We start from the raw sequence: 115,343 nt of genomic DNA, 5'->3' as shown, positions 1-115,343 counted from the left end.
AGACCGTGCGCATCGAGAGCGAGGAGATTCGTCGCGCACTCAACAAGCCGCTCGACGAGATGGCCAAGGCCGTCAAGGACGCACTCGACGCCACGCCTCCCGATCTTGCCTCGGACCTTATGTACTATGGCATTTTGCTGACCGGTGGCGGCGCGCTGCTGCGCGGTCTCGATGTGCGCCTGCGCGATGAGACCGGCGTTTCGGTCAACGTCAGCCCCACGGCGCTCGATAACGTTGTTAACGGCTGTGCCCGCGTGCTCGAGGCCAATGCGTTTGATGGCGGCTTCGTCCAGACCAATGCTTAATTTCCAAAAGGTGGATTCCATTTGGCACGATCTTCGGGTTTCTCCACAAATCTGAATACCAAGCGACAATCAACGGGTATGCGCCCGTTGATTGTTTTCAGCCTGATTTCGGTGTTGCTGCTCACGTTTTACATCCGGGAGGGCGAGGCAGGACCGATTCATGCCGTGCGCTCGGGCGTGACGACGATTACCTCGCCGGTGCGCTTTGTGGGCTCGGCTGTGGCGGCTCCCTTCAATGCGATCGGAAACGTGTTCTCTAACCTTACGGCGTCGCAGGACACGCTTGACGAGCTTAAGAAGCAAAACGAGGAACTGACCTCTAAGGTTGCCGAGCTCTCCGAGGCTCAAAAGACCGCCGAGCGACTGGAGGGGCTGGTCGGCCTGCAGTCGACCTACAACCTCAAATCAACCGCAGCTCGTATCGTCGGCGCTTCGGGCGATGCCTGGACCTCGACCGTCACCATCGATAAGGGTTCTGCCGACGGTCTTACCATCAACATGCCTGTGACGAGTTCTGCCGGTGTCATAGGCCAGATTATCGAGGTCTCGGCCAAGACGTCCACCGTGCGCCTGATTGGCGATGAGAACTCGGGCGTGTCCGCTATGGTGCAGGACACGCGCGCCCAGGGCATGCTGCAGGGTCAGGCTGACGGCACGCTGCGTCTTGAGTACGTGAGCGTCGATTCCGACGTTAAGGTTGGCGACATCATCGTGACCTCGGGCATTGGCGGTGTGTTCCCCAAGGGTCTACCGCTCGGCACCGTCTCGTCTGTTGAGAAATCGGCTAACGACGTGTACTACACCATTGTGGTGCGCGCCCAGACGACGGCCGAGAACAACGAGGAAGTGCTGGTCATCACCTCGCTGACCGACGAACAGTCGGCCTCGGATGAGGACGTGAGCACCGCTAATAGCACGCCGCAGGGAACGTCGCGCGATGCTGCGACCAAGACGAAGGACGAGAGCTCGGATGACGGTTCCGACACGTCCGAGACGACCGATTCCGGCTCGAGCGAATAGGGGGGCATGTCCATGGATCTACACGAGCAGGGGATGAGCTCCCGTACGTTTGTAATCGCCGCCATCGTGTGCGTGCTGCTGCAGGCAGGCCTGGCACCGCAGATCTCCATTGCGGGCGGTCGCGTCAACTTTATGATTATCCTGGTGTGCATAAGCGTGTTCTCGGGCGACCCGACCCGTGCCGTCGTGTGCGGTTTTTGCAGCGGCTTGTTCTATGACCTTTCCGCTGCCGTGCCGGTGGGCGTTATGTCGCTCCTGCTGACCGTGGGTTCTTTTGCCCTGGTGCATAGCGCCGCCGGTCAGACGGGCGGTACCCCGAGTGCGCGCGGCATCACTGTGGGTGCCTTCGCGCTCGTCATTAATGTGATCTACAGCATCATCTTGCTGTTTATGGGTTTGGAGACGAGCTTTGTCGTGGCGATCTTCGGCCATGCGCTGCCGTCTTCGATCCTGACGGGTTTGGTTGCCATTCCGTTTTTGATGTCCGGCGTCGTGCCGCAGTCCGGTTATGGATTCTCCGCACGTGGCGGACGCCAGACGGGCATGCGCTTTAAGCCCAAGACCCGTAAGCTCAAATAGGGGAGGCTCGTAGATGTCTTCCCAGATGACGGTTATTATCGCCGGTATCGTGCTGGTTGTGGCCATCGTGGTCGCGCTGGTCATCATGCGTCGCGGCGATTCCCGTTTTACCTACGATACGCAGCATGGAACGGCCCCGCGCGCCACCGAGGGCGAGGGCAATACCGCGGCGACCGCCTTTAAGGGCCGCTTCTCCATCCTCACCACGGGTGTGGGCGCGATGTTCGCGGCGCTTGCCGTCAAGCTGTGGGGCATGCAGATGGTCTCGTCGGACTATTACGAAAAGCAGGCTAATAGCAATCAGACGCGCACCGTTACCACACCCGCTGTGCGCGGCCGCATCCTCGACCGCAATGGCGTGGCACTTGTCCAGAACCGTCCCTCACTTGCTGTCGTGGCCTACCGCGACCTTGCCGAGGATGAGGTTCTGGTTCGCCATCTTGCCAACGTGCTCGGTATGCCCTACGTGGCGGTTCTGCGCAATATTCAGGACAATTCCGAGGGCGCTCAGAGCCTGCATACCATCGCGACGGACGTCCGTCGCTCCACGGTTGCCTATATTCAGGAGCACGCCGGCGAGTTCCCGGGCGTCAAGATTGCCGAGCGTACCGAGCGCCAGTATCCATATGGCGAGACGGCATGCCATATCTTGGGCTATACCGGCACCATTACCTCCGAGCAGCTCGAGGCCCAGAATAAGAAAACCTCTGGCGATGATGATGCTTCTGCTGGCAAGATTACGTACCAGTCGGGCGATATCGTGGGCCAGGCGGGTGTTGAGAGCTACTACGAAAACCTGCTGCAGGGTATTCGTGGCGAGCAGACCGTCAAGGTCGATGCCTCGGGCAATGTGACCGGTCAGGCCGGCGCCGTGCCCGCCAAGGCCGGCTCCGACATTAAGCTCACGCTCGACCTCAAGATCCAACAGGCCTGTGAGACGGCGCTGGCGAGCGCCATCGAGCTTGCCAAGACCACCGGCTACAGCAATGCCGGCAACGGCGCTGTGGTGTGCCTCGATCCCAACAATGGTGAGATCCTGGGCATGGCGAGCGAGCCCAAGTTCGATCCGTCCGTCTTTATCGGCGGCGTCTCAAATGACGTGTGGACCGAGCTCAATGATGACAAGGGTTCACACCCGCTGCTCAACCGCGCCATTAGCGGACAGTACATGTCGGCCTCGACCATCAAGCCGCTCTCGGCACTGGCCGGTCTTGAGTTTGGAACCTACACTTCAACGCAGACAACCAACTGCACGGGCTATTGGACGGGCTTGGGCAAGGCTTGGGGCAAGCGCTGCTGGCTGACGTCTGGACACGGCACCATGACGCTGCAGTCGGGTATTGCCAACTCGTGCGACCCCGTCTTCTACGATATGGGCAAGGCGTTCTTTTATGACGAGCAACATTCCGAGGGCCTGCAGGAGGTCTTTCGTCGCTGGGGCCTAGGCAAGACCTGCGGTATCGATTTGCCGAGTGAGGGCGCGGGCCGTATTCCCGATGCCGAGTGGAAAGAGTCGTACTTTACCGACGCCTCTGCCGAGGACCGCAAGTGGAATGCCGGCGATATGACCAACATTGCCATCGGCCAGGGCGACATTTTGGTGACGCCTTTGCAGATGGCATGCGCCTACATGGGCCTTGCCAACGGCGGTAAGCAGTACGTGCCTCACGTGTTTTTGTCTGCCGTGTCGCGCGATGGCGACGGCGATGCCTATAAGTACAACGGCAAAGGCAAGAAGAAGCGCCTGGAGGCCAAGATCAACAGCGATTCGGATTTGGCTCTTGTTCGCAACGGCATGCACGACGTGATTTACACGGCATCGACGTCCCTGGCGGCTCACTTTGGCACCCTGACGCCGCAGGTATACGGCAAGTCGGGCACGGGCGAGAAAAGCGGCGAGGACGAATACGCGTGGTTCTGCGCCTATGCGCCGGCCGATGATCCCAAGTATGTCATCGCTACTGTCCTGGAGCAGGGCGGCGGTGGCTCAGATACCGCGATGCATGTCGTGCGCGACGTGCTCGGCGCGATTTATGACGAGCCCGATACCTCTTCGGCCTCGGGCGATTCTTCGGTTCGATAGGAGGTTGCGATGGATTTTTCTCCGGCGGATCTGTTCCGTTCAACCAAGACCGGCTCTCGCAGCAGCCTGGACCGCGTCAACAAGCAACTTTCGGCCTCGCGCGGTACGTTTCGCCAAAAGGTGCATATCGGTGTGCTGCTGGCTACCGTCGCGCTCGTTGCCTATGGCGCCATCATTATTTGGTCGGCGTCACAGTTTAAGGCCGACGCCTCATTCTCGCGCCACCTGCTGGGCATTGGCATTGGCGCGGTGCTTGCGGTGCTCGTCTGGCGTACCGATCTGCGCGGCATCTCTAACTTCTCGACGGCGCTGCTCGTCATTGACCTTATTGTGATCTTCTCGCCCAAGATTCCGGGCCTGTCCTATACGGGCGGTCTGGGCATGACGGGCTGGATCAAGATTCCCGGTATCGGCTTGACATTCCAGCCGGTTGAGCTTGCCAAGCTCATCACCATCTTCTTTATCGCCACGCTTGGCTCGCAGTATAACGGCCGCATCGATACCGTTCGCGACTACGTCAAGCTCTGCGGCATGCTGTCCATTCCGTTTTTGGCCGTCGTCGCCATGGGCGACCTGGGCTCGGGCCTGGTCGTGCTGGTCTCGGGCGCCATCGTCATCTGCATGAGCGGTGCACGCCGCGAATGGGTGCTGTCGACCCTGGCCCTGCTCGTGGGCCTGGTGGCCCTCGTCCTGGCGCTCGATTCGGTCTTTGATTCGTTGCTCGGCCACGATGTGCTCATCAAGCAGTATCAGATGAACCGTCTGACGGTCTTTATCGACCCCGATAATGCCGATTCGGACGATGCCTACAACCTGCAGCAGTCGCTTATCGCCGTTGGCTCGGGCGGCTTCTTTGGTAAGGGTTTGGGCCATGCGACGCAGTCGGCCGGCGGCTTTCTGCCCGAGTTCCACACCGACTTCGTCTTCGCCTTCCTGTCCGAGACCTTTGGCTTTTGCGGTTCCTTTTTGCTCCTGTGCCTCTACGTGCTGCTGATCTTTTCGACGATTCGCGTCGCCTTTAAGTGTGAGTCGCTGTTCTTGCGCCTATCGTGTGTGGGCATCGTTGGCATGTGGGCGTTCCAGACCTTCGAAAACATCGGCATGTGCATCGGCATGATGCCGATTACCGGTATTCCGCTACCGTTTATTAGCTTCGGTTCGTCTTCGATGATGATTCAGCTGCTGACGGTGGGTATCGTACAATCCATATGGCGGCATCGTTCGGGCGCCGCGTAACCGCTGGAGGGGTTTGCTATGAAAATTCCCGTAGATAAGCTGACCCGCGCTTTTAAGATGGGCGCGTCCGTTAAGAAGGATTCCGATACGCCGGTGCGCGTCTCGGTCTATTTGGATTCGTCCGCCTCGCGCTTTCTGGCCGAGACGGTGCGTGACGCCTTTGTACCGCAGACGACCTCGGGCATTGTGCGCGTCGAGCGTCTGGGGGAGGAGCGAATTGCTCCAAAGACCGATACCGATGTGGTGCTGGTGCTCTCGTGCGGCTCCGACCGCTTGGAGAGTGCCGTGCAGGAGCTCGTGATCGCCGGCGCCCCCGTGTGCGTGCTTGCCGAGTCTGCTGTGGAGGTGCCGTTTATCGAGGAGTCCACGCCTATGCTCGGCGTGGTGGCGGCAACCGATAAGACGTATCTGCTCGAGACGCTTGCCCGCTGGATTCTCGATCGCACCGAAAAGGAAACGGCTTTTGCGGCGAACTTTGCCTTTATGCGCATCGCGGCGGCCAATCGTATCATCACCTCGTGTGCGCTCACCAATATGGCGACCGGTGCGCTGGTGTTTTTGCCGGGTGCCGATTATCCCGTTATGGCGCTGGCGCAGGTGGGCATGCTCTTTGAGCTCGCTGCCGTCTTTGGACGCGGCATTAAGCCTGAGCGCGGCTATGAGGTCGCGGGCGTGCTTGCCGGCGGTCTTGTGATCCGCGCGGTCACCCGCGCACTCGTCAAGCAGACGCCGCATATTGGGTTTGCCGTCAAGGCGCTCACTGCTGCCGCGGGCACCTATGGCATGGGCCGTGCGCTCGTTTCGCTTTACGAGTGCGATGTCGACTACAGCCGTGCCAACGAGGTGGTCACTGCCACGTTCTCCCGCGTTCGCGATCTGGTGACCACGGTCGCGGGTGCTACCCGTCCTATGGCGTCCTACCAAGACGCATCCGATCTCGCTGCTTAGGGGTTTCTTTTGCGCGTTCCATACCAAGACTGTTTTCATCTGATCGAGCCGTTGCTCGCCAAGGTCGAAAAGCCGAGTCGCTATATCGACCACGAGTGGGGCACGCTCTCAAAGGCCGATGCCGACTATCGCTGCTGCATGATCTATCCGGACGTGTATGAGGTCGGTCTGCCCAACCAGGGCATCGCCATTCTCTACAACATCCTTAATCAGGCCGAGGGCATTTCCTGCGAGCGCGGCTACGTGCCGTGGCCCGATATGGGCGATGCCATGCGCGAGGCGGGGATTCCGCTGCTGTCGCTCGAGGGCGCAGCGCCCGTGGCCTCGTTCGACATCGTCGGCATGCACGTGCCGCACGAGATGGCCGTGACGAACTTCCTCGAAGCGCTCGATCTCGCTGGCATTCCGCTGTTGGCTGTCGACCGTACCGAGGACGATCCCATCATCGTCGCCGGTGGCCCCTCGGTGTATAACCCCGAGCCGTACGCGGCATTCTTCGATGCCATCCTCATTGGCGAGGGCGAGGAGTCGCTGCTCGAGATCTGCCAGCTGCATCGCCGCTTGCGCGACGAGGGCGTCTCGCGCGCTCAGATTGTCGAGCAGCTCGCGACGGTCGCCGGCACCTATGTGCCATCCCTGTATGAGGTGCGTCATGACGAGCCCTGCTCGCCGCATGGCTACACCGTGCCGCGCGAGGGCAAGGACGTCCCGCCGGTAGTCTACAAGCGCGTCGTCGAGGACTTTGGTGCCACCAATCCGCTTTCTCAGTCGTGCGTGCCGTATGCGCAGCTCGTCCACGATCGCCTGTCTATCGAGATCTTGCGTGGCTGCGCCCGCGGCTGCCGTTTTTGCCAGGCAGGCATGACGTATCGCCCGGTACGCGAGCGCTCGGCCGACCAGATCGTGTCATCGGTGATCCAGGGCCTGGAAAAGACCGGCTATGACGAGGTGTCGCTTACCTCGCTTTCGACGACCGACCACTCCTGCATCCGCGATGTGCTCGGTCGCCTTAACCGCCGTCTGGAAGACACGGGCATTCGCGTGTCCATTCCCTCGCAGCGCCTGGATTCGTTTGGCGTGGATATGGCCGAGTCGGTCGCCGGCGAAAAGAAGGGCGGCCTGACGTTCGCGCCCGAGGCCGGCAGCCAGCGCATGCGCGACATCATTAACAAGAACGTGACCGAGGAGGACCTGGACCGTGCGGCCAAGGCGGCCTTCGAGGCCGGCTGGAACCGCATGAAGCTCTACTTTATGATGGGCCTTCCCGGCGAGCGCGACGAGGACATCGTGGCCATCGCCAATCTGGCCGATCACGTGCTGGAGCTCGGTCGTTCCGTGGTGCCCAAGGCTCGTCGCGGCTCGATCTCGGTGTCGATCTCGGTTTCGGTCTTTATCCCCAAGGCTGCCACGCCGTTCCAGTGGTGCCCGCAACTCGATTACGACGACGTCAAGCGTCGCCAGAAGCTGCTTATCACGAGCGTTCGCAACCGTGCCGTCCGCGTGCATTACCACGATGCCGAGACCTCGCTCATCGAGGCCGCGCTGTCCCGCGCCGGTCGTGACATGACGCCCGTCATCATCGATGCCTGGCGTGCCGGCTCGCGTTTTGACGCCTGGGTGGAGCATTTCTCGCTCGATAACTGGAAGGAGGCTGCTGCCAAAAACGGAGTCGACCTCAATGAGCTCGTGCACCTGCCCTACGAGTTGGACTGGCGTCTGCCGTGGGAGCATGTGAGCCCCGGCTGCACGCGCGGCTTCCTCGAGCGCGAGTACCGTCGCTCGCTCGAGGGTGTCACGACTCCCGACTGCACCCGCACGTCGTGCACCGGCTGCGGAATCTGCCCCACGCTCCACGCCAAGAATGTATTGATGGGTGATCGCGCATGAGTGAGCGCCTGACCGACAACCCCACGCTCTTTAGACTTCGTGTTCGCTATGGCAAGCGCGATCGCCTTAAGTACCTGGGCCATCTCGAAGTAATCCATACCATTGAGCGCATCGTGCGCCGTGCGGGGCTTCCCTATGCCGTCACGCAGGGCTTCTCTCCGCACATGCGCGTGGGCTTCTCTTCGGCGCTACCGGTGGGTACGTCGTCGACCTGCGAGTGGTATGACCTGTTTATGACCGAGTTCGTGGCGCTCGACGAGGCGTTTGGGCGCCTGGCTGCGGCGTCTCCGGCCGATCTGGCGCCCATCGAGGCGGCGTACATCGACGTGCGCACGCCGGCGTTGACGGCGCAACTCACGCGTCTGTCGTATCGCATCGACCTGCACTTGGATCCCGAGGCGCCCGTAAGCGCCGACGAGGTGCGTCGTGCGATCGACACGCTGCGCGCGGACCATGGCATCGACTACGCGCGCGGCAAAAAGAGCAAGCGCTTGGATTTGGATCACACGCTCGTGGGCTATGAGCTCACGGCGGGGGAGCGTCCGGACCATCTGGTGCTCATGCTCGACACCCATGCCGACAACGAGGGCTCTATGCGTCCGGAGATTTTGCTTTCAGCTGCTGATGTTTTGTTGCAGGGCTTGACCCCGGGCGTCGATGCACCTATTGTTTCCACCGGTATGCAAGACCTCGTGACCATCTGCTCCTACGATGTCGAGCGTCAGAATCAAGCATGCGAGGACGACGAGAGCCGACTCGTCAGCCCCATACCTGTGCGAACTTGTGGATTTGCTCCACATACTCGTTGACGGGGGTATTATCGCCTGCTACTATATTCGGCTGTTGCACTAACTGATGCATGAAGGGCAAGTAAACATGTACGCAATCGTTAACACGGGCGGCAAGCAGTACAAGGTCGCCACCGACGATGTCATCACCGTCGAGAAGATCGAGGGCAATGAGGGCGACAAGGTCACCCTGCCGGTCATCTTCCTCAACGATGGTAAGAAGATCGTCACCGATCCCGACAAGCTGGCCAAGGCCAAGGTTACCGCTCAGATCGTTGAGCAGTTCAAGGGCGAGAAGCAGCTGGTCTTCAAGTTCCACAAGCGCAAGCGCTATCGTCGTCTGAAGGGTCACCGTCAGCAGCTCACCAAGCTGAAGATCGTGAAGGTTCAGGCTACCTCCCGCGCCAAGAAGGCTGTCAAGGCAGAGGCTGAGGCTGTCGCCGAGGCTCCCGTCGCCGAGTAGATTACACTCGTAACGAAAGAGTAGGTATACACAATGGCACACAAAAAAGGACTCGGTTCCTCCCGTAATGGCCGTGACTCCCGCGGTCAGCGCCTTGGCACGAAGCGCTATGCCGGCCAGACGGTAACCACGGGCACGATTCTCGTCCGTCAGCACGGCACGCACATCCACCCGGGTGAGAACGTTGGCCGTGGCAAGGACGACACGCTGTTCGCGCTGGTCGACGGTACCGTTGAGTTCCACAAGGGTATCAAGCACAGGGTCAGCGTACGCCCGCTCGCGAACGCGTAATTCACCCTTCATAGAGCACATATGTGGGAGGCACTTGAGTTTTAGGATTCAAGGGTCTCCCTCTTTTTGTAGGAGGCGATTCTGTTGTCACAGTTCACCGATATCAGCCGCATTAACGTGTGCGGCGGCGACGGCGGAGCCGGATGCATGTCGTTTAGGCGCGAGGCATTTGTCCCCAAGGGCGGCCCCGATGGCGGCGACGGCGGTCGTGGCGGCAATGTCGTCATCCAGGCCGATGCTCAGCTGTCTTCGTTGATCGATTACCGCTTTAAGCATCACTTCCGCGCCGAACGCGGCACGCACGGGCAGGGTGCCCGTCGTAACGGCAAGAGCGGCGAGGACCTGATCCTGAAGGTTCCCATGGGCACCGTGGTGCGCGAGCTCGACCCCGAGACGCAGACCCCGATGTTCGAGATTGCCGATCTGGTGCACGATGGCGAGCGCGTTGTCGTGGCGCCCGGCGGTGCCGGTGGCCTGGGCAACACGCACTTTGTGACGTCGGTGCGCCGCGCGCCCGCGTTCGCTCAGCTGGGCGAACCGGCCGAGGAGCACTGGATTGAGCTTGAGATGAAGCTTATGGCCGATGCCGCACTCGTGGGCTTCCCCTCGGTGGGCAAGTCCTCGCTTATCGCGCGCATGAGTGCCGCCCGTCCCAAGATCGCCGACTATCCGTTTACAACGCTCGTGCCGAACCTCGGCATGGTGCGTGCCGGTGAGTATTCTTACGTCGTTGCCGACGTTCCTGGTTTGATCGAGGGCGCAAGCGAGGGCAAGGGCCTGGGCCATCAGTTCCTGCGCCACATTGAGCGCACGGCGCTCATCATGCATGTCGTTGACATGACGGGCGGGTTTGAGGATCGCGACCCGGTTGAGGATTACCGTATCATCAACCGTGAGCTCGAGCAGTATGGCGCCGAGCTTTCGGAGCGTCCGCAGATCGTCGTCGCCAACAAGTGCGATGCGCCGGGCACGGCCGACAAGATTGCCGACCTCAAGCGTGCGGCACTCGACGACGGCCATATGTTCTTTGCCGTGTCCGCCGTGACGGGTGCCGGTCTCAATACGCTGATGCTTGCCGTAGGCGAGCAGGTGGCTAAGCTTCGCGCCGAGCTGGCGGTCTCCGATGAGCCTGTCGATCTTCGCGACGAGGAGTGGGAGCGCCGCCGTCTGCAGCGCGAGAAGCGGTTCCGCATTGTCCAGGAAGAGCCCGGTGCCTTCCGCGTGGTCGGTCGTGCCATCGAGCGCATGGTCATCCAGACCGACTGGGAAAACGAGGAAGCCGTCATCTACCTGCAGCATAAGTTTGCGCGTATGGGTGTTGACGACGCGCTCGAGAAGGCCGGTTGCCGTGCGGGCGACGAGGTCCGCATTTGCCAGCGCGCCTTTGACTTTGAGGGCGCTGAGGACTTCTCGGAGTACGAGGAGCTCGAGGACGCTGGCGAGGACGTTGCCGTTGAGGCCATTGACGTGGCCGATGCTGCGGATGAGGGCGTCGAGGCTATCGATGCGGCGGATGCCGCGGACGATGCCGAGACCTCGGAGGGCGAGTAAGCCATGTCGCTGCGCGGTGGAATCGGTTTGCCCGAGCTTCCCATAAAAGAGGGCAAGGAGTTTCGGCTTGGCATTATGGGCGGCACATTCGACCCGATTCATTACGGGCACCTGGTGACTGCCGAGCAGGCGCGCGAGTCGCTCGACTTGGACGCTGTGCTCTTTATGCCGGCGGGCTCTCCCGCCTTTAAGCTTGACAAGCCGGTTACGCCTGCCGAGGACCGTTATGCCATGACGGTCCTCGCCACCGCCGCGAACCCGGCCTTTTTGGCGAGTCGGTTCGAGATTGACCGTCCGGGTGTAACCTATACGGCCGATACGCTTCATGCCCTTCGCGATTTTTACCCGCCGCAGGTAAAGCTCTACTTTATTACGGGCGCCGATGCGATTATCGATATTGTGACCTGGCATGATGCCGAACGAATCGCTGAGTTTGCTACCTTTATTGCGGCGACGCGACCGGGCTTTGATATCGATACGGCGCGTGCCCGAATCAAAGAGTCGGGGCTGCCGTTCGACGTGCGCTATATTCAGATTCCGGCGCTGGCGATCAGCTCGACGAACATTCGTAAGCGAGTTGCCCGCGGCATGAGCGTGCGCTATCTTACGAGCGAGTCCGTGCTCGGCTACATTCGCAAGCGCAGGCTATATGCCGATTTGGGCCAAGAAGATTTTGAGTGATGGGGGCTACGTTGTCGGTAGAGGATCAGTTTGAGGGCGATGAGCGCGCGCTGCTCAAGCGCATTCAAGAGCTGCTCGATGTTCGCATGAAAGATAAGCGCAAGCGCTATGTGCATTCGCTGGGTGTTGCCGAGACCGCACTTCATCTGGCCGAGGTCTACGGCGTTGACCGCTTTGATGCGGCTGCCGCCGGCTTAATTCACGACTGGGACAAGGTTCTTTCCGATGACGAGCTCGTGGCCCGCGCGCTTCACTATGGCATCAAGGTTGCCGGCTCTCCTTCCGCCGCGACGCCGCTTTTGCATGGCCCTGTTGCCGCCTATGAGCTTCCGCAGCTTTTTCCCGAGCTGTCACCGGCCGTTTTCCAGGCTGTCGACCGTCACACCGTGGGTGCCTGCGACATGACGCCGCTCGATATGGTGGTCTTTGTGGCAGATGCCATCGAGCCCAACCGTCACGGCGACTATGCCCATGCGCTGCGCAAGATGGTGGGGGAGTCGACGCTCGATGAGTTGTTCTTCTCCTGTTTTGCGCAGGGTCTGGTCTATGTGATCCAGTCCGGGCGCTATCTTTATCCCACGGCTATTACGATTTACAACCATTACGCCCAGCTGCGCTAGCTCGGGTGTGTCTAGAAAGAGGTATTCCATGGCCGACGAGACCATGACTGACGAGCAGATTCTTGAAGGTGTGGAGCACAAGAGTTTCGTTGCCACGTCCGACCGCACCGCCGCCTCGCTGTCCGCGAGCGGTGTCGCCGCCGAGGATGTCGCCCGCGCCGCCGCGCAGGCCGCCTACGACAAGAAGGGCGAGGACGTGCAGGTGCTCGACCTGACCGAGCTTTCCGACGTGTGCGACTACTTTGTGCTTGCCACCGGTACCAACAACCGCCAGGTCGATTCGATTGTCGACGAGATCGAGGAGAAGGTTGCCGAGGCTTGCGGCGAGCATCCGTTCTCCATCGAGGGCCGCGAGCAGAAGACCTGGATGCTCATGGACTACGGCTCGGTTGTCGTCCACGTCTTCACTCCCGAAGCCCGCGACTTTTACCGCCTAGAAAAGCTCTGGGGTGACGCCCCCCAGCTCCCCCTCGACCTCCTCTAGTGGCTCATTTGATATGGGGCTTTTAGCTAGCCTCGCGCATTTCGCCGGGCAGTTGCGGTTTTCCGCACCTGCCCGGCTTTCTATTTTTACAAAGGCGGTTAATCATTGAAGCGGGATTGGCGGCCGAAAGATAGGGCGGTGTCGCCGAACTTGTCTCGGACGGCATCGATCGCGACTGAGAGGTCGCGACGGTCGCTTGATTGGGCTCCGCGGTCGTCGACTTCGCAGAACAGGTCGGTCTGGATGCCGCCCTGATGGTCAAAGTCGCTCATCCCGATACCCGCCAGACGCACATGCATGCCTTCCTGCCAGATGTTGTCGAGCAGTTCGAGTGCAACCGCCACGAAGATATTCTCATCGTCGGTCGGATGAGGCAGCCGGCGCTGTGCCGTACGCCCGCTGCCATACGAATACTTGAGCTTGAGCGTCACCGTGGCGCCCGTCAGTCCCTGACGGCGCAGGCGGCGTCCCACTGACTCGCCCAGCAGCGCAATCGCCGCTTCGATGTCCCCGCGCTCAGTCAAATCTTTCGCAAAGGTGCGCTCATTGCTCACCGATTTAACCTCACGCTCTTCATCGAGACTTGTGACTTCGGAGATTTCGAGTCCCAGCGCACGCTGGCGCATGCGTTCGCCGTTGACGCCAAAAATTGCAGCTAGCGTGGATTCCGGCGCGCGTGACAGCTCGCCGAGCGTGTAGATGCGCATACGGCGCAGTCGCTCCTCGGCCGAGCGCCCGATGCCGCTCATGGCAGATACCGGCAGCGCGGCCAAAAAGCGCTGCTCGGTTCCGGGGCGCACAATCGTCAATCCAAACGGCTTGTCACGCTCGCTTGCGATCTTTGCGACCGTCTTGTTGCAGCCCACACCAATGGAGCACGTCACTCCCAGCGCTGCCACGCGGTCGCTTATACGTCGTGCTACCAGTAGCGGGTCTTCGGGCGCAAAGCGACCCGGTGTGATATCGATAAAGGCTTCGTCGATGGATACGCGCTCAACGCGCGGCGTCTCCTCGGCAAGAATCGCCATGACCTGCGCGCTCACCTCGCGGTAGCGATCAAAGTGCCCGTGCGTCCAAATGGCTTGCGGGCACAAGCGCCGCGCCTCGGCCGAGGCCATGGCAGAGCGCACGCCAAAGCGACGTGCCTCATACGAACACGTGGACACGACGCCACGCGAATCGGCGTCTCCGCCCACGATGAGCGGCTTTCCGCGCCATTCGGGATGATCGAGCATCTCCACGCTCGCAAAAAACGCATCGAGGTCCATGAGGCCCACCGCCGGACCCGTCCAGGGCGGCGGCGTGACGCCCATGGCATCCTCATAACCGTATGTATGTTCGCGTCTTTCCATGTCATGAGTATACCGCGCAGCTCATGTGGGGTGCGTGTATGTGCTTGCAAATCCCGAATTCTTGTCTAAGATATGGATTTGCCCTCGACTACACCGAAGAAGTTGGTCTCACGGACTTCACCTGCCCGCGTCGATGGCGTATTATGTTCAACTGTTTGTTTGTAGTTGCAGCCTAAAGCTGCTTGGTTGGAGGAGTTTCCTTTGGCAGTCAAGATTCGCCTTGCTCGTCACGGCGCTAAGAAGCGTCCGTACTACCGTGTCGTCGTCGCCGATTCCCGCGCCCCGCGTGACGGTCGTATCATCGAGGAGGTTGGCCGCTACAACCCGATGACCGCCCCCAAGACCATCAACCTCGACCTCGAGAAGATCGCCGACTGGCAGTCCAAGGGCGCTCAGCTCACCGACGCCGTCGCCGCTCTGGTCAAGGCCGCCAACGAGGGCGAGAAGACCGAGACCGTCGTCAAGAAGTCCAAGAAGCAGCTCGCCAAAGAGGCCGAGGCCGCTAAGGCTGCCGCTGAGGCCGCTGAGGGCGCCGAGGAGTAAATCGTGCCTGAGGTTGACGCTGCACAGCTCGAGGGTGAGGCAATGCTCTCAGATCGCATCGCCGATCTCGTCGAATATCTCGTTGTTCAGATCGTCGACGACCCGGATTCCGTGAGCCTTGAGGTCATTGATGGTGATGACGCCTCTACGATTGAGGTTTCTGTCGCCGAGGATGACGTCGCTAAGGTCATCGGCCGTCGTGGCCGTACCATCAAGGCCATTCGCACGCTCGCCCGTGCACTGGCCGCTCGCCTCGACACTGCTGTCGAGGTAGAGGTTCTGGGCTAGGACCTTGAGGTCCCAGTACAAAAATATCGCCCGTGTGGTCAAGCCGCACGGAAGGAAGGGGGAGGTCCTCGCGCAGCCGCTGCGGGGGCTTCCTTCTGTATTAGGGCCGGGTATGCGCGTCGCCCTGACGCCGCCGGCGCTCAAGCGCGACCGCTTTTGCACGGTTGTGTCCGTCACCGATACGGGCGATGGCGATCTGGTCTCGTTTGAGGGCATTGACGACTTGACGGCCGCCGAGGGCATCACGGGATGCTATGTGTTGGCAAATCGTGACGATTTTGAGCTCGATTCACTCGACGCCGCCTATACCGACCTGATGGGTCGCGAGGTGGTCGACGAGCGCTTCGGTTCGCTCGGCACGATCGTCGAGATCATGTCGACGCCCGCTAACGATGTTTGGGTTGTCGAGGGTGATCGGTACGGCGAGGTACTGATTCCCGTGATCGAGCAGGTTGTGCTCGATCTTCCCGACACAGGAACAATTTCCGTCCACGTTATGGACGGCCTGATCGATATGGACAAGTAGGGAGGACAACATGCTGATTGAGACCCTTTCGGTCTTTCCCGAGATGTTTGAGCCCGTCATGTCCACATCGATTTTGGGCCGCGCCCGCAAGGCCGGCCTTTTTGATTTTAAGGCGTATAACCTGCGCGACTGGACGCACGACCGCCATCGTACCGTCGATGACGAGCCGTACGGCGGCGGGCAGGGCATGCTCATGAAGGTCGAGCCTATCGCCGAGGCCATCGAGGCCATTAGCGCGGAGGGCCCCAAGCCGACGGTGGTGTTCTTCACCCCGTGCGGCGAGCCTTTTACGCAGCATGTGGCCGAGCGCCTGCTCAAAAGCGAGCGCCTGCTGTTTGTGTGCAGCCGTTACGAAGGTGTCGACGAGCGTGCCTATGCGTATGCCGACGAGCGCCTGTCGATCGGCGATTACGTGCTCACGGGCGGCGAGCTTCCCGCTATGGTCGTTGCCGATGCCGTCGTACGCCTGATCCCCGGCGCCCTTGGTGACGAGATGAGCAACGTCGACGAGTCGTTCTCGACCGCCGAGGACGGAGGCCTGCTCGAGTATGCGCAGTACACCCGCCCTGCCGAATTCAACGGCGAGGGCGTGCCGCCGGTGCTCGTGAGCGGTGACCATGCCAAGGTTGACGCCTGGCGCCGTAAGAATGCCATCGAGCGCACCTGCCGCTGGCGTCCCGACCTGATCGAGACGGCGCGGCTTACGCCCCAGGAGCGCGCATACGCGCAAGATTTGCTTTCCGGAAGGGGTGAATAGAATGGTGGATGATAAAGGGCGTCAGCGGGTTCACCTCGAACATGATTTTGGCGAAAGGTCCGTTTTCACTTTACGTGGTGCTCTGGAGTGGGTTTTAGTCATTCTTATCGCGCTCGCCGCCACCTTCTTGATCCGCACCTTTGTGGTCGAGCCCTTTGTGGTGCCCACCGGCTCCATGGAGGACACGATCGAGATCGGCGATCAGATTCTGGCGCAGAAGGTGACGCTCGAACTCGGACAGCCCGTCAAACAGGGCGATATCGTGGTGTTTCACAACCCCGATGCCACATCCGAGCATGACGTGCTGGTAAAGCGCGTCATCGCCACGGCCGGCCAGACGGTCGACCTTCAGGACGGCAAGGTCGTCGTCGACGGCCAGGCGCTCGATGAGGACTATACGACCGGTATGAGCTGGCCGCTTTCGGTCCAGGCGCCCGCCGCCCAGGTGAGCTATCCCTACACCGTCCCCGATGACTGTGTGTGGGTGATGGGCGACAATCGAGAGAACTCTGCCGACTCACGCTACTTTGGTCCCGTCGATCGCTCCGATTTGATCGCTGTGGCGCTTGTGCGCTACTGGCCACTCAACCGCATCGGCGCTATCGATTAAAAACCGCTATAGTACAGTACCTAACCGTGTATTCGTTTCGACGAGGGGATATTAGAGGCATGAACGCTTCATCGCTTTCCTTCCAAGACATCATCCTGCGCCTCCAGCAGTACTGGGGCGAGCAGGGCTGCGTCATTATGCAGCCCTATGACTCCGAGGTCGGTGCCGGTACCTTCCATACCGCGACCACACTGCGCTCGCTCGGTCCCGCCGAGTGGCGCACCTGCTATGCTCAGCCTTGCCGCCGTCCCGCCGACGGCCGCTACGGCGAGAACCCCAACCGCATGCAGCACTACTATCAGTTCCAGGTGCTCATCAAGCCCTCGCCGGTTAACGCCCAGGAGCTCTACCTGGGTTCGCTGGCCGCCATTGGCCTGGACCCCAACGACCATGACGTCCGCTTTGTCGAGGACGACTGGGAGAGCCCGACGCTGGGCGCCTGGGGCCTTGGCTGGGAGGTCTGGCTCAACGGCATGGAGGTCACGCAGTTTACGTACTTCCAGCAGGTGGGCGGCATCGAGGTCGATCCCGTGCCCGTCGAGATCACCTATGGCCTGGAGCGTATCGCCATGTACGCCCAGGGTGTCAACTCCGTCTACGATCTGGTGTGGAGCTACCTGCCCGACGGCACGCCCATGACCTATGGTGACGTGTTCCTCGAGAACGAGCGCGAGTTCAGTGCCTATAACTTTGAGGTCGCCAACGTCGAGATGATGCGTCAGAAGTTTGACGACTACGAGGCCGAGTGCCACTCCTGCCTGGAGCGCAAACTGCCGCTGCCGGCGTACGACTGCGTCATGAAGTGCAGCCATGCCTTCAACCTGCTCGATGCCCGTGGCGCCCTGTCCGCGGTCGAGCGTGCCAACTACATCCTGCGCGTCCGCGCCGTTGCCAAGGCGTGCTGCGAGGCCTACATGGCCGAGGTCGCCGGAGTCAACGAGAATGCCGATCAGGAAGGCGAGGTGGCGTAAGCCATGGCAGACGCTAAGGATTTCCTGTTTGAGATCGGTACGGAGGAAATGCCCTCTGCACCGCTGAACAATGCCGTCAAGCAGCTTGGCACCATGATCGCCAAGGGTCTCGACGAGGCCGGTCTGGCTCATGGCGAGGTCCGTGTGATCTCGAGCCCGCGTCGCCTGGCTGCGCTCGTTGCCGACGTCGCCACCGCGACCGATGAGGTTCACGAGGTCAAGCGTGGCCCCGCGGCCAACATTGCCTTCGACGCTGACGGTAACGCCACCAAGGCCGCCCAGGGCTTCGCTCGCAAGTGCGGTGTGGCTGCCGAGGATCTGGTCCGTCGCGAGGACACCGACGGTCGCGAGTATGTGTTCGCCGAGAAGAACATTCCCTCCGCACCGGCTACGCCGATTCTGACCGCTCTGTGCGAGAAGACCATCGCCGGCCTGCAGTGGCCCAACTACCGCTCCCAGCGCTGGGGTCACGAGCATGCGACCTTTGTTCGTCCGGTCCGTTGGATCTGCTGTCTTTTGGGCGAGGATGTTGTGCCCATGTCGTTTGCCGATGTGACGAGTGGCAACACCACGCGTGGTCATCGCGTACTTGGCCCTGGTGACCATGTGGTTGCCAGCCCCGCCGTCTACGAGCAGGTGCTCGAGGATGCCGGTGTGCTTTCTGCCGAGCGCCGTCGTGAGGCCATCCTTGCCGGTATCGCCGAGGTCGAGGCTGCTCGCCCCGGCTGCCACGTCGATACGCCTAAGAAGGTCTTTGAGGAGGTCATCAACCTCTGCGAGTGGCCGACGGTGCTCGTCGGTACCTTCGATGAGGAGTTCCTCAAGGTCCCGCACGAGATCATCTGCGAGTCCATGCTCACCAACCAGCGCTACTTCCCGATCTATGACGGCGAGGGCAAGCTCACGCGTGAGTTCGTGGTCGTCTCCAACAGCAAGCCCGAGAACGCCGAGCGCGTGATCGACGGCAACGAGCGCGTCGTGCGCGCCCGTCTGGACGACGCAAAGTTCTTCTACGAGGAGGACCTGAAGATCTCCCTCGACGAGTTCCGTGAGCGTCTTGCCAAGGTTGCCTTCCAGGAGAAGCTCGGTAGCGTGCTCGCCAAGTCCGAGCGCATCGAGCAGCTCGCGCTCGCTATCGCCCGCGAGGCTCACCTGGGCGCCCATCTGGCTGCCGATGCCGCTCGCGCCGCGCATCTGTGCAAGGCCGACCTGGTGTCCAACGCCGTCGTCGAGTTCACGAGCCAGCAGGGCGTGATGGGAGGTTACTACGCCACCGCGATGGGGGAGAACGACGAGGTCGCCCACGCCATTCGCGATCATTATCGTCCCCGCTTTGCCGGCGACGAGCTGCCCGAGGGCACCGCTGGCTGCATCGTGGCCTGCGCCGACAAGCTCGATACCATCGCCGGTATCTTTGCCATCGGCGAGCCCCCGACCGGCTCCTCCGACCCCTACGCGCTGCGTCGTGCCGCTATCGGCATCATCAACATCCAGCGCGACCGTCTGCCGATCGACCCCACGTCGCTCATCGACTTCGCCCTCGAGCTCTACAGTGAGCAGGGCATTGAGTTCGACACCGCCGAGGTCGCCCAGCAGGTTCGCGACTTCTTCCACGGCCGCCTGGTGAGCATGGCCCGCGACGAGAAGATTCCGGCCGATACCGTCGCCGCCGTCTCCGCGGTGCACATCATCGCCCCGTCCGTCTTCTTCGCCCGCTGCGCCGCCCTCGACGAGGCCCGCAAGAACGACGCTGAGACCTTCGACAACCTGGCGACCGCCTATGCCCGCGCCGCGCACATCTCCAAGCCCGAGCTGGGTGCTGAGTACGACCGCGCCCTGATGGGCGAGGTTGAGCTTGCGCTTGCCGACGCCTCCGAGGCCGCTCAGACCGCCGTCGATGCTGCTCTCGCTGCCGAGGATTACCCGGCAGCATTTGCCGCCCTCGCCGCCCTGCGTGCCCCCATCGACCGTTTCTTCGACGAGGTTATGGTCATGGACAAGAACGAGCAGCTCCGCGATAATCGCCTTAAGCTGCTCAACCGCTTCGAGGCCGTTTTCTCCGGCATCGCCAACATTGGTGAGCTTGCCCGCAAAAAGTAAGCTAGCCTGCGCGTAAGCGCAAAAGGAGCCCCGCATGGATTGCCCGGTCACCGCTCGTCCCACCGTTATCGTTATCTCCGACTCGCTCGGTGATACTGCTTGTGAGGTGGTGCTTGCGGCGTCCGGGCAATTTGATGAAGGGGCTTTTCACGTTTTGCGCCTGCCCAAGGTGACCTCCGTGGAGCAGGTCAAGTCATTTGTGGGGCCGCGCGTCGATGCCGACCATCGCGATATCGCCGTGTTCCACACCATTGTCGACCCGGCCCTTCGTGCTCGTGTGCTCGACTACTTGGGCATGCTGCACATTCGCTCGGTCGACCTGATCGGTCCGACGCTCGCCGTGCTGTCTTCGCTCGTCGGCGTGCCGCCCAAGGGTGTGGCGGGCGTGATTCACAAGACCGACGATCGGTATTTCCATCGTATCGAGGCCATGGAGTATTTCGTTGAGCACGATGACGGTCGTGGTTGTGACGATCTGTCGGGTGCCGATATCGTGCTGTTGGGTGTGTCGCGTACATCCAAGACGCCGCTGTCGATGTATTTAGCCTATCAGGGTTACAAGGTCGCCAATGTGCCACTGGCGCATGGCATGGAGCCGCCCAAGTCGATTTACGAGGTTGACCCGATGCGCCTGTTCGGCCTGATTTCGACCGTCGATGTGATTTCCGAAATTCGCGATAGCCGCTTGGGCGATGACTACGCCCGTGCCGTTGCCGGCTCCTATGCCGAGCCCGAGAGCGTGCGCGGCGAGCTTGAGGAAGCTCGTGCCCTCATGAAGCGCTTAGGCTGCTTTGTTGTGCGTACCGACGGCAAAGCCATCGAGGAAAGCGCTGCCGAGATCATTGCTCACCTCGAAGAGATTCAAGAGGCAAGAGCCCGCCGTGCCGCCCGCCGCGCTCAACAGCAGTAGTCCTTTCTGTGATGATTTTTCTGGGACGGGGATTAAAAAATCATTGGAGTGGCTAATTAGCCTGAATTGGTAAAGCGGTTTAGCAATTAACTTGTATTTGACCTGCGAGTTTCTTATATTGGTATCTTCATAAGGTAACCACCTTTACCTACCGTTTACCGCTAGTTTTAGCACGTTTACCAAACCGCGCACCCTCTGCTCAAGCCTGCCCAAAACCCGCCGTATAGTTCCCTCACGGCCTGCATCCGGCGGGTCGATTCGTTACCACGGTCGTGCGCGTAAGCGCATGGAAGGGGAAGTATCGTGAGCGATTGCAAGAGGGTTTACCGTTTTGGAACCGACGCCCAGGGCACCTGTGTCACCGAGGGCGACAAGTCCATGAACTTCGTGCTTGGTGGCAAGGGCGCTAACCTTGCCGAGATGAGCCGTATCGGCCTGCCGGTTCCCGGTGGCTTTACCATTACCTGCCAGACTTGCGTTGAGTACTCCGGCGCCGGCAACGTGTGGCCGGAGGGCGCGCTCGACGAGATCGTTGCCGCCGAGGTCGACCTCGAGGCCCGCTGCGGCAAGAAGCTCGGCGATGCCTCCGATCCGCTGCTCGTGTCGGTCCGCTCGGGCGCTCCGTTCTCCATGCCCGGCATGATGGACACGGTTCTCAACCTGGGCCTCAACGACGATTCCGTCCAGGGCCTTATCGCCCAGACGCAAAACCCGCGCTTTGCCTGGGATAGCTACCGCCGCTTTATCCAGATGTTCTCCAACGTCGTCATGGGTGTCGATGCCGACTTGTTCGAGAATGCCCTGACCCAGGCCCGCCTGGTCGCCGGCGTTCGCGTCGATTCCGAGCTTTCGGCCGAGGACCTGCAGGAGCTCGTCGAGACCTTTAAGGGCATCTTCTCCGAGAACGTCGAGGCTGCCCTGTATCCCGAGCTCGAGGTCGCTGACGGCAAGCCCGTCTTCCCGCACGACCCGGAGCTTCAGCTGCGCCTTGCCATCCAGGCCGTCTTTGGCAGCTGGATGAACGAGCGCGCCTGCATCTACCGCAAGCAGCACGGCATTTCCGACGAGCTCGGCACCGCCGTCAACGTCCAGGCCATGGCCTTTGGCAACAAGGGCGAGACCTCTGCGACCGGCGTCGCCTTTACGCGCAACCCGGCCGACGGCACCAAGGAGTTCTATGGCGACTTTTTGGTGAATGCCCAGGGCGAGGACGTCGTCGCCGGCATCCGAAACACCGAGCCCATCGCCGACCTCAAGACTACCCCGGGCCTCGAGTCCGCAGGCGAGGAGCTCGAGCGCGTGTTCCTGACGCTCGAGGATCACTATCGCGATATGTGCGATATCGAGTTCACCATCGAGCAGGGCAAGCTCTGGATGCTCCAGACCCGCGTGGGCAAGCGCACTGCTACCGCCGCCCTGCGCATCGCCATCGAAATGGTCGAGGAGGGCCTGATCACTCGCGAGGAGGCCGTGAGCCGCATCGATCCCGCGCAGCTCGATCAGCTCCTGCACCCGCAGTTCGACGCCTCCAAGAAGTACGAGGCCCTGGCCAGCGGCCTTAACGCCAGCCCCGGTGCCGCCGTGGGTGAGGTCGTGTTCTCGAGTGATGACGCCGTCGCGCGTTCCGCCGAGGGCCACAAGGTCATTCTGGTTCGCTGGGAGACCAACCCCGACGACCTGAAGGGTATGGTTGCCGCCGAGGGCATCCTGACCAGTCACGGTGGCAAGACGAGCCATGCCGCCGTTATCGCCCGCGGTATGGGTACGCCCTGCGTCTGCGGTGTCGAACGCTTCCATATCGACGCCGCCGAGAAGGTCGTGCACATCGAGGGCAGCGACCGCGTGCTGCATGAGGGTGATGTCATCTCCATCGACGGTACCCAGGGTATCGTCGTCGACGGCGCTGTTGATCTGGTTTCGGCCGAGCTCACCGGCGATCTGGACACTATCCTGTCCTGGGCCGACGAGATTCGTCTGGACGAGACCGGTGGCCACGCCAACCACGTGCGCGTTAATGCCGACAACCCCGAGGACGCCGCGCTCGCACTCGAGTTTGGCGCCGAGGCCATCGGTCTGTGCCGCACCGAGCACATGTTCCTGGGCGATCGCAAGAACATCATCCAGAGCTTTATCCTGTCTAACGATGAGGCCGTGAAGCAGCAGGCCCTGGCCGACCTGCTCAAGGTTCAGACCGAGGACTTCCTGGCGATGTTCAAGACCATGTCCGGTCGCGATGTGGTCGTCCGCCTGCTCGATCCGCCGCTTCATGAGTTCTTGGATAATCCTCGAGAGCTCGAGGTCGCCATCACCAAGAAGGAAGCCGCTGGCGCCAGCGGGGAAGAGCTTGCCGTCCTGCGCGCCCGCCTGCGTCGCATTGACGGCATGGTCGAGTCCAACCCGATGCTCGGCCTGCGCGGCGTGCGCCTGTCCGTCGTCTTTGGCGATCTGCCGCTCATGCAGGTCCGCGCCGTGGCCACGGCTGCTGCCCGCCTTATCAAGGATGGTGTCGACCCACGCCCCGAGATCATGGTTCCGCTCGTTTCCATCACGGCAGAGCATGTCCAGACCCGCGAGGTCATTGAGCGCGTGATCGCCGAGGTTTCCTCCGAGGAAGGTGTCGAGCTCAACATTCCCGTGGGCACGATGCTCGAGCTGCCGCGCGCCTGCATGGTCGCCGACGAGATCGCCCATCACGCAGATTTCTTCTGCTTTGGCACCAACGACCTCACCCAGACGACCTTCGGCTTCTCCCGCGACGATGCCGAGGCCAAGTTCATTCCGCTGTACTTGCACAAGAAGATCCTGAAGGACAACCCCTTCGAGACCATCGACACGGCGGTGCTGGAGCTCGTGCGCTTGGCCGTCGAGAAGGGCCGCGCCACCAATCCCGACATGCACTTTGGCGTGTGCGGCGAACACGGCGGCGACCCCAAGTCCATCAAGGGCCTGTTTAACGTGGCCGACGTGGACTACGTGTCCTGTTCGCCCTATCGTGTGCCCCTCGCACGTCTGGCTGCCGCCCAGGCCAAGCTCGAGGCCAAGCGTTCCGCCTAGCGTTTAGCGTTTAGACGCCTAGCGTAGCCCCCCCCCCCTTCATACCGCCCGTCTCATTCGTGAGGCGGGCGGTTATCATGTGCGGGTTTTGTCTTTTTGTCTGCGCAAAAAATTGTTCTTGCAGCAGAAACCCGCGCGTGTATACTCGAATACGTTTGTTCAACTACGTGCCGGCCAAGGTGGTACGGCACCTCTAGAAGAGTAAGGAATTGCACATGGATTACATCCGCGCAATCGAGCGTCAGCAGATCCGCGAGGACATTCCTCAGGTTCGCGTCGCCGACAACGTCAAGGTTCACTACCGCATTAAGGAAGGCGACCGCGAGCGCATCCAGGTTTTCCAGGGCGACGTCATCCGCATGGCCGGCGCCGGTGCCCGCGAGACCTTCACCGTCCGCAAGATGTCCTTCGGTGTCGGTGTTGAGCGTACCTTCCCGCTTCACAGCCCCAAGATCGCCAAGCTCGAGGTCGTTCGTCATGGTCGCGTCCGTCGCGCCAAGCTGTACTACCTCCGCGACAAGGTGGGCAAGGCTGCTCGCATCCCCGAGAAGCGCTAAGAAGATCGCAGCGTCTGTCCACTCGTTTGGACACAAGGGTCACCTTCGGGTGGCCCTTCTTTTTATCTGATTTGCATGCAAGGAGGGCCTGGTATGGCCAACATGACGAGCTCGGTTTCGGCATCGCAGGTTGCTGGTGAGTTGGCGAGCGCTACGTTTGAGGAGATTCCCGCCCTCGTGGAGCATTATCGCGAGGACCCGCGCCAGCAGGTGATCAAGGCTTGTGAACGCGCCCTCAAACGCCATGACAAAGAGCTTGCCGAGCGCGAGCGCGTCAATGACATGTACGAGCTTATGCATGAGCTTGGCGGCGATGGGGTGGTCGTTGGTGTCGACGAGGTGGGCCGCGGATCGGTGGCCGGTCCTTTGACGGTATGCGCCGTCTGTCTTCCTATGGAGCCGCGCGTCTGGGGTATCAACGATTCCAAAAAGCTCACGCCCGCGCGCCGCGAGTTGCTCTCAGTGAAGATTGCCGAGGTGGCGACGGCGATCGGTTTTTGCCATATCGCGCCGAAGGATATCGATGAAATGGGCATGGCCCGTGCTATCCGTACTGCCGTTGCGGGCGCCGTGGCCGATACGGGACTTGAGCCCGACTGCGTCCTCATGGATGGCAACCCCTTGGGCGCCGTTCCTAACGAGCGCGACGTGGTGAAGGGCGATGCCAAAATCGCCTGCATCGCCGCGGCGTCCATCATGGCCAAGGTCACGCGTGACGAGATGATGGTCGAGTACGACGCCGAGTATCCCGAGTACCATCTGGCCGAGTCGAAGGGCTATGCAAGCCCCGAGCATATCGAGGCCATTCGCAAACATGGACTTTGTCCACTGCACCGCGTGAGCTTTTGCGGAAACTTTCTGCAGACTGAGCGCCTTTTCTAGGTCAATTGTGGAGACAGGGACCTCTGGGGTTTTATAAACTTGCTGGTAACGGGCCGTATGCAACACCATTGCTGCGTACGGCCCGTTTTTTGACGGCATTTGGTCAGCTTTTGGTTTGCTTCCGGTACTTACCCGCATGAAAGGTGCCCTCATCATCGGGGCAATGCAGCGTGCGGGAAAGGAGACCCCATGAGTGCCGCAAGCAAAAAGAGCAAGACGCAGCAGCTCAAGGAGCGTTGGGAAAATGGCGAGCTCGACTGCGGGGCGATGACGCCTGAGTTTATCAAGGGGCTCAGTCCCCGCGAGCTGGGCATGCTGGGCGAGCTGATCACCATCGACTACTTTAACGAGCGCGGCTACACCTTGCTGGAGCAGGGTTATCGTTGCTCCGAGGGCGAGGCCGATCTGGTGCTGCTCGATGAGCTCGACGATGTCGTGGTGATGGCCGAGGTCAAGACCAGACGCGTTGCGCCGGATTGCAGCACGCGGGTCTTTCCCGAGGAGGCTGTGGACGCCCGAAAGCAACGCCGCTACCGCCGCATCGCAAGTTGCTATCTCATGGAACATTATCCGCTCAAGGCGATTCGCTTCGATGCCGTGGGTGTCACCATTCGCGGCGGGCATATCGCCGAGATCGAGCATCAGTACAACGCGTTCGATTGGCAGGTGTCGTGATGGCGTTCGAGACGTTTGCCGTTCACGCGGCCTGCATCCGTGGCGTCGAGGCGATTCACGTCACGGTCGAGGTCTCGCTTGCCGGCGGCCTTCCGGGCATTCAGATGCTCGGCATTCCGAGTATGGAGGTGATGGAGTCACGCGGTCGTATTCGCTGCGCGATGCGCTCCGCCGGGTTTGAAATCCCGCGCTCGGGCATTACGGTCAATCTGGCGCCTGGCGATATTCGCAAGACCGGTAGCGGCTTTGATCTGCCCATCGCCATCGCGGTATTGGCGGCCGATGGTCAGATTCCCCGCGACAACCTCGATCGTTGTCTTATCGCAGGTGAGCTTGGCTTGGACGGTACGGTGCTTCCTGTCAAGGGCGAGGTGGCGTTTCAGCTATTGGCGCGTGATATGGGGCTGTCTTTTATCGCCGGCAGGTCAGACCAGCATGTGCCACTCGCGGGCGTGGATTGTGGATTCATCGATCATTTGTCTCAGCTTGCCCATGGCATGGGCGATGCCGCGCGGCACTACTTGGATTCTGAAGTGCTCGAGGCGACCTTTGAGCCCGAACTCGACTATGCCGACGTACTGGGGCAGGAAGTCGCCAAACGCGGCATGGCGCTGGCGGCAGCGGGTGAGCTCGGTTTGCTTATGGTCGGGTCCCCGGGATCGGGCAAGACGATGCTCGCCCGTCGTATGACCGGCATCCTGCCCGAGCTTTCCGTTGAGGACCAGCAGGAGGCGCTGTGCATCCATTCGGTCTTGGGCGAGAACATCGATGGCTTATTGGCAGGTCATCGGCCATTTCGAAGTCCCCATCACAGCATATCAACGGCTGGCCTCATTGGCGGAGGGCGCCCGGTGCATCCGGGTGAGATCAGCCTGGCTCATGGCGGCGTGCTCTTTTTGGACGAGCTTGCCGAGTTTCCCACGAGTGTGCTGCAGACGCTGCGTCAGCCCATCGAGCGCGGCTATGTGAGGATCGTGCGCGTCGACGGGGCCTTTACCTTCCCGTCGCGCTTTCAGCTGCTGGCTGCGAGCAATCCCTGTCCCTGCGGCTTTTTGGGCGACCGTGAGGTGCCATGCCGCTGCTCGGCGGCGATGGTCGAGCGCTATCGGTCTAAACTGCGCGGTCCTTTGGCCGACCGTATCGACATGATGATCGATGTGACCCGTCCCGACCCTCAAGTGATTATCGAGGGTGCGGAGGGTATGTCGTCGGCCGAGTTACGTGACTACGTTGTGCGCGGTCGCGCTTTTCGCGCTTGGCGCGAATCCCGTATGGACGATGCGGATGCCGAGGCCGAGGATGACGAGACGCGGTCCATTGACGGCGTCGTTTCGACCTTTGAGCTCGATGATGCGGCGGAGAAGTGTGTGCTCGGCCTGTCGAAGCGCACACATCTCACGGGCCGCGGTATCGTGCGCCTGGTGCGTATCGCGCGTACAATCGCCGACGTCGCCGAGAGCGAGCATGTGACGCAGGACCACGTGCTCGAGGCGGCGATGTACCAGGGAAGGAGGGACCAATGATGGCCGAGGGGACCTTTGAGCTGCATCCAGGTGATACGTTGTATCCCGAGACCGTTTTGGAGCTTTCTGATGTGCCCCAGACACTCTATGTGCGCGGCAACCCCGAGGTGCTTTCGACGCCCGCGCTCTCCATCATCGGCGCGCGCAAGGCCTCTCCGTATGGTCTTGCCGTGGCAGAGCTTGCGGCAAAGGTTGCGGTCGAGGCGGGCGTGACGGTAGTTTCGGGCGGCGCGGTCGGTTGTGACCAGGCCTCGGGTTGGGCTGCGGTCAATTCCGGCGGCAAACACGTCGTGGTGCTGGGGACGGGCGCCGACGTGGTCTATCCGCGCTCGAGTGCTGGCCTCATCACGCGCACACTCGATACGGGTGGCGCGGTCGTGTCGATCTCCCCGTGGGGCATGGGTCCTCGCAAGTTTGCCTTTCCGCGCCGCAATCGCGTGATCGCGGCCCTGTCGCAAGCCCTCTTTGTATCCGAGGCGGGTATGCCTTCCGGGACGTTTTCTACAGCCGAGGCTGCTATGGATTTGGGGCGAGAACTTCTCGCTGTGCCGGGGTCGATTCTATCGCCCGAGTCGCGTGGCACGAATTACCTCATTGCGAACGGTGCCTGCTGCATCATCGACGAGGAATCTATCGAGATGGCTATCTCACGCATCTACGGCACCCTGCGCTACTCGCGCCCCGATGCTCCCGGCATTGCCGACCTGGATCAAACACAGCAGACCGTGATGCATGCGCTCATCGCCTCTCCGCTCAAAGTCGACGACATCGCGGCGCTCGTCTCGCTCGATGCTGTCGGCGTACTCAAACTCTTGGGTTCGCTTGAACTCGAGGGCCTTATCGAGCGCATGATGGATGGAAGGTATGCGCCCTCCAAGTTTGCCCTTCACGCCCAGACGCCCTTCGGTCACAATGGAAAACGTGTCAATTAGAAAGGTGTTTGCAGATGCAGTTCGATCAGGTGACGGTTATCGGTGGCGGTCTGGCGGGATCGGAGTGCGCGATCCAGCTGGCAGATCGCGGGTTTGCCGTAAAGCTGTGCGAGATGCGCCCCCAGGTGAGCTCCCCGGCCCACCATACCGATCACCTGGCAGAGCTCGTCTGCTCCAATTCGTTTAAGTCGACCCGTCCGGATTCCGCGGCTGGTTTGCTGAAGGCCGAGCTTGAGCGCATGGGTTCGGTCCTGCTCGATTGCGCCCATCGCGCGGCTGTTCCCGCCGGTGGCGCCTTGGCGGTCGACCGCGTCAAGTTTTCCGAGCTTGTCGAGGACGAGGTTGCCGCCCGTCCCAATATCGAGATCGTTCACGGCGAGGTCACGCAGATTCCCGAAGGTCACGTGGTCATTGCCGCCGGCCCCTTGTGCTCGCCGGCGTTGAGCGAAGAGGTCGTGAAGCTCGTCGGTGGCGACGCCCTTGCGTTCTTCGATGCCGCGGCGCCGATCGTCGATGCCTCCACGCTCGATATGGACGTGCTGTTCTCGCAGTCGCGCTACGAGGAGCAGGGGAGCGGCGACTATCTCAACGCTCCGCTCAACAAGGAAGAGTACGAGGCCTTTATCGAGGCGCTTACCACGGCCGACCGCGTGGTGCTCAAGGACTTTGAGGGCGGCGATCTGTTCCAGGCCTGCCAGCCTGCCGAGGAAGTTGCGCGCACCGGCAAGGACGCCATTCGCTTTGGCGCCATGAAGCCCGTCGGCCTCACCGACCCGCGAACCGGTCGTCGTCCCTGGGCGGCGATTCAGCTGCGTGCCGAGAACAAGGAGAAGACCGCCTATAACCTGGTGGGCTTCCAGACCAACCTGACCTTTGGCGAGCAGAAGCGCGTCTTCCATATGGTGCCGGGTCTGGAGAACGCCGAGTTCTTCCGCTACGGTGTCATGCACCGCAATACCTTTGTCGATGCGCCGCACGTGCTCGATGGCACCTTTGCCGTGCCTGGTACCGGCGTGCGCCTGGCCGGTCAGATCACCGGCACCGAGGGGTACATGGAAGCCGTGGCGACAGGTCTGCTCGCGGCACTCAACACCTATGCCGAGGCTGTCGGGGCCGCTCCCGTCGAGCTGCCGCGCGTGGGTGCTTTGGGCGCGCTCGTGGGCTATGCTACCGATCCGGCCACGGTGGGCTATCAGCCTATGCATGTCAACTTTGGCCTGGTGCCGCCACTCGAGGATGGTAAGCGCCGCAGCAAGCGCGACCGCTACCAGGCCTATGCGGACCGTGCGCTCGAGGCCCTTGATGCCTATCTGGCCACTCGCCCCGATCTGTTTGGAGGCGACCGGTCATAGCCTTTGACCTGTACGACACCGTCGACTCGTTTATTGCCTATATCTCACGCGTCGAGGGACTTTCTCCCAACACGGTGACGGCCTATGGCTCGAGGCTGGAGCGCTTTGCTGCCTGGTGCGAGCGTGAGAATATAGATTCTTTCGCTGCCGACGTGCGCACCATTCGTCGCTATCTTGCCGAGCTTTCGCGTGAGCAGGTGACTCCCCGAACGCTTGCGGCACACCTGTCTGCCATTCGCTCGCTCTATCGGTGGATGGCTGCCGAGGGGGTCGTGGAGGGCGATGTGGTCTCGGCAATTTCCTCGCCCAAGCTCCCGCGCGATCTACCCGGTGTGCTGACGACCCATCAGGTGGAGGCGCTGCTCAAGACGCCTGATACCTCAACACCCGCGGGACTGCGCGATGCGGCGATGCTCGAGCTGCTCTATGCCTCGGGCGCCCGTATCTCTGAGCTCGCAGCACTCAATGTGGAGTCCATTGCGTGGTCCGAACGCACGCTGCGCCTGTGGGGCAAGGGGAGCAAAGAACGTATCGTCCCTCTGTATCGTCGTGCGCTCGAGGCGACGCGTCTCTATATTGAGGAGGGGAGGCCGGAGTTGCTCGCTCAGGCAAAGCGTCGTGACCCCGCTACCGGGCCGCATCCGCTGCTTATATCGGCGCGCGGTAATCGCATGAGTGCCGCCATGCTCAGGCGGCGGTTTCATATGCTGGCGACGCTCGCCGGCATTCCGGCCGACATCGCCCCGCATGCGATGCGCCATACCTTTGCGACCGACTTGCTCGAGGGCGGCGCGGACCTGCGCTCGGTTCAAGAGCTGCTGGGTCATGCGAGCCTGTCCACGACGCAGATCTACACGCATCTCACGCCCGATCGGCTCAAACGTGCCGTGGCTCAAGCCCATCCCCGAGGCGAATAGTGGCTGGGACGTCCCGCGCCGCACTCAGGTGTGTGGTTTTGATTGCGGGTTGGCAGGAAGAAGCATTCCTGCTATCATTCATCGGGTTGCTTCACGGCAACATGTTTTTATCACGCACGCGCGGCTACTTCATACCGTGGTGCCCGGGCTTTGGTAGCACATGTCCGGGTTGGTTTTGGAGGATGACCCCGCGCGGAGGCAAACCACAGGAGGTTTAACATGGCTACCAAGATTAATATCCGCACCCTGCTCGAGGCCGGCTGCCACTTCGGTCACCAGACCCGTCGCTGGAACCCCAAGATGAAGCCGTTCATCTTCGGTGAGCGCAACGGCATCTACATCCTCGACCTCAAGCAGACCATCCTCGACGCCGATCAGGCCTACACCTTCGTCAAGAACGTCGCCAAGGGTGGCAACGTGCTGTTCGTCGGCACCAAGAAGCAGGCTCAGGAGGCCGTCAAGAACGCTGCTGAGCGCGCCAACATGCCCTACATCAACCAGCGTTGGCTCGGCGGCATGCTGACCAACTTCGTCACCATCCGCTCTCGCATCAACCGCATGGAGGAGCTCGAGGCCATGGTCGAGGACGGCCGCATGGCTGTTCTGCCCAAGAAGGAGCAGGCTGTTCTCGGTAAGGAGCTCACCAAGCTCCAGACCAACCTCGGTGGCGCCCGCGACATGAAGGGCCTGCCTCAGGCTCTCTTCGTCATCGACACCAAGCGCGAGGAGAACGCCATCAAGGAGGCCCAGCGCCTGAACATCCCCGTCGTCGCTCTGATCGACACCAACTCCGATCCCGACGAGGTCGAGTACGGCATCCCCTGCAACGATGACGCTATCTCCGCTGTCACCCTTATGTGCGAGCTCATGGCTGACGCCTGCCTCGCTGGCTCCGGCAAGGAGCAGGTCTCCGAGGCCGAGATGGCCGCTGAGCCCAAGGCCGAGTAAATCAGTCTTAGTTAATTCTTTTTCATCTCTTTGAAAGGAACCACAATGGCCCAGATTACCGCCGCTATGGTCAAGCAGCTCCGCGAGATGACCGACTCCCCGATGATGGAGTGCAAGAAGGCTCTCGTCGAGGCAGACGGCGACATGGACGCTGCTGTCGACGTTCTGCGTAAGAACGGCCTTGCCAAGGCTGCCAAGAAGGCTGGCCGTGAGACCAACGAGGGCGCTGTCGCCGCGTTCGTCTCCGAGGATGGCAAGACCGGCGCTCTGCTCGAGCTTTCCTGCGAGACCGACTTCGTTGGCTCCAACGCCAAGTTCACCGGCTTTGCTTCCAAGGTCGCCGAGGTTGTCGCTACCACCGAGCCTGCTGACGTCGACGCCCTGCTCGAGAAGCCGATGGGCGAGGAGACCGTTTCCTCCGAGCTCACCGAGATGATTCACATCATGGGCGAGAACATGAAGATTTCCCGTTTCGCCGCCCGCAAGGCCGAGAACGGCGCGCTCGCTTCTTACATCCACATGGGTGGTAAGATCGGCGTCCTCGTCGAGTTCGCCTTCGAGAAGGCCGAGACCGCTCAGGCTGAGTCCTTCAAGACCTTCGCTCACGACGTTGCCCTTCAGGTTGCCGCCGTCGCCCCGATCTGCGCCACCCGCGATCAGGTTCCGGCCGAGACCGTCGAGCACGAGAAGCAGATCTACATGGCTCAGGCTGCCGAGTCCGGCAAGCCCGAGGCTATCCAGGAGAAGATGGCTGTCGGCCGTCTGGAGAAGTTCTACAAGCAGTCCGTGCTCACCGAGCAGGAGTTCATCAAGGACAGCTCCCTCACCATCAAGAAGTACGCTGAGCAGGTCTCCAAGGAGCTCGGCGACACCATTACCGTCGTTGCCTTTGACCGTCTGGTCCGTGGCGAGTAAATAAGCTCTTGTAGCTGGTAATGAGCAGGCTGTGGGTTTTACTCACAGCCTGCTTTTTCATGGCTCTTCTTAGAGCCTTTGATAGAATGTTGAGAGTTCAATCTAAAGGAGGATCGCTTTGTCCGACATCCGATATAAACGCGTGCTTCTGAAGCTTTCTGGCGAAGCACTGATGGGCGACGGCCACTATGGCATCGACCCCAAGGTTACCGACCATCTTGCCAAACAGGTCAAGGAGCTGCTCGCCGTTGGCCATGAGGTCGGCGTCGTTGTCGGCGGCGGCAATATTTTCCGCGGCATGGCCGGCGCTGCCGGTGGCATGGAGCGTGCTCAGGCCGACTACATGGGCATGCTGGCAACCGTTATGAACGCGCTTGCCCTGCAGGATGCCTTCGAGCATAACGATGTACCCTGCCGCGTGATGAGCGCTATCCAGATGAACGAGATCTGCGAGCCCTATATTCGTCGCCGCGCTATCAACCATCTGTCCAAGGGCAACGTCGTCATCTTCGCTGCCGGTTCGGGCAATCCGTACTTTACGACCGACACCGCCGCGGCTCTTCGTGCGTGCGAGATTGGCGCCGAGATTCTGATTAAAGCCACCAAGGTTGACGGCATCTACGACAAGGATCCCGTCAAGTGCGCCGATGCCGTCCGTTTTGACAAGATTACCTATCACGAGGTTCTCGTCCGCGGTCTGCAGGTTATGGATTCCACGGCTACGGCACTGTGTCAGGATAACCGTATGCCGATTTTGGTCCTCAACATCGATGGCGAGGACACCGTCAAGCGCGCGCTTTCGGGTGAGCCCGTCGGCACGCTCGTCTATCAGGAGGATTAAGCATGGCAGAGAACATCACCGCCCATATGGACAAGTCGCTCGAGTCCCTCAAGCACAACTTCTCCAAGGTTCGTACCGGCCGCGCCAACGCCAACATTCTGTCCGACATCACCGTTGATTATTACGGTGTCCCCACGCCGGTCACGCAGGTTGCCGCCGTCAAGACCCCCGAGGCTCACATGCTGCTCATCGAGCCGTGGGACAAGGCGCTCATCAACGCTATCGTCAAGGCCATCGGCGCTTCCGATCTGGGCATTACCCCCAACTCCGATGGCACCGTCGTTCGTCTGCCGTTCCCGGCCCCCACTGAGGAGCGCCGTCGCGAGCTCGTCAAGGAGTGCCGCGAGTACGCCGAGCAGGCCAAGGTGTCTATCCGTAACATCCGTCGCGACTTCAACAATAAGCTCGAGCGCGATGAGGAGCTCACCGAGGACGATGTCCGTCGCGAGCAGGCCAAGGTCCAGAAGCACACCGATGAGTATGTCGCCAAGGTGGAGGAGCTTCTGAAGGAAAAAGAAGCCGAGGTCATGGAGATCTAAGGTGCAATACGACGAGCATAAACTGGTCGAGTACTTTGCCGACGCCCCTGCGGGCGTCGGTTTTTCCGACCTTGACCTCAATAAGATTCCGCACCATATCTCGTGCATCATGGACGGCAACGGTCGTTGGGCTACGTCGCGCGGTCTTGCGCGCACCGAGGGTCATAAGGCAGGTATCGTCTCGCTGCGCGAGATCATTACCGCCTGCGTGCGCCTAGGCGTCGACGTGCTTTCTGCCTATGCGTTTTCTACCGAAAACTGGAACCGTCCGCAGCATGAGGTCAACGTTTTGATGCATCTGTTTGCCAAGACGTTTATCGACGAGCTGCCGCTTCTGAAGCGCGAAAACGTGCGTGTTGTCTTTTTGGGTGACATTTCCGCGCTGCCCAAGAAGACCCGCGATGTCTTTGAGCGCGGCCTTGCCGAATGCGCCGACCATACCGGTATGACGCTGGCGCTGGCCGTTAACTACGGTGCCCGTGCTGAGATCACCCGCGCTGTCCGCCAGATCGCACTTGATGCCGCCGCTGGAAAGATCGATCTTGCCGCTATCGACGATGATATGGTTGCTTCGCACCTGTACACCGCCGGTCTTCCCGATCCGGAGCTCGTGATTCGCACTTCTGGCGAGCTGCGCCTTTCGAACTATCTGCTGTGGCAGGTGGCTTATTCCGAATTCTACGTCACCGATACCTATTGGCCCGACTTTGATCGTTGGGGCCTTGTCGACGCCATTTTGGCCTATCAGGGCCGTGATCGTAGGTTTGGTGGACTGAGTAAGACCGAGGAGGCTTAATCGTGTCCGATCGTCCCAAGGCATCTGCTCCCAAGACGCCAGTTTCCGCGGCGCCTGCGCGCAAGGCTGCCGCTGCGGGAGCACCTGCAGCAAAGAGCGGCACCGGTTCGTGGCTGGCGGGCTTTATCACCCGTGCCGCCGCCGGTATCGTCTACGCCGTTGTCTTTATCCTGTGCCTGGTTTTGGGTATCGTGCCCACGGCCATCTTTGTTTCTGTCATGAGCGGTCTGTGCTGCTATGAGTTTTTCCGTATGACGAGGCTCGATGGCAAGATGGCTAACGAGCGCATGGGTATCGCTGCCGCCGTACTCTTTCCGCTGTCGGCGTTGGGCGATTCGATGTTGTTGAATGCCCTGCTTTTTGCCCTGATGCTCGCTGTGGGCATTTGGTATGTTTGGTCGCCGCGTACCCGCATCTCTGATGTGGCCGTGACGCTCATGGGTCCCATCTACACTGGCTTTATGCTGTCGGCTATCGTGCTGCTGCGCGATGCCGTGCCCGGTTTTGCCGGCGCCCTGCTTTCAGTGGGCGTTTGCGCGTCCCTTTGGGTCTCCGATTCGTTTGCCTACATCGTGGGCAGCCGTATCGGCAAGCACAAGATGGTTCCCAAGATCTCTCCCAAAAAGAGCTGGGAGGGGTTTGCCGGCGGCATCTTGGGCTCGGTTTTGATTTGGCTCATCCTGTGGGCGACGCACTTCTACAAGCTCAGCCTGCCCTATGCGCTGCTGTGCGGCGTGGTCGTGTCCATTCTGGGCGTTATCGGCGACCTTATCGAGTCGCGCATCAAGCGCGGTGTGGGCGTCAAAGATTCCGGCAACCTTATCCCGGGCCATGGCGGCATGCTCGACCGTAGCGATTCGCTTATCTTTGGCTGCATTACCGCGCAGCTGCTTTTGATGATCGGAGGCGTGCTGTAATGTCATTCCAGACGACGTATGGCCCCGATGGACGCCTTCGTGTTGCCATCCTGGGCTGTACAGGCTCTATCGGCACCCAGGCGCTCGATGTGTGCCGCCAGCATGCCGATCGCCTGCAGGTGACGGCGCTGTCCGTTAACTCCAGTACCTCCGAGCTCGTTGCCGCTGCCCGCGAGTTCTCGGTTCCGGCGGTTGCCGTGGCCGATGTCGCTCATGGCGATGACGCCGTGCTGCAGGAGTTGCCCGAGGGAACGAAGCTCGGCGTTGGCGCGCAGGCGGTTTGCGAGCTCGCACGTCGCGACGATGTCGACTGCGTGCTCGTCGCTATTGTGGGCGCCGCCGGTCTCGAGGCGAGCCATGCGGCCTTGATCTCGAATAAGCGCCTTGCCCTTGCCAACAAGGAGTCCCTCGTCGTCGGTGGCGACTTGCTTATGCCGTTGGCGCAACCGGGCCAGCTTATTCCGGTCGACTCTGAGCATTCCGCCATCTACCAGTGCTATCTGGGGGAGAACCCGCGCGAGGCTCATTGTATTTGGCTCACCTGCTCGGGCGGTCCGTTCTTTGGCCGCACGCGTGACGAGCTCGATCGCGTGACGCGTGCCGATGCCCTCGCACATCCCACGTGGGCCATGGGTGCCAAGATCACCATCGACTCCGCCACCCTCATGAACAAGGGCCTGGAGCGCATTGAGGCCATGCATCTGTTTAACTGCGACCTCGATTTCATTAACGTGGTCGTGCAGCGTCAGTCCAAGATTCACTCTATGGTCGAGTTCGCCGACGGCTCCGTGATGGCGCATCTCGGTGCATCCGACATGCGTATTCCCATCCAGTTCGCGTTCTCGTATCCCGAGCGTTGGGATACTCCGGCGCCTCGTATCGATTTCCGCGAGCTGGGGCAGCTCACGTTTGATGCTGCCGACATGGATACCTTCCGCTGTCTGGCACTGGCCGAGCGTGCCGGCAAGACGGGTGGCACCATGCCGTGCGTGCTCAATGCCGCCAACGAGGTCGCCGTCGATGCCTTCCTGCACGATGGCTGCAGCTTTACCGATATCGATCGCATTGTGGAATCCTGCATGGACGCCCACGATATGCAGGTGGTCGATTCGTTTGAGCAGCTTCGCGACATCGATGCGTGGGCGCGTGAAAAGGCTGCGCAGGTGCTCGCCGCAACCCGTTCCTAACCCATAAGGATTGCTTTTTCGTTTTATGGATACTGTTCTGAGCGTTCTCTCATCGGTCTTTTGGGGCCTGCTGATGCTTTCCGTCCTCGTGTTTTTGCACGAGGGCGGCCACTTTTTGGCGGCGCGTGCCTGCGGCGTCCGTGTGACCGAGTTCTTTTTGGGTCTGCCGTGCCGCTTTGACATCCATTACACGTCGCGTCGCATTGGAACCAAGTTTGGCGTGACCCCGCTGCTGCTGGGTGGCTACGCTGCCATCTGCGGTATGGATCCGACCGATGTTTCGTGCGCCGATCGCGTGCTCGCGGCTATCTATCGTCATGGTCGCGTGACCGTGGCCGACCTTGCTGTCGAGCTCGAACTTTCCGAGGAGGATGTGCTCGAGGCATGCGCCCTTTTGCTGGGCTGGGGCTCCATCGCGCCCTGGTATGAGGAAGGGGAGAAGCCCTCGCCGAGCTACTATCCCACCAAATATCAGACGTTGCCACGAGACACGGCAGGCTATACCACCTTTGATGGTCGCCGTTTCGATCGCGAACATGCGACTGCCGAGGGCGATGTGTGGGAGCTGCCGTGCGGCGAGGCCGAGTTCCTTGCGCAAGAACGCTCGCACACCTATCTTGGCCAAGGCTTTCTCAAGCGCGCCTTTATGCTGCTCGCAGGCATTATCGTCAATATCTTGACGGGTTTTTTGCTCCTTATGAGCATCTATTCCATTGCGGGTGTCACCGTGCCGATGGATACCAACGTGATCGGTCAGGTTGACGAGGGGTCTATTGCCGCCAAGGCGGGTATCGAGGCCGGTGATGCGATCCTTTCGGTTGACGGTGTCTCATGTTCTACTTGGATGGATGTCTACGATACCATCGGCAAGGCCGCCGGTAAGGACGATATCGCCATCGAGTACGAGCGTGACGGCAAGCAGCATTCGACCACGGTTGCGCTCAAAGAGGACGAGCGCCTAGGTGTGTATGCCTCTATGCAGGTGGTCCGTTTAGACCCGATCACCTCGGCGCGTCTGTCATTCTCCTATGTTGTACAGACGGCGGATGGCGTGATGCGCCTACTCCAGCCGCAGCATACGATGGAGATTCTCGATCAGTCTTCTTCGATCGTGGGTATTAGCGTTATGTCCTCACAGGCTGCTGCTGCCGGCCCCGTAACGTTCCTGTCGTTTGCCGCGCTCATCTCGTTCTCGCTTGGCTTTATGAACCTGCTGCCCATCCCACCACTCGATGGCGGCAAGCTGGTCATCGAGATCATTCAAAAGATTGCGGGCCGCGAGCTTCCGCTCAAGGTCCAGACGATTGTGAGCTATGTGGGCATCGCGCTCTTTGCGCTGCTGTTTGTCTATATGCTTCGTTCCGACATCCTTCGATTTATTCTGTAGGGGAGTGTTTGGATTGTCTTTATCCCATCCTTTGCCTCGCGAGTTGACGCGCCCCGTGCATGTGGGCGGTGTGCAGATCGGTGGCGGCGCGCCGGTGGTGGTCCAATCCATGACCTGCACCGATACCGCTGATGCCCAGGCAACGCTTGCGCAAGTGTGCGCGTTGGCGCAGGCTGGCTGCGATATCGTGCGTGTGAGCGTGCCCACCGAGGCCGCGCTTGAGGGTTTCCGCACCATCTGTGCCGAGTCTCCGGTGCCGATTGTCGCTGATATCCACTTTAACCATAAGCTCGCCATTGGTGCCGTTGAGGCCGGTGCCGCCAAGCTGCGTATCAATCCCGGCAACATCGGCGATTGGGCCAAGGTCGATGCCGCGATCGATGCTGCGGGCGCCGCTGGGTGCGCGATTCGCATTGGCGTGAACGCCGGCTCGCTTGAGCAGGATATCGCCGAGCGCGATGGGCTTACGCAGCCCGAGAAACTCGTGATGTCGAGCGAGCGCTTCGTCAAGCACTTTGAGGACCGCGGCTTTACCAACATCGTGCTTTCCGCCAAGGCACATAGCGTGTCTACGACGCTTGATACCTATCGTGCCCTGTCGCGCGAAATCCCCCATGTTCCGCTTCATTTGGGCGTGACGGAGGCAGGTACCAAGCTGCAGGGCACCATCAAGAGCTCGGTGGGTCTTGGTATCCTGCTGTCTGAGGGTATCGGTGACACCATGCGCGTCTCGCTCACGGCCGATCCGGTCGAGGAGCCGCCGGTCGCCTGGGGAATTTTGCAGTCGCTGGGCCTGCGCCGCCGTGGTCCGGAGATCGTCTCGTGCCCTACGTGCGCTCGCTGCCAGGTTAACCTTATTCCCATTGCCGAGGAGGTCACCGAGCGGCTTAAGAACTACTCCGCGCTGCTTTCGATCGCCGTGATGGGGTGTGCCGTTAATGGCCCCGGCGAGGCTTCCGACGCCGACCTAGGCGTGGCCTGTGGACGAGGTCAGGGCCTGCTCTTTTCGCATGGCAAGATCATTGGTAAAGTAGCTGAGGATCAAATTGTCGACGCGCTTATGGCCGAGGTCGACAAACTAATTGAGGAGAAATAAATGACCCGAGCAATGTATATGTCTAAGCTCTATGCGCCGACGCTCAAAGAGGATCCGGCCGACGCCGAGCTTGCAAGCCATCGTCTGCTGCTTCGTGCCGGTATGATCCGCAAGGAGGCCGCCGGTCTCTATTCCTACCTGCCGCTTGCTTGGCGCTCGATTCGCAAGATCGAGAATATCGTGCGAGACGAGATGGACGCCGCTGGCGCCCAGGAGCTTATGATGCCTATCATGGTCGACGCCGAGTTGTGGCGTGAGTCCGGCCGCATCGACGCCTATGGCAAGGAGCTTGTGCGCTTTGACGACCGTCACGGTCGCGAGTTCGTCCTGGGCCCCACGCACGAGGAGACCGTCACGGCCCTGGTGCGCAACGAGCTGCGCTCCTACAAACAGCTGCCCGTCAACCTGTACCACATTCAGGACAAGTTCCGCGACGAGTTCCGTCCCCGCTTTGGCCTGATGCGCGGCCGCGAGTTCATCATGAAGGACGCCTACAGCTTCTCTGCCACGCAGGAGAGTCTGCAGGAGGAGTACGACAAGATGAAGCAGGCCTACGCCAACATCTGCGAGCGCTGCTACATCAAGGCTCTGCCCGTTGTCGCCGACTCCGGCGAGATCGGCGGCGACACCTCCGTCGAGTACATGGCTCTTGCTGACGCTGGTGAGGCTTCACTGGTCTACTGCGACGATTGCGGCTTTGCCGCCGATGACGAGGCCGCGAGCACTAAGGTGGTCGTGGCCGAGGGGCCCGGCGATGGTAAGCTCACCAAGGTCGAGACCCCGGGTATGGGCACCATTGAGGCCGTCGCTAAGTTCTTTGGGTTCCCCGAGAACGGTACGCGCAAGTCCCTGGCGTTGATCGACGCCGAGGGCAAACCGGTCGTTGCCATTGTTCCGGGCGACCACGAGCTCAACGATTGCAAGGCCGAGCATGTCTTTGGCAAGGGCTATCGCATGATGACTGATGAGGAGCTCCAGACCTACGGTCTGCATAAGGGCTTTATCGGACCGGTTAACCTGCCCGAGGGCATTCGCCTGGTGTGCGACGAGAGCCTGCGCGAGTCCAAGCAGTGGGCCTGCGGTGCCAACGAGGTCGATTATCACTTTACCGGTGCCTGCCCCGAGCGCGACTTTACCGTCGACGAGTGGGCCGACCTGGTAACCGTCGTTGCCGGCGATCCCTGCCCGCACTGCGGCAAGCCGCTCTCTGCTGCTCGCGGCATCGAGGTCTCGCAGGTCTTCCAGCTGGGTACCAAGTATTCCGAGGCCATGGGCGCCACCTTTATGGACGAGGACGGCAAGGAGAAGCCGCTTATCATGGGTTGCTACGGCGTGGGCGTGTCCCGCTCGCTTGCTGCCGTCGTGGAGCAGCACAACGACGAGCACGGTATCGTCTGGCCGGTTTCCGTTGCCCCGTACGAGGTCGCTGTGATTCCGCTCGATCCCAAGAAGGAGGAGTGCGCAACCGTCTGCGACCAAATCGTCGAGGGCTTGTGCGCCGAGGGTATCGAGGTCGTCGTCGACGACCGTGACGAGCGTCCCGGCTTTAAGTTTGCCGATAACGACCTTATGGGATTCCCGTATCAGGTGGTGCTTGGCAAGCGTGGCCTTAAGAATGGCACCGTTGAGCTCAAGGACCGTGCCACGGGCGAGCGCGAGGACGTGGCGATTGACGAGGTCGTCGCCAAGGTTGCCGAGCTTGTTAAGGCGGCCCGCCGTTAATCGACGTTTCTGCTATTAGATGTAATTGCGGGGCTGCTCCGTATCTCTCTTAGGATGAGATGCGGAGCAGTCTATTTTGTTGCGTGAATAAACTCGATGGGTAAAGAAAAACCCCACAGCCCATATGAGCTGCGGGGTTTTCTTGTGCCTCCGATGCGAAATAAATCGCTCAGATATTACTGATAATCGACGACGTCGATCCAGTTCTTCAGGAACTCATCGTTCACGTTGCGCTTACGAGCGAGCTCGGAAGCAGCGACGATGCTCGTCCACTGACGCACGACCTGCATGGGCATGTCGGCGCGGTCGCAGTAGAGCTCCAGGTAGGCCTCAGCCTGGTCCTTGCTGTTGAGGGCGAAGAGCAGGTAGGTGGTGGCAACGTCGGCAGCAGGGGAGCCCTGGGTGGCGTGTGCCCAGTCGCACACATAGAGCTGGCCGTCGTCGCCGACGATGACGTTGGAGGGGTTGAAGTCGCCGTGGCAGACCTTGAACTCCTTGGTCATGCCGTCCAGACGCTCCTGAAGGTTGTAGCGCGTGGTGGCATTGAGCTGATCAAGGCTGTCGATCATGCGGGCGAACTTGTCGCGCTGACGGTTGAGCAGCGGGGAGGTGTAACCGTGGATCTCGATCTGGAGGTCGACGAACATCTCGAGGTACTCACCAAAGCGCTGGGGCTCGGCAGTCATCTTCTCGGCAAGGGTGGTGCCCGGAACCTTCTCGGTCACGAGCGCCCAGCCGTTGGCGTTCTCGAGCTGGGAAACCTCGAGCGCCTTGGGGCTGCGGATGCCGCACTCATTGATGCGGGCAAGATTCAAAGCCTCGTTGAACACGTCAGAGACAGGCTTGGTCTCGTTAAAGACCTTGACGATCTTGTCGCCCAGGTCGTAAACGACCTTGTTGCCACGGCGGACGAGCTCGGTCTTGGAATCGGGTAGCAGCATGGTTGCATCCTTTCAACGATGCGATAGAAGCGACGGCGGGGGTGTGTGAAACACCCGTGCACCCCCGCCGTTAAAAACCGTGCTAAAACTAGCAGACGGCGTAGTCCTGAGGCTCGCGGCCGTAGTAGGCGTCCAGGTAGAGCTCCTTGATCTCGCTCATGAGCGGGTAGCGCGGGTTAGCGCCGGTGCACTGGTCGTTGAATGCCTGCTCGGTCATCTCGTCGAGGGTGTCGAGGAAGTACTGCTCGTCAACACCGTAGTCGGCGATGGTCTTCTTGACGCCGATGAAGTCCTTGAGCTCCTCGAGCTTCGTGATGAAGTTCTCGAAGACCTCCTTGTCGTCCTTGCCCTCGATGCCGCAGTACTTGGCCATCTCGGCGTAGTTGTGCAGCGCGTTGGGATAAGGATACTGGGAGAAGGTACCCATCTTGACGGGAGCCTCGGCGGCGTTGTAGCGCATGACGCGTGTCAGGATGACGGCGTTGGCGAGGCCGTGGGGCAGGTGATGGAAGGCGCCGAGCTTGTGGGCCATGGAGTGGTTGAGGCCCAGGAAGGCGTTGGCGAAGGCCATACCGGCCATGCAGGAGGCGTTGTGCATCTCCTCGCGGGCGTGCGGGTCCTTGGCGCCGTTCGTGAAGCTGGAGGGCAGGTTCTCAAAGACGAGCTTGGCAGCGCGCTCGGAGAGGCCCTTGGTGTAGTCGGAAGCCATAATGGAGACGTAGGACTCGATGGCGTGGGTCATGACGTCGATGCCGGAGGCAGCGGTCAGGCCGCGCGGGGCGGTCATGCAGTTGTCGGCGTCGACGATAGCCATGTTGGGGAGCAGCGCGTAGTCGGCGAGCGGCCACTTGATGCCGGTCTCCTTGTCCGTGATGATGGCGAACGGCGTGCACTCGGAGCCGGTACCCGAGGAGGTCGGGACGGCAACGAAGTAGGCCTTCTTGCCCATCTCGGGGAAGGTGAAGATACGCTTGCGGATGTCCATGAAGTCCATGGCCATGTCCTCAAACTTGCACTCGGGGTGCTCGTACATCATCCACATGATCTTGCCGGCGTCCATAGCGGAGCCACCGCCGACGGCGATGATGACGTCCGGCTCAAAGAGAGCCATCTGCTTGGCACCACGACGTGCGCACTGCAGCGACGGATCGGGCTCGACGTCGTAGAAGCAGTCGTGGGCGATGCCCATCTCGTCGAGCTTGGCCTCGATTGCGCGGGTGTTGCCATTCTTGAAGAGGAACTGGTCGGTGACGATGAAGGCGCGCTTCTTGCCCATGACGGTACCGAGCTCGTCGAGGGCGACGGGCGTGGAACCCTTCTTGAAGTAGACCTTCTCGGGAGCGCGGAACCACAGCATGTTCTCACGGCGCTCGGCCACAGTCTTAACGTTGATCAAGTGCTTCACCCCAACGTTCTCGGAGACGGAGTTGCCGCCCCAGGAGCCGCAGCCCAGGGTCAGAGACGGCTTCATGCCAAAGTTGTACAGGTCACCGATGCCGCCGTGCGAGGACGGGGTGTTGATGACGATACGGCAGGCCTTCATGACGTGCTCGAACAGGCTGATCTTCTCGGCCTGGGCGGGGTGCACGTACAGAGAGGCGGTGTGGCCCGGGCCACCGGCGAGCACCAGGTGCTCGGCCTTGTCGACGGCCTCCTGGAAGTCCTTGGCGTGGTACATGGCCAGGACCGGGGAGAGCTTCTCGTGGGAGAACTCCTCCTTTGCGGGGTCGGTGGAGGTGACCTCGGCGATCAAGATCTTGGTCTTGGCGGGAACCTCGATGCCGGCGAGCTCGGCGATCTTGGCGGCAGCCATGCCGGGGATGCGGTGATCGAGGGCGCCGTTCTTGAACATGGCGGCACGCAGGGCCTCCATCTCGGCACCCTGCTTGACGAAGTAGCAGCCGCGCTTTTGGAACTCGGCCTTGACCTGGTCATAGATGGTGTCGATGACGGTCACGGACTGCTCGGAAGCGCAGATCATGCCGTTGTCGAAGGTCTTGGAGTGGATGATGGAGTTGACGGCGAGCAGCACGTCGGCGGTGTCGTCGATGACGACCGGGGTGTTACCGGCGCCAACGCCCAGGGCGGGCTTGCCCGAGGAGTAAGCGGCCTTGACCATGCCCGGGCCACCGGTGGCGAGGATGATGTCGACGTCGCGCATGACCATGTTGGTCAGCTCGATGGAGGGGACATCGACCCAGCCGATGATGCCCTCGGGGGCGCCGGCCTTGACGGCGGCGTCAAGCACGAGCTTGGCGGCGGCGATGGTGCACTTGGCGGCTGCCGGGTGCGGGGAGATGATGATGGCGTTGCGGGTCTTCAGGCTGATCAGCGTCTTGAAGATCGCAGTGGAGGTGGGGTTGGTCGTCGGGATGACGGCGCCCACGATGCCGATGGGCTCGGCGATCTTGGTGATGCCGTAAGCCTCGTCGCGCTCCAGGACACCACAGGTCTTGGTGTTCTTGTAAGCGTTGTAGATGTACTCTGCGGCGTAGTGGTTCTTGATGACCTTGTCCTCAAGAACGCCGCGGCCGGTCTCCTCGATGGCCATCTTCGCCAACGGGATACGAGCCTTGTTGGCGGCCATGGCGGCCTCATAGAAGATCTTGTCGACCTGCTCCTGCGTGTACGTAGCAAAAAGCGCCTGGGCCTCTCGCATCTGAGCGAGCTTAGCCTCAAGCGCCTCTACGTTGTCCACAATTGCGGGAGTAGTGTTTTCCGGTGACTTTTTCACCATTTGTGTCTCCTTGCGATCGGAGATTTACCCTACAAGATGCATGATAGCAAGAAATAAATCGGTGAACGGTCAGATTCCCGTAAAAGACAAACTAAAACGCTTCAATTAAATGAAACGTTTTAACCATTTAACTAATAGCCGAACGTCTTCTCCGGGCGAATTGCTAGTTTCCCCATGGCTATGGTCTGGAGTTTGTTCATTGTTTGTTCATTAGGTCTTGGGAAATTAATGCACATCGATCAATTCTGGCTGGTCGTGACACAATTTTTTGGTCGTTTCTATTTCATGGCAATAAACGCGTTCTCTTGTCAGACAAAACACTGGTATTAAACTAAAAATAATGTGCCAGACGGCACATTCAGTAAGAGTGAAATATATGCCTTTGTCTCTGGGTATTTTGTCGCCGTTTACCGGTTCATGTCAGATGAGTAGAAGGGGCGGTTTGTGAGATTGCCACGCTGTAGGCGAGCTCTCGTTTGGCTCGTCTCTTTTTTGTTCGTGTTTAATACGATCCCTACGGGCGTATTTGCTGATGAAATAGTGAATATTGACCCTCAACAAAACACGACTTCGGAGAATCTGTCTAATGAATCTGCTGATAGTACCTCTGTGTCGGGGGGGGGGGGGGCGGATGAGGCTTCGTCTAACGATAAGACGGATTCAAGTGATGATCAAAAACCTGAATCTGATGTCTCGGATAAGCAGTCAAACGATGTGAATGTGAATGAAACATCTGATGAATCGAATTCTGATGCAGCAGAATCTGGTGTTTTTCAAGTCAATGATCAATCAACATTTGAGGATGCGCTGAATAAAATTGCCTCTGATAATTTATCAGAGATCAGACTTGTCCTAAAAGGCGGCTCGTCTTTTGTGGTGCCGACCAAAGATTACGTTTCGACTTTCGGCGTTGCTAACAAGAAGATTACCGTGACGAGTGACGGTAATAATCGCGCAACCTTGCACTTCTCCAACCGTGCCATTCTTTCCGGATCTTGTACTTTTGACAACGTCGAAGTGGTTGGTTCAGGAAAATTCTATTGCAATGGTTTCGATACCGTGTTCACTCGTAACTGCGAGCTCAAGCTCTCTGAAACACTTTATGGCGGTGGCTATAAGTCGACTGTCGACCACACACATGTGGTGATAGCTGCGTCTGGATATATCAATCCTGGTAATAGCGCTGGCCTTCATGACGTCATTGGTGGTTCATATCAAGGGTCCGTCGAGCATGACACCTATCTTGAGATCAGCGGTGACCTTGGTATGACTAGCGGTAATCACGTTAATCCCGGTTGCATGCGCGGCGATGGGTCGAGCGGCGATGGAAACGGCTGTCCTTCTGTTTATGTGGGTGGTAACGCCACGCTTGTTTACGACAATGCCAACTGCGAAGTTTCTCCTGCTATCGAAGGCACTTACGGTTGCGAGATGCGCGGCAACGTGACGCTTGATGTTCGCTCGGGTGAAACAAATGAAATATGCGGTACTGAGGGCGATGCCAGCGAGTCGATAATTGATGGGAATTTACATATCATCGCTGGATCCGAGAGCTATGCAAATAGCGATCGTATCTTGCGTTTGGGTGGCAACTGGGGCATTACGGGAGCTGACAATCTTTTTGCGGCAATGCCTGGGCAGACGGAGCATTACATTATTAAGGGTAGTGTTACCATCGACACTTTTGAAAATGTTTGGGGCTGGGATAAAGGTACAGTTCCAGATAGCTACGATCTTCCCAATATTAATGGTGCCATTATGGGCAGGGTAGGCGGAGACATCACCATTAATGTTCAAGGCTCTCATTTACAAGATATTTATGGTGCAAGCGAAGATTCTTCTGTCAGCGGCACGGTAACTATCAACACGATCAATGCTGAACTAAAGAATAGTCTTTACGGTGATCCTGACTATGACGAGGGGGATATTCTCGCGCTAAGTTCTAGTACGGCAGGGGGCGCATGCAAGGTTCTCGTCGACGGTGGCGATGTGAACATAATCAGGCTCACGGAGGCGACATTAGCTAATGAAGGCTCCGAAATAACTGTTTCAGGTAGTCCGAAAGTCAGAACTGGGATTCTTTCGACGACAAATTATGACTCGGCGCCTTTAAATGCTCCCACCGTCAACTTTAATAATTGTTCGGCAACAATCCCCTTTGTGCAGTCAGCAACAAATGTTTACGTTAAGAATGGCTCACGGGTCACTCTTAATGGACTTTGGCTGACGATGGACCTTACTGTTGAAAAGGACAGTTCGCTGGTAACGGATGATAAAGATGCAGTCACGCTTGAGGGCAACGCCGTGATCAATGGTTCGTGGGAACAGCTGTATGACCGCGCCGATAGCGGGAATCCAGATTTGACTGTGGCTGGCTCCCTGACCGTTGGGCAGGGAGGTCAATTCGTTAACCATGGATCGATGTCCGTCGTAAAGGATGCCTCGAATTCTGGATTGATGGCTCTGCTGAAGCCGGTAATCATCCAGGGTTCATATGACGGTGTTTCCGCTGAGGTGAGACTTCCGATAGTTTCTGAGGGCAAAAACTATAATGTCGGATCTATTCCGCTTGATATTCGCGGAGTTGCTTCGGGTGTCACGACGGTTAACACCGTGGATGCCTCTGACTGGGAGATTCTTAAAAAGCCGACAATCGGTGACAACTATGTTTTGGGGAAGGCTGGCGCTAAAGATACGCCTGCTCAAGGCACTTTTGTTTTGGGCAATTCCGATGCTCTGAACGAGGGAATGTATCTTAAGCGAACGAATGACGCGGCCGGAAATAAGAACAACTTCATGTGGCAAGTTGCTGCAAAGATTGATTTAACTTTTGACGCCAACGGCGCCGACGATCCAGCCTACCCTCTGGTTAAAACTCAGGAAAAAATAAAAGGTAAGAATAGTTACACCTTCGCGCTGCCCAAGACCGCCCCGACCCGCAAGGGCTGGGCGTTCGACGGCTGGAGCACCGAGAGGGACGGCTCGGGCGATCAGTTCACCGACAAGACCGAGGTCTCCAGGTCCACGACCGTCTACGCCCAGTGGAAGTGGGTGCCCCGCGACGTCACCGTGACCTTCGACGAGAACGGCGGCGAGACCAAGGCCGACCCCGCCTCCCAGACCAAGGCCACCGAGCCGGGCAAGACCTCGTTCACCTTCGCGCTGCCCAAGACCGCCCCGACCCGCAAGGGCTGGGCGTTCGACGGCTGGAGCACCGAGAGGGACGGCTCGGGCGATCAGTTCACCGACAAGACCGAGGTCTCCAGGTCCACGACCGTCTACGCCCAGTGGAAGTGGGTGCCCCGCGACGTCACCGTGACCTTCGACGAGAACGGCGGCGAGACCAAGGCCGACCCCGCCTCCCAGACCAAGGCCACCGAGCCGGGTGCTCTGGCTTCGACAGGGGAGAGACTGCTGCCGGTTCTTCCGCTGGCAGTTGTCGGATCTGCTTTGACTTCTTTGGGCTTGCTGCTCGAATACAACCGCAAGAAGAGGCGGAGCGATAAATAAATAATGGCCAGCCATGGCTTTAAATGAACTGCCTCCCATTTCTTGGACATGAGAAATGGGAGGCTTTCTTTATGCGCGTTGACTTGAGAGTGAAGCATGATGTCGAGGCCAGGAAGGCGGCCATAGGGCTCTTCGAGCTCGGGCACGGGTATAAATCCGCCGCGATTGCCCTTTCGCTTCCCGCGGAAGCCTTGAGAAGTTGGCAGGAGATATACCGCGCGTTCGGGAGCGAGGTGCTGCTGCGCATGGACGGAAAGCGGGGCAGGTGCACATACGAGCAGAAGGCCGCCGGTGGCCGCCGAGATCTTCTCGCGCACCGCCAACGGCTGCGGGCACCGGCAGATAGCGATGTGCCTCAGGGCGGAAGAGGGGGCCGTGATAGCCGACAAGACCGTGCTCAAGATGATGCGCGAGATGGGGATCCGCTGCGGCATCAGACGCGAGACGGCCTACCACAGGTACAACTCGTACAGGGGCGTCGTCGGCAGGACGTTCGAGAACGTGATCGCGAGGGATTTCGACGCCGGGGCCCCGTGGCGGAAGCTGGGAACGGACGTCACCGAGTTCAAGGTGGCGGGCGGCAAGGCCTACTGGGCCCCGACGCTGGACTTCTGCACCAAGGAGATCGTGGTGAGCGACATATCGACCACGCCCGACATGGCCCAGCAGGTGAGGATGCTCGACGAGCTGCTGCCCAAGATCCCCGAGGGCACCGCCCCGACCATGCACTCGGACCGGGGCTGGCAGTACCAGCACGCCTCGTACACATCCAGGCTCGAGGCCGCTGGCATCGTCCAGAGCATGTCCAGGAAGGCGAACTGCATCGACAACGCCGCCACCGAGCAGCTCTTCGGCCACGTCAAGGACGAGTTCTACCGGGGCCGCGAGTGGAAGACGTTCGAGGATTTCAAACGCGACCCGGAGGAATACATAGTCCACTGGAACACGAGCCGGAGGCAGGTAAGATTGAAGGGCCTGACCCCGGAGGAGTTCCGGAATCAGGCCCTCGCGGCCTAGTCGCTATTTAGGGCGTCCAAGATTTGGGACGCAGTTCATTTTCACTCTGGTTTTGCATTCCTGGATAGATAGAAAAGAAACCGCCTTCTCAAAAGAAAGCGGTTTCTTATAGTTCTATATGAACGCGAGGTCTTTGACCCGGAGAGTCCGAGGTACTTGTTGGTAAGACCTTATTTAGGAGCGCGCAACCTTGCCGGACTTGAGGCAGGTGGAGCAAACGTTCATCTTGCGACGGTGACCATCGACGACGACGTAGACGCGCTGGATGTTGGGGCGGAACTTACGGTTGGTGACGCGGTGAGAGTGGCTGATGGAGCGACCGGCAACGGGGTGCTTACCGCAAACTTCGCAAACTTTGGACATAACTGACCCTCCTTGGGCGACAAACGAACATGTCGCGTTAACAAACAAGCCTGAACTATAGCACAGAAGTCGCTCCCTGTGCGCAATCTACACAGAGATATTCCTCTTTTGGCGATAGTGCCCACGCTACGGCCCTGGACGTAGATCCGATTTGCGTGCAGCAGAGGGGATTATGCCAGCTCGTGCGTGTGTTTTCAAGCTCGTCCCACAAATATATATAGGTTTATGGAGCGCCTGCGCCCGTTTACGGATTGTTCTGTATTTATGCTCGCAATTAAGCTCGAGGTTGGCTACACTATCCCTTGACCATTAAAGGGGTACGAGATACCCACATGGAATTACATAGCTGCCAAAGAGCAGCCCTTCCTGTGGGTGTCTGGTCCGCTTTAAGCGGTCGGGCATCTATTTTTTTGACTGTGTCAGCAGTCAAGACATGTGAGGAAGGAGATCGATGGGCACGACTTCCCCCAAGGCGGTCATCATGGACGAGACCGCCGTCAATCGAGCGATGACCCGCATCGCGCACGAGATTCTCGAGCGCAACGAGGGCTGTGAAGACCTCGCTCTGGTCGGCATCGTCACGCGCGGCGACCTTCTGGCAAAGAAGCTCGCCGAGGAGATCAAGGAGATCGAGGGCGTCGACGTTCCGCTCGGCAGCCTGGACATCAGCTTCTACCGCGATGACTATGCGACCAATTTCGCTCCCGCGATCCACGCTACCAACATTCCCTTCAGCGTCGACGGCAAGCGCGTCGTGCTGGTGGACGACATCCTGTATACGGGCCGTACTATCCGCGCCGCTCTGGATGCCGTCATGGACCTGGGCCGTCCGAGCCGCATCGAGCTGGCAGTTCTCGTTGACCGCGGTCACCGTGAGCTCCCCATCTCGCCGGACTTTGTCGGCAAGAACGTTCCCTCGTCGCATGAGGAGAACGTGCACCTATATATGAAGGAAGTCGACGGCCACACCGCCGTCGAGATTAACGACGTCGCGCCGGGTTCCCACGTGGGCTCCGCGCCGCTGGGAGGTGAGTAGTACCGTGGCGTTCAACCATAAGCACCTGATCGACATTACCGAGTACTCCGAAGAGGACATCAAGCTCATCCTCGAGACCGCCAAGGCGTTCTCTGAGGTCAACGAGCGTGCGATCAAGAAGGTCCCCACGCTCAAGGGCAAGACCATCGTCAACATGTTCAACGAGCCCTCGACGCGCACCCGCAGCTCCTTCGAGCTCGCCGAGAAGCGCCTTTCGGCCGACAGCCTCAACTTTGGCGGCTCCTCGACCTCCACGGTCAAGGGCGAGAGCCTCGTCGACACCGTCGAGACCCTCAACGCCTACAAGATTGATTGCATCGTCGTTCGCGATAAGCACGCCGGTGCTCCCTACATCGTCACGCAGAACTCGCCCGCGAGCGTCATCTGCGCCGGCGACGGCAAGCACAACCACCCCACGCAGGCCCTGCTCGACCTGTACACCATCTGGGAGCACAAGGGTGACTTCCACGGTCTGAAGGTCGCCGTCGTCGGCGATATCGCGCACTCCCGCGTGTGCGGCTCGCTGATCCCCGCACTTAAGATCATGGGCTGCGAGACCTACGCCGTCGCCCCCGGCACGCTGCTGCCGCCGGCGCCCGAGGTCCTGGGCTGCGACCACGTGACGAGCGACCTCGATTCCGTCCTGCCCGAGCTGGACGTCGTCTACATGTTGCGCGTGCAGCAGGAGCGCCTCGAGGGCGCACCGTTCCCCACGATTCGCGAGTACCACAAGCTTTTCGGTCTGACCAAGGACCGCGAGAAGCTCATGAAGCCCGATGCGATTATCTGCCACCCGGGCCCCATCAACCGCGGCGTTGAGTTCGACTCCTATATGGCCGACCACCCGCAACGCTCCGTCATCCTGGAGCAGGTCTACGCCGGTATCTGCGTGCGTATGGCTATCCTGTATCTGCTGCTTGGAGGTGCCGATAATGGCCTTGCTTCTTAAGAATGCCCACGTCGTCGATCCGTCCGTCGAGCTTGACGGTGTCGTCGACGTCCTGATCGACGGTGACAAGATCGCCGAGGTCGGCGAGAATCTCGCCGTCGAGGGAGCCGAGGTCCGCGACCTTTCCGGCAAGTACCTCGTCCCCGGCCTGGTGGATATGCACGTTCACCTTCGCGAGCCTGGCTACGAGGTCAAAGAGGACATCGAGAGCGGCACCCGCGCTGCTGCCAAGGGCGGCTTCACCGGCGTGTGCGCCATGCCCAACACCGACCCCGTTACCGATAACGGAACCGTCGTTGAGTTCGTCAAGTCCCGCGCTGCCGAGGTCGGCCACTGCCGCGTCTATCCTTCTGGTGCTATGACTCGCGGCCTTAAGGGCGAGGCTATGTCCGAGATGGGCGATATGGTCACCCACGGCGCCGTCGCCTTCACCGATGACGGTCGCGGCGTGCAGGGTGCGGGCATGCTCCGTCGCTGCATGGACTACGGCAAGATGTTCGGCAAGGTCTTTATGAGCCACTGCCAGGACGAGGATCTGGTCGGCCACGGCCAGATCAACGAGGGCAAGGTCTCGACCCGTCTGGCCCTCGAGGGTTGGCCGGCCGCCGGCGAGGAGCTTCAGATTGCCCGCGACATCGAGATTGCCAAGCTGACCGGTGCCAAGCTGCACATCCAGCACATCTCCACCGCTCATGGCCTGGAGCTCGTGCGTGCCGGTAAGGCTGCCGGTGTCCAGGTGACCTGCGAGGCCACCCCGCACCACATGTTCCTGACCGAGAACGACCTGGACGAGACCTACAACACCTCGCTCAAGGTCAATCCGCCGCTGCGCACCGACGAGGATGCCGAGGCCATCCGTCAGGGTGTCATCGACGGTACCGTCGACGCTATCGTTACCGACCACGCTCCCCACACCCCGTGGGAGAAGGCCCGCGAGTTCGAGCTCGCGCCCTTTGGAATGATTGGCCTCGAGACTTCGCTGTCGCTCGTGCTCACTGAGCTGGTCAACACGGGCAAGATGAGCGTGAGCCGCATGGTCGAGCTCATGGCCATCAAGCCGCGTGAGATTCTGGGCCTCGATCAGGTTCAGGTCAAGGCGGGCTCTGTCGCCGACCTGACCGTGTTCGACCCCTCCGCAACCTGGACGGTTGGCGAGGACGGTTACGAGTCGCGCGCCGAGAACTCCGGTTTTGCCGGCCGCACGCTCACCGGTCGTGCCACCGATGTATTTGTCGGTGGCAAGCAGACGCTCGCCGACGGCTGCATCTGCTAGCATAGCCTTATCGCTTTTGTGCGCGGCGCCCTTGCGGTGCCGCGCTTTCTGTTCGTTTAGACCATGCAACCGCATGGGGGATTGGAGCGTCTATGCCCACACCTTCCACTGCACGCATGCACGACTTCGAGGTCGTCTCGAACCGGGAGATCGCCGACGGCATCTTCTCGCTCGTAATCTCGGCCCCCAAGCTTGCAAGTGCGCTCAAGCCCGGTCAGTTTGTGAACATTGCCGTGCCCGGCGATGCCTCCTCGCTGCTTCGCGTGCCCCTGAGCTTCTATCGCGCCGACGCCGAGGCCGGCACCGTCGAGCTGTGGTACGCCGTCGTGGGCGACGATACCCGCCGTTTGTCTCAGATGGGCCCTGGCTCCACCTCTAACCTGTTGGGCCCCGGTGGCCGTGGCTGGATGGTACCCGAGGGCACCAGGAAGGCACTGCTCGTCGCCGGTGGCATCGGCGTTCCGCCTGTGCTGTGTCTTGCCGGCATGCTTGCCGAGCAGGGTGTTGATGTGGACGTGTGCCTGGGCTTTGGCACCGCTTCCAAAGTCGTGGGTGTCGATGAGTTCCGTGCGCTGGGCGCCACGGTTAACGTGTGCACCGACGACGGTTCGCTCGGCACGCACGGTTTTTGCACCGATCCGGCAGCCGAGCTGCTTGGAGAGGGCGGCTACGACTACGTGGCCAGCTGCGGCCCCGCCGTCATGATGAAGAAAGTCGCCGCCGCTGCCGCTGAGGCCGGTGTGTACTGCGAGGTGTCGCTCGAGCGCATGATGAGCTGCGGCTTTGGCGCCTGCAACACCTGCAATGTCGAGACGGTCGACGGTATGAAGGGCGCCTGCATGTGCGGCCCCGTGTTCGATGCCTCCAAGGTGGTGGTCTTCTAGTGGGTACCGTGAACATGGCCGTCGATTTCGGCGGCGTCAAGATGCAGAACCCCATCAACACCGCAGCCGGTACCTTCGGCTACGGTTGGCAGTTCCAGAATTTCTTCGATGTTTCCCAGCTGGGCGCCATTACCACCAAGGGCTGTGCCGCCGAGTCCTGGCCGGGCAACCCTGCGCCTCGCATGGCCGAGATTCCTGGCGGTATGATCAACTCCGTGGGACTGCAGAACCCCGGTGTCGCCGCCTTTGCCCGTGAGTCCGGCCCGTGGCTCGAGCAGCTGTCCAAGGACGGTTGCCAGGTCATTTGCCAGGTTGCCGGGCACTCCGTTGACGAGTTTGTCCGCGCACTCGAGATGTATGTCGAGCTGTGCCCCTGGGCTGCCGGCTACGAGATCAACGTGAGCTGCCCTAATATCGCCGCCGGCGGTGCCGCCATGGGCTCCACGCCCGAGGGCGCCTCTTCCGTTATGGCTGCTTGCCGCAAGGTGACCGATAAGCCGCTGTTCGTGAAGATGGCGCCGGTCAACGTCGCCGAGATCGCCAAGGCCCTCGAGGCTGCCGGCGCCGACGGCCTTTCGGTCATCAACTCCATCCAGGGCATGGCCATCGACGTCCATACCCGCAAGTCCCGCGTGGCCAAGCCCAAGGGCGGCCTTTCGGGCCCGCTGTGCCACCACATCGCCGTGCGCATGGTCTGGGAGGTTGCCCAGGCCGTCGATATCCCCATCAACGGTGTCGGCGGTGTCATGACTGGCGAGGATGCGGCTGAGTTTATCCTGGCCGGCGCCACCTGCGTGTCGGTCGGCATGGCCAACTTCGTCGATCCGTGCGCTTCGCTTAAGATCGCGCATGAGCTCGAGGCCTGGGCCGAGTCCCAGGGCGTAAAGGACATCAACGAGCTGGTGGGTGCTTTCGAATGCTAGAGAATGATGCCCGCGACCGTGTTATCGTCGCCCTCGACTGCGACCGTGAGCGCGCGCTCGAGCTCGCCCACGAGCTTTCGGGCCATGCCGCCTGGCTCAAGGTCGGCATGACGCTCTATTACGCTGAGGGTCCCCAGATCGTCAAGACCTTTAAGGACCTTGGCTTTAAGGTCTTCCTCGACCTTAAGTTCCATGACATTCCGCATCAGGTGCGCGGCGCTGCCCGCTCGGCCTCGCTTGCCGGTGCCGACCTGCTTTCGGTCCACGGCCTGGGCTCGGGTGCTATGCTCGCTGCCTGCCGCGAGGGTGCCGAGGAGGCGCGTGAGGACCGCGCCAAGCTCGTCGCCATCACCGTGCTCACGAGCATGAATCAGGATGCCTTGAGCGAGATCGGCGTCGAGTCTCCCGTGGCCGAGGAGGCCGCCCGCTTGGCAAAGCTTGCTCAAGCCACTGGCATCGATGGCATCGTGTGCTCACCGATGGAGGCTCACGACATGCGTGAGCTGCTGGGTCCCGACGCGCTGATCGTGACCCCGGGCGTGCGTCCGGTGGGTGCCGCTCTTGGTGACCAGTCCCGCGTGGCGACGCCTTCCCAGGCTATCGAGCGTGGCGCAAGCCACATTGTGGTGGGCCGTCCCATCACCGGCGCCGACGATCCGGTTGCCGCCTTTGACGCTATTGTCGCTGAGCTGGTCGAAAACGTCTCCTAAAAGATTCCCCTAAGTCACCACTTTTGGGTCTCATTAGCACAAAATAGCCCCTGTGCCTGCGTAAACTTTCCCATCCTTTGTGTGGAATCGCAGGTCAGGGGCTTAACTTTGGGCGCAGTATATTGCACTTTTTGCGGGTATCGTCTAACCTATGGAGCCGCGATTGGGCATTTTGTACGTTCTACGTGCTAAAATGCCAATTATTGAATCAGATATAACCCAACTATTTGGAGGTACGAATGGCACTCCCTCAGCTTACCGATGAGCAGCGCAAGCAGGCTCTTGAGAAGGCTGCTGCCGCACGTCACGCCCGCGCTGAGCTTCGCGAGCAGATCAAGAAGGGCGAGAAGTCCCTCGAGTCTGTTCTCAACTCCGATGACCCCATCGCTTCCCGCATGAAGGTTTCCACCCTCATCGAGTCTCTCCCTGGTTATGGCAAGGCCAAGGCCGCCAAGATCATGGAGGAGCTCGGTATCTCCGCTACCCGTCGCGTCCAGGGCCTCGGCGTCCGTCAGCGCGAGCAGCTCCTCGAGCAGCTGACCAAATAAGTGAGCGCTCAGGATTCCAAGCTCTTTGTGATTTCTGGACCGTCAGGCGCAGGCAAGGGTACGCTCGTCACTCGTGTGCGCGAGCGCCGCTCGAACCTGGGCCTGACGGTTTCGGCTACCACGCGAGCACCACGCAAAGGTGAGGTCGACGGCGTCAACTACTTTTTTCTGACGCGCGAGGAGTTCGACCGCCGCGTGGCAAACGGTGAGTTTGTTGAGTGGGCCGAGGTCCACGGTAACTGCTACGGCACGTTGGTGAGCGAGGTCACATCCAAGCTCGCCTCTGGCGCATCTCTGATTTTGGAGATCGATGTCCAGGGCGCCCTGCAGGTGAAGGAGCGCTTCCCCGAGGCCGTGCTGATCTTTATCAAGCCGCCTTCGCTTGAGGTACTCCGCGAGCGTCTAGTCGGTCGCGGTACCGAGACGCCCGAGACGATTGAGCTGCGTATGGCAAACGCCGCCGATGAGCTTGCCCTTGCCGACCGCTACGACGACGTCGTGGTTAATGACGATCTCGACCGCGCGACCGATGAGCTCGTTCGCGTTCTCGATATGCATGAAAGGATCTGAGGTCCGTGTCCGTTGTAAAGCCTTGCATTGACGATCTTCTGGAGAAGACCGATCACAACCGCTTCCTGCTCGCTTCGCTTGCCTCCAAGCGCGCCTGCGACATCAATAGCATGCTGCGTGGCCAGCACAACCGCGTGCTTGCCGTCCAGGATGTCGATGACATCACCATCGGACTTTCCGGTGCCGATACCATCTCGATGGCTATGGACGAGATTGTCGACGGCGACATCTCTTACGACGAGGCTCGTTACGAGAAGGCGCTCGGCCACAAGGTTGCTGAAGCCTAAATGGCGGCTCGCGTCTGCCTAGTCCACTATCACGAGGTTGGGCTGAAGGGCAAGAACCGCGCACATTTTGAGCATATCCTCATGGATAACATCAAGGCGGCCTTGGCCGCCTTTTCCGTGAACGCCGTGTCTCGAATTTCCGGTTATATCCTCGTGACCTTTAACGAGCATCAGGCCGACGAGGCGGCGCGTGTCATCCGCACCGTCCCCGGCGTTGCCCGTGTGTCTTTGGCGTATCACACCAACCGCGACCCGCAGGAGTACTGCGCCGCCGCTGTGAAGGCGCTGCGCGAGTTTGGTTCCTTCGATTCGTTTAAGGTGCACGCCAAGCGCTCCAATACTGACTATGAGCTCACCTCGATCGATATCAATCGACAGGTTGGCGAGGTGCTGTGTGAGGCGTTTCCCGATAAAAAGGTCCAGATGCACGACCCCGACGCGATGGTGCACGTTCTGGTGGTTCAGGGTAGTGTCTACGTGTATGCGCGCTCCGAGCGCGGCGTTGGCGGCCTTCCGGTGGGTTCTGCCGGCAAGGTCGTGACGCTTCTGTCGTCGGGTATCGATTCTCCGGTGGCGACCTGGATGCTCGCGCGTCGCGGCGCGGTGTGCGTGCCGGTGCATTTCTCCGGTCGTCCGCAGACGCCCGACACGAGTGAATACCTGGTGCAGGACATCATCCGTGCGCTTGAGCCGGGTGTCCAGATCGGCCGCCTGTACGTGGTGCCGTTTGGCGACTGCCAGCGTGAGATTTCGGTCACCTGTCCCAGCAACCTGCGCGTGATCATGTATCGCCGCATTATGTATTCGGTTGCTGAGCGCATTGCACACATCGAGGGTGCCAGGGCCATCGTTACGGGCGAATCGCTTGGGCAGGTTGCCTCCCAAACGCTTGAGAACATCATGGCCGTCAACGAAGCCGTGAAGATTCCCGTGTTCCGTCCTCTCATCGGTTCGGACAAACAGGAGATCATCGCACGCGCCGAGGAGATCGGTACGTTCGATATCTCGACTGAGGCCGCTCCCGACTGCTGCACGCTGTTTATGCCACGCCGTCCCGAGACGCACGCTAAACTCGATGCCGTGCATGAGGCCTGGGAACTGTTTGATCACGAGGAGATGATTGAGCGTCTGCTCAAGCAGACCGAGTACATCGACTTCGAGAGCAACACGTACAAGGCCCCTAAGACCTTAAAACGCAAACATTCTGAGCTTGCTCCGCGTGAGATTTACCAAGATCACGAGTAAATATGTGCATAGACCGACGATGCGCCTGCATCGTCGGTCTTTTGCTATCTGGGCATTTTGCGGCTAAGTGTTCATTTGCTGACGTGTGCCTGAATAAATGGACATTATTTCGTAAGGTTTTGGTCAGCTTTTGGTTTGACCGCGAAAACCGGTGTGGACGTGCGGAAGCTGCGGCGTTCGTTTCCTGACACGATGGTGTTGGGAGGTTTTGCTATGGCGCAGCGCGAACAACACGAACGAGTCAAAAAGATGGACCGCTGGGCGGGCAAACTGCTCGGTCATAAGGCAGTGGTGATGGCGATACTGGTCGTCATTGCGATGGCGAGTGGACTGGCAATGGCGAACTTTGGCGGCGGTGCCGGCGGTGTGTCGTTTGAGCGCACTGATGGTTCGGGCACGTTAGTGGAGCCGGGATCCGGCGATGCTTCGAGTGGAAAGACATCTGAAGGCTCTTCGCCTAAGGCGTCTGCCGCGGCAGAGGTCTATGTCGATGTTGATGGCGCCGTGGTGTCACCCGGTGTATATCGCCTCAAAGACGGGGCGCGGGTGGCTCAGGCGATTGATGCCGCCGGCGGGCTGGCGCCCGAAGCAGACGTTACGGGGCTTAATCGTGCATCCAAGGTCACTGATGGACAAAAAATTCACGTTCCAACGGTAGGGGAGCAGCAGGTGTCCATTGCGGAAGCCGGTGTTGATGGTGGGACTTCCGCATCATCAGGCGTCGGTGGCGCAACAGGCCTAGTAAACATTAATACGGCAAGCTCGGCAGAGCTGCAGACGCTCTCGGGAATCGGTCCCTCAATGGCACAGTCGATTATCGATGAGCGGACAAAGAACGGTGCTTTTGCTTCGGTTGACGATCTGATGCGCGTGTCGGGAATCGGCGAGAAGAAGCTTGCCAAAATCAAAGATTGCATCTGCGTATGAGTGCGACCGAGCGAGAGCACGTGATGCCTCCGCGGCCCCTGATTCCGTGGACGATGGCCATTTGTGCCGGCTTGTGTGCGAGCTGCGGATTGGTGCTTAACATGGCAGCCGATTTGCTGCTGGGAGAGCAGCCAGCGCCCGTCACATTGCTTATAGCCATTCCCATTGCGGCTGCGGTATTCGTTGTGCTGGCTCAATCTTGTGCGCGGCTTGCCCCTTTGAAGCGGTGGCTGTATGCCGCGTCCGTCGGTCTCATAGCGGGTGCGGTCGTTTCGGCGTGGTGGGCCGTGGGTGCGCTCAACGCCTCGAAGACGCTCGACGGTCGAGCGGCAAGCATTCTCGAGTTTGTCGTGCAGGGTGACCCATCCATAAATGACGACGTGTATTCCTATACCTGCGAGGCGCGCTCGGACGGTAAGAACTTGGCAACGGTTCGCCTATCGTGTGACCGTGATTTCAAGGTCGGGGCGCACGTGCGTGTTATCGGTCGCGTGTCACGTTTTGAGAACGATGCGTATGGACGATCGCGCGTGCTCCGAGGCGAGGTACGCAAGGTTAAAGCCGTTCGGATTGTGTCGGTCGATGAGGGTTCTCCGAGGCCGCTGCTTCGGCTGCGAAATGGGCTGCTTGCGTCCATCGCGCCTGCGACCGACCCGGCGCGTGCGCTCATAGCCGGTGTCGTCTGCGGTCGTTCGGCCGAGCTGCGCGCCCAGCCGGCGGGCGACTGGTTTTCGGTGACGGGAACGGCGCATCTTATCGCCGTCTCGGGCAGCCATTTGGCTATCGTGGGGTTTGTAATCGAGGGTGTATTGCAAAAGACTCGGTGCTCACGTGGTCTTCAGCGGGCGATATTGGCGATAACGCTTGTGGGCTACGCTGCCTTTACGGGCGCGTCTCCCTCGGCCGTGCGCGCGTGCTGCATGGTGTTCGTGACGCTTGTCGTAAACGGCGCGGGGCGTCGTCGGCACGGCCTTTCGGCACTCTTCGTAACCATGTCCATCTTTGTGCTACTGCGGCCGACGGTGCTGTTCGAGATGGGCTTTCAGCTTTCATGCGCCAGCGTCTTAGCCATTCTGTGCTTTTGTCCCTATGCGACCTACGCTTTGGGTGAGCTAGGTGTGCCATCGGGCGTTGCCAGCGTGCTTTCCGTCACGCTGTGCTCGCAACTGGCGACACTTCCCATCACCATTCCTGCCTTCGGTACATTCTCGCTCATTGCTCCGTTGGCAAATGCGGTCATCGGTCCGGTGGTGAGCGTTCTGCTCGCTGTGTCGATCGTGCTGGCTCCCTTTTCGCTCGTGGGACCGTTGCGGACTTGGGCGCTCGTTGTGCCCATGATTGCCGCCCGTTGCGCGCTGTTCTTCGAGCAGCTGTTTGCCGCCGTGCCGGGTGCATACGTGAGCGTGCCGCCCGATAGCATGTGGATTTACCTAGTGCCGTGTTTTCTGGCGGTTCTGCTGGTCTGGTGGCCGCGTCCCCGTGCACGTCCTATGGCGGTGGGGCTTGCATGCCTGATGCTCTTGGCTGCGATTCCGTACGTCTATTGGGATCGATTCGCTCCGCCTTCGGTGACGGTGCTCGATGTGGGCCAGGCCGATGCGATTCTTATCCGCCAAGGCGGCGCAGTAGCTCTCGTCGACTGCGGGCTCGACGAGCGTGTGGTTGCGGCGTTGGTTCGCAATAACGTGCACCATATCGATGCCGTTTTTGTGACGCATTGGGATGAGGACCACTGGGGTGGTTTGCCTGCCGTGCTCGAACAGTTTTCGGTCGGAACGATTGCCGTGGCGGCGGATGCGCTGGAGGATGCTCCTGCCGAGGTATTGAACCGACCTGGCGTGGAGTATCGGCAGGTGCGCCATGGGGATACGGTCGACATCGGCTCATTTTGCGCCCGCGTGATGTGGCCATTCGAGTTCGTGGATGGCGAGGGAAATGAGGACTCGCTTGTCCTGCTGCTCTCTTATGTTCAGGAAGGCAAGGGCCTGCGAATACTTCTCACCGGTGATGCCGAGCTCGACCAAGAGCGGGAATTCGTGCAGGAGGTGGGGGATATCGATGTCCTTAAACTTGGGCATCACGGCTCCAAGGTTTCAGTCGATGGCGAGTTGCTGGACGTCCTGAAGCCCGAGCTTTCCCTCGCAAGCGCCGGTGAGGGGAATCGATACGGCCATCCGTCCGATGCCTGCATCGATGCCGTTAAGGAAGCGGGTGGTGTGTTCGCGTGTACTATCGAACACGGCGACATTACCGTCACACCGACTGCGAATGGCTTTGCGATGCGATGCCAGCGACCGTGACGACGTCGTTGGCGTGTGGTGGGCCCCTGGGCTAGAATGGCACGGAACGAATACGAAGGCCTGCGGGAGGGGAGCGCAATGTCCGAAACCGGTTTGCTGCCGGCATATCTGATTGTCGGTACCGACGGAGTTAAGCGCGACCACGCCGTCTCGCGTATGAAAGCGCGTCTGGAAAAATCGGGTATGGTCGAGTTCAACCTCGACGAGCGAGACATGACCAAGGACCCCGATATCGAGTCCATTATCGGATCGCTTAACACCTTTCCCATGGGCAGCGAGTTTCGCCTGGTAATCCTTGACGGCTGCTCCAAGCTTGCCAAGGCGGTTTCCGAGCCGCTCGTCGAGTATCTGGCGAGTCCAAGTCCCACAACGGTCTGCCTTATTATCGCCGATTCGCTCGCCAAGAATACGCGCCTGTACAAGGCGATCGCCAAGATTGACAAGAAGGCCGTCATCGATTGCTCGGGCACCAAGCGCTGGGAGCTCCCACGCCGCGTGCAGCAGATGGCGACGCAACACGGCAAGTCCATCTCGGCGGCGGCCGCCGAGGAGCTCGTCTCGCGCTCGGGCGAGAACACCCGCATGCTCGATAACGACTTGGCTAAGCTTGCCCAGATGGTCGAGGCGCCCCAGATTGAGCTTGCCGACGTTGAGCGCTGGATTGTACGTACGGCCGAGGTTCAACCCTGGGACTTTCTCAATGCGGTCTCGGCCCGTGACATGCGACGCTCACTCGAGCTCTTCAATCTACTGCCCGCCAAGAGCTACGTGTGGACTTACACATTGCTGTGCGGCCGCATCCGCGAGCTTATCGTTGCCAAGGCGCTCGATGCGCGCGGACAGGGTCGTGAGCTGGCCGCAACACTTAAGCTCCAGTCCTGGCAGGTCAAGAATCACCTGACCTGGGCACGTCGCTTTTCGATGGCAGAGCTCGTTGCCGCGCTCGAGGGTGCGGTCGATGTGGAGCTCGCGCTCAAGGGTTCGGCCGATTCTCAGACGGCGCTTTTGCTCTGGATTACGAACATCTTGAGAAAATCGTGATGATACCTGCCTATTTGACAAATTCGTTCTATCCCTTTGAGAGGGAGCGTGCTATAGTAGGCGCTTGCATGACCTCACCGTGTCTCAGAGGTGTCATACATTTTTTGCAAGGAACTCGAAAGGAACTCCAGAAGTGGCAAACATCAAGTCTCAGAAGAAGCGTATCCGCACCAATGAGGCAGCTCGCATGCGTAACAAGGCTGTCAAGTCCGAGCTCAAGACGCTGACCAAGCACGTCCAGTCCGCCGTCGCCGAGGGCGACGCCGAGAAGGCCCAGGCTGCCCTCAAGACCGTCACCAAGCGTCTCGACATGGCTGCCGCCAAGCATGTTATCCACAAGAACCAGGCTTCCAACCGCAAGTCCGGTCTTGCCAAGCTCGTGAACAGCATCAACGCCTAAGTTGTAAATTTCACACCACACAGATTACGCGCATAAATGGAGCCTGTTTTATGGAACAGGCTCCATTTTTTGTACCGCTCGGGTAAGATAGTCCGCATGAATACTTCAATTGACATTTCCCACATCCGCAACTTCTCGATTGTTGCGCATATCGACCATGGCAAGTCCACGATCAGTGACCGCATCCTCGAGCTCACCCATACCGTCGACGAGCGTGACATGGAGTCGCAGCTGCTCGACACCATGGATATCGAGCGCGAGCGCGGCATCACGATCAAGTCTAATGCCGTTCGCGTTTCCTATGACGCCGACGATGGCGAGACGTATCAGTTCAACCTGATCGATACGCCGGGCCACGTGGACTTTACCTACGAGGTCTCGCGTTCGCTGGCCGCCTGCGAGGGCGCAGTGCTCGTCGTCGACGCCACGCAGGGCGTCGAGGCACAGACCGTCTCCAACGCGACGCTCGCCATGAACGCCAACCTGGATATCGTGCCCGCCATCAACAAGATCGACCTGCCGTCGGCACACCCCGATGAGGTCAAGACCGAGATCGAGGATGACCTGGCGATTCCCGCCGACGATGCCGTATGCGTATCGGGCAAGACCGGCGAGGGCATCCACGATCTGCTGGAGTCCATCGTCTTTTTGATCTCACCGCCCAAGGGCGATGCAAACGCGCCGCTCAAGGCGCTCATCCTGGACTCGTATTTTGATGAGTACCGCGGCGTCGTCGCCACGGTCCGTGTCTTTGACGGCTCCATCAAGAAGGGCGATACCCTGCGCATGATGCAGGCCAAGGGCGATTTTTTGGTCGATGGCGTGGGTGTCAAGCGTCCCGCCGAGACGCCGGTCGACGCGCTGACCGTTGGCGAGGTGGGCTACGTGGTCACGGGCCTGAAGGACCCCGAGGCCGTGCGCGTGGGCGATACCCTCACGTGGGCCTCGAACCCCTGCCCCGAGCCGCTTCCGGGCTACCGCGAGGCCAAGCCCATGGTCTACACGGGCCTGTTCCCGATCGACAACAAGGACTACGAGAATCTGCGCGACGCCCTCGATAAGCTGCACGTCAACGACCCGTCGTTGGTGTGGGAGCCCGAGACCTCGGTGGCGCTCGGCTTTGGCTTCCGCGTGGGCTTCCTGGGCCTGCTGCACATGGAAGTCGTCAAGGAACGCCTGGAGCGCGAGTTCAACCTGGACCTCATTGCCACGAGTCCCTCGGTCGACTATCACGTCTACAAGACCGACGGCGAGATGATCGATGTCCGCAGTCCGCAGGACCTTCCCGAGGCCACGCGCATCGATCGTATCGAGGAACCCTACCTCAAGGCAAAGATCATCTGCCCGCCTGAGTACACGGGTGCCGTCATGCAGCTCGCCATTGAGCACCGCGGCGTCACAACCGATATGATCCACCTGACGAGCAAATCGGTCGAGATGCGCTTCGATATGCCGCTCGCCGAGCTCATCTTGGACTTCTTCGATCAGCTCAAGAGCCGCACCAAGGGCTATGCCTCGCTCGACTACGAGTTCAACGAGTACCGTCCCTCCGAGCTCGTGAAGCTCGATATTTTGCTTTCGGGCGACGAGGTGGACGCGCTTTCGTTTATCGTCCATAAGGACAAGGCATATGGCCTGGCCCGTGGCTTGTGCGACAAGCTCAAGGAGATCATCCCGCGTCAGCTGTTCGAGGTGCCCATCCAGGGTGCTATCGGCAACAAGATCATCGCCCGTTCCACCGTCAAGGCGCGTCGCAAGGACGTTCTTGCTAAGTGCTACGGCGGCGATATCTCGCGTAAGCGCAAGCTGCTCGAGAAGCAGAAAGAGGGCAAGAAGCGTATGAAGGCCATCGGATCGGTCGAGGTCCCGCAGGAGGCCTTTATGGCGATCCTCAAGGTGGACGAGTAGGTCTATGGCTCTTTCCGAATATAGTCTGCGGCTGCTGGGCGCCTATGCCGAGCAGCCGTTCCTTATGGCTCCCATGGCGGGCGTTACCGACCCCGCCTATCGCATCATGTGTCGCCGCCGCGGTGCCAACCTTGCCTACAGCGAGATGGTGAGCGTGGCAGGCCTTGCCTATGCCAGCAACAAAACGTGGCGCCTGGTGCTGCCGGCCGACGAGGAGCAGCAGATTTGCGTGCAGCTCTTTGGCTCCAAGCCCGATCAGTTTGCGAGCGCCGTCGCCGCCGTCGAGGAGCGCGTTGGCGATCGCCTGTCGCTCATCGATATCAATATGGCATGCCCCGCCCGCAAGGTTGTCACCAAGGGCGAGGGTTCGGCGCTCATGCGCACACCCGACCTGGCCGAGAAGATCGTCGAGGCCACGGTGGGCGCGGCGCACGTGCCCGTGACCGTCAAGATTCGCAAGGGCTTTTATGCCGAGGACCGCAATGCCGCGACATTTGCCCGGATGCTTGAGGGCGCAGGGGCTGCCGCAGTCGCCGTGCATGGTCGTTGCGCCACGCAGCTCTACACGGGCCAGGCCGATTGGTCTGTCGTCGATGAGGTTGCCGACGCTGTCGAGATTCCCGTGATCGGTTCGGGCGATGTGTTCTCGGCCGAGGACGCTGCCGAGCATCTGCAAGGCTCGGGTGCCAGAGCGGTGTTTATCGCGCGCGGCATCTACGGCAATCCGTGGGTGTTCGGCGATGCCCGAGCCCTTGCACTCGATGGCACGCCGGTTCCTTCTCGCTCCTCGGTTGAGCGCCTGGAGGCTCTGCGTGAGCACCTGACGTTGACGCACGAGCTTCTGCCGCTTATGTCGCGTGCCCGTACGTATGCAAGCTGGTACTTAAAGGGCATGCCCCATGCCGCCGCCTGGCGCGCTCAGGTGGTGCGCTGCTCCACGTACGAGGAGTTTATGGCGCTGGTCGATGATATCGAGCGCGACGTGGTGCTCTGTGAGGCCGCGCTTGCCGCTGGTGAGCCGGTGCCCGCTCATCCGCTGGAGGCTTAAGGGTGGCCGTTACCGCGCTGTATGTGCACGTGCCGTTTTGCGCTCAAAAATGCCGCTATTGCGACTTTGACTCGCGCAGCTTTGCTCTGTGTGATTTGGATGCTGCGCTCGATTCCTATTTTGAGCAGCTGTATGCACGCCTCGATTCCTTTGGCGACGCCGGGGCGCTTGCGCAGGTCCGCACGGTCTATATTGGCGGCGGCACGCCCTCACTGGCTGGGGAGCGCCTGGTGAAACTTGCCCGTCGTATCTCCATGTGGTGCAAGCCCGTTGAATTTACTTGCGAAGCCAATCCTGAGTCGCTGACCGTCGAGCTCGCCACCGCGCTTGCCGAGGCGGGTGTCACGCGCATCTCTCTGGGCGTGCAAACCCTCGACAATACCGAGCTGGCTGCTATTGGCCGCATTCACGATGCTAATCGGGCACTTGCGGCTATCGCGACGGTGAAGGAAGTTGGCCTCGATGTGTCGTGCGACCTGATGTGCGGCCTTCCCGGGCAGACGGCCGCAAGCTGGCGGAGCACGCTCGATGGCGTGCTGGCGGCGGCGCCGCATCATGTGTCGATCTACCCGCTCACGCTTGAGGAGGGGACGCCCCTTTATCGCATGGCGTGCCGTGACGAGTCGCTCGAGCCCGATGAGGATTTTCAGGCTTCGTGCATGGACGCGGCGCGTGAGCGCCTGGGTGCGGCCGGCTATCATCCGTATGAGGTGGCGAGCTACGCGCTCGACGGCCATGAGTGCGCCCATAACATTGCCTACTGGACCGGACAGGGCTACCTGGGCCTGGGTCGTTCTGCCGCGGGCATGCTCGACGACGAGGATTTCGACCGTCTTGCAGGTTTGTTCCCCGGCGTGTCTTCTCGAGGCGATGCGTACCGCGTGCGTCTGGTGCAACGTGACGATGACGCGACGGCGTTCGAGGCCGAATATCTGTCGCAGCGTGAGGCTGTCGCCGAAGACTTGATGCTCGCTTGTCGCATGACGCGCGGTGTTGCGTCCGACCTGTTGGCTCGTGCAGCTTGCGTCATCCCAACGGGCGAGCTGGCAGCTGCCTGCGATCGCGCGCTCGAATTGGGTCTTGCCACTTGGGTGCCCGAGACGCTCTGGGGTCATGAGGGACCCTTCACTACGGCAGATGTCGTCGCGGGCCATGTTCGAGCTCGTCTGGCGCCGACCCATCTGGGCTGGCTCGATGGAAATGTTCTGTTCGAGCTGTTTTGGGATCTAGCTTAGGCCGCTCGGGTAGAATTACCGGAATATATACGCTGCTGTGAGCAGGAGGTTGCCGCGCATGGCGACGATGAACGAAAAAGATTACTACGAGATTCTGGGTGTCTCCAAGGACGCCACCTCGCGTGATATTCAAAAGGCCTTCCAGCAAAAGGCCCGTAAGCTCCATCCGGACGTCAATAAAGAGCCGGATGCCGAGGAAAAGTTTAAAGAGGTTTCCGAGGCCTACGCCGTGCTTTCGGATGAGCAAAAACGTGCGCGCTACGACGCCATGCGTTCTGGCAATCCCTTTGCCGGTGCTCCTACGGCTTCGCCCTATGGTGGCGGCTACGCCGGCAGCACGGGCTATGGCAATCCCTTTGAGGGCGGCTTTCCCTTTGGTGGCGCCTGGGGCCAGCAGCGTCGCGGCCAGGCTGCCTACAATCCCGAGAACGGCGCCAACGTGGTCGTCGATATCAAACTCGACGCCAAGGAGGCCAAGGGCGGTGCCCGCAAGACCGTCCGCTACACGCGCTTCGATACCTGTAGCAACTGCGGCGGCTCGGGCTCCGTTTCGTCTGAGCATGCCCATACCTGCCCGAGCTGCGGTGGCCGCGGCCACATCGACGTCGACCTGTCCTTCCTGTTTGGTGCGGGCACGTTCCAGTCGGTCTGCCCCGAGTGCGGCGGTTCCGGTAAGGTCGTGGCCGACCCCTGCCCCGATTGCGGTGGCAGCGGGCGAACCCGTGTGACCTCCGAGCAGACGATTGAGTTTCCTGCCGGCACGCACGATGGCGACGAGGTCCGCATTAGCGGCATGGGCCATGCTGGCACTAACGGTGCCGCGGGCGGCGACCTGGTCGGCCGCGCCCATGTTGAGGCCGAGCGCTTGGAAGGCAAAGCTCGTACTGGCTTTTACCTGATGGGCATTGTGGCGCCGTTTTTGGTGCTGTCGGCCATCTCGGGAGTGTTCTCGGCCTTTGCCGTGATGTGCTTTATTCCGTTTACCATGGGCCTGTTCATGGTGCTTTCGGACGGTGTGCTTCATCGCAGCCTGCTGTGGTGGAAGCGCGGTGCGATGCAGTTTGCCAACGGTTTTGCCAACGGCTTCATGTTCGCGCTCGTGTCGGTTTGGTTCGCGAGCTGCTCGCAACGGGCCATGCTTTCGCCGTATCAAATGCAATAACATCAAACCCTTTGTTTGCGGTCGGCCCAGCTTGGGTATAGGACGCACTGTGACAATAATGAAAGTCGGAAGGATTCGGTCGTGTCGGAAAATAGGGATTACTACGAGGTGCTTGGCGTCGACAGGGATGCCGACGCGCGGACGATTAAGCGTGCGTTTTTAAAGAAGGCCCGTACCGTACATCCGGATGTTTCGGACGATCCCGAGGCCGAGGCCAAGTTCAAGGAGCTCAACGAGGCCTATTCCGTTCTTTCCGATGAGCAGAAGCGTGCTAACTACGACCGTTACGGCACTGCCGACGGTCCTGGTGGTTCGGGCTATGTCGACATCAACGATATCTTTGGTGGCATGGGCATGGACGACCTGTTCTCGTCGTTTTTTGGCGGCGGTGCCGGTGGTGGTGCCCGCAGCCGTCGTGAGCGTCGTCGCGGACGCGACATGGCCATCTCGCTTTCGGTGACGCTCGAGGAGGCGGCGCTCGGTTGCAAAAAGACGATCAGCTATGACCGCCTTGCTCCTTGCGAGGACTGCAACGGTACCGGTAGGGCCGAGGGTGCACAGGAAAAGCAGTGCAGTCGCTGCCACGGTACGGGCTACGTCACGACGGTTCAGCGATCGTTTTTGGGCCAGGTTCAGTCTTCCTCGCCTTGCCCTGACTGCCATGGCGAGGGCACGGTTATCGACCATCCCTGCGAGACCTGCGACGGTCAGGGCCGCACGCCTTCGCACGAAAAGATCGACATCGATATTCCCGCCGGCGTTTCGACCGGTCGCCAGCTGCGTGTGAGCGGCTTTGGCGAGGCCGGCCTTCGCGGCGAGCCTTCGGGCGACCTGATTGTCAACGTGCGCGTCGCCGACCATGAGCGCTTTAAGCGCAACGGTGACGACCTGTACCTGGTGAGCGATATCTCGATTGCGCAGGCTGCGCTCGGCTGCGAGATCGAGGTCGAGGGCATTATGCCCGACGAGGTCGTTAAGGTGACGGTTCCCGCCGGCGCCCAGTACGGCGACACCGTGAGCGTCAATAATTACGGCATGCCGCGCATTGGCGGTGGCGGTTCGCGTGGCCGCCTGATCGTGCAACTGCGCGTGGTCGTTCCCACCAATCTTTCCAATAAGCAACGCGAGCTGCTCCGTGCTTTTGCCGATGAGATGGGCGATGACGTCGCTTCCGGTAAGAAGTCGGTGACCGACCGTATCAAGAGTGCCCTCGACGATATCCTCGATTAAGGAGCCCGCGTGCTCGCACCCCATATTTCCGTCGTCAACCTCGGCTGCCGTGTCAACCGGGTTGAGTCTGACCGTATCACTGCCGATCTTATGCGCCTGGGCTTTGCTATTGTGGAGCCCCAGGATGCCGATCTGATCGTCATTAACACCTGTGCCGTTACGGGCGAGGCCGAGGCCAAGACCCGTAAGGCCGTCCGTCATGCGCTGGCCCATCCAAATGAGCCCTATGTGCTCGTGACCGGTTGCGTGGTCAATTTGTATCCCGAGGAGCTGTTGGAGCTTTCGGATCGCGTGATCGCCGAGCCGTCCAAGATCGATGTCGCCGAACGTGTCTGCGAGGTGCTGGGCGTTGAGTCCGATAGCGTTCCCGCCTGCAGCGATGGCGAGGTGGTCGATGCGCTCGGTCGCTCTCGCCTGGGCGTGAAGATCCAGGATGGCTGCAACCACCGTTGCACCTATTGCATCGTGTGGAAGGCCCGCGGTCCCGAGCGTTCCGTGCCCGTCGAGTCCGTGCTTGAGCAAGTTCGCGAGGCCCAGGAGGCCGGCGTGCCCGAGGTGGTGCTGACCGGTGTGAACCTGGGTGCCTACGATGGCAAGAGCGCGACCGACGAGCATGTCGAAATCGATGAGCTGCTCGAGGCCATCATGGAGCGCACGACTATTGCGCATGTGCGCATTTCCTCGGTCGAACCCATGGATATCTCTGAGCGCCTGCTTAAGGTTATGGCGCGCTATCCGCAGCGTATTGCCCCGTTTTTGCACCTGCCCGTACAGTCCGGCTGTACGGCGACGCTGCATCGCATGGGTCGTCCCTATAGTGCCGAGGCCTTTGAGGACACGGTGCGCATGATTCGCGCCATCCTGCCGCAGGCGTCTCTTTCGTGCGACGTCATCGTCGGTTTTCCTGGTGAGACGGACGAGGAGTTCGAGGAGTCGCTGGCGCTGTGCCGCCGCGTGGGGTTCTCGCGTATGCACGTGTTCCGCTACAGTAAGCGTCCCGGTACCCTTGCTGCCGACATGCCCGACCAGGTGCCGCCCGAGGTTATGGCCGAGCGCAGCCGCCGTATGCGAGACGCGGCGCAGGAGCTCGCTATTGCCGATGCTCGTCGTCGCGTGGGCACTGTCGAGCGTGCCGTGCTCGAGTATGGTGACAACCTGACGCTCGGTTCGTTCCATCATGCCCGTCTTGACGATACCTGTGGACTTACAGCCCCGTGCCTGCTCGATGTTGCTATCATCGGAGTCGATGATTCCGGCTTGGTCCATGCGCGCAGGGAGGTCCATGGAAGCCTCGAAGATTAGACTTACCGTTCCCGAGGGAGTTGATCCCTCGCGTGTTTTGGGCGCCGGCGACGGCGTCCTTCGTGCGCTCGAGAGCTTGGTTCGCGCTCACGTGGTCGCCCGTGGCGATAGGATCTCCGTGAGCGGCGACCCGGACGAGGTCGAGCTCGTGGCTCGCTTTTTCGAACATGCTTTTCGCGAGGCGGCGGCCGGTCGTACCCTGTCTGCCGACGATGTCTCGCGTTGCCTGGCCGTCTTGCGCGACGGCGAGCATGAGGCCACATCGCTTCGCGATGACGTGCTGCTTTCATACCGCGGTCGTGTCATTCGTCCCAAGACGCTTGGGCAAAAGCGCTATGTGGATGCCATTCGCTCGCATACCATCACCTTTGGCTTGGGTCCTGCCGGTACCGGTAAGACCTATCTGGCCATGGCGCTCGCCGTTGCCGCGCTCAAGCGCCATGAGGTGGGCCGTTTGATCTTGACGCGTCCGGTTGTCGAAGCAGGGGAGAACCTGGGCTTTTTGCCCGGCACCTTCGAGGAAAAGATCGATCCGTACATGCGCCCGCTCTACGATGCCCTTTTTGACATGATGGATCGTGAGCGCACCGATGAGCTTATGGAGCGCGGCGTGATCGAGATCGCCCCGCTCGCCTACATGCGCGGTCGTACGCTGAGCGATGCTTTCGTGGTGCTCGACGAGGCGCAAAATACCACGCCCGAGCAGATGAAGATGTTCCTGACACGCCTTGGATTCAACTCCAAGTTCGTGATTACCGGCGACCTCAGCCAGCGCGACCTGGTGGGTCGTCGTGGTGGCTTGGCGGATGTCGAGAAGATTTTGGGCCGTGTCGACGATGTGGCGTTTGCACACCTGGAGCGCGCCGATGTGGTGCGCCATGCCCTGGTGGGTCGTATCGTCGAGGCATACGATGCTTATGATGACGTGCGTGAGCAGCGCTCGCGCGACCGAAAGGAGTCCCGTTGAGTGTATTGATCAGCAACGATGCCGAGCTCGATACGCTGCTCGACGCGCAGGAAGTGGAGCACATCTGCGAGGTTGTGCTTGCCGCCGAGGGCGTTGAACGTGAAGTCGAGATTTCCCTTTCGTATGTCGACGAGGACGAGATGCACGAGCTCAACCACGAGTGGCGTGGCATCGACCGCACCACCGATGTGCTCTCGTTTGAATGCGACTCGGCCTTTGACGAGGATAATCCCGCCGACGAGACGCTCGAGCTCGGCGATATCATCTTGGCCCCGCAGGTCATTGCCCGTCAGGCCCCCGGCTTTGGCAATAGCCCTGCCGACGAGTGCCGCCTGATGCTCGTACACGGCATGCTGCACCTGCTGGGGTATGACCATATCGAGGACGACGAGGCCGAGGTCATGGAGGCCCGCGAGGACGCCATCCTGCGCGATCTGGCGCTCGAGCGCGGCGAGGACCCCAAGCTAGTCCACGTCGGCCCCATCACCAACCACGCCCACGACTAGGAGCCGTCTATGATTCCCGGATCGAACAAGGACCATCCGTCCTTTTTAAAGTCGTTCTCCTACGCCATGGAGGGCTTCGTCACCGCCGTCAAGACCGAGCGCAACATTAAGGTTATGCTCGTAGCGGGCGTGTGCACCATCATTGCCGGCTGCATCGTGGGGCTCGACATTGCCGAGTGGGCCACGATTATCATCTGCTGCGGCCTGGTGATTCACGGCGAGCTGTGCAATACCGCCATGGAGGCCATTGTCGATCTGGCGACCCAGGAGCTCCATCCGCTGGCAAAACGCGCCAAGGACATCGCCGCCGCCTCGGTATACGTACTTTCAATCACCGCCGCGATTGTGGGCTTGCTGGTATTTGCCCACGCGCTCGGCTTTATTTAGAAAGGGATTCCCATGTCCGACAATATGCAGCCTATCGATGAAATTTTGGACGACGAGTCCCCGGATGCTAAGGCGACCGAGGCCTATGAGGAAGTCGAGGAGTTCGACCCGTTTGAGGGCATGAGCGACGAGGAACTCGACGCCCTGTGCGACGAGGACGACAGCCTCGCGGGCTTTGGCGACGTTGAGCCCGGTTTCCGCAGTGGCTTCGTGGCCTTGGTCGGCCGCCCCAACGCCGGTAAGTCAACGCTGCTCAACGCCTGCTATGGCAAAAAGGTCGCCATCACCTCGCCGGTGGCCCAGACGACCCGCCGTCGCATGCGCGCTGTCGTCAACCGCCCCGGCTACCAGCTGGTCTTTGTCGATACCCCGGGTATCCACAAGCCCAAGGACGGTCTAGGGTCCGAGCTCAACAAGAGCGCGCTGTTCGAGCTGAACGATGTCGATGTTGTCGCGTTTTTGATTGATGCCACTAAACCGATCGGCAGGGGAGACGCCTGGGTTGCCGAGCGTGTCAAGAATGCCCGTTCCAAGAAGGTCCTGGTGCTCACCAAGGCCGATGAAGCCGACCCCGCACAGGTCATGGAGCAGCTTAAGGCCGCCCACGAGCTTATGGAATATGACGACGAGATCGTGACGTCGTCGGTCAAGAACTTTAACGTCGATGCCTTCATCGAGACCGTTGCGCACTTTTTGCCCGAGGGTCCGCGTTGGTTCCCCGAGGACATGGGTACCGACGCTTCCGATGAGACGCTCGTTGCCGAGTTTGTGCGCGAGAAGGTCTTGCGCCGCACCCGTGATGAGATCCCGCACTCCGTGGGCGTGATTTGCGATGCGCTTGAGCAGACCAAGAAGGTGCTGCGCGTGCACGCCACCATTTACGTCGAGCGCGAGGGCCAAAAGGGCATCATCATCGGCAAGGGCGGCGAGATGATCAAACATATCGGCATCGACGCCCGTCGCGACCTTGAGCGCATCTTTGGCACCCAGGTCTTTTTGGAGCTGGACGTGAAGGTCAAGGCCGGCTGGCGTGACGACGAGGCCCAGATTCGCCGCTTTGGCTATAACGCCGAGGATTAGGGACACGCGGCGCGAATGGCAGGTTCTCGTACATATCGCACGAAAGTGCTCGTGCTCGATAAGACGAAGCTCAAAGAGACGGACCTGATCCTGACGATGCTTGACGAGCGGGGTCGGCGGGTTCGTGCCGTGGCAAAGGGCGCCCGCAAACCCGGCGGACGCCTGGCTGCGCGCTGCGAGATGTTCTGTACCGTTGATCTGCTGCTTGCGCATGGACGGTCGCTCGACGTGGTTTCCCAGGCCGAGCTTATGGAGGCGCCGCTCGGCGCTGCTCCCGATTACGAGATGACATGCGCCGCAAGCGCGATCGCCGAGGTCGCGCGCGTGTGCTCGTTCGAGGACGCCGAGGACCCGTTTACCTTTGCCATCACGCAGCGGGCGCTCACACTTGTCGGCAGCGGGCTCGACGCGGCACATATGGACCTGCTCGTGGCGGCCTTTGTCTTTAAATTGCTGTCGCACGTTGGCTACCGACCCGATTTTTCGGCCTGCGTGCTGTGCGGAGACCCGATGCTGTCGTATTTTTCGCCCCAGGCGGGCGGCCTCATGTGCGGGTCGTGCGCGTCGAGCGTGCCCGGTGCCGAGCTGGTGTCGACCGGTGAGGTCGCATGGCTGCGCGCCCTCATTTCCATGACCTTCGATGCGCTTATGGCCGAGAGGGTCGACCCCCATACCGCTGCCTTTTTGCTGGGGCTTTCGCACGTGTGGGCTGCGACGCACACCGATCAACGTCTCCGTGCGATGGAATTCATGTTGGGTCGGTGATGATGCGCAGGCGCGGGCTGCTTGTGGTAACATACCGACCTGTTGGTACCTCGACCTTGGATGCTCGCTCCACCGGCGGCTTCCCAGTCCGAGGCGAATAGCGTCGCCCGCGGGCGACAAGAAACGAAAGGTGAAACAATGACTGTTTCCAAAGAGCGCAAGGCGGAGCTGACTGCCCAGTTCGGTAACACCCCGGTCGATACCGGCAACCCCAAGGTTCAGGTCGCCATCCTGACCGAGCGCATCAAGGAGCTGACCGAGCACATGAAGTCCCACCAGAAGGACTTCCACACCCGTCGTGGCCTGCTCATGCTCGTCGGCCGTCGTCGTCGTCTTCTCTCCTACATCAAGAAGAACGACATCGTCGAGTACCGTGAGCTCATCAAGGCTCTGGGCATCCGCGACAACATCCAGTAGGATTTGTACATGCTAAGAGCGTCCTGCGCAGCGGGGCGCTCTTTTTGTGTAAGGGCGTGAACAATCACGCTCTGAAGCGTGGCGGGGGCAGGGGGCCCGCGTCACATGAGAAGCCCGCAGGCAAGGGGCCTGTGGGGTAAAGGAGAACCATGACACTCGTATCCAAGACCTTTGAGCTGTACGGCAAGACCTACACCTTTGAGTCGGGCGAGCTTGCCAAGCAGGCCACCGGCGCCTGTCTGGTCAAGCAGGGCGACACCACGATGCTCGACACCGTGGTCGTCTCCAAGGAGCGCAAGAACTACGACTTCTTCCCGCTGACCGTCGACTTCAACGAGAAGATGTACGCCGCCGGCCGCATCCCGGGTGGCTACCTCAAGCGTGAGGGCCGTCCCAGTGAGAAGGCCACGCTCACCGCGCGCATGATCGACCGTCCGATTCGCCCGAGCTTCCCGGACGGCTTCCGCAACGAGGTACACATCGTCGCTACCTCGCTCGTCGCCGACCAGGTCAACCCCTTTGACGTCATCAACGTCATGGGTGCCTCCCTGGCCATGACGCTCGGCGGCGTGCCCTTCGAGGGCCCGCTTGCCTGCGTGCGCATCGGCCGTAACGTGGAGACCGGCGAGTTTATCGTCAACCCCACCTACGAGGAGCGCGAGAACTCCGACCTGGACCTGGAGCTGGGCGGCTCTGCCGACTTCATCTCGATGGTCGAGGCCGGCGCCGAGGAGATCTCCGAGGACGACATGCTCGCCGCCATGAAGTTTGGCCAGGAGGCCCTTGCCGCCTTCTGCCATGCCCAGGACGAGTTCGTTGCCGAGTGGGAGCAGGTCAATGGCGCCATCGTCAAGAAGGAGTACCCGCTCGACCAGCCCGTCGAGGAGGTCCAGGAGCGCATCTTCGCCCACTACGACGAGATGGCCGCCGCCCTTCGCGATGCCGACAAGCTCTCCCGTATCGGTAAGGTCGAGGCTCTGAAGGAGTCCATCCGTGCCGAGTTCACCGAGGAGGAGCAGGCCGCTTGGGAGCGCGAGATCCCCGTGGCGCTCAAGAAGCTCGAGAAGAAGGCTATGCGCACCATGGTCGTCGAGACCGGCGAGCGCGTCGACGGCCGTGCCGCCGATGAGATTCGCCCCATCATGGTGAAGGATAACTACCTGCCGCTCGTTCACGGCTCCGGTCTGTTCCAGCGTGGCCAGACCCAGGTGCTTTCCATCCTGTCGCTCGGCATGCTTAACGAGGGCCAGCGTCTGGATACCATCGAGCCCACCGAGGGCAAGCGCTACATGCACCACTACAACTTCCCGCCTTTCTGCACCGGCGAGACCGGCCGCATGGGCAGCCCCAAGCGCCGCGAGATCGGTCATGGCAATCTGGCCGAGCGCGCTCTGCTTCCGGTGCTTCCCGACGAGAACGAGTTCCCCTACGCCATCCGCGTCGTCTCCGAGGTCATGGAGTCCAACGGCTCCTCTTCGATGGCTTCGACCTGCGGCTCCACGCTTGCCCTTATGGACGGCGGCGTGCCCATTAAGCGCCCGGTTTCCGGTATCGCCATGGGGCTGATCCAGGAGGAGGGCAAGACCGTGGTCCTGTCCGACATCCAGGGTCTCGAGGACTTCCTGGGCGACATGGACTTTAAGGTCACTGGCACCACCGAGGGCATCACCGCCCTGCAGATGGACAACAAGGCCACCGGCCTCACCTTCGACATCTTGGCCCGCGCCCTGCAGCAGGCCAAGGAGGGTCGCGCCTTCATCCTGCAGAAGATGCTCGATGTGATCCCCGAGCCGCGTCATACCACGCGCAGCACCGCTCCTCGCATCGTCTCCATCCAGGTTCCGACCGATAAGATCCGCGACGTCATCGGTTCCGGCGGCAAGGTCATCCGCGGCATCCAGGACGAGACCGGCGCTTCGGTCGACATCCAGGAGGACGGCACCGTCTTTGTCGGCGGCACCGGCGAGTCCGTCGACCAGGCTGTCGAGCGCATCAAGCTCATCATCAAGGTTCCCGAGCCGGGCGAGGAGTACACCGGTCGCGTGGTCTCCATCCAGCCCTTCGGCGCCTTCGTCAACCTGCTGCCCGGTAAGGACGGCCTGCTGCACATCTCCCGCGTCGCCAAGGGCCGCGTGGAGAAGGTCGAGGACGTCCTCAACGTGGGCGACGAGGTCAAGGTCGTCGTCATCGAGGTCGACGATCGCGGCAAGATCTCGCTCGATCGTCTTGATAAGCCCGAGGCCCCGGCTCGTGCCGAGGGTGCCTCCGAGGGCGACGGCGAGCATTTCCAGCGCCGTGAGCGTCCGCGTCGCGAGCGCTCTGAGCGCAGCGACCGTCCGCGCCGTCCCGGTGACAACGGAGGCCGCAAGCCCCGCCGTCACCACGACGCCGAGTAACAGCCGTACATAACCAGCACCGCAAGGGCGACTCCGGACAGGGGTCGCCCTTTTGCTTGCGCCCGGGAGGGCCGCATATGAAGTTTCCTGCTCTACAGTCCTGCGCAAGACGGAAAGTACATTAAGTGCTTTCCTTTGCGTGCGGAACTCGCGATAAACTTCATATGCGGCCCTCCCGGGCGCAAGCAAAAGGACTGGTTAGTGCCGCTCGCTATTTAGTTAGACAGTCTATTCAGTAGTCAGATTTCAGATCTGTAGATAGCCGCAGCAGCATCTTCCCAGATAAAACCGACCATAATAAACCTGTCCCTTTTTGGCAGGTTTCCCGTGGGGCGGGCACTGATGAAGTTTATCGCGAGTTCCGCACGAACAGGAGGCCACTTAATGTGGCCTCCGTCGTGAGCAGGACTGTAGAGCAGGAAACTTCATCAGCGCCCGCCCCACGGGAAACCGGCGGGATAGACCGGTTTGGATGGGGCTTTCATGCATGGGTGGTCTGTTGTTGTGCAAATGGGTATCATACTGTGGTTATTGCATCGACTCTGCGATGCATGTTTGTACGTTCCCGGCGGTCGGTTTGCCAGAAGCGCCCCGTCGGTTGTTCCAGACCCGTTTCGAAGAAAGGAAACCACACTCACCTATGGCAGCTAAAAAATCATCTCCCTTGAAGATCATCCCGCTCGGCGGCCTTGATGGCATCGGCAAGAACATGACGGTCTTCGAGTGCGGCGACGACATGGTGCTCGTCGACGCCGGTCTTATGTTCCCGGATGACTCCCAGCCCGGTATCGACCTGGTGCTTCCCGACTACACCTATGTTCTGGAGAACGAGGAGAAGCTCCGCGGTATCATCGTTACTCACGGCCACGAGGACCACACCGGTTCGCTTCCGTACCTGCTGCAGGACCTCAACAACAAGGTGCCCATCTTCTCGAGCAAGCTGACGCTCGGTTTTATCGAGGGCAAGCTCTCCGAGTTCCGCATCCGCGCGCCTAAGTTCCGCGAGGTCAAGGGCGGCAGCCATGTCAACCTCGGCGGCATCTCGCTCGACTTCTTCTCGATGACGCACTCCATCCCCGGCGCTCTGGGCGTGTTCATCCGCACCAATCAGGGCACCGTTATGCACACCGGCGACTTTAAGCTCGACCAGACGCCCATCGACGGCGTCACGCCCGATTATGCCGCTATCAGCCGCTTTGCAAAGCAGGGCATCGACCTGCTGCTTTCCGACTCCACCAATGCCACGGTTCCCGGCTTTACTAAGTCCGAGGCCGAGGTTGGTCCCAACCTGCTGCACGCCATCAAGAACGCGCCGGGTCGCGTGTTCGTCGCGTCGTTCTCGAGCCACATCCATCGTCTGCAGCAGATCTGCGATGCCGCCCGCAAGTGCGGCCGTAAGGTCGTTGTGACCGGTCGCTCCATGCTCACGAACACCCGCGTGGCGCGCGAGCTCGGTTATCTCAACATCGATGATGCCGATATCATCGATGCCTTCGACATTGATAACCTGCCCGACGACAAGATCGTCGTCATGTGCACTGGCTCGCAGGGAGAGCCGCTGTCGGCCCTGTCCCGCATGGCCAATGGCGAGCACAAGACGCTCTCCATCCACGAGGGCGATACCGTTATCCTCTCGGCAACTCCTGTTCCCGGCAATGAGAAAGCCGTCCAGCAGGTCGTCAACAGCCTGGCCAAGCTCGGCTGCGATGTGTGGGATAAGAACCGCGCTCTCGTCCACGTCTCGGGTCACGGTAGCCAGGAGGAGCTCAAGCTCCTGATGGCCATGGCCAAGCCCACGTACTTTATGCCGGTTCACGGTGAGGCCGTGCATCTGCGCGCCCATGCTCAGCTGGCCCGCAAGATGGGTCTCAAGGACGATCATATCTTTATCCTCGATAACGGTGACACGCTCGAGATGCGCGGCGGTATCGTCAAGCGTGGTACGCCCGTCGAGTCCGGTGTCGTCTACGTCGACGGCCTGCGTATCGGCGATACCGACCCCATCGTCCTGCGCGATCGCCAGAAGCTCGCCAATGACGGTATGGTCACGGCCGTTGCTATCGTCTCGCTCAAGCACAAGAAGATCGAGGCTATCGAGTTCTCGGGTCGCGGCGTCTCGTTTGCCATCGACGACCAGTTCTCCGAGGATGCCTCCGCATCCATTATGAAGACGATCGAGAAGGGCAAGTTCAGCTTTACCAGCAGCGGCTCCGATGCCATTCGCAAGGCCGTGCGCGATTCGCTCTCCAACTTCATTTGGAGCCGTACGCGCACCCGTCCGATGATCATCCCGGTCGTCATGGAGGTTTAGTTTGGCGCGCGGATCTGCACAAAACGCCAAAGGCAATAAAGCCAACAACCAACCGGCATCTGCTAAGGGTGCCGGTTCCCATCTGCGTGCCAATAAGGGCCATGAGGCAGACTTCGACGATTTTGAGCCCTTGGTCGAGCCTTCGGCCAATCGCGATATCGCCGGTGTGGTCATCGCCGTTTTGGCGATCGCGTCCTTCATTGCCGTGATCTCTCCGGCAACAGCGCCCGTGACGGCTGCGGTTGCCGGTTTCTACCACCTGGGCTTTGGCCTGGGCGCCTACGTGCTGCCGATCGTCATCTTGCTGTTTGCCGCCACGCTCTTTTTGGGTGAGGACTCGCCGCTCAACGTGCGCTCTGTCGCGGGCGGCGCCGTGGTCTTTATCGCCGTCGTCTCCATTCTTTCGCTGATGGTGCCGGGCACGAGCGATTCGTGCGACCTTATGTTTACGCCGCAGAACCTTTCCGTGTCGGGCGGCTACATTGGCGCCTTTATCGCAAGTGCCTTGCAAAACGCCCTGGGTAAACCTATCGCCATGGTTGTCTTGCTGGGGCTTGTCGTCGTTGGTTTGGTCATTATCGGCTTTTCGGTGGGTGGCGTTTTGCGCTCCGCACGCGATCGTGCGGCAGATTTTGCCGAACGCCGTCGTGCCGATGTCAACGCCAGCCCGTGGGGCGATGAAGAGGCCCTGTCTGTTCCCGGCGTCGCTCGTCCGCACCTGAGCATTCTGCGCCAGAAGGGGACTGACGCCGCGGTGACCACGGTCATGGGTGGCGATGTCGACCCGGTTTTGGATGATGACGAGGACGATGACCCGTTTGTCGACGTATCCGAGTCGGTTGAAGCCGAGCGAGCCAAGACCACGCTGTTGCCGCGCCGCCATGCCAAGAAGGGCAAGGTTGCGCCTAAGCTCAATACGAGTGAACCCGACCCGTCTTGGTCCGATAGCGAGATTGAGCTCACCGAGGGCGATGACGAGGACGATGAGGCTCCGATTGAGACCGCAAAGACAACTTTGCTGCCGCGTCGCCATGCAAAGCGCGGCCAGGTAACCGGCCAGCTTTCGATGGAAGACGACCCCGATAAGATCGACGAGTCCGAGCCGCCGTTTGCCGTGAATCCCGTCTCGGCCGCACCTCAGATTCCCGACTTCCTGAAGCATCCCAAGGTTGCCGATGCGCCTGCCACGAGTGCTATCGAATCGGCTGCGGCTCGTGATGGGGGAGTGGACGACGGCGCCGCAGATAACGAGGGCGAAGAAGAGGACGGCCTCAAGCTTCCGCCGCTCGAAATCCTGCATGCCAACCCGCAGTCGGCTTCCGCCGCGTCTTCGGACAAGGAGCTGGAGCAGACCGCTGAGTCACTGCAATCCACCTTGCTTGAGTTTGGCCGCAGTGCCCGCGTGGTCGGCTGGATCGCCGGCCCCACGGTGACGACCTTTAAACTGCAGCCCGGTGAGGGCGAGCGTGTGAGCAAAATCTCGAGCCTCGAGGACGATATCGCGCTTTCGCTCGCTGCCCAGTCGGTGCGTATCTTTGCCCCGATCCCCGGCACCTCGCTCGTGGGCATCGAGATTCCCAACCGCAAGCGCCAGAACGTCAATCTGGGCGACGTGCTGCCCTATGTGAAGGGCGGTCCGCTCGAGCTCGCCATCGGCCGCGACGCTGAGGGCACGCCGGTTGTCGCCGACCTCGCCAAGATGCCTCACCTGTTGATTGCCGGTACGACCGGTTCTGGTAAGTCGGTGATGATCAATTCCATCATCACGACCTTGCTCATGCGCGCCCTTCCCGAGGACGTTCGCCTGATCATGGTTGACCCCAAGCGCGTCGAGCTTGCGGGCTATAACGGCCTGCCGCATCTCTATGTGCCCGTGGTGACCGAGCCCAAGCAAGCCGCGAGCGCTCTGCAATGGGCCGTGTCCGAGATGGAGCGTCGCCTGAAGGTCTTCGAGCGTCTCAACGTGCGTAAGATCTCGACCTACAATGAAAAGCAGGCCGCCGGCGAGTTTGAGCATTACGACAACCCGCCGCAAAAGATGCCCTACCTGGTCATCATCATCGACGAGCTCTCTGACCTGATGATGGTCGCCGGTAAGGATGTCGAGGCCTCGATCGTGCGTATTGCACAGCTGGGCCGTGCCGCCGGTATTCACCTTATCGTTGCCACGCAGCGCCCCAGCTCCAACGTGGTGACGGGCCTCATCAAGGCCAACATCACCAACCGCATCGCCTTTAACGTCGCCACGGGCATCGACTCGCGCGTCATCATCGACCAGATGGGTGCCGAGAAGCTCACCGGTTTGGGCGACATGCTGTTCTCCAAGGTCGACTGGGGCAAGCCCCGCCGTATCCAGGGCTGCTTTGTCTCGGACGATGAAATCAACGAGATTGTCGAGTTCGTCAAGTCGCAAAGCGAGCCCGACTACCACGAGGAGATTCTGTCCGCCGTGGCGCCCGCTTCCATGTCCATGGCGGGTGGCGGCGGCATTGTCCGCACCGGAGTCGCCGAGCCGCAAGACGATGATCCGCTCATCTGGGAAGCCGCCCATATTGTGGTGGAATCGCAGCTGGGCTCCACATCTGGCCTGCAACGTCGTCTGAAGGTTGGCTATGCGCGCGCCGGGCGTATTATGGACATGCTGGAAGAAAAGGGTGTCGTCGGCCCGCCCGACGGTTCCAAGCCGCGCGAGGTCCTGTTGGACGAGGAGGGGCTTGCCGCGCTGGAATCTGTCGACGCCGAGATGGCACGTGAAGATCGTGAGTTTGGAGGATTCTGATGGCTGCACGCTTTGGTGACATGCTGCTCGAGCAGCGTCGCCGAATGGGCCTTTCCATTCAGCAGGTCGCCAACACCATCAAAATCAGGCCGCAGATCATCGAGTTTTTCGAGACCGGTAACTTTGCTTCGATGCCGCCGCGCGGCTATGCGCAGGGCATGATTTCGAGCTATGCTCGCTTTTTGGGCCTCAATCCACGCGAGGTCGTCAATGCCTACTTTGACGAGCTGATGGCATATGAGCGCGAGACGTCGCAGCAGGGCGGTCGTTTCCAGGACGCCGCCGGCTATGTCAATTCGCGTTCCTCGGTGGATAATGGGCGCTTCCTGATGGTTCAGGGTGGTCGTTCGACGCGTTATGGTCAGCGTCCGCAGCAGGCTGGCTATATTACCGAGACGGGGTCCAGTGAGGAAATCCGTTCTCAGCGCGATCGTTTCCGCAGCACGCCTATGCCCGACGATCGTGCGCTTCCCGCTGCCCGCGGTGTGGTGCGCGATCCCCGTGTCGGCTACGGAGATGGCGGCTATTCCGATCGTGGCTACCGTGGTGTCTCTGCCGGTCGTGCTCTCGGCGGCTATGCGGACGCCGATGCCACGCAGGTGACGCCGCGTCTTCGCTCTCAATCACAGCCGTATGGCCAGCGCTCTTCGGCTCCGCGTGCGGGCCAGCGTGGCTATCAAGGCCGCGGTGAACTTGCGCCCCGCTCGGGTCAGCGCAGCCTTCAGGGCCAGGGTGGCTATCTCGGCCGTTCCGACAGCAATCGTGGTCGTATGCCTCAGGGAGGCGGCTGCAGCAGTTCCAGTCGTGGACGCGGCGGTTCCCGTACTCCTCAAAACAACGGTCTCGATCCGCGTATCGTCTACGCCGGCATCGGTGCCGTGGCGTTGCTGCTGATCGTGCTCATCGTGGTACTTCTGCGCGGCTGCGCATCTTCGACGCCCGAGACCACGCCCGAGACGCCCACTGCTACCAAGACGACGCCCAAGAAGTCTTCTAAGAAGACCGAAACGGTCGACGAGGACGAAGACACCGATGAGGCGACGGATGAGTCGACCGATTCGGACGCCACCAAGACGACGGCTAAAAAGGAAGAAAACGAGGTAACGAAGGTCAAGGTCTCCGTTGCCAAGGGAAAGACCGCCTGGATTGAGGTCAAGGTCGATGGCAAGTCGGTCTATGGCGCCCAGGCGACTGGCCCCTTTGAGCAGGAGTACACGCCTGAGTCCTCGATCGAGATCACCACGTCCAAGCCTTCCGATGTCACCGTTACCAAGAACGGCGAAAAGGTCCGTTACGATACCAAGACCTCGGGCGTGGCGCGTGTGACGATCACCGTTCCCAAGAAGGAGACGACTGGTTCCGAGAATGGTGAAAGTTCTGATGGTACCGACACCACCGATGGTACCGACACCACCGACGGCACCGATGCCCAGTCCACGGATGGCGCCGATACCGCAACTGACGGCCAGACGTCCACCGATTCTACCGACTATTCGTACGATAGCTACTAAGTCGCTCGTACGCGAAAGGAAACATCATGGCTAAAGATTCCAGCTTCGACGTCGTGTCCGAGGTCAACATGCAAGAGGTCGACAACGCCTTCCAGCAAACCACGCGCGAGATTTCCCAGCGCTATGACCTGAAGGATTCCGGCGCCACGATCGAGCTTTCGAAGGGCGACAAGCTCTTTACGATCAACGCCCCGGCCGACTTTGTCTCCAAGCAGATTATCGACGTGCTGAGCTCCAAGCTCATCAAGCGCGGCATCGACCTCAAGGCTGTCTCGTGGGATGCTCCGCAGGCGGCATCGGGCGGCACCGTGCGCGTGCTCGGCCATATCGTCGAGGGTATCGACCAGGCGACCGCTAAGAAGATCAACAAGGACATCAAGGACCAAAAGCTCAAGGTCAAGGTGACTATCGAGGCCGACAAGCTGCGTGTTTCCTCTGCTTCGAAGGACGCGTTGCAGACCGTGATCCAGTTCCTGCGCGACCAGGACTACGGCCAGCCGCTGCAGTTCACCAACTACCGCTAATATCATTCGAAAGGACTGCTCTCCAACATGGATACACCGTTGGGCTCCGTGCTCTACATCACCCTCGGGTGCGCTAAGAACGAGGTTGACACCGACCGCATGCGTTCTCTTTTGACCGCCGCGGGCTACGAGGAGGCATTCGACCCACAGGATGCCGATATCGCCATCGTCAATACATGCTCGTTCCTCGCCTCCGCAACGTCCGAGAGCATCGAGACCACGCTCGAGCTCGCCAACGAGGTTCAGGACGGCGTTCGTTCTTGTCCCATCGTCATGTGCGGCTGTGTGCCGTCGCGCTATGGCGACGACCTGCCCGATGAACTGCCCGAGGTCGCTGCCTTTGTGAAGGCCGACGAGGAGGACGGCATCGTGGCGGTCATCGATGGCGTGCTGGGTGTCGAGCGTGAGATCGCTGCCTATATTCCGCAAGTCAAGCGCACTGTCGAGGGCGCCGTTGCTTACGTCAAGATTTCCGATGGCTGCAACCGCTTCTGCAGCTTCTGCATGATCCCCTATATTCGCGGTCGCTATCATTCGCGCAATGCCGAGAGCATTATCTCCGAGGTGCGCGACCTGGTTGCCGGCGGTGTGCGCGAGATCGTGCTGATCGGCCAGGACACGGGTATTTGGGGCACCGACTTTGCCGACGAAGACGTCACCGATGGCTCGCCGCGCAATCTGGCGCAGCTGCTGCGCGCCGTCGCCGAGGCCGTGCGTCCGCAGAACGTCTGGGTCCGTGTGCTCTACCTGCAGCCCGAGGGCATGACTGACGAGCTCATTGAGACCATTCGTGATACGCCCGAGGTGCTGCCCTATATCGATATCCCCGTGCAGCACTGCGACGCGCGCATCCTCAAGGCTATGCGCCGTTCTGGTTCGCGCCAGGAGCTCGAGGCCCTGTTCCGCGATCTGCGTGAGCGCATCCCCGGCATCGTGATTCGTTCCACGGCCATGGTCGGCTTCCCGACCGAGACCGACGACGAGTTCCGCGACCTTATCGACTTTATGGACACCGTCGGCTTCGACTACACGAGCGTCTTTGCCTACTCGCAGGAGGAGGGCAGCCTGGCCGCCAAGATGGAGGGCCAGGTCGACGAAGAGGTCAAGCTCGAGCGCGCCCAGGAGGCCATGGACCTGGTCGAGTCGCTCGGTTTTGCTGCAACTGCCGCACATGTGGGCGAGCGCGCCCAGGTGATTGTCGACGGTATCGAAGAGACCGAGGACGGCGCCGAGCTGATCGGACATGCCTGGTTCCAGGCGCCTGATTCCGATGGCGCGGTGCATCTGGATGCCAGCGAGGCATCTGTGGGCGATATTCTGACGGTCGAGTTTACCGATAGCTTCTGCTATGAGCTTATCGGCCATGTTGTGGAGTAGGAGAGCGTCGTGGCAAACGAGAGCAATAAGGAACTGACGAGTGTTTGGACGCCCGCCAACATCGTGACGTGCGTTCGCATCGTCTTTATCCCGGTGTTCATGATCGTGTCGGCGCTTTCTCACACGAGTGTTGCCGGTACAGATTGGAGCACCTTCGACGGCCCGCTCGCCGCCGCTGCCTTCATTCTGTACGTCATCCTGTCGTGCACCGATAAGGTTGACGGCTACCTGGCGCGCTCGCGCAACGAGATTACCGACTTCGGTAAATTCTTGGACCCCATCGCCGACAAGCTGCTCGTATTCTCGGCCCTGCTGCTATTCTTGGACTTTGGTGCCGTGTCGGTTTGGTCCGTGTTCATCATCTTGTTCCGCGAGCTGCTGGTAAGCGCCCTGCGCATGGTTGCGAGTGCCGCCGGCGTTGTCGTTGCGGCCGATAAGCTCGGCAAGTACAAGACGGCGACCACGATGGTCTCCATCTGCGGTTACCTGTGCGTCTTTGCGATGGCCGGCTTGCACCTTGGCCCGCTGGCGCTGACGCTCGGCATCTACTCGGTGTCGCGTTTCCTGTACGCCGTTGCCGTTGTCCTGACCGTTATCTCGGGCGCCCAGTACTTCTGGAACTGCCGCAAGATCGTCTTTTCGGTCTAGGTCCTAGTGGGTATGACGGACTCTTTTGAGCAGATTTCCGCACATAACGAGGAGCTGGCGCGCGATATTGTCGAGCGCGCGAGCGCTCGGGGCGTGACGGTTTCGACGGCTGAGTCGCTGACAGCAGGTATGATCGCCTCGACGATTGCCGATATCCCGGGCGCCTCGGCGGTGCTGCGTGGCGGTGCGGTGACCTACTGCGATGAGATCAAGCATCGCGTTTTGGGTGTTGATCAGGAGACGCTCGACCGCTATACCGCGGTGTCGCATCAGACCGCGCGCGAGATGGCGGCGGGTTCGCTGGAGCTATACCAGAGCGATATTGCAGTGAGCGCAACGGGTTATGCCGGCCCCGGTGGCGGCACTGAGGACGATCCGGCTGGCACTTTCTATATTGGCTGGGCGTATCGCGCGGCTGATGGGGAAGTGCCGGTCGCGGACTCTGTGCGCTGCCACTATGAGGGCGACCGTTCGTGTGTTCGTGCCCATGCGGTCGCGGAGGCATTGGGACGCATTGCCCTTGTGCTCAACTCTATGGAATAGACGTGTTTTCAGGGGCCTTAGGGCCCCCTTAATTGTGGAGATAGAGACCCCTGACGAATTTAGCGTTTGCGCTGGTTATAGGTGTATTCTTGCCTTCCTTGTTCTTATTCGGCCCTTTGTGGTCAAGCATTTGGTCAGTGTTTGGTCGGCGTTTGGTTGGGTTTTGGAAAGACTGCCTGCATATGATTGGCCTGAACGGTTGACCACGAACAGCCGTTCGTTTATTATCGATGCAGGTTGTTAAGAGGAGGGCTATTCATGGCCAAGAATTCAGGTCCCGTACGTACCGTTCATGCACCCACGACGGGTAAAGAGCGCGAAGAGATGATCGCCACCACCAAGGCCGAGATCGAGAAGAAGTTCGGTCAAGGCTCCATCATGAGGTATGGTGACGGCGGCCCCGAGCTTGAGGTTGAGGCCATCCCCACGGGCGCTCTGGCACTCGATGCCGCTCTGGGTATCGGCGGTGTGCCGCGCGGCCGTATCGTCGAGATTTACGGTCCTGAGTCCTCCGGTAAGACGACGCTTTCGCTCGAGATCCTGGCCGAAGCCCAGGCAATGGGTGGCGTGGTGGCATTTATCGATGCCGAGCACGCGCTCGATCCCGCGTATGCCGCGCGCATTGGCGTGGATATCGACGAGGTACTGATTTCCCAGCCTGATACGGGTGAGCAGGCGCTCGAGATTGTTGACATGCTCGTGCGTTCCGGCGCCATCGATGCCATCGTCGTCGACTCCGTCGCCGCGCTGACCCCGCGTGCCGAGATCGAGGGAGAGATCGGCGATACCACGGTCGGTTTGCAAGCTCGTCTGATGAGTCAGGCGCTCCGCAAGCTCGCCGGCTCGCTGTCCAAGTCCAACACGACATGCATCTTCATTAACCAGCTGCGAGAGAAGATCGGCGTTATGTTCGGCAACCCCGAGACTACGACGGGCGGCCGCGCCCTTAAGTTCTTCTCTTCGGTGCGTATCGACATTCGCCGCATCGACAGCATTAAGCTTAAGGATGAGGTTATCGGTAACCGCGTGCGCGCCAAGGTCGTTAAGAACAAGGTGGCAGCTCCGTTCCGTTCTGCTGAGTTCGACATCATGTACGGTACGGGCATCTCTAAGGAGGGCTCGATTCTGGACATGGCTGTCGAGTGCGGCATTTGCAAGAAGATGGGCTCCTGGTTTGCCTATGGCGAGGACAAGCTCGGCAACGGTCGCGAGGCCGCCAAGGCGTTCCTGCGCGAACACCCCGATTGCGCCGACGAGATTGAGCATAAGGTCCGCCTTGCCTGCGGGCTTGAGTTTGATGACGATGCTCCGTCCGAGGTCGAACTGACCGATCAGCCTGCGCCTGAGGAGTTTGACGAGCTTTACGCCATCGATGGTTCCGCCATGCTCGATGATGACGACGAGTAGCGGTTACGCTCATGTCGTATACGGTAACCGAGGCCACGGTCGTCTTTCCCGATAAGAAGGCGGCCTCCTCGTTCTCGAGCGGGTATGCGTCCAAAAAGCCTTGCGCACATATCGATTGTGAGCTTGAGGGCGGTTTTGAGCGGTCCATTTGGATTCCCGTGCGGGTCGCGCGCCTGTATGTCAAAAATCGCCCCGATCTTCCCTGTGATTGGGATAACTTTTGTGAAGCGGTGCAGCTCATCGAGCGTAAATGTGCACTTACCATGGTGACCGAGATGCTATCGCGACGCGACCATGCGACGGGTGAGGTCCGTGACAAGTTGGCACGCTACGGCTTTCACCAGTCCGCGATCGATTTCGCCGTCGAGCGCGCCACCGAGTATCGCTTTTTAGACGAGAACCGCTTTTGCTCGTACTTTATCGAGGAACGCAAGCGGCGCGGTTGGGGACAGCGTAAAATCGAGACCGAGCTCAAGCGCCGTCATGTCGTGCTCGATGACATTCCCGGTTATCCCGAGGATTATTTTGCCGTCGAAGACGATTTGGCGCGTGCGTCAGCCCTGCTCGCCAAGCGGCGTGTTCCAGAGACGCGCGGATTCGAAAAACTGGTTCGGTTTTTGATGGGCAAGGGCTTCTCGTATCACATCGCCGCCGATGCCGTTAAGGCACGTCTCGATGCCGAACGTGAGGAATGTGCGGTTTAGGCGTATGCGTTTTGTGGCCCTGCCGTTCACCGCGTTTTAGCCGCCGTGTTGGGGGCATTTATTTGACAGTTGTTGTGGTTCAACGTACGATAAACAGCGTCATTTGCTTTGTGATATGTGCTCATCTGTGATGAGTTTGTTTATATGTTTATCTGTATCCGACCCGCATAAGCTGCGCCCATATTACTCAAATGTCGCGAGCCGTTCGTAAGGACGGTTCGCTTTGTTGTGTAACGAATCCATAAAAAGGAGTGAGCATGCCTATCATCGCAGCGCTCGTTGGCATCGTTTTGGGTGCCATCGCCGCCATTGCCTACATGCGCACCGCCAAGCAGGGTAGTCTTCACGAGGCCGACGAAAAAATCCAGTCGGCACACGCACAGGCTGAGTCCCTGATCGGTGATGCTAAGCGTCAGGCCGAGACCCTCAAAAAAGAGGCTCTACTCGAGGCTAAAGAGGAGATCATCAAGAACAAGCAGGCCGCCGAGGCCGAGGACAAGCAGCGTAAGAACGAGATTCGTACGCTCGAGAACCGCGTGATGCAGCGCGAGGAATCCCTCGATCGCCGCAACGACGCTCTCGACAAGCGCGAGCATCAGCTGTCCAGCCAGGCCGGTCAGGTCGAGAAGCGCTCCCGTGAGCTCGAGGAGCTCTGCGCAAAGCAGACCTCCGAGCTCGAGCGTATCGCCGACCTTACCCGCGAGGACGCCCACAAGGAGCTCCTCGATAAGGTTCGCGGCGAGGTCACCCACGAGGCCGCCACGATCATTCGCGAGTCCGAGCAGCAGGTTCGCGCCGAGTGCCACAAGACCGCCCAGGAGATTCTGTCTCTGGCGATTCAGCGCTGCGCTGCCGACCACACTGCCGAGGTCACCGTTACCTCCGTGCACATTCCCTCTGATGACCTCAAGGGCCGTATCATCGGTCGCGAGGGTCGCAACATCCGGACCTTCGAGCAGGTTTCCGGCGTCAACCTTGTGATCGATGACACGCCCGAGACAGTCGTTCTTTCGAGCTTCGACCCGGTCCGTCGTGAGACCGCCCGTGTCGCCCTCGAGAACCTAATCGCCGACGGCCGCATTCACCCTGCCCGTATCGAGGAGATGTATCACAAGGCCGCCGACCTGGTTCAGCAGCGCGTGCGCGAGGCTGGCGAGCAGGCTGCCTTCGATACCGGCATCCACGATCTGCACCCCGAGATCGTCAAGACCCTTGGTGCCCTGCGCTACCGTACCTCGTTTGGTCAGAACGTGCTTCAGCATTCCCTCGAGGTCTCTGATCTGTGCGGCGTGATGGCTTCCGAGCTTGGCCTGGACGTTGTGACCGCCAAGCGCGCCGGCCTGCTTCATGACCTGGGCAAGGCAATCGACCACGACGTCGAGGGCCCGCATGCCGTCATCGGCGCCGAGCTCGCCCGCCGTTATGGCGAGAAGCCCGTTATCGTCCACGCTATTGAGGCTCACCATGCCGATGTCGACCCCAACACGGTGCTCGATGTCCTGGTGCAGGCCGCCGATGCTGTCTCTGCCTCTCGCCCCGGTGCCCGTCGCGAGTCTGCCGAGAACTACATCAAGCGTCTTGAGAAGCTCGAGGAGATCGCCAACTCCCATGACGGCGTCGAACGTACCTATGCCATGCAGGCCGGTCGCGAGGTCCACGTCATGGTCCAGCCGGACAAGATCTCCGATGCCCAGTCCACGGTTCTGGCTCACGATATCGCCCATCAGATCGAGGAAGAGATGGAGTATCCCGGTCAGGTGCGCGTCGTCGTGATTCGCGAGAGCCGCGCTGTCGATATCGCTAAATAACATGAGCGACGCGAACGAGCTCATCTCATTTATCGCGTCGATGTCGGGGGAGGGCAACCTTCGCGTCGAGGAGAACCTTGGCGAGGGGTATGTCCGCCTCCGCGTTTCGGAGGCCGAGCGGCGCCAGGCTAAGCACGACATTCAGCATGTCGAGGACATCGTCATCGAAATGCTCCGTAATGCTCGCGATGCCGGCGCCGACAAGGTCTATCTCGCCACGACCAAGGAAGATGGCGTCCGCACGCTTGTCTTTCTGGATAACGGTTCTGGCGTTCCGCAGGATATGCAAGAGCGAATCTTTGATGCCCGCGTTACCTCCAAGCTCGAGAGCATGAAGATGGACCGTTGGGGCGTTCACGGTCGTGGCATGGCATTGTTTTCGATTAAGCAGAACGCCGACGAGGCCCGTGTGGTCACGTCCGGCGTCGATCTTGGTTCAGCCTTCAAGGTGAGCGTTGCGGCCGACCGCCTCAGTGAGCGTGCCGATCAGTCAAGCTGGCCCCAGGCCGTCAAGGATGAGGACGGACGTTATGTCTGCGCTCGCGGTCCACATAATATTATTCGCGCTGCTTGTGAGTTTGCGCTCGAGGAGTTGCGTGGTTGCGATGTCTATCTCGGTTCTCCGTCTGAGATTGCCGCGACCCTTTATGCTCAAGCGTCAAGTCGGCTCGATACGTCTCGTCTCCTGTTCATTGATGACGAGAGCGAGCTTCCGGTTGTCGATCGTTTAGGCCTTGCTTCTGATGCCGAGGACTTTATCCGTATTTGTTCGGGTTTGGGTCTTGAGATGTCCGAGCGCACGGCCCATCGCATTTTGGCAGGGCAGATTAAGCCCGTTCGCGGTGTGACCGCGCGTCTGCTGCGCGAGCGTGATTCGTCCTCGCATGCGCCGGCTCCTGTCGATCTCGCGAAGGATCGTCGCGGGCTACGTATTGCCAAGGATGACATGGCACAGTTTTCGCGCGCTGTGGAACGCGACTTTAATGACCTTGCCGCCCGGTACTATCTCAACCTTTGCGGCGACCCAAAGATCCGTGTTTCGCGTGATCGAATCACCGTGACCTTTGATCTTGCCAAAGAGGAATAGTGCCTTTACCGAGTCCACTCGGTACGATACAGTTATTGCAGTTAAAACGTACTTTTAAATGCAGGAGTTTCTTCATGGATTGCCTGAAGGTATCAAGCAAATCATCGCCCGCGTCCGTTGCCGGCGCCATCGCCGGCATGGTCAAGGATGGCGTGCCCGTCAACATCCAGTGTGTCGGCGCCGGTGCCGTCAACCAGGCCATTAAGGCCGTTGCTATCGCGCGCGGTTTTTTGATTCCAACCGGTTTTGATATTTCCTGCGCGCCCGTGTTCTCCGACATCCTCATTAACGGGGAGTCGCGCACGGCCATCCGCCTTTCTATCTACGTTCACCAGATCAATCGAGCTGCTATGGATAACGTCGTCATGGATGATGTTAAGCCTGTGGCATAGCTTCTGCTTGCCTTGTTTCGCTCCCCATCGTTAGGACTTATGCACATGGACCAGCGTTCCGTACGCGATATTCTTGCCGGTAAAACCTACTTTATCCGCACCTTTGGCTGCCAGATGAATCAGCACGACTCCGAGCGTGTGAGCGGTCTGCTTGATTCATATGGCTGCCTCATGGCGCTCGATCCTGCGCATGCCGATATCGTTGTCTTCATGACGTGCTGCGTGCGCGAGGCCGCCGATACTCGCCTGTACGGTCAGTGCAATTCCTGCAAAAGCCTGCCGCCTTCGCCTTCGGGCAAGCGCGTGGTTGCCGTTGGCGGTTGCATCGCGCAGCGCGATGGCGAGGGCCTGCTCACCAACGTCGATAACGTCAACGTCATCTTCGGTACACATTCCATCGCGCATGTGGCCGAGCTCATTGCCGAGGCGTTCCTTGATGGTAAGCGTCATATCCGCACCAATGAGCATGAGGATACGGATGCCATGAGCATGCCGTGGCATCGCGAGACTCAGTATCACGCCTGGGTGCCCATCATGACGGGCTGCAATAATTTCTGCACCTATTGCATCGTGCCGTACGTGCGTGGTCGCGAAAAGAGCCGCCCCTTCGAGGAGATTGTCGACGAGGTGACCGGTTTGGTGCGCCAGGGCGTTCGTGAGATTACGCTGTTGGGCCAAAACGTTAACTCATATGGTCGCGATCTGTTTGGCAAGCCGCGTTTTGCCGATCTGCTGCGTGCCGTGGGCGATACGGGCGTGGAGCGCATCTTCTTTACGTCTTCGCATCCCAAGGACCTGCTGCCCGAGACCATCGACGCCATGGCCGAGACGCCTGCCGTTATGCCGCAGCTGCACTTGGCCGTCCAGTCCGGTTCGACGCGGATCCTCAAAGAGATGAATCGCCGTTATACACGCGAGGACTATCTGGGCCTTGTCGATCGCATTCGCAACCGCATGCCCGATATCGCGCTCTCGACCGACATTATCGTTGGCTTCCCGGGCGAGACTGAAGAAGACTTTGAGCAGACGCTCTCACTTGCCGAGACGGTCCGCTATGCTCAGGCCTATACCTTCATCTATTCCAAGCGCGCCGGTACCCCGGCCGCCGAGATTGACGATCCTACGCCGCATGAGGTTATTCTCGAGCGTTTCAACCGTCTGGTTAAGGTTATCGAGACCACGGCACACGAGTATAACCAGGGTGAGCTTCATACTGTGGTTCCGGCGCTCATTGAGGGAACGAGTAAAAAGAACGACGCGGTCCTGCTGGGCAAGAGTCCCAAGAATCAGACCGTGCATGCGCCTATCCCCGAGGGTTACAGCATCGATCAGCTTGTTGGCAAGATCGTTGATGTTGACGTTGACGTTGCCAAGACCTGGTATTTGTCCGGCTCCGTTGTGGGCGAGCCGCGCTAATGGTTTCTCCCGGGTCAGGTCTTTCTGCCGTTGCGATCGTCGGTCCGACGGCGGTTGGTAAGAGTGATGTTGCCGACCGTTTGGCAGCTCGTCTTTCGTCCGAAGTGCTGTCGTGCGATGCGATGCAAATCTATCGCGGCATGGACATCGGTACCGCAAAGATGGCGCCCGATGAGTGCACGGCGCCGCTGCGTCTCGTCGACATTGTAGAGCCGGGTGTGGCATATTCTGCTGCGCTTTATCAGGCCGACGCTCGCGCGCATGTTGAACGTCTCCTTGGTTCGGGTTGCCTGCCGGTTTTTTGCGGAGGTACGGGGCTGTATCTCAAGGCCGCCCTCGATGAGATGGACTTTCCCTCGGGTGAACTTGAGGACGATCGTCGTGCGGGCTATCAGGAGCTTGCCGAGCGCATTGGCGAGAAAGAACTGCATGCCCTGCTTGCCGAGCGCGATCCAGAATCGGCTGCTGTTATTCATCCCCATAACGTGCGCCGTGTGATTCGTGCGCTCGAGATGCATGATGATGGCGTCTCCTATGCGCAGCAAAAGTCGCAGTTTAGTGTTCCGCACGAGCATTATCATGCCCTATGGTTTGGTCTGACGCGTAATCGCGAGGTGCTCTACGAGCGCATTAATCTGCGCGTCGATCTGATGTTTGAGCAGGGTCTTGTCGATGAGGTCCGCGGTCTTATGGCCCAGGGGCTGGGAGATGCCCTGACGTCGATGCAGGCAATTGGCTATAAAGAGATCATTGATGCTTTCAATGGCGTGATGAGCATGGATGAGGCTCGCGAACTCATTAAGATGCGTTCGCGTCGTTATGCCAAGCGTCAGCTTTCGTGGTTTAAGCGCGATGACCGTATCGTGTGGTTTGATATGGATGAATGTACGATCGATGAGGTCGTTGAGGATATCCTGCATCGTATTGAGGCTGTCTAATGGCCCGTTTCCCCCTTGTTCCCACGGCACCCGAGCCCGAGCGTGCCATTTTAGTTGGTGTTGAGTGGCGCGACAATGCATGGCCGCTCGATCGCTCGCTTGACGAGCTGGAGCGTCTTGCCCACACAGCTGGTGCCCAGTGCGTGGCACGCTTGTCGCAGCGTTTGGTAAAGCCGTATCCTAAATCGTTTATCGGTTCCGGTAAGGTTGAAGAGCTGTGCGGCCTGGTGCGTCGCATGGATGCCGATGTCGTTATTTTTGACGACGACCTGACCCCCTCGCAGCAATCCTATTTGGAGAAAGCCGTGGGCGAGCCGGTAAAGATTATCGATCGTACTGCACTGATCCTGGATATCTTTGGCCTGCATGCTCAGACGCGTGAGGGACGCCTGCAGGTACAGCTGGCACAGCTTCAATACTTGTTGCCTCGCCTGCGTGGCATGTGGAGCCATCTCGCCAAGGAACAGACGCGCGGCGGCATCGGCTCACGCTTTGGTCAGGGCGAAAGTCAGCTCGAGGTCGACCGTCGCCTCATTCGTAATAAGATCGCTGCGCTTCGTCGTGAGCTCAAGCAGGTTGAACAGCGTCGCGATGTTCAATCCAAGAGCCGCATTGAGTCACCGGCGTTTCGCGTCGCGTTAGCCGGTTATACCAATGCCGGTAAATCGACGTTGCTCAATCGTCTGACCGGCTCTACGGTACTTTCTCAGGACAAGCTGTTTGCTACGCTCGACCCGACGACGCGTTCGTATCGCCTGCCCGGCGGTCGCGGCATGACGATTACTGATACCGTCGGCTTTATTCAAAAGCTGCCGCATGGTCTGGTTGATGCCTTTAAATCAACGCTGTCCGAGGTTTTGGGTGCCGATCTAATTCTCAAAGTCGTAGATGCGTCTGACGAGGACTATGAGCGGCAGCTGGAGGCTGTTGACCGCGTGCTTGATGAGATCGGCGCCGGAGAGCGTTTAACGCTGACCGTATTCAATAAAATCGATCTTCTCGATAGCGTTGATCGATTGAGTTTCCGTCGTCGCTATCCAGAAGCCGTTCTGTTCTCGGCCCAAACGGGCGAGGGGCTCGACGATCTCGTCGATCGCATTGCTCGCGAGGCAGCTGCCACCGATGTGTTGCTCTCCGCTGATATCCCGTATCGCGAGGGCGCTCTCATCACGCTGGTGCATGAGCAGGGAACCCTTCTGCATGAGGAATATCTCGAGGACGGCGTTCGCATTGTGGCGAAGTTGCCGGCTCGTATTGCACCGCGGCTCGAGCGTTATCGCACCGAGTAGACGAGCTCCAAAATGCCCAGAATGATGGGCTGATGCAGCAGATAAAAGGGGAGAGCGTGACGTCCAAGGCTGGCGAGCGCCGGCAGGGGGTTGGCGTAGGCCCAGCTAGGGACGGTCTTATCGATACTCTGCGCTATGTGTGCGGCGAAGTATCCTGCAAGATACATAAAGATAAACGGGATGATGGGGTAGTAATCACCTGAGACAAACCCAGGGCTCGGAAATCCCAGCCACGCCAGGTAGGGGACAGGGTAGATCGTTTTGGGGATGCTCCAGGTGAGGGCGAACAACACAAGGCATAGGGGCATGCCCCATCTCGTCGTTATCTTCTTAAGGACGGGATCGGTCAACGCCACGATGCCGGTGCATGCGGCCATGCAGTAGATGATGCCAAAATTAACCGAATCGTCGACTGAGACAAGTGTTGTTGCCAACCAGACAACGAGTGCTGCTAAGGCGTATTTGGCGGCACGTTTGATATTGTTGCGCGAAAGAGTGCACATCCAACCCGCGATAAACAAAAATACCCAGCTGATGCTGGCGCGCCAGACGTCTTGAAAGACAGTCTGGGTAAACCAAGGCATTTCCCAGCCGTACAGGTAGGCAAGATCATAGCAAGCGTGAAAACCTGCCATAGAAATCATCGTAAACCCGCGGACGGTATCAAAGATGGTTATGCGTTTTTGCATTACGAGAACCGGCGCATCAAGCCGACGACTTTGCCCAGGATAACGGGATTCGTTGCATAGATAGGCTCCATGGTGTCATTCTCAGGCTGCAGGCGTACGCGTCCCTGCTCCTTGTAGAACGTCTTGACGGTCGCTGAACCATCGATCATAGCCACGACAATTTCGCCGTTCATGGCATTCTTTTGTTCACGGACGATGATGTAATCGCCATTGAAGATGCCGACATTGATCATTGAGCTCCCATGCACCTCAAGGATAAAGGAACCCTGATCAGTCGCGATTTCGGTCGGGATAGTAAACGTGTCTTCGATATTCTGCTCGGCCAGAATGGGGATCCCAGCCGCGACGCGACCAACGAGCGGTAGCGAGACCGTTCCGCGAGGTGCGGTGGGCTCGTCAGATTTAGAAATTGAGACAGAGGAACCGTCCTCGTTAAAGAGTTCCAGGGCGCGCGGTTTGGTGGCATCGCGCTTGAGTAGCCCGCGCGCCTCCAGGGCAGAGAGATGGGCGTGCACGGTGCTGGGGGAGGAAAGGCCCACGGCAGAAGCCATCTCGCGCACGCTGGGCGGATAACCCTTCTCCTGCTGATATTCCTTGATGAAGTCGTAAATTTGCTGCTGACGCTTGGTAATTTTGCGAGCCATCAGGGCATCCTCTCTACCCATGTCAAACAAATGTTCGAATTTTGCTTGACAGGAACAACTGTTCGAAGATAATAATAACCGAACATTCGTTCTCGCGCTAGACATTTTTGTCCGCGCGGCTTGATAAAACTGTTCTCAGCAAAACACGCGAGAGGAGAACATGATGAACGTAACGAATATGGTCCAGGGAAACCTCGCCCTTAAGCTCGAGACGCCTGCAGAACCCACTTTTACGGTTGTTCAGGGTGGCCGCTCCGGCTTTCAGCCTTTGACCGTAAAGCCTGTGCGCAATCAGCAGGCTGTAGTCGCGCCGGCCCGCGTTGCCCTGAAGGTTCCGACGATTGTCGCCGTCGCCGTTGCGCTTACGCTCTTCTTTGTCCTCGCTACTTCGGTCTTTAGCGCTCGTCATGCCGCGTATGCCGAGTCCGTTTCCAACATTACTTACGAGACCATTCGCGTTCAGACTGGCGATTCTCTTTGGTCGCTTGCCGAGGAATATCCAATCGAAGGCCTTTCCACGCAAGAGACTTCCGACATGATCCGTAACGTCAATCATCTGGAGCATGGTTCGCTCGCCGCTGGTGCGCATCTTAAGGTTCCTGCTCGTTCGTAATCATTATCGCGCTGCGCATGGTACCCTTGTTATCGTTTAAGAGGAGGTACCATGCGCTGTCCCAAATGCGGCAAGGCACATACCCGCGTCGTTGATTCCCGTATGCAGGAGTCAAATAACACCATTAAGCGCCGTCGCGAATGTTGCTCGTGTAACTACCGCTTTACAACGTTTGAGCGATGCGAGGACCCTATCGAGGTCATTAAGTCAGATGGAACCAAGCAGCGGTTCGATCGCAATAAGCTTCTTGTCGGCTTGATGCGCGCCACCATCAAGCGCGATATCGACACTAAGAAGCTCAATGAGATTATCGATGACATCGAGGTCGAGCTTCGCTCTCGCACGCTGACGGCCGTCACGTCCCATGAGTTGGGTGACATGGTGCTCAAGCGCTTGGCTAAGATCGACAAGGTGGCGTACATCCGTTTTGCCTCGGTCTACCGTGATTTCAAAGACGTCGATGAGTTTCTGCAAGAGCTCGACAAGCTAAGGTGATTCCATGTCCAACATTTCCGTCAACATAAAGCGTCTCGACCCCACCGTCGAGCTTCCCAAATACGCCCATCCCACCGATGCCGGCTTGGATTTACGCTCCAACGAGGACTGCGTCCTGAAGCCCTTCGAACGCCGTCTGGTCTCTACGGGGCTGGCCATCGCCCTGCCCGATGGCTACGCCGGCTTCGTCCAGCCCCGCAGCGGCTTGGCCATCAAGCAGGGCCTGTCTATAGTCAACACGCCGGGCCTCATTGATGCTCACTATCGAGGTGAGCTTAAGGTTATCCTTATCAACTTGGATCCCTCCAACGACATCCAAATCAACAAAGGCGACCGCATAGCCCAACTCGTCATCCAAGAAGTCCCCACGGTCAATCTCATAGAAGTAGAAGAACTAGACGAAACCGACCGAGGCAAAGGAGGCTTCGGCTCCAGCGGCATCGCCTAGGGCGCTCGTATCCCTCCCGCCCGGGGCTTACCTATATCATTCCATGCTCAAACATTCTCGTGTCGCTTCGCTCGCTGCGAAACTGCGCGTGGAACGATATAGGTAAGCCCCGGGCGGGCGGCTACTCGCTTGAAACAATATTTACTTTTCTAGTAAGTCGATGCGATGAAGGGACGCCTCCTTTGTCGCATCGACTTACTGTATTTATATTCTCTGGTTCCCCTTTGCAGATTCTACTGGTGGGGAATCTGGTATAGCCGCTGGTACGTTAACGCAGCTTACCTGTGGGAGGCCCCTATATATCGTCCCGCGCGCAGTTTCGCAGCGAAGCGAGAATGTTTGAGCACGGGATGATATATAGGGGCCTCCCACAGGTAAGCGGACATAAAGACGCTAGCGGATATGCGCGGGTTTTCCGCCCCAGTAGAAGCGGCAGAAGGCTCGTTTGCGCTTTTGGGGTTTGCCTACGAGCTCCATGGCGGCGATGGCTATGTCTTCGGCTGCGTGGGGGCGGCGTAGTACTTCGCCGTTGATGAGTAGGGCTTTGAGTGATTCGGGATGGTCGTGCAAGTGACGTAGGGTAACGATGAGCTCTCGTGCGGTGGTGACATGCATGCTGGCGCCCATGCCGGTGAGCATGGTGGTGTTGGCCTTTTCCTGGCCATAGGACTTGCCCAGCAGGATCATCGGCAGATGTGCGCATAGGCACTCGGTGACGGTGAGTCCGCCCGATTTGAGAATTGCCAGGTCGCAGCCGTGCATAAGCGCTGCCATATCATCGACATAGTCAAGAACCGTGACGTTCTCGAGTTTCATGGCATCGAAGAGTGTCTTGAGGCGGGCGGCGTATTCGGCGTCCTTGCCCGGCAAAAAGACAAAGTGCATGTCTTCGAAGCTGCGTAGGAAGGGGAGGGTGCGGTCCATCTCCGCGCGAAAGCGAACGTACGGTTGAGGCAAGCTGGCACCGGCCATTACCAGCACGACGGTCTTGTCGGTGGGGAGGTTGAACTTAGCTAGCTCTTCCTCGCGATCGTAATCCGTGTCGAATCCGGCGCGAATGGGAATGCCGGTAATGCGAATTTTTGTTTCGAGCACCTTGCGCGGACGCAGCGTTTCGGCCATAAATTCGTTGGCAACACAGAATAAATCGGTGTCCTTGTGGGGCCACCATCCCTCGACTTCGTAGTCGGTCGGTACGCAGATGACCGGATAATCGATACCCGTAATTACGCGGGCGCCCACGGCAACATTGGCTGCCGTGATGTGCGTTGCAACCACGGCTATGGGCCTGCGGCTACGAATATATTCGTTGAAGGCGGGGAACATAATTCGCGACCATGCCGTTCCGCCACCCCAGAGAAGATGTCCCGTAAGCGTATATCGCCAGGTCAGGTCGTAAATGGGGCGCGTGGCTCCCGTAAAAGAAGCCGCGGTCTTATTGCCGTCGAATTTAATACGTCCAAAATCAAGGATATCGAGCACTTCAATCTCAATATCCTCGGGGATGCCATTGGTGCCGCGGATAAGGTCGAATGCCTGCGCAATCGCATTTGCGGCGGCCTTGTGGCCCGAGCCAACGGAGGCGTGCACGATGGTCACGAGAGGTTTTTGCTGAGCCAGGAGCGTGGTTTGCTCCGATTGGGGAGTGCTGTGCGTGAGCAGGGGGGCGTCGTCACTCGTCTGCGCCTGGTCCATCGATAACTCCCCTTCAGCTTTGTAATACGGATTTATCATTGTAGTGCATGAGTGTCACGTTCACGTAAATTTGGGTATGAGCGCAAAGAACGACAACGTTTCGACGAAAGGACGCTTCATGACTACCGATAAGCCGATCGATGTTGCGATTATCGGTGGCGGCCCCGCGGGCTATGCTGCCGCTATTTATGCTGCGCGTGCCAACCTGACGACGACCGTGATTGAGCAGGGCATGTCGGGAGGGCAGATCGCCACAACCAATGAGGTCGAGAACTATCCGGGTTTCCCGCTCCTGAGTGGCGCCGAACTCGGCGAGCGTTTTCAGCAGCATGCAGAGGGCCTGGGAGCACAGGTTACATGGAGCATGGTTACGGGTATCGATTACGATGCCGATGCAGCGTTGTTTACGGTGCATCACGATATGGGCGATACGCTGGCCTCGAGCGTTATCGCTTGCATGGGTGCCACGCCGCGTCCGGCAGGTTTCGCAGGCGAGGATACGTATCGCGGTCGTGGCGTTTCATATTGCGCAACATGTGACGGCATGTTTTTCCGCGGCAAGCAGGTTTTTGTAATCGGTGGTGGCAATTCGGCATGCGAAGAGGCTCTGTTCCTGTCCGACCTTGCCAACAGTGTGACCATCGTGCTGCGCCGCGACCAGTTCCGTGCGCCCGATGGTGTTGTTCAGAAAGTACTCGCAAAGGACAATATTACAGTTAGGTACCAAACTAGTATTGTGGAGCTATCGGGCGAAGCCATGCCAACGACGATTACCTTTAAGGACAATGCATCCGGCGAGACTCATACCGAGTCATTTGAGCCCGGCTCGTTTGGCATCTTTGTCTTTACCGGAACGCAGCCCCATACCGAGCTTGTTGAGCATCTAGTCGATCTGGCGCCTGATGGCGGCATTCTGACTGATGAATCCATGGCGACCCGCACGCCAGGTCTATTTGCCGCTGGCGATATCCGTTCCAAACGTTTACGCCAGGTTGTGACCGCTGTTTCGGACGGAGCCATAGCGGCAACGAGCGCATACGCGTTTCTCCGTGGATAAGTACGATAATATATCTTATGTAAGGTTGCTATCTTTAAACAAAGTGGTTGGACGATGCATCAATGTGTTGTCCAACCACTTTTACTTGCCGGCTATGTGGTATGCAAAACTAGATAACCTAGAATACAATATAGAAAATGAACGGAGGACCTTTATGAACCACGTTAAACACGTTATTCCGATGTCCGATTCGTCGGTAAGCATTAAGCCCGAGGATATTCAGCCCACGGTGCTGCCCGATGCATTCATTCAGTCCGATATCGTGCGTAAACTCAATACGTTGAGTCTGCCGCGCTATAACCAGTTGCCCAATGTGACACTCTACCGCGACCAGGTCATTGAGTATGTTGCGCTGTGGATGGAGCCGCTGTCCATTTGCGTTGAGCAGCCCGTCATTACGCCATCGATGATCAATAACTACGTGAAGGTCGGCCTGGTGCCTGCTCCGGTCAAAAAGCAATATGGCCGCGAGCAGATTGCCCGTCTGATCGCTATTTGCATCTTTAAGCAGGTGCTACCTATTGCTGCGGTGCAGGCACTCTTTAACATTCAGCGATTGAGCTACGATGCCCCGACGGCCTTCGACTATGTGGTTGATCAGCTCGAGGCATCGATTCGTTCGGCGTTTTCCGTCGAGCAGACGCCGGTTCCCGATACGGCGCATCAGGTAACGCGTGAGTCGCTGCTTGTGCGCAGTGCGGTTTCATCCTTTGTTTCGAAGGCTTACTTGATGAGCTATCTCAAGTTCAACGGGTTTAATAGCTAGCCGACGTATAAAACGGGTGGGACAAAGAGCCATCTGTCGCTTTGTCCCGCCCATATTTTTGCTTGGTTGGAATTTATTTGCCCGAAGCTACGCCCATGCCGTAGCCGATGATGAGGCCGTGCATCTCGGCGTAATAGGAATCCAGGCCGTTGCAGGGCATGATGATGGTCTTGGAGCCGGGCCAATGCTCGACTATGCGGTCAGTAAGCGCCTGGGCTCCAGCTTCGTTCTCAACGTGATCGATGATGACCTCACCGCCCGTAAAACCCTCGGCTTCCATGGTGTCGATGATCTTGTTGAGCATCTTCTTTTCGCCACGCGTGTGCCCGACGAGTTCGATTTTACCGGCCTCACTCGCCGTGCCCAAAATGCGGATATTGAGCTTGTTGGCAATGACGCCGGCTGCCTTAGGGATACGTCCGGCTTTGGCCAGGTTTTCGTAATTGCACAAGCTGAAGAGGATTTTGCTGTTCTGCTCAAGGCTATCGAAGTATGCGCAAGCGTCCTCGAATGAGAGATCCGGATTGCTTGCAAGATACCGGTCGAACAGCAGTAAGATCAGGTCCATTTTGCCGCCGGCTCCGCGTGAATTGACCAAATGAATTTGACGGTTCGGCTCCTCGGCAAGAACCAAATCGCGTGCCGTGGCGGCGGCGTTATAGCTCCCCGATACGCCCTCCGAGATGGGCATACAAATCGTCTTGTCGGCAAGCCTAAAGAGTTCGGTCCACTCGCCTACGCTCGGACAGGCGCTCGAAGAAGCGCTCGACTCCGCCTGCACGGCGCAATTGAGTTCGTGAACGTCGAGCGTGAGGTCATCGACGAACTCGCGCTCCCCCACTCGAATTTTGAGGGGTGCAAATGCAAAGGTGGTATGGGGCGCGGTCGGTTGCCAATCGCGGAGGTTACAGCTCGAATCGGAGATAAGTGCCCAGCTCATAGAGGGTCCTTTCTATATGCTTCTCAATCATTATAGCTATATTGCTCACCGATGAAGCGTGCATCTAGTATTGAAAACTAGCACATTAGGATCATGTATGGAGCACGGTCATAAATAAATGAACCTCGCAGCTCAAAGGCCACGAGGTTCACCTTCGTTCGCTATACAGAGTGACTTAGTAGCGCACGAAAATGTAGTTGTTGTTCATACCGGCTGCGACGGAACTGATGATGACGCCCGTTTTGTAGTCGGAAGCATGGATCATCTGACCATTACCGATATAGATGCCGGTATGGTAGGAGTTAACCACAACATCGCCGGGTTGCGGATCGGACACACGGGTCCAACCCATGAAGTCGACCGTGGTGCCCAGACGGCAGTAGCGTCCCGTGAGGCAATAGCTTACAAAACCGGAGCAGTCAAAGCTGTTCGGCCCAATGCCACCCCAAGAGTAAGCGTATCCGAGCTTGCTATAGGCACGCGAAACAACGGAACCGCCGTCAACGGACTGGCTCGGTGCGGAAGGCGTCGGAGCCGGAGCCGGAGCCGGAGCGGGCGTCGGGGGCTGCGGAGTGGGAGCGGGCGCGGGCGTGTTTCCGCCGCCGTCGTTGGTCGTACCGCCACCCTTGTTGGTGTTCTCGCTCGTACCGGCGGTGTCGTTGCTCACCGTGGCCTTTTCGGCGGTGCTAGCATTTATGCCAGCCTGCAGCGCGGCGTTGGCCTGGGCCTCGGCAGCAAGCTCGGCCTGCAACTGTGAATCCAGGGAGTTCACGACACTCTGGGCTTCAGCCTGCTGGGCGTTAAGCTCGTCGACCTTCTTTTGCGTGGTGGCGACGTTCTTCTCCTGCTCGGCCTGCTTATCGGTGAGCTGCTGCTTAAGCTCCTTTACCTCTTGAATGGTCTGAGCCTGCTTATCGGAAACTTTGCCGTAGTAGAACAGACGGTTGAGCATATCGCTCAGATCATCGACACCCGTCAGAACCTGAAGCAGGCTCAGACCGCCGGTTTTGTACTCGCCGGCGACATAGGTCGAGAGCTTGGCCTGACCATCGGCGATCTCCTGCTGCTTTTGCGTGATCTCGCCGGCAGTCTGATCGAGCGCTTGCGTCTGCGTGGCGAGCTCATCGTAAATCTGCTGAGTTTGGGTACCGATCTGCTCGAGCTTCGCACGAGCAGCGGCAAGGTCGGATGCGGTATCGGCGTAGGCAGGAGCCGCGAGGCCCAAGCCCAAAACACAAGCGAGGGTTGCCGTAGCAGCGCAGCGTGCCATGTTTTTGTGCGTGTTTGCTGTGCGCATGTAGCTTCCTTTCCAGTAACTAAGGGTAACGGCTAGCCTACCGTCACCAGGCTAAAGAGCTCCACATCGTCATCAGACGGCGTGAGCTTCTCGCGCGGGTTGAGAAACGCAAGCTCAAGGATACAACCGTAACCGACAAGCTTTGCGCCCATATCTCGCACCAGTTTACCTGTTGCCTCGACGGTTCCGCCCGTCGCGACCAAGTCATCCAGAATCAACACGGTATCTTTAGAGCTGATAGCGTCGGCATGGATCTCAATGGAATCCGTTCCGTATTCGAGCTCATAGCTTTGGCTCACGGTCTCGCGCGGCAGCTTGCCCGGTTTACGTGCGGGAACAAAGCCGGCGCCAAGGGCTACAGCCACCGGTACGCCAACCATAAAGCCTCGAGCCTCTGGGCCCACGACCTTGGTGATTCCCATGCCGGCAAAGTGCTCGGCGAGGGCATCGGTCATGGCTTTGAGCGCCTCGGGATTGCCAAAGAGCGGCGTGATGTCTTTAAAGATGACTCCGGGCTCGGGATAGTCGGGGATGTCGACGATTTGAGATTCGAAGTCGTACATTGCATGACCTTTCAATGGGTTGCCGGATAAGCGGCAGCTGTTATTTGCCCGCGGTGGCGGTGCCGGTTTGCGAAGGGGCGACGACCTTGAGCGGCTTTACGAGAGAATCCTCGTGCGAAGCCGGCGCGACAGTTTCTTCGTTTTTGGCCTTGGTGGACTCGGAGCGAGCGATTTCCTCATCGAGTGCATCGATGTCGGCGTCCTCGACCACGGCGTTGAGCGACTCAAAAACGCGGTTCTTGAGCAGCGCAGTGTGCACACCCTCCGTCAGGTCGTGAAGCTTCTTAAACGCACGCTCGAGCTTGGCGTCGCGCTCGTCATCAGAAGTATCCATGCCGAGCATGCTCACGAGCACCTGCTCAAACATCGAGGACTCGCGGTTGGCGGAAGACACGTACTGACGCAGGTTGCGCGGCTCGATATGGAAGCGTGACAGCTCGGAGCAGTAGCGGATGATCGGAAAATCGCGACCATCGACGAGCTCACGGTTCTGCGGACTCTTGATGATGCGAATGAGGTCGTTCTCGGCGAGCGAGCGGATAAACGAGATCTCGACGCCCAGCATATCGGGAATGGTCTCGATGGGATGCAGCTTTTGTTTGGTCTCCTTGGGCTCCGTCTTGAGCGGAACATCGGACAGCAAGCCCACCTCGTAGGCGAGCGTTGACAGGTCCGTGGCGTTTTCCAAGCGCTGCTTAATCACGTTGAGCGGCATGTAGCGAGTCTTCTGCAAGTGCAGAATGACCTCCAGGCGATCAACGTCCTCCTTGGAGTACTGACGGTATCCCTTAGGCGTACGATGAGGGGTAATGAGCCCCTCATCCTCTAGAAATCTAATTTTTGAGTTCGAAAGATCGGGGTATGCGCCTCGAAGTAGGTTGACGACTTGGCCGATACTCAGATAGTTGCGTTCGGCCATGCCCTACTCACCGGTTTCGATGCGCTCCGGCGTGCTCTCGTGGTAGATGAGCGTAAACGTACCGATCTGAACGGAAGAGCCGTCGTGCAGCGGAGCGGCGTTGACAATGGCACCGTCGACCCAGGTGCCATTGAGCGAGCCCAGATCCTCAATACGGGCGCCCAGGCCCTCACGAATAATGCGTGCGTGGCTGCGCGAGACAGTCATGTCGTTGAGGAAGATGCCATTCGCGGGATCGCGGCCGATGGTGGTCACGTCGTCCTCGAGCTCAAAGGCGGCACCAGTCTGCGGACCCTTGACGATGGACAGAACGGGGGCGGTGATGCGCACGTTGGCCATGAGGTCGGGAACGGTGACGTCGCTTGAAGGCACGCGGAATACGCAGGTAGCGTCAGCAGTCTTATCATTCTGAGGCATATTGTTAACCATGTTGTCCATGACAACCCCTAACTTATCGCGGACGTGCCGCAAATAATGAACCGTACGTAATCATACCCCAACGAATCAGTCTTCGATTTCGGGGTTCAGAAAGTCGATGTCCTCGTCCTCGGGATGCGCGAGAGCCTGTTTAATGGCCGCTCCGCCCTTAATGGAGTAGATGACAGCGGTGAGCATGGAGAAGATCACACCGCCATACACAAAGAAGATGCCGAGGGGCACCGAGCTTCCGTTAAGACCCGGGAAGGCCGTAAGGGTTGAAGGTAAAAGGTGCAGGCCGTCAACAACGGGGAACCCGAGCAGCATGAGCGAGAAGCCGGTCATGAGCAGTGCAGTGGCAATCTTACCGGGAAAGACGACATCGATGGGGCGACGGTGATAATGACGCACGATAAGCGTGCCGATGCCCAGATAGATGTCGCGGCCAATAATGAGCACGCAGACCCAGATGGGCAGCTCTCCGCGGACTACCAGCCCAAGTACGCCGGTGAACAGCAGCGCACGGTCACAAATGGGATCCATGACCTTGCCGAGCCACGAGACCGTCTTAGTCATGCGGGCGATCTGACCGTCCATCCAGTCGGTGGAGGCGGCAACGGCGTAGATAACAATGGCGATGACGCGGTTGTTATCCGTCACAAACAGGTACAGAAATACCAGGGTGAGGATCAGGCGCGTAAAGGTGATGAAATTGGAGATCGTAAAGATCTTATTCGACGGGTAATCGGAAGTGCCGATAAGCTCCTTTTTGATCTTCTTTTTGATGCCCACAGGACTCCCCCGCTGGTTAACGACAAAACTTTCGATACTATACCCGTTCCGGCGATGTCTATCCAGCGTAAGCATAGAGAGTCCAGACATGTGGAGGGCGCTTTTGGGCGGCGGGGATTTCGCATTCGTGTACATCAGTCTCCAAACATGTCGAAAAATGTCGTTTTTGGAGGTTGACGTACACGTTTTGATTCGGTGATTACATCGATCGGGAAAGTTGTTGCTTTAAGCAAATTAATCATGATGTGCGGGTCGAGAAGGGTTGGCGCCAAAAGAACCCAACGGCCGTTACGGCTTCGTTAAAAACGCGCCCCACCATGGATGGTGAACCCGAAAGGTGAGGCGCGCGGGCACGGCGACTCGGCCCGCGCGCCCGGAAGAGAAAGGACGAACCCATGGGTTACATGCTCGAGACGCGCGGGCTCACCAAGCGCTTCGGCCGCGGCGACCAGGCGCAGGACGCCGTGGCCGATGTGAGCCTTCATATCCGCGAGGGCGAGGTGTACGGGCTGCTCGGTCCCAACGGCGCCGGCAAGTCGACAACGCTCAAGATGATCTGCGGGATGCTGCGGCCGACGGCCGGGGAGATCCTCTTTGCCGGGCACGCCTGGCGCCGCGAGGACCTCTACGCAATCGGCAGCCTCATCGAGGAGGCGCCGCTCTACCCCAACCTCACCGCGCGCGAGAACCTGCGCGTGCGCACCACGCTGCTGGGCCTTCCCGAGAGCCGCATAGATGAGGTGCTCGCCGCCGTGGACCTCGCGGACACCGGGAAGAAGCGCGCCGGGCGCTTCTCGATGGGCATGCGGCAGCGCCTGGGGCTCGCGCTGGCGCTGATCGCCCAGCCACGCCTGCTCGTGCTCGACGAGCCCACCAACGGCCTCGACCCCATCGGCATCGAGGAGCTGCGCGACCAGATCCGCGGCTTCGCGGCGGCGGGTACGACGGTGATCGTTTCCAGCCACATCCTCTCCGAGGTGCAGCAGATGGCGGACACCATCGGCATCATCTGCGGGGGGCGCCTCGCCTACGAGGATGCGCTTCGGCCTGGGCAGGACCTCGAGGAACTCTTCATGAGCTTCTGCCGGGAAGGGCGACGAGCACGCGGGGAGGTGGCGGCATGACGGGCGAGAAAGGCGGCCTGCTCGCGGCCCTGCGCGCCGAGGCCCTGAAGTCGCGCCACGCGGCACCGGTTCGCCTGGCCGTGCTCATGGCGCTGCCGATGCCGCTGCTCGGCGCGATGCCCTACCGGGGCGTGCAGATCTTCAGCGCGTGGAACTACTGGTACGCGCTCTTCCTGCCCGTGTCTCTCTCGCTCGTGGTGGCGTGCGTCGCGCGGGCGGACGCGCGCACGCGGATGCGGGGGCTTCTGGGCCTGGGCTTCCCGCTCGGGCGCGCCTGGTGGGCCAAGGCGCTCTGGTGCCTCGCGCCCTGCACGCTCTCGAACCTCGTGGTCTTCGGCATCTACCTCGCGGGATCGGCGTTCTCCTCGCAGGGTCTCACGGCCGCGGGCACGCTCACGATGCTCCTCTGCGCGCTCGCCAGCACGGTGACCGCGGCGTGGATGATCCCAGCAGGGCTCTTCCTCACGGCGCGGCTCGGCATGCTCGCGGGCATCTTCTGCCCGCTCGCCGCGCAGCTCGTGGGTGGGTTCGCCTGGTCGCTGATGCCGCTGCCGCAGCTCTTTCCGCCGTCGGCGAGCATGGTCATCCCCACGAGCTTCATTCCCGTGCTGCCGAGCGGCGAGCCGCTCGCGGCGGACATGGCGCTCGGCGGGGCGCTCACGGCGGACGGCGTGCTCACGCTGGCGGGTCTTGCGGTCTGTGCGCTCGCGTTCGCCGCGCTCACGGCGGCGGGCGCGGCCTGGTTCGCGCGCTCCGAGGAGAGGTGATGGCCATGACACGACTCTCCGACCCGACGCCGCGCATGACTCTCCCGCGGGCCCTGCTCTCCGAGGCCCTGCGCCTGGCGCGCTCCCCGCTCTCGGCGGTGCACCTCGCCTGCGGCCTGGCAGCCGGTCTTGCCTGCGGCGAGTACTTCTCCGTAACCCGATGGGACCCGGCGCTGGGCGCGGACGCCTATGCCCAGTTCCTCGGCGCCCTCATGCCGCTCATGTGCGCCATCGTCTGCGGGCTCGCCGTGGACGAGGAGCGCGCTGCCGGGCGCCTCGCCAACCTCACGGCGGTCCCCTCGCGCGGGCGCGCCGTCGCGGCGAAGCTGCTCGCCCTTGCGGCGCTCGGCGCGGGCGCGCTGGCCGTGGCGCTCGGCGTTTTCGGGGCTGTGCTCGCCGTCGCCGGGCGCCTGCCGCTCGGGCCCGCTCCGCTTGCGGCCGCCTGGGCGGGCATCGTGCTGGGCAGCCTGCCCCTCTACGCGCTGGGGCTCGGCGTGGCCCTGCGCCTCGGCCGCAACGCCACCATCGGCGCCGGCGCGGCGGGGATGCTCCTCGCGTTCTTCTCAGTGGGCGGACTTGCGCACGGTCTCATGACCGGCGAGCTCACCGGTGCCCTGGCGACGCCCCTGAGCTGGGTGCCGCTCGCCTGGCCCGCGCGCCTGGGGTCGCTCGGGGTGGAGGCCTTCATCGACGCCGCACGCGCGGCGGGCCCACTCCTCACGACTGCGCTCGCTGGCCTCGTGCTCACCCTGGCAGCCGACGCCGTCCTTCTCGCCTGGTTCTGTCGCTTCGAGGACGGGAGGGCAGATGCGTAGGAGGCCGCTCGCCTCCATGCTCGTCCTCCTCTCCGCAGCGCTCGTCCTGGCCGGGATGCCCTGCTCGACGCCGGCTGGGGGTCGGCACTGCGCTCGATTGCCGACCGCGTGCTGCCCAACCCTGAGATCGCTATGTGGGCGCCCGCGCTCGAGCCCGGCAGCCACGCGAGCTCCTACGCCGACGCCACCGGGGCGGGGACAAACTATGTCTACCTGGTGGACGCTGCGGACGACAGGGGCAATGTCCGAGAGCTCCAGCTCATCTTCTTCGGGCGGGAGTCGGACGGCGAGGGCTGGCTCGGGATCGAGGCGCGCGGCGGCTCGGGCGTGCGCTACCGCGCGTGCGAAGCGGCTGAGGCGCCCGCAGCTGCGCGCAGGGCTCTGGACCGCTGAGTGCGGCGCTAGTACAATTCCGACGAGAGTTTCAGGAGGTCGAACATGGCGAGGATACTGGCAGTGGATGATGAACGGGCTATCCTCGACGCGCTCGCGCGCGTCCTCGGCCGCGACGGCCATGAGGTCGTCAGGGCGGCGGACCCGACGGCGGTCCCGGGGATGGACCTCTCGCGCTTCGACCTCGTGCTCTGCGACGTCATGATGCCGGGGCTCGACGGCTTCGAGCTCGTGCGACAGATCCGCCCGGACTTCGACGGGCCCATCGTCTTCCTGACCGCGCGCGTGGCCGAGGAGGATGCCGTGGCCGGCTACGGCCTGGGCGCCGACGACTACGTCCGCAAGCCCTTCGGTGCCGCGGAACTGCGCGCCAAGGTCGCGGCCCATCTACGCCGTGAGCGCCGACCGCGCTCGCACGCCCTCTCCTTCGGGGAGGTGCGGATCGACCTCGGGGCGCGCGGCCTCGCCGTGGGCGACAAGACCGTGCCGCTCACGCCCACCGAGTACGCCATCTGCGAGTACCTCGCGCGCCACCCCGGGCAGGTCATGAGCCGCGCGCAGATACGCGAGGCGGTGCTCGGCTGGGAGAGTGACGCCGACGACGCGGCCATATCCATGCAGGTCAGCCGCGCCCGGAGGAAGCTCTCCGAGGCCGGCGCCGATCCGATCGCGACCGTCTGGGGGATGGGGTACAAGTGGCAGCTCTGAGGATCGGGGCGCGAGGTCGCGGGGGCATGCCGCTCTCCTTCGTCATCGCACGCTACTTCGCCTACGCGTTCGCTGCGGTCGCTACGGCGTGGCTCGCCTCGTTCATGGCGCTCTCCGCGGCGATCAATGCGGGCTTCGTCTACGAGGCAAGCTGGGGGCCGGCCAATGCACGCGAGGTCGCGGAGGGCCTGGCACGCGACGGCGTCTGCGGGCAGCAGGACGTGCCGACGGCGTACCGCTACCTCATCCTGAACAAGGACGGATACGTGCTGATGACAGACCTCGAGGGCACGCGGCTCGAGGATGCGACGGAAATGGCCAGTACGGCACTCGCCGCGGATCCGGGCACAGTGGAGATCGAGGGCGGGGGCTCGGGCCTCACCTACGCTGCGTTCCCGCTCAAGGGCGGCGGGGCCTGCGCACTCGTCAGCGAGTACCTGCCGCAGTGGGTCTCGCGCGACCTCGCCGGCCTGCTTCCCAACCCGCAGAACCTCATGCTCGTCGGCGCCGCTGTGGGAAGCGCGCTCGCGCTCGCGCTCGTGGCGCGCCGTGCGAGCCGCGTGATCTCGCGCAAGATGGCGCCGCTCGCGGAGGCGGCGGGGCGCGTCGGCGCGGGGGAGCTCGACTTCGCGGTCGGCAGCACCAACGTGCGTGAGGTGAACGACGTCCTCGCCGCGATGGACGCCATGCGGGCCTCCCTCGCCGAGTCGCTCGAGGCCCGCTGGGCCGCGGAGCGGGGACAGCGTGAGCAGATGGCGTCGCTCGCCCACGACCTCAAGACGCCGCTCACCGTGCTGCGCGCCAACGCCGACTTCGTGGCGGAGGAGCTGGAAGACGAGAAAGACGCCGACCTCGCGGCCGCCGCGCGCGACATAGCCGGCGGTGTCGAAAGGCTCGACGGCTACGTGCGCCTGCTCATCGAGGCCTCGCGCGGGTCCGGCGGGGCGGAGAGGGCCCCCATGCGGCCGGCCGAGCTCTGCGAACAGGTCCTCGCCGAGGCTGCCCAGATCGCCCGGGCGCGAGGCGTGACGCTCGACGCGGCCACGGGCCCCGCTGTCGCGGGCGCGCCCGAGGCCCCGCTCGACCGAACCGCCCTGGCGCGAGCCGCCGCGAACCTCGTGGCCAACGCCGCCGAGCACGCGCGCTCGCGCGTGGCGGTCTCCTGCGACGTCGCGGGCGGACACCTCGTCATCGAGGTGGCCGACGACGGACCGGGCTTTTCTCCCGCCGCCCTCGAACGCGGCTGCGAGCGCCTCTTCACAGACGACTCCTCCCGCTCCTCGCGCGACGGAGGCCGCCACTACGGGCTCGGCCTCCACGCCGCCTCCGAGGCCGCGAGCGCCCATGGGGGCTCCGTCTCGCTCGCCAACAGCCCCTCGGGCGGAGCGGTGGCCACCATCGCGGTCCCCCTGTGGGGGCCTGACGACTCAGGCCCCCACACCGGCGTGCCTCGCAACCAAACGCCTCCCGGATAATTCATGAGGCCGTACTCGTATTCGAGCCTGTCTATCTCCGCGGCGAGGGCCTCCGTCATGTAGAAGGTTTTCGTGCGGCCCGTCGACTTCGCCAGGTGGTCGTACCTGTTCGAGAGGTCCTCGGGGATTCTCAGGACTGCGGTGGCGGTTGCCATGATGCACCTCCCGGTTAGATGCAATACGTGTATTACATTCTGTCACATCACCCGCACCGGCGTACGGCCGCATCTGCTCTTTTACCTTACCTTATGTCAACCGGCCCATGGTTGGCTTATTCAGCCGGATTAAATCAAGCATTAAATCAATCCAGACCTATAAGGGGCGGTGGAAATCCATTGAGGAATGAGGGCGCCGTCCCTAGGTCGGCTCCTCGATGGCCGCGGCTGAATTCCCCTGCCATCGTCTGCGTGGGTTCCGGCACGGGGTTCTGGCACTGCTCGAGTGGGGCACAAGGCTCGGCTGTCGGTCGTGCCGGACGGCATACGTTTTGAGACCGGCAAGCTGTTGCCGGCTCGAGGACAGCGGCCCGGTGCACCGGGCCGATCGATAGAGGACTCAGGTTCACAGCGCAGTTTCTTGGGGCTCGCATATATAGGAAGACTTGATCGGCAATCGATTTTAATGAAGTCGACAGCGCATGTCAGAGCTTTCAACAAACCGCAGGTAAATCCGTGTACCAAAAATTGGTACACGGATTTACCTGCGATGTTCATGCTTGGTCAAAAGCCCATCAAGCGATATATTCATTATTTTAATGCGCGCGCCTGAGCTTTTGGCTGAAGTGGCAGTCCGACCGCCGGCAGGCGGCCACGCTATGTCCAAAGGCCACGCCTACTCCCAGTGCCCGGCTACGTCGACGACCCAGTGCTGCCCGTCGAGTTCCTGCCGCAGGGCTACATCAGGGACGTCTTATTGGGGGACGACCACATGGAACCCCGGGAGATCAAGCTGTACGGCTGATCCATCCGTCAACAACATGTCAAAGCCCCAAACCCAACAGGATCGCGAACGAGGGGATGAATTGACCGCCCGGGTATTTGCGCCCGGGCGGTCAATTTTATCAACCATGGGTGCGATTCTGTGAGGCCATTTTTCTGGCATCCGCCGTTTGCTCCGGTCTCAACGCACCCATCGACCGTTCAGTTATCTTTGCGAACGCGACCACGTGCGCATTTGTCGAACAATCAAATGTCCGACAATGTCTGACGGAGCTGTCAGACATTCACGCACGAGCAGGTGAGCTTCGCGAGCGATTGTAGGCAACTAGTAGCCCCAGCTGCGTCTTTGGCGCAGGTTCGACGTCTGACATCTTGAATGTCTGACGTCGAACGAAGCTGGTTGATAACAAGCAGGTGGAATAAACATGGAGCCCGACACCTCTCGCGCAATCGGCGCGCGGCAAGGGTCTGGCCCATCTCATATGTTGCCAACGCTAACGGTGAACCTGAGCGCCCGGGCACATTCTTTGTTGGCTGAAACCGGCATAGCAACTAGCGGAAGGCATCATCGAAGGAGTGTGCTGGAAAGCACCCGTCTCCTTAACTGTTAGAAATGCAAGTTAATAATCTATGTGGTCAATATAATACCGTTGAACCAGCGTATCGATACCGCTCAGCCATTCGCCTCGCCCCCATCGCACGCATCTTCATCCGGTCTGTTACTTTTAATCTAACAATTCTTTGAGGAACGTAGGTGCTTCTAAATGTACTGTCGACTTCTTCTCAAACTAATCCTAAGAGACAGGGCCGTATGGATTTGTACGCTCGTTCTCGCTGCAGCCTTTTCCGTCCCCATTGCGTTCAATTCACCCATCTACGGGCCCTTCTTTATGAAACAGGGCATGCAGAGCTTTGTCGACGCATTCAATACGCGCGCGCCCCGGGCCAGCGGCACAGACCTATCTCCAGAGCAGCAAAATGACGCGGAGCTTGCAAGATACGCGAACGCCGCCCTTGCCGCTCAAACCGACGCCGCCTTTCTCGATTCTGCCGAGAGCTACTACGCGCTCATGGACGAAGGCTTCCAATCCGGGTCCATCGTGGGAGACCGAGAGACCAATGACGCGGAGCTCGCATATTGCCGTGCCCTGAGCAGCTCCGGCATCACGGATATCCCGGCCTCCGCAAACGACCTGCCATTCCTTTCCTTCCTGCCTTACGCCATTGCCACGGCGCCGTCTTTCCTTCCCTTCATTCCCTTCCTTCTCTCGTCGATACTCCTGCTCGGGGCCACAAGGCCCGGGACCCTGGCGGCGAAGGCGCCCGTGCCCAAATTCCGGCGCCTTATCCAGATCGTGTTTTCGATAATCGCCGCGGGGGCCGCGATGCTCCTCGCCGGCCTCGCACCCGGGGGCATTTACGCCTTGGCCCTAAACGGCTTCGGGCAAATTGGGTACCCGATCGCCTTCTTCCATGACGGCGCGCTTACCACCACGACCGCGGGAAACGTCTTCACGACCCTGCTTCTCGCGCTGCTTGCGGGCGGAACCTTGATATCCGTTTGCTCCGCCGTCCTATCGACCGCAACGAGGCGCGTCCTCGCGGGCCCCCTTACCTCCGCGCTGCTTGTCGCGGCCCCGGCATTCCCGTTATTGTCCGATTCGGCACTAGGGCATAATGCCGTGCTCGGGCTCCTGCCACTGCCCGTATTCTCGCCTATCGAGGCAACGGGTTACGTAGGATGCTTCCCGACAGAA

At 60.2% G+C, this 115,343-nt stretch carries 108 protein-coding genes (1 of these 108 running past the window's edge); 95 read left to right on the top strand and 13 right to left on the bottom strand.

Annotated features, from left to right (window positions below; all coding sequences use genetic code 11):
* From DXC79_RS04370 to rsfS, 14 genes are all read left to right on the top strand, one after another.
* A protein-coding gene (locus DXC79_RS04370; RefSeq protein WP_006236061.1) for a rod shape-determining protein crosses the window boundary here: on the top strand, window positions 1-305 show its 3' end. The gene continues 727 nt to the left of window position 1, outside the view; 305 of the gene's 1,032 nt are visible here — the last part of the coding sequence; its start codon lies off the left edge, out of view; it ends in the stop codon at window positions 303-305.
* Window positions 306-383: 78 nt separating this feature from the next.
* Window positions 384-1,325, top strand: a complete 942-nt coding sequence (gene mreC / locus DXC79_RS04365) for a rod shape-determining protein MreC (RefSeq protein ID WP_117635285.1) — start codon at window positions 384-386, stop codon at window positions 1,323-1,325.
* Between the two features lie 12 nt (window positions 1,326-1,337).
* Complete coding sequence (locus tag DXC79_RS04360) at window positions 1,338-1,904, top strand: hypothetical protein (RefSeq protein ID WP_117635284.1); 567 nt, start codon at window positions 1,338-1,340, stop codon at window positions 1,902-1,904.
* Between the two features lie 13 nt (window positions 1,905-1,917).
* A complete protein-coding gene (mrdA, locus tag DXC79_RS04355) occupies window positions 1,918-3,987 on the top strand; it encodes a penicillin-binding protein 2 (protein ID WP_117635283.1) in 2,070 nt (689 codons plus the stop codon).
* Window positions 3,988-3,996: 9 nt separating this feature from the next.
* A complete protein-coding gene (locus DXC79_RS04350; RefSeq protein WP_055249988.1) occupies window positions 3,997-5,223 on the top strand; it encodes an FtsW/RodA/SpoVE family cell cycle protein in 1,227 nt (408 codons plus the stop codon).
* A gap of 18 nt (window positions 5,224-5,241) precedes the next feature.
* Window positions 5,242-6,171, top strand: a complete 930-nt coding sequence (locus DXC79_RS04345; RefSeq protein WP_117635282.1) for a YcjF family protein — start codon at window positions 5,242-5,244, stop codon at window positions 6,169-6,171.
* 9 nt (window positions 6,172-6,180) lie between these two features.
* Complete coding sequence (locus DXC79_RS04340; RefSeq protein ID WP_117635281.1) at window positions 6,181-8,058, top strand: TIGR03960 family B12-binding radical SAM protein; 1,878 nt, start codon at window positions 6,181-6,183, stop codon at window positions 8,056-8,058.
* The gene (locus DXC79_RS04335; RefSeq protein ID WP_117635280.1) at window positions 8,055-8,867 is read left to right on the top strand and encodes a TIGR03936 family radical SAM-associated protein; all 813 of its coding nucleotides are present in this window, start codon (window positions 8,055-8,057) and stop codon (window positions 8,865-8,867) included. The genes DXC79_RS04340 and DXC79_RS04335 overlap by 4 nt, the downstream gene beginning before the upstream one ends.
* A gap of 67 nt (window positions 8,868-8,934) precedes the next feature.
* Window positions 8,935-9,309, top strand: coding sequence for a 50S ribosomal protein L21 (gene rplU, locus DXC79_RS04330; RefSeq protein WP_035138585.1), 375 nt, complete (start codon window positions 8,935-8,937; stop codon window positions 9,307-9,309).
* Between the two features lie 33 nt (window positions 9,310-9,342).
* On the top strand, window positions 9,343-9,600 hold the full coding sequence (gene rpmA / locus DXC79_RS04325; protein ID WP_006236075.1) for a 50S ribosomal protein L27: 258 nt from the start codon (window positions 9,343-9,345) through the stop codon (window positions 9,598-9,600).
* 84 nt (window positions 9,601-9,684) lie between these two features.
* The gene (gene obgE / locus DXC79_RS04320; protein WP_192934567.1) at window positions 9,685-11,151 is read left to right on the top strand and encodes a GTPase ObgE; all 1,467 of its coding nucleotides are present in this window, start codon (window positions 9,685-9,687) and stop codon (window positions 11,149-11,151) included.
* Window positions 11,152-11,154: 3 nt separating this feature from the next.
* Window positions 11,155-11,832: a nicotinate-nucleotide adenylyltransferase gene (gene nadD / locus DXC79_RS04315; RefSeq protein ID WP_117635278.1), complete on the top strand. Its 678-nt coding sequence runs from the start codon at window positions 11,155-11,157 to the stop codon at window positions 11,830-11,832.
* 86 nt (window positions 11,833-11,918) lie between these two features.
* The gene (gene yqeK, locus DXC79_RS04310) at window positions 11,919-12,452 is read left to right on the top strand and encodes a bis(5'-nucleosyl)-tetraphosphatase (symmetrical) YqeK (RefSeq protein WP_192924102.1); all 534 of its coding nucleotides are present in this window, start codon (window positions 11,919-11,921) and stop codon (window positions 12,450-12,452) included.
* Between the two features lie 28 nt (window positions 12,453-12,480).
* Window positions 12,481-12,936, top strand: coding sequence for a ribosome silencing factor (gene rsfS, locus DXC79_RS04305; protein WP_006236081.1), 456 nt, complete (start codon window positions 12,481-12,483; stop codon window positions 12,934-12,936).
* Between the two features lie 98 nt (window positions 12,937-13,034).
* Here the strand turns inward: rsfS and dinB are convergent, their stop codons facing one another.
* On the bottom strand, window positions 13,035-14,288 hold the full coding sequence (dinB, locus tag DXC79_RS04300) for a DNA polymerase IV (protein ID WP_199408641.1): 1,254 nt from the start codon (window positions 14,286-14,288) through the stop codon (window positions 13,035-13,037).
* Between the two features lie 201 nt (window positions 14,289-14,489).
* Between dinB and rpsP the strand changes: the two genes are divergently transcribed.
* The 26 genes from rpsP (at window position 14,490) to DXC79_RS04170 (ending at window position 41,233) form a co-directional block, all read left to right on the top strand.
* Window positions 14,490-14,831, top strand: a complete 342-nt coding sequence (rpsP, locus tag DXC79_RS04295; RefSeq protein ID WP_022094749.1) for a 30S ribosomal protein S16 — start codon at window positions 14,490-14,492, stop codon at window positions 14,829-14,831.
* 42 nt (window positions 14,832-14,873) lie between these two features.
* Window positions 14,874-15,119, top strand: coding sequence for a KH domain-containing protein (locus DXC79_RS04290; RefSeq protein WP_171021534.1), 246 nt, complete (start codon window positions 14,874-14,876; stop codon window positions 15,117-15,119).
* A gap of 34 nt (window positions 15,120-15,153) precedes the next feature.
* On the top strand, window positions 15,154-15,645 hold the full coding sequence (gene rimM, locus DXC79_RS04285) for a ribosome maturation factor RimM (protein WP_233502995.1): 492 nt from the start codon (window positions 15,154-15,156) through the stop codon (window positions 15,643-15,645).
* A gap of 10 nt (window positions 15,646-15,655) precedes the next feature.
* Window positions 15,656-16,402 carry a tRNA (guanosine(37)-N1)-methyltransferase TrmD gene (gene trmD, locus DXC79_RS04280; RefSeq protein WP_099431823.1) on the top strand — a complete coding sequence of 249 codons (747 nt, stop codon included), beginning with the start codon at window positions 15,656-15,658 and terminating at the stop codon, window positions 16,400-16,402.
* A 1-nt stretch (window position 16,403) separates the two neighbouring features.
* Window positions 16,404-17,012, top strand: coding sequence for a signal peptidase I (gene lepB / locus DXC79_RS04275; protein ID WP_233502993.1), 609 nt, complete (start codon window positions 16,404-16,406; stop codon window positions 17,010-17,012).
* 59 nt (window positions 17,013-17,071) lie between these two features.
* On the top strand, window positions 17,072-17,983 hold the full coding sequence (locus tag DXC79_RS04270; protein ID WP_006236091.1) for a glycine--tRNA ligase subunit alpha: 912 nt from the start codon (window positions 17,072-17,074) through the stop codon (window positions 17,981-17,983).
* 3 nt (window positions 17,984-17,986) lie between these two features.
* Entirely contained in the window at window positions 17,987-20,083 is a 2,097-nt protein-coding gene (gene glyS, locus DXC79_RS04265) for a glycine--tRNA ligase subunit beta (RefSeq protein WP_117635274.1), read from the top strand.
* A 34-nt stretch (window positions 20,084-20,117) separates the two neighbouring features.
* The gene (locus tag DXC79_RS04260) at window positions 20,118-20,993 is read left to right on the top strand and encodes a pyruvate, water dikinase regulatory protein (RefSeq protein WP_117635273.1); all 876 of its coding nucleotides are present in this window, start codon (window positions 20,118-20,120) and stop codon (window positions 20,991-20,993) included.
* A gap of 303 nt (window positions 20,994-21,296) precedes the next feature.
* Window positions 21,297-24,047, top strand: coding sequence for a pyruvate, phosphate dikinase (gene ppdK, locus DXC79_RS04255; protein ID WP_117635272.1), 2,751 nt, complete (start codon window positions 21,297-21,299; stop codon window positions 24,045-24,047).
* A gap of 215 nt (window positions 24,048-24,262) precedes the next feature.
* Window positions 24,263-24,604 carry a 50S ribosomal protein L19 gene (gene rplS, locus DXC79_RS04250; RefSeq protein WP_006236098.1) on the top strand — a complete coding sequence of 114 codons (342 nt, stop codon included), beginning with the start codon at window positions 24,263-24,265 and terminating at the stop codon, window positions 24,602-24,604.
* A 93-nt stretch (window positions 24,605-24,697) separates the two neighbouring features.
* Window positions 24,698-25,486: a ribonuclease HII gene (locus DXC79_RS04245; RefSeq protein ID WP_089573411.1), complete on the top strand. Its 789-nt coding sequence runs from the start codon at window positions 24,698-24,700 to the stop codon at window positions 25,484-25,486.
* Between the two features lie 189 nt (window positions 25,487-25,675).
* On the top strand, window positions 25,676-26,161 hold the full coding sequence (locus tag DXC79_RS04240; protein ID WP_117635271.1) for a YraN family protein: 486 nt from the start codon (window positions 25,676-25,678) through the stop codon (window positions 26,159-26,161).
* On the top strand, window positions 26,161-27,684 hold the full coding sequence (locus tag DXC79_RS04235; protein WP_117635270.1) for a YifB family Mg chelatase-like AAA ATPase: 1,524 nt from the start codon (window positions 26,161-26,163) through the stop codon (window positions 27,682-27,684). Before DXC79_RS04240 ends, DXC79_RS04235 begins: the two co-directional genes overlap by 1 nt.
* Window positions 27,684-28,616 carry a DNA-processing protein DprA gene (locus DXC79_RS04230; protein ID WP_117635312.1) on the top strand — a complete coding sequence of 311 codons (933 nt, stop codon included), beginning with the start codon at window positions 27,684-27,686 and terminating at the stop codon, window positions 28,614-28,616. The genes DXC79_RS04235 and DXC79_RS04230 overlap by 1 nt, the downstream gene beginning before the upstream one ends.
* A 14-nt stretch (window positions 28,617-28,630) precedes the next feature.
* Window positions 28,631-29,968: a methylenetetrahydrofolate--tRNA-(uracil(54)-C(5))-methyltransferase (FADH(2)-oxidizing) TrmFO gene (gene trmFO, locus DXC79_RS04225; RefSeq protein WP_117635269.1), complete on the top strand. Its 1,338-nt coding sequence runs from the start codon at window positions 28,631-28,633 to the stop codon at window positions 29,966-29,968.
* On the top strand, window positions 29,965-30,885 hold the full coding sequence (locus DXC79_RS04220; protein WP_117635268.1) for a tyrosine recombinase: 921 nt from the start codon (window positions 29,965-29,967) through the stop codon (window positions 30,883-30,885). Before trmFO ends, DXC79_RS04220 begins: the two co-directional genes overlap by 4 nt.
* 219 nt (window positions 30,886-31,104) lie before the next feature.
* Window positions 31,105-31,833: a 30S ribosomal protein S2 gene (rpsB, locus tag DXC79_RS04215; protein ID WP_006236109.1), complete on the top strand. Its 729-nt coding sequence runs from the start codon at window positions 31,105-31,107 to the stop codon at window positions 31,831-31,833.
* A 45-nt stretch (window positions 31,834-31,878) separates the two neighbouring features.
* The gene (tsf, locus tag DXC79_RS04210) at window positions 31,879-32,748 is read left to right on the top strand and encodes a translation elongation factor Ts (protein WP_022094736.1); all 870 of its coding nucleotides are present in this window, start codon (window positions 31,879-31,881) and stop codon (window positions 32,746-32,748) included.
* 118 nt (window positions 32,749-32,866) lie between these two features.
* The gene (gene pyrH, locus DXC79_RS04205) at window positions 32,867-33,589 is read left to right on the top strand and encodes a UMP kinase (protein WP_117583224.1); all 723 of its coding nucleotides are present in this window, start codon (window positions 32,867-32,869) and stop codon (window positions 33,587-33,589) included.
* A gap of 2 nt (window positions 33,590-33,591) precedes the next feature.
* Window positions 33,592-34,128 (top strand): ribosome recycling factor, encoded by a 537-nt coding sequence (gene frr, locus DXC79_RS04200; protein WP_006236112.1) that lies wholly within the window; start codon window positions 33,592-33,594, stop codon window positions 34,126-34,128.
* 1 nt (window position 34,129) lies between these two features.
* Window positions 34,130-34,924 carry an isoprenyl transferase gene (locus tag DXC79_RS04195; RefSeq protein ID WP_117635267.1) on the top strand — a complete coding sequence of 265 codons (795 nt, stop codon included), beginning with the start codon at window positions 34,130-34,132 and terminating at the stop codon, window positions 34,922-34,924.
* 2 nt (window positions 34,925-34,926) lie between these two features.
* Window positions 34,927-35,841 (top strand): phosphatidate cytidylyltransferase, encoded by a 915-nt coding sequence (locus DXC79_RS04190; RefSeq protein WP_233502990.1) that lies wholly within the window; start codon window positions 34,927-34,929, stop codon window positions 35,839-35,841.
* A complete protein-coding gene (gene dxr, locus DXC79_RS04185; protein WP_117635266.1) occupies window positions 35,841-37,028 on the top strand; it encodes a 1-deoxy-D-xylulose-5-phosphate reductoisomerase in 1,188 nt (395 codons plus the stop codon). Before DXC79_RS04190 ends, dxr begins: the two co-directional genes overlap by 1 nt.
* Window positions 37,029-37,053: 25 nt before the next feature.
* Window positions 37,054-38,415: an RIP metalloprotease gene (locus DXC79_RS04180; protein WP_117635265.1), complete on the top strand. Its 1,362-nt coding sequence runs from the start codon at window positions 37,054-37,056 to the stop codon at window positions 38,413-38,415.
* 13 nt (window positions 38,416-38,428) lie between these two features.
* Window positions 38,429-39,511 (top strand): flavodoxin-dependent (E)-4-hydroxy-3-methylbut-2-enyl-diphosphate synthase, encoded by a 1,083-nt coding sequence (gene ispG, locus DXC79_RS04175; protein WP_117635264.1) that lies wholly within the window; start codon window positions 38,429-38,431, stop codon window positions 39,509-39,511.
* Window positions 39,512-41,233 (top strand): proline--tRNA ligase, encoded by a 1,722-nt coding sequence (locus DXC79_RS04170; RefSeq protein ID WP_233502988.1) that lies wholly within the window; start codon window positions 39,512-39,514, stop codon window positions 41,231-41,233.
* A 176-nt stretch (window positions 41,234-41,409) separates the two neighbouring features.
* Here the strand turns inward: DXC79_RS04170 and DXC79_RS04165 are convergent, their stop codons facing one another.
* Both DXC79_RS04165 and adhE read right to left on the bottom strand, forming a co-directional pair.
* Window positions 41,410-42,174, bottom strand: a complete 765-nt coding sequence (locus DXC79_RS04165) for an aminoglycoside phosphotransferase family protein (protein WP_006236119.1) — start codon at window positions 42,172-42,174, stop codon at window positions 41,410-41,412.
* Between the two features lie 88 nt (window positions 42,175-42,262).
* Window positions 42,263-44,911 carry a bifunctional acetaldehyde-CoA/alcohol dehydrogenase gene (gene adhE, locus DXC79_RS04160; RefSeq protein WP_055250041.1) on the bottom strand — a complete coding sequence of 883 codons (2,649 nt, stop codon included), beginning with the start codon at window positions 44,909-44,911 and terminating at the stop codon, window positions 42,263-42,265.
* 444 nt (window positions 44,912-45,355) lie between these two features.
* Here adhE and DXC79_RS04155 point away from each other — a divergent pair, with 444 nt between their 5' ends.
* A complete protein-coding gene (locus tag DXC79_RS04155; protein WP_117635263.1) occupies window positions 45,356-48,421 on the top strand; it encodes an InlB B-repeat-containing protein in 3,066 nt (1,021 codons plus the stop codon).
* A 291-nt stretch (window positions 48,422-48,712) separates the two neighbouring features.
* On the top strand, window positions 48,713-49,438 hold the full coding sequence (locus DXC79_RS04150; protein WP_199408640.1) for an IS3 family transposase: 726 nt from the start codon (window positions 48,713-48,715) through the stop codon (window positions 49,436-49,438).
* A gap of 174 nt (window positions 49,439-49,612) precedes the next feature.
* Here the strand turns inward: DXC79_RS04150 and rpmB are convergent, their stop codons facing one another.
* On the bottom strand, window positions 49,613-49,801 hold the full coding sequence (gene rpmB / locus DXC79_RS04145) for a 50S ribosomal protein L28 (RefSeq protein ID WP_022094725.1): 189 nt from the start codon (window positions 49,799-49,801) through the stop codon (window positions 49,613-49,615).
* 451 nt (window positions 49,802-50,252) lie between these two features.
* On the opposite strand from rpmB, the gene pyrR reads away from it, so the two are divergent.
* The 42 genes from pyrR (at window position 50,253) to hflX (ending at window position 96,031) form a co-directional block, all read left to right on the top strand.
* Complete coding sequence (gene pyrR, locus DXC79_RS04140; protein WP_006236123.1) at window positions 50,253-50,837, top strand: bifunctional pyr operon transcriptional regulator/uracil phosphoribosyltransferase PyrR; 585 nt, start codon at window positions 50,253-50,255, stop codon at window positions 50,835-50,837.
* Between the two features lie 4 nt (window positions 50,838-50,841).
* Window positions 50,842-51,786 carry an aspartate carbamoyltransferase catalytic subunit gene (locus tag DXC79_RS04135; protein ID WP_035138537.1) on the top strand — a complete coding sequence of 315 codons (945 nt, stop codon included), beginning with the start codon at window positions 50,842-50,844 and terminating at the stop codon, window positions 51,784-51,786.
* Window positions 51,770-53,059 (top strand): dihydroorotase, encoded by a 1,290-nt coding sequence (locus tag DXC79_RS04130; protein WP_117635262.1) that lies wholly within the window; start codon window positions 51,770-51,772, stop codon window positions 53,057-53,059. Before DXC79_RS04135 ends, DXC79_RS04130 begins: the two co-directional genes overlap by 17 nt.
* A gap of 116 nt (window positions 53,060-53,175) precedes the next feature.
* Window positions 53,176-53,943, top strand: coding sequence for a dihydroorotate dehydrogenase electron transfer subunit (locus DXC79_RS04125; protein ID WP_117564270.1), 768 nt, complete (start codon window positions 53,176-53,178; stop codon window positions 53,941-53,943).
* A 14-nt stretch (window positions 53,944-53,957) separates the two neighbouring features.
* Window positions 53,958-54,866 (top strand): dihydroorotate dehydrogenase, encoded by a 909-nt coding sequence (locus DXC79_RS04120; RefSeq protein WP_199408643.1) that lies wholly within the window; start codon window positions 53,958-53,960, stop codon window positions 54,864-54,866.
* Window positions 54,860-55,576, top strand: a complete 717-nt coding sequence (pyrF, locus tag DXC79_RS04115; RefSeq protein WP_117635260.1) for an orotidine-5'-phosphate decarboxylase — start codon at window positions 54,860-54,862, stop codon at window positions 55,574-55,576. The genes DXC79_RS04120 and pyrF overlap by 7 nt, the downstream gene beginning before the upstream one ends.
* 239 nt (window positions 55,577-55,815) lie before the next feature.
* Complete coding sequence (gene mihF / locus DXC79_RS04110) at window positions 55,816-56,124, top strand: integration host factor, actinobacterial type (protein ID WP_006236130.1); 309 nt, start codon at window positions 55,816-55,818, stop codon at window positions 56,122-56,124.
* Window positions 56,125-56,694 (top strand): guanylate kinase, encoded by a 570-nt coding sequence (gene gmk / locus DXC79_RS04105; RefSeq protein ID WP_006236131.1) that lies wholly within the window; start codon window positions 56,125-56,127, stop codon window positions 56,692-56,694.
* A 5-nt stretch (window positions 56,695-56,699) separates the two neighbouring features.
* Window positions 56,700-56,981: a DNA-directed RNA polymerase subunit omega gene (locus DXC79_RS04100; RefSeq protein ID WP_035138532.1), complete on the top strand. Its 282-nt coding sequence runs from the start codon at window positions 56,700-56,702 to the stop codon at window positions 56,979-56,981.
* A complete protein-coding gene (gene thiI, locus DXC79_RS04095; protein ID WP_117635259.1) occupies window positions 56,982-58,226 on the top strand; it encodes a tRNA uracil 4-sulfurtransferase ThiI in 1,245 nt (414 codons plus the stop codon).
* Between the two features lie 213 nt (window positions 58,227-58,439).
* Window positions 58,440-59,153 (top strand): helix-hairpin-helix domain-containing protein, encoded by a 714-nt coding sequence (locus DXC79_RS04090; RefSeq protein WP_158550964.1) that lies wholly within the window; start codon window positions 58,440-58,442, stop codon window positions 59,151-59,153.
* 101 nt (window positions 59,154-59,254) lie between these two features.
* Window positions 59,255-61,453 (top strand): DNA internalization-related competence protein ComEC/Rec2, encoded by a 2,199-nt coding sequence (locus tag DXC79_RS04085; protein ID WP_158550963.1) that lies wholly within the window; start codon window positions 59,255-59,257, stop codon window positions 61,451-61,453.
* A gap of 78 nt (window positions 61,454-61,531) precedes the next feature.
* Entirely contained in the window at window positions 61,532-62,494 is a 963-nt protein-coding gene (gene holA, locus DXC79_RS04080; RefSeq protein ID WP_117635256.1) for a DNA polymerase III subunit delta, read from the top strand.
* 133 nt (window positions 62,495-62,627) lie between these two features.
* Window positions 62,628-62,894 (top strand): 30S ribosomal protein S20, encoded by a 267-nt coding sequence (rpsT, locus tag DXC79_RS04075; protein WP_022094714.1) that lies wholly within the window; start codon window positions 62,628-62,630, stop codon window positions 62,892-62,894.
* Between the two features lie 96 nt (window positions 62,895-62,990).
* The gene (gene lepA / locus DXC79_RS04070) at window positions 62,991-64,802 is read left to right on the top strand and encodes a translation elongation factor 4 (RefSeq protein WP_117635255.1); all 1,812 of its coding nucleotides are present in this window, start codon (window positions 62,991-62,993) and stop codon (window positions 64,800-64,802) included.
* A gap of 4 nt (window positions 64,803-64,806) precedes the next feature.
* Window positions 64,807-65,850: a tRNA dihydrouridine synthase DusB gene (dusB, locus tag DXC79_RS04065; RefSeq protein ID WP_117635254.1), complete on the top strand. Its 1,044-nt coding sequence runs from the start codon at window positions 64,807-64,809 to the stop codon at window positions 65,848-65,850.
* A 2-nt stretch (window positions 65,851-65,852) separates the two neighbouring features.
* Entirely contained in the window at window positions 65,853-67,085 is a 1,233-nt protein-coding gene (gene hemW / locus DXC79_RS04060; protein ID WP_117635253.1) for a radical SAM family heme chaperone HemW, read from the top strand.
* 58 nt (window positions 67,086-67,143) lie between these two features.
* The gene (locus tag DXC79_RS04055; protein WP_199408033.1) at window positions 67,144-68,247 is read left to right on the top strand and encodes a DnaJ domain-containing protein; all 1,104 of its coding nucleotides are present in this window, start codon (window positions 67,144-67,146) and stop codon (window positions 68,245-68,247) included.
* An 81-nt stretch (window positions 68,248-68,328) separates the two neighbouring features.
* Entirely contained in the window at window positions 68,329-69,477 is a 1,149-nt protein-coding gene (gene dnaJ, locus DXC79_RS04050; protein ID WP_117635252.1) for a molecular chaperone DnaJ, read from the top strand.
* Window positions 69,478-69,486: 9 nt separating this feature from the next.
* A complete protein-coding gene (locus tag DXC79_RS04045; RefSeq protein ID WP_117635251.1) occupies window positions 69,487-70,779 on the top strand; it encodes a MiaB/RimO family radical SAM methylthiotransferase in 1,293 nt (430 codons plus the stop codon).
* A complete protein-coding gene (locus DXC79_RS04040; RefSeq protein ID WP_117635250.1) occupies window positions 70,760-71,746 on the top strand; it encodes a PhoH family protein in 987 nt (328 codons plus the stop codon). The genes DXC79_RS04045 and DXC79_RS04040 overlap by 20 nt, the downstream gene beginning before the upstream one ends.
* Window positions 71,743-72,252 carry an rRNA maturation RNase YbeY gene (gene ybeY, locus DXC79_RS04035; protein ID WP_117635249.1) on the top strand — a complete coding sequence of 170 codons (510 nt, stop codon included), beginning with the start codon at window positions 71,743-71,745 and terminating at the stop codon, window positions 72,250-72,252. The genes DXC79_RS04040 and ybeY overlap by 4 nt, the downstream gene beginning before the upstream one ends.
* Window positions 72,253-72,261: 9 nt before the next feature.
* On the top strand, window positions 72,262-72,639 hold the full coding sequence (locus DXC79_RS04030) for a diacylglycerol kinase family protein (RefSeq protein ID WP_117635248.1): 378 nt from the start codon (window positions 72,262-72,264) through the stop codon (window positions 72,637-72,639).
* A gap of 12 nt (window positions 72,640-72,651) precedes the next feature.
* Window positions 72,652-73,719, top strand: coding sequence for a GTPase Era (gene era, locus DXC79_RS04025; protein ID WP_187361808.1), 1,068 nt, complete (start codon window positions 72,652-72,654; stop codon window positions 73,717-73,719).
* Between the two features lie 15 nt (window positions 73,720-73,734).
* Window positions 73,735-74,484: a DNA repair protein RecO gene (gene recO, locus DXC79_RS04020; protein ID WP_117635247.1), complete on the top strand. Its 750-nt coding sequence runs from the start codon at window positions 73,735-73,737 to the stop codon at window positions 74,482-74,484.
* Between the two features lie 138 nt (window positions 74,485-74,622).
* Window positions 74,623-74,901 (top strand): 30S ribosomal protein S15, encoded by a 279-nt coding sequence (gene rpsO / locus DXC79_RS04015; RefSeq protein ID WP_099431792.1) that lies wholly within the window; start codon window positions 74,623-74,625, stop codon window positions 74,899-74,901.
* A gap of 149 nt (window positions 74,902-75,050) precedes the next feature.
* A complete protein-coding gene (locus tag DXC79_RS04010; protein WP_117635246.1) occupies window positions 75,051-77,297 on the top strand; it encodes a polyribonucleotide nucleotidyltransferase in 2,247 nt (748 codons plus the stop codon).
* A gap of 640 nt (window positions 77,298-77,937) precedes the next feature.
* Complete coding sequence (locus tag DXC79_RS04005; protein WP_089573381.1) at window positions 77,938-79,608, top strand: ribonuclease J; 1,671 nt, start codon at window positions 77,938-77,940, stop codon at window positions 79,606-79,608.
* 1 nt (window position 79,609) lies between these two features.
* Window positions 79,610-82,387 carry a DNA translocase FtsK gene (locus DXC79_RS04000; RefSeq protein WP_233502986.1) on the top strand — a complete coding sequence of 926 codons (2,778 nt, stop codon included), beginning with the start codon at window positions 79,610-79,612 and terminating at the stop codon, window positions 82,385-82,387.
* On the top strand, window positions 82,387-83,898 hold the full coding sequence (locus DXC79_RS03995; protein WP_117635245.1) for a RodZ family helix-turn-helix domain-containing protein: 1,512 nt from the start codon (window positions 82,387-82,389) through the stop codon (window positions 83,896-83,898). Before DXC79_RS04000 ends, DXC79_RS03995 begins: the two co-directional genes overlap by 1 nt.
* Before the next feature lie 26 nt (window positions 83,899-83,924).
* The gene (locus tag DXC79_RS03990; RefSeq protein ID WP_022094699.1) at window positions 83,925-84,422 is read left to right on the top strand and encodes a YajQ family cyclic di-GMP-binding protein; all 498 of its coding nucleotides are present in this window, start codon (window positions 83,925-83,927) and stop codon (window positions 84,420-84,422) included.
* A gap of 27 nt (window positions 84,423-84,449) precedes the next feature.
* Window positions 84,450-85,799, top strand: coding sequence for a 30S ribosomal protein S12 methylthiotransferase RimO (rimO, locus tag DXC79_RS03985; protein ID WP_117635244.1), 1,350 nt, complete (start codon window positions 84,450-84,452; stop codon window positions 85,797-85,799).
* A 99-nt stretch (window positions 85,800-85,898) separates the two neighbouring features.
* Window positions 85,899-86,447 (top strand): CDP-diacylglycerol--glycerol-3-phosphate 3-phosphatidyltransferase, encoded by a 549-nt coding sequence (pgsA, locus tag DXC79_RS03980; RefSeq protein ID WP_229071689.1) that lies wholly within the window; start codon window positions 85,899-85,901, stop codon window positions 86,445-86,447.
* Window positions 86,448-86,459: 12 nt separating this feature from the next.
* Complete coding sequence (locus tag DXC79_RS03975; protein WP_117635243.1) at window positions 86,460-86,990, top strand: CinA family protein; 531 nt, start codon at window positions 86,460-86,462, stop codon at window positions 86,988-86,990.
* Window positions 86,991-87,248: 258 nt separating this feature from the next.
* The gene (gene recA, locus DXC79_RS03970) at window positions 87,249-88,397 is read left to right on the top strand and encodes a recombinase RecA (protein WP_117635242.1); all 1,149 of its coding nucleotides are present in this window, start codon (window positions 87,249-87,251) and stop codon (window positions 88,395-88,397) included.
* Between the two features lie 11 nt (window positions 88,398-88,408).
* Window positions 88,409-89,101, top strand: a complete 693-nt coding sequence (locus DXC79_RS03965; RefSeq protein WP_117635241.1) for a regulatory protein RecX — start codon at window positions 88,409-88,411, stop codon at window positions 89,099-89,101.
* Window positions 89,102-89,358: 257 nt separating this feature from the next.
* Window positions 89,359-90,909, top strand: a complete 1,551-nt coding sequence (rny, locus tag DXC79_RS03960) for a ribonuclease Y (protein WP_089573375.1) — start codon at window positions 89,359-89,361, stop codon at window positions 90,907-90,909.
* A gap of 1 nt (window position 90,910) precedes the next feature.
* Window positions 90,911-91,996, top strand: coding sequence for an ATP-binding protein (locus DXC79_RS03955; protein ID WP_117635240.1), 1,086 nt, complete (start codon window positions 90,911-90,913; stop codon window positions 91,994-91,996).
* Between the two features lie 74 nt (window positions 91,997-92,070).
* Window positions 92,071-92,388 carry a stage V sporulation protein S gene (locus tag DXC79_RS03950; RefSeq protein WP_006235982.1) on the top strand — a complete coding sequence of 106 codons (318 nt, stop codon included), beginning with the start codon at window positions 92,071-92,073 and terminating at the stop codon, window positions 92,386-92,388.
* A gap of 45 nt (window positions 92,389-92,433) precedes the next feature.
* The gene (gene miaB / locus DXC79_RS03945; RefSeq protein ID WP_022094691.1) at window positions 92,434-93,804 is read left to right on the top strand and encodes a tRNA (N6-isopentenyl adenosine(37)-C2)-methylthiotransferase MiaB; all 1,371 of its coding nucleotides are present in this window, start codon (window positions 92,434-92,436) and stop codon (window positions 93,802-93,804) included.
* On the top strand, window positions 93,804-94,742 hold the full coding sequence (gene miaA, locus DXC79_RS03940) for a tRNA (adenosine(37)-N6)-dimethylallyltransferase MiaA (RefSeq protein ID WP_117635239.1): 939 nt from the start codon (window positions 93,804-93,806) through the stop codon (window positions 94,740-94,742). The genes miaB and miaA overlap by 1 nt, the downstream gene beginning before the upstream one ends.
* Window positions 94,742-96,031: a GTPase HflX gene (gene hflX, locus DXC79_RS03935; RefSeq protein WP_117635238.1), complete on the top strand. Its 1,290-nt coding sequence runs from the start codon at window positions 94,742-94,744 to the stop codon at window positions 96,029-96,031. The genes miaA and hflX overlap by 1 nt, the downstream gene beginning before the upstream one ends.
* Here the strand turns inward: hflX and DXC79_RS03930 are convergent.
* Entirely contained in the window at window positions 96,016-96,720 is a 705-nt protein-coding gene (locus tag DXC79_RS03930; protein WP_117635237.1) for a heparan-alpha-glucosaminide N-acetyltransferase, read from the bottom strand. The genes hflX and DXC79_RS03930 overlap by 16 nt on opposite strands.
* Window positions 96,720-97,364 (bottom strand): transcriptional repressor LexA, encoded by a 645-nt coding sequence (lexA, locus tag DXC79_RS03925; RefSeq protein WP_055250104.1) that lies wholly within the window; start codon window positions 97,362-97,364, stop codon window positions 96,720-96,722. The genes DXC79_RS03930 and lexA overlap by 1 nt, the downstream gene beginning before the upstream one ends.
* 163 nt (window positions 97,365-97,527) lie before the next feature.
* Here lexA and DXC79_RS03920 point away from each other — a divergent pair, with 163 nt between their 5' ends.
* Genes DXC79_RS03920 through dut form a run of 3 tightly spaced genes read left to right on the top strand, consistent with a single transcriptional unit; the run spans window position 97,528 to window position 98,920 of the window.
* Window positions 97,528-97,977: a LysM peptidoglycan-binding domain-containing protein gene (locus DXC79_RS03920; protein ID WP_158550962.1), complete on the top strand. Its 450-nt coding sequence runs from the start codon at window positions 97,528-97,530 to the stop codon at window positions 97,975-97,977.
* A gap of 51 nt (window positions 97,978-98,028) precedes the next feature.
* A complete protein-coding gene (nrdR, locus tag DXC79_RS03915; protein ID WP_022093781.1) occupies window positions 98,029-98,472 on the top strand; it encodes a transcriptional regulator NrdR in 444 nt (147 codons plus the stop codon).
* A 4-nt stretch (window positions 98,473-98,476) separates the two neighbouring features.
* Window positions 98,477-98,920, top strand: coding sequence for a dUTP diphosphatase (gene dut, locus DXC79_RS03910; RefSeq protein WP_117635235.1), 444 nt, complete (start codon window positions 98,477-98,479; stop codon window positions 98,918-98,920).
* A gap of 393 nt (window positions 98,921-99,313) precedes the next feature.
* On the opposite strand, the gene DXC79_RS03905 is transcribed toward dut, so the two are convergent.
* Window positions 99,314-100,615, bottom strand: a complete 1,302-nt coding sequence (locus DXC79_RS03905) for a glycosyltransferase (RefSeq protein WP_117635234.1) — start codon at window positions 100,613-100,615, stop codon at window positions 99,314-99,316.
* Between the two features lie 118 nt (window positions 100,616-100,733).
* Here DXC79_RS03905 and DXC79_RS03900 point away from each other — a divergent pair, with 118 nt between their 5' ends.
* Both DXC79_RS03900 and DXC79_RS03895 read left to right on the top strand, forming a co-directional pair.
* A complete protein-coding gene (locus DXC79_RS03900) occupies window positions 100,734-101,672 on the top strand; it encodes an NAD(P)/FAD-dependent oxidoreductase (RefSeq protein ID WP_117635233.1) in 939 nt (312 codons plus the stop codon).
* Window positions 101,673-101,826: 154 nt separating this feature from the next.
* Window positions 101,827-102,438, top strand: coding sequence for a DUF1836 domain-containing protein (locus DXC79_RS03895; RefSeq protein WP_199408639.1), 612 nt, complete (start codon window positions 101,827-101,829; stop codon window positions 102,436-102,438).
* 73 nt (window positions 102,439-102,511) lie between these two features.
* Here DXC79_RS03895 and DXC79_RS03890 read toward each other — a convergent pair whose 3' ends face one another.
* The 6 genes from DXC79_RS03890 to DXC79_RS03865 all read right to left on the bottom strand — a co-directional run bounded on the left by DXC79_RS03890 (window position 102,512) and on the right by DXC79_RS03865 (window position 107,366).
* Window positions 102,512-103,378 carry a DegV family protein gene (locus DXC79_RS03890; RefSeq protein ID WP_117635232.1) on the bottom strand — a complete coding sequence of 289 codons (867 nt, stop codon included), beginning with the start codon at window positions 103,376-103,378 and terminating at the stop codon, window positions 102,512-102,514.
* 175 nt (window positions 103,379-103,553) lie between these two features.
* Window positions 103,554-104,675, bottom strand: coding sequence for an NlpC/P60 family protein (locus tag DXC79_RS03885; RefSeq protein ID WP_117635231.1), 1,122 nt, complete (start codon window positions 104,673-104,675; stop codon window positions 103,554-103,556).
* Between the two features lie 32 nt (window positions 104,676-104,707).
* On the bottom strand, window positions 104,708-105,238 hold the full coding sequence (locus tag DXC79_RS03880) for an adenine phosphoribosyltransferase (protein WP_117635230.1): 531 nt from the start codon (window positions 105,236-105,238) through the stop codon (window positions 104,708-104,710).
* Window positions 105,239-105,278: 40 nt separating this feature from the next.
* Window positions 105,279-106,157 carry a MerR family transcriptional regulator gene (locus DXC79_RS03875; protein ID WP_117635229.1) on the bottom strand — a complete coding sequence of 293 codons (879 nt, stop codon included), beginning with the start codon at window positions 106,155-106,157 and terminating at the stop codon, window positions 105,279-105,281.
* Window positions 106,158-106,160: 3 nt separating this feature from the next.
* Window positions 106,161-106,595, bottom strand: a complete 435-nt coding sequence (locus DXC79_RS03870; protein ID WP_006236002.1) for an FHA domain-containing protein — start codon at window positions 106,593-106,595, stop codon at window positions 106,161-106,163.
* A gap of 66 nt (window positions 106,596-106,661) precedes the next feature.
* Window positions 106,662-107,366: a CDP-alcohol phosphatidyltransferase family protein gene (locus DXC79_RS03865; protein WP_117635228.1), complete on the bottom strand. Its 705-nt coding sequence runs from the start codon at window positions 107,364-107,366 to the stop codon at window positions 106,662-106,664.
* 395 nt (window positions 107,367-107,761) lie between these two features.
* Here DXC79_RS03865 and DXC79_RS03860 point away from each other — a divergent pair, with 395 nt between their 5' ends.
* The 6 genes from DXC79_RS03860 to DXC79_RS03825 form a co-directional block, all read left to right on the top strand.
* Entirely contained in the window at window positions 107,762-108,490 is a 729-nt protein-coding gene (locus DXC79_RS03860; RefSeq protein WP_117635227.1) for a lantibiotic protection ABC transporter ATP-binding protein, read from the top strand.
* Entirely contained in the window at window positions 108,487-109,257 is a 771-nt protein-coding gene (locus tag DXC79_RS03855; RefSeq protein ID WP_117635226.1) for a hypothetical protein, read from the top strand. Before DXC79_RS03860 ends, DXC79_RS03855 begins: the two co-directional genes overlap by 4 nt.
* A complete protein-coding gene (locus tag DXC79_RS03850) occupies window positions 109,257-110,072 on the top strand; it encodes a lantibiotic ABC transporter permease (RefSeq protein ID WP_117635225.1) in 816 nt (271 codons plus the stop codon). Before DXC79_RS03855 ends, DXC79_RS03850 begins: the two co-directional genes overlap by 1 nt.
* A gap of 438 nt (window positions 110,073-110,510) precedes the next feature.
* Window positions 110,511-111,173 (top strand): response regulator transcription factor, encoded by a 663-nt coding sequence (locus DXC79_RS03840; protein ID WP_117635223.1) that lies wholly within the window; start codon window positions 110,511-110,513, stop codon window positions 111,171-111,173.
* A gap of 26 nt (window positions 111,174-111,199) precedes the next feature.
* The gene (locus DXC79_RS03835; protein WP_117635222.1) at window positions 111,200-112,648 is read left to right on the top strand and encodes a sensor histidine kinase KdpD; all 1,449 of its coding nucleotides are present in this window, start codon (window positions 111,200-111,202) and stop codon (window positions 112,646-112,648) included.
* A 1,702-nt stretch (window positions 112,649-114,350) separates the two neighbouring features.
* Window positions 114,351-115,343: hypothetical protein (locus DXC79_RS03825; RefSeq protein WP_147327478.1), on the top strand; the 993-nt coding region annotated here is incomplete at its 3' end.

It is taken from the genome of Collinsella sp. TF08-11AT, from assembly GCF_003437035.1.
In the GTDB taxonomy this organism is placed as follows: domain Bacteria; phylum Actinomycetota; class Coriobacteriia; order Coriobacteriales; family Coriobacteriaceae; genus Collinsella.
The sequence above is the reverse complement of the archived record's forward strand: the minus strand, read 5'-3'. Positions and strand labels throughout refer to the sequence as shown.

Bases quoted from the DNA above. Each gene is read 5' to 3' on its own strand.
- tsf (WP_022094736.1), top strand. From the start codon at position 31,879: ATGGCCCAGATTACCGCCGCTATGGTCAAGCAGCTCCGCGAGATGACC.
- DXC79_RS03950 (WP_006235982.1), top strand. From the start codon at position 92,071: ATGGATTGCCTGAAGGTATCAAGCAAATCATCGCCCGCGTCCGTTGCC.
- DXC79_RS03930 (WP_117635237.1), bottom strand. From the start codon at position 96,720: ATGCAAAAACGCATAACCATCTTTGATACCGTCCGCGGGTTTACGATG.
- DXC79_RS03900 (WP_117635233.1), top strand. From the start codon at position 100,734: ATGACTACCGATAAGCCGATCGATGTTGCGATTATCGGTGGCGGCCCC.
- DXC79_RS03975 (WP_117635243.1), top strand. From the start codon at position 86,460: ATGACGGACTCTTTTGAGCAGATTTCCGCACATAACGAGGAGCTGGCG.
- miaA (WP_117635239.1), top strand. From the start codon at position 93,804: ATGGTTTCTCCCGGGTCAGGTCTTTCTGCCGTTGCGATCGTCGGTCCG.
- DXC79_RS03880 (WP_117635230.1), bottom strand. From the start codon at position 105,238: ATGTACGACTTCGAATCTCAAATCGTCGACATCCCCGACTATCCCGAG.
- era (WP_187361808.1), top strand. From the start codon at position 72,652: ATGTCCGACAATATGCAGCCTATCGATGAAATTTTGGACGACGAGTCC.
- DXC79_RS04180 (WP_117635265.1), top strand. From the start codon at position 37,054: ATGGATACTGTTCTGAGCGTTCTCTCATCGGTCTTTTGGGGCCTGCTG.
- miaB (WP_022094691.1), top strand. From the start codon at position 92,434: ATGGACCAGCGTTCCGTACGCGATATTCTTGCCGGTAAAACCTACTTT.
- mihF (WP_006236130.1), top strand. From the start codon at position 55,816: ATGGCACTCCCTCAGCTTACCGATGAGCAGCGCAAGCAGGCTCTTGAG.
- lepA (WP_117635255.1), top strand. From the start codon at position 62,991: ATGAATACTTCAATTGACATTTCCCACATCCGCAACTTCTCGATTGTT.
- DXC79_RS04240 (WP_117635271.1), top strand. From the start codon at position 25,676: ATGAGTGCCGCAAGCAAAAAGAGCAAGACGCAGCAGCTCAAGGAGCGT.
- DXC79_RS03990 (WP_022094699.1), top strand. From the start codon at position 83,925: ATGGCTAAAGATTCCAGCTTCGACGTCGTGTCCGAGGTCAACATGCAA.
- DXC79_RS04290 (WP_171021534.1), top strand. From the start codon at position 14,874: ATGCTCTCAGATCGCATCGCCGATCTCGTCGAATATCTCGTTGTTCAG.
- DXC79_RS04335 (WP_117635280.1), top strand. From the start codon at position 8,055: ATGAGTGAGCGCCTGACCGACAACCCCACGCTCTTTAGACTTCGTGTT.
- DXC79_RS03995 (WP_117635245.1), top strand. From the start codon at position 82,387: ATGGCTGCACGCTTTGGTGACATGCTGCTCGAGCAGCGTCGCCGAATG.
- recO (WP_117635247.1), top strand. From the start codon at position 73,735: ATGGCAGGTTCTCGTACATATCGCACGAAAGTGCTCGTGCTCGATAAG.
- DXC79_RS03885 (WP_117635231.1), bottom strand. From the start codon at position 104,675: ATGCGCACAGCAAACACGCACAAAAACATGGCACGCTGCGCTGCTACG.
- trmFO (WP_117635269.1), top strand. From the start codon at position 28,631: ATGCAGTTCGATCAGGTGACGGTTATCGGTGGCGGTCTGGCGGGATCG.
- DXC79_RS04230 (WP_117635312.1), top strand. From the start codon at position 27,684: ATGGCCGAGGGGACCTTTGAGCTGCATCCAGGTGATACGTTGTATCCC.
- rpmA (WP_006236075.1), top strand. From the start codon at position 9,343: ATGGCACACAAAAAAGGACTCGGTTCCTCCCGTAATGGCCGTGACTCC.
- rsfS (WP_006236081.1), top strand. From the start codon at position 12,481: ATGGCCGACGAGACCATGACTGACGAGCAGATTCTTGAAGGTGTGGAG.
- DXC79_RS03850 (WP_117635225.1), top strand. From the start codon at position 109,257: ATGGCCATGACACGACTCTCCGACCCGACGCCGCGCATGACTCTCCCG.
- DXC79_RS04165 (WP_006236119.1), bottom strand. From the start codon at position 42,174: ATGCTGCTACCCGATTCCAAGACCGAGCTCGTCCGCCGTGGCAACAAG.
- DXC79_RS04030 (WP_117635248.1), top strand. From the start codon at position 72,262: ATGATTCCCGGATCGAACAAGGACCATCCGTCCTTTTTAAAGTCGTTC.
- DXC79_RS04270 (WP_006236091.1), top strand. From the start codon at position 17,072: ATGAACGCTTCATCGCTTTCCTTCCAAGACATCATCCTGCGCCTCCAG.
- DXC79_RS04120 (WP_199408643.1), top strand. From the start codon at position 53,958: ATGGCCGTCGATTTCGGCGGCGTCAAGATGCAGAACCCCATCAACACC.
- nrdR (WP_022093781.1), top strand. From the start codon at position 98,029: ATGCGCTGTCCCAAATGCGGCAAGGCACATACCCGCGTCGTTGATTCC.
- hflX (WP_117635238.1), top strand. From the start codon at position 94,742: ATGGCCCGTTTCCCCCTTGTTCCCACGGCACCCGAGCCCGAGCGTGCC.
- rpsO (WP_099431792.1), top strand. From the start codon at position 74,623: ATGACTGTTTCCAAAGAGCGCAAGGCGGAGCTGACTGCCCAGTTCGGT.
- DXC79_RS04090 (WP_158550964.1), top strand. From the start codon at position 58,440: ATGGCGCAGCGCGAACAACACGAACGAGTCAAAAAGATGGACCGCTGG.
- DXC79_RS04260 (WP_117635273.1), top strand. From the start codon at position 20,118: ATGGATTGCCCGGTCACCGCTCGTCCCACCGTTATCGTTATCTCCGAC.
- adhE (WP_055250041.1), bottom strand. From the start codon at position 44,911: ATGGTGAAAAAGTCACCGGAAAACACTACTCCCGCAATTGTGGACAAC.
- pyrF (WP_117635260.1), top strand. From the start codon at position 54,860: ATGCTAGAGAATGATGCCCGCGACCGTGTTATCGTCGCCCTCGACTGC.
- DXC79_RS04040 (WP_117635250.1), top strand. From the start codon at position 70,760: ATGGAAGCCTCGAAGATTAGACTTACCGTTCCCGAGGGAGTTGATCCC.
- recA (WP_117635242.1), top strand. From the start codon at position 87,249: ATGGCCAAGAATTCAGGTCCCGTACGTACCGTTCATGCACCCACGACG.
- DXC79_RS04055 (WP_199408033.1), top strand. From the start codon at position 67,144: ATGGCGACGATGAACGAAAAAGATTACTACGAGATTCTGGGTGTCTCC.
- DXC79_RS03855 (WP_117635226.1), top strand. From the start codon at position 108,487: ATGACGGGCGAGAAAGGCGGCCTGCTCGCGGCCCTGCGCGCCGAGGCC.
- holA (WP_117635256.1), top strand. From the start codon at position 61,532: ATGTCCGAAACCGGTTTGCTGCCGGCATATCTGATTGTCGGTACCGAC.
- mrdA (WP_117635283.1), top strand. From the start codon at position 1,918: ATGTCTTCCCAGATGACGGTTATTATCGCCGGTATCGTGCTGGTTGTG.
- mreC (WP_117635285.1), top strand. From the start codon at position 384: ATGCGCCCGTTGATTGTTTTCAGCCTGATTTCGGTGTTGCTGCTCACG.
- DXC79_RS03905 (WP_117635234.1), bottom strand. From the start codon at position 100,615: ATGGACCAGGCGCAGACGAGTGACGACGCCCCCCTGCTCACGCACAGC.
- DXC79_RS04010 (WP_117635246.1), top strand. From the start codon at position 75,051: ATGACACTCGTATCCAAGACCTTTGAGCTGTACGGCAAGACCTACACC.
- DXC79_RS03835 (WP_117635222.1), top strand. From the start codon at position 111,200: ATGCCGCTCTCCTTCGTCATCGCACGCTACTTCGCCTACGCGTTCGCT.
- lepB (WP_233502993.1), top strand. From the start codon at position 16,404: ATGGTGGATGATAAAGGGCGTCAGCGGGTTCACCTCGAACATGATTTT.
- pgsA (WP_229071689.1), top strand. From the start codon at position 85,899: ATGATCGTGTCGGCGCTTTCTCACACGAGTGTTGCCGGTACAGATTGG.
- frr (WP_006236112.1), top strand. From the start codon at position 33,592: ATGGCAGAGAACATCACCGCCCATATGGACAAGTCGCTCGAGTCCCTC.
- DXC79_RS04085 (WP_158550963.1), top strand. From the start codon at position 59,255: ATGGCAGCCGATTTGCTGCTGGGAGAGCAGCCAGCGCCCGTCACATTG.
- DXC79_RS03875 (WP_117635229.1), bottom strand. From the start codon at position 106,157: ATGGCCGAACGCAACTATCTGAGTATCGGCCAAGTCGTCAACCTACTT.
- DXC79_RS03840 (WP_117635223.1), top strand. From the start codon at position 110,511: ATGGCGAGGATACTGGCAGTGGATGATGAACGGGCTATCCTCGACGCG.
- rplS (WP_006236098.1), top strand. From the start codon at position 24,263: ATGGATTACATCCGCGCAATCGAGCGTCAGCAGATCCGCGAGGACATT.
- dusB (WP_117635254.1), top strand. From the start codon at position 64,807: ATGGCTCTTTCCGAATATAGTCTGCGGCTGCTGGGCGCCTATGCCGAG.
- rny (WP_089573375.1), top strand. From the start codon at position 89,359: ATGCCTATCATCGCAGCGCTCGTTGGCATCGTTTTGGGTGCCATCGCC.
- DXC79_RS04170 (WP_233502988.1), top strand. From the start codon at position 39,512: ATGACCCGAGCAATGTATATGTCTAAGCTCTATGCGCCGACGCTCAAA.
- DXC79_RS04235 (WP_117635270.1), top strand. From the start codon at position 26,161: ATGGCGTTCGAGACGTTTGCCGTTCACGCGGCCTGCATCCGTGGCGTC.
- rpmB (WP_022094725.1), bottom strand. From the start codon at position 49,801: ATGTCCAAAGTTTGCGAAGTTTGCGGTAAGCACCCCGTTGCCGGTCGC.
- rpsB (WP_006236109.1), top strand. From the start codon at position 31,105: ATGGCTACCAAGATTAATATCCGCACCCTGCTCGAGGCCGGCTGCCAC.
- DXC79_RS04130 (WP_117635262.1), top strand. From the start codon at position 51,770: ATGGCCTTGCTTCTTAAGAATGCCCACGTCGTCGATCCGTCCGTCGAG.
- DXC79_RS04245 (WP_089573411.1), top strand. From the start codon at position 24,698: ATGGCCAACATGACGAGCTCGGTTTCGGCATCGCAGGTTGCTGGTGAG.
- DXC79_RS03955 (WP_117635240.1), top strand. From the start codon at position 90,911: ATGAGCGACGCGAACGAGCTCATCTCATTTATCGCGTCGATGTCGGGG.
- pyrR (WP_006236123.1), top strand. From the start codon at position 50,253: ATGGGCACGACTTCCCCCAAGGCGGTCATCATGGACGAGACCGCCGTC.
- DXC79_RS03870 (WP_006236002.1), bottom strand. From the start codon at position 106,595: ATGGACAACATGGTTAACAATATGCCTCAGAATGATAAGACTGCTGAC.
- nadD (WP_117635278.1), top strand. From the start codon at position 11,155: ATGTCGCTGCGCGGTGGAATCGGTTTGCCCGAGCTTCCCATAAAAGAG.
- DXC79_RS04360 (WP_117635284.1), top strand. From the start codon at position 1,338: ATGGATCTACACGAGCAGGGGATGAGCTCCCGTACGTTTGTAATCGCC.
- dut (WP_117635235.1), top strand. From the start codon at position 98,477: ATGTCCAACATTTCCGTCAACATAAAGCGTCTCGACCCCACCGTCGAG.
- dxr (WP_117635266.1), top strand. From the start codon at position 35,841: ATGTCATTCCAGACGACGTATGGCCCCGATGGACGCCTTCGTGTTGCC.
- glyS (WP_117635274.1), top strand. From the start codon at position 17,987: ATGGCAGACGCTAAGGATTTCCTGTTTGAGATCGGTACGGAGGAAATG.
- thiI (WP_117635259.1), top strand. From the start codon at position 56,982: ATGGCGGCTCGCGTCTGCCTAGTCCACTATCACGAGGTTGGGCTGAAG.
- DXC79_RS04005 (WP_089573381.1), top strand. From the start codon at position 77,938: ATGGCAGCTAAAAAATCATCTCCCTTGAAGATCATCCCGCTCGGCGGC.
- DXC79_RS03895 (WP_199408639.1), top strand. From the start codon at position 101,827: ATGAACCACGTTAAACACGTTATTCCGATGTCCGATTCGTCGGTAAGC.
- DXC79_RS03920 (WP_158550962.1), top strand. From the start codon at position 97,528: ATGAACGTAACGAATATGGTCCAGGGAAACCTCGCCCTTAAGCTCGAG.
- DXC79_RS04125 (WP_117564270.1), top strand. From the start codon at position 53,176: ATGCACGACTTCGAGGTCGTCTCGAACCGGGAGATCGCCGACGGCATC.
- lexA (WP_055250104.1), bottom strand. From the start codon at position 97,364: ATGGCTCGCAAAATTACCAAGCGTCAGCAGCAAATTTACGACTTCATC.
- rplU (WP_035138585.1), top strand. From the start codon at position 8,935: ATGTACGCAATCGTTAACACGGGCGGCAAGCAGTACAAGGTCGCCACC.
- DXC79_RS04345 (WP_117635282.1), top strand. From the start codon at position 5,242: ATGAAAATTCCCGTAGATAAGCTGACCCGCGCTTTTAAGATGGGCGCG.
- DXC79_RS03860 (WP_117635227.1), top strand. From the start codon at position 107,762: ATGGGTTACATGCTCGAGACGCGCGGGCTCACCAAGCGCTTCGGCCGC.
- DXC79_RS03890 (WP_117635232.1), bottom strand. From the start codon at position 103,378: ATGAGCTGGGCACTTATCTCCGATTCGAGCTGTAACCTCCGCGATTGG.
- DXC79_RS03965 (WP_117635241.1), top strand. From the start codon at position 88,409: ATGTCGTATACGGTAACCGAGGCCACGGTCGTCTTTCCCGATAAGAAG.
- dinB (WP_199408641.1), bottom strand. From the start codon at position 14,288: ATGGAAAGACGCGAACATACATACGGTTATGAGGATGCCATGGGCGTC.
- trmD (WP_099431823.1), top strand. From the start codon at position 15,656: ATGCTGATTGAGACCCTTTCGGTCTTTCCCGAGATGTTTGAGCCCGTC.
- yqeK (WP_192924102.1), top strand. From the start codon at position 11,919: ATGAAAGATAAGCGCAAGCGCTATGTGCATTCGCTGGGTGTTGCCGAG.
- DXC79_RS04350 (WP_055249988.1), top strand. From the start codon at position 3,997: ATGGATTTTTCTCCGGCGGATCTGTTCCGTTCAACCAAGACCGGCTCT.
- rimO (WP_117635244.1), top strand. From the start codon at position 84,450: ATGGATACACCGTTGGGCTCCGTGCTCTACATCACCCTCGGGTGCGCT.